This is a genomic window from Burkholderiaceae bacterium DAT-1, assembly GCA_019084025.1.
Classification (GTDB): domain Bacteria; phylum Pseudomonadota; class Gammaproteobacteria; order Burkholderiales; family Chitinimonadaceae; genus DAT-1.
In genome coordinates this window covers 576,014-671,504 of the sequence record JAHRBI010000001.1, presented here as the reverse complement: position 1 = coordinate 671,504, position 95,491 = coordinate 576,014, and the positions used below count along the sequence as shown (strand labels likewise).

The 95,491-nt window shown below is 56.0% G+C and carries 91 protein-coding genes, 1 rRNA gene and 1 riboswitch (1 of these 93 only partly in view); of the genes, 52 read left to right on the top strand and 40 right to left on the bottom strand.

From position 1 onward, the window contains the following. Positions 1 to 180 precede the first annotated feature (180 nt). Positions 181 to 293 (top strand): 5S ribosomal RNA (gene rrf, locus KSF73_03115). 296 nt (positions 294 to 589) lie between these two features. Here rrf and thiC read toward each other — a convergent pair. Continuing rightward, entirely contained in the window at positions 590 to 2,506 is a 1,917-nt protein-coding gene (gene thiC / locus KSF73_03110) for a phosphomethylpyrimidine synthase ThiC (protein ID MBV1774701.1), read from the bottom strand. Positions 2,507 to 2,565: 59 nt separating this feature from the next. Beyond that, positions 2,566 to 2,670, bottom strand: a riboswitch (TPP riboswitch). A gap of 211 nt (positions 2,671 to 2,881) precedes the next feature. Here thiC and KSF73_03105 point away from each other — a divergent pair. The 4 genes from KSF73_03105 to hslV all read left to right on the top strand — a co-directional run bounded on the left by KSF73_03105 (position 2,882) and on the right by hslV (position 5,922). Further along, positions 2,882 to 3,532: a protein-L-isoaspartate O-methyltransferase gene (locus KSF73_03105; protein ID MBV1774700.1), complete on the top strand. Its 651-nt coding sequence runs from the start codon at positions 2,882 to 2,884 to the stop codon at positions 3,530 to 3,532. A 111-nt stretch (positions 3,533 to 3,643) separates the two neighbouring features. Next, positions 3,644 to 3,967 (top strand): sulfurtransferase, encoded by a 324-nt coding sequence (locus tag KSF73_03100; GenBank protein MBV1774699.1) that lies wholly within the window; start codon positions 3,644 to 3,646, stop codon positions 3,965 to 3,967. 161 nt (positions 3,968 to 4,128) lie between these two features. After that, a complete protein-coding gene (locus KSF73_03095; protein ID MBV1774698.1) occupies positions 4,129 to 5,310 on the top strand; it encodes a hypothetical protein in 1,182 nt (393 codons plus the stop codon). Positions 5,311 to 5,388: 78 nt separating this feature from the next. Further along, positions 5,389 to 5,922, top strand: coding sequence for an ATP-dependent protease subunit HslV (gene hslV, locus KSF73_03090; GenBank protein ID MBV1774697.1), 534 nt, complete (start codon positions 5,389 to 5,391; stop codon positions 5,920 to 5,922). Between the two features lie 5 nt (positions 5,923 to 5,927). Here the strand turns inward: hslV and KSF73_03085 are convergent, their stop codons facing one another. Next, positions 5,928 to 6,296: a VOC family protein gene (locus tag KSF73_03085; GenBank protein ID MBV1774696.1), complete on the bottom strand. Its 369-nt coding sequence runs from the start codon at positions 6,294 to 6,296 to the stop codon at positions 5,928 to 5,930. A 104-nt stretch (positions 6,297 to 6,400) separates the two neighbouring features. On the opposite strand from KSF73_03085, the gene hslU reads away from it, so the two are divergent. Next, complete coding sequence (gene hslU, locus KSF73_03080) at positions 6,401 to 7,726, top strand: ATP-dependent protease ATPase subunit HslU (GenBank protein ID MBV1774695.1); 1,326 nt, start codon at positions 6,401 to 6,403, stop codon at positions 7,724 to 7,726. An 81-nt stretch (positions 7,727 to 7,807) separates the two neighbouring features. Here hslU and KSF73_03075 read toward each other — a convergent pair whose 3' ends face one another. After that, positions 7,808 to 8,236 (bottom strand): copper chaperone PCu(A)C, encoded by a 429-nt coding sequence (locus KSF73_03075; GenBank protein MBV1774694.1) that lies wholly within the window; start codon positions 8,234 to 8,236, stop codon positions 7,808 to 7,810. Positions 8,237 to 8,421: 185 nt separating this feature from the next. Here KSF73_03075 and KSF73_03070 point away from each other — a divergent pair, with 185 nt between their 5' ends. Next, positions 8,422 to 9,465, top strand: coding sequence for a prolyl oligopeptidase family serine peptidase (locus KSF73_03070; protein ID MBV1774693.1), 1,044 nt, complete (start codon positions 8,422 to 8,424; stop codon positions 9,463 to 9,465). A gap of 47 nt (positions 9,466 to 9,512) precedes the next feature. Beyond that, the gene (locus tag KSF73_03065) at positions 9,513 to 10,214 is read left to right on the top strand and encodes an SDR family NAD(P)-dependent oxidoreductase (GenBank protein MBV1774692.1); all 702 of its coding nucleotides are present in this window, start codon (positions 9,513 to 9,515) and stop codon (positions 10,212 to 10,214) included. Positions 10,215 to 10,228: 14 nt separating this feature from the next. On the opposite strand, the gene KSF73_03060 is transcribed toward KSF73_03065, so the two are convergent. After that, the gene (locus tag KSF73_03060) at positions 10,229 to 11,719 is read right to left on the bottom strand and encodes a YifB family Mg chelatase-like AAA ATPase (GenBank protein MBV1774691.1); all 1,491 of its coding nucleotides are present in this window, start codon (positions 11,717 to 11,719) and stop codon (positions 10,229 to 10,231) included. Between the two features lie 169 nt (positions 11,720 to 11,888). Between KSF73_03060 and KSF73_03055 the strand changes: the two genes are divergently transcribed. The 3 genes from KSF73_03055 (at position 11,889) to grxD (ending at position 14,100) form a co-directional block, all read left to right on the top strand. Next, positions 11,889 to 12,926: a histidine kinase gene (locus tag KSF73_03055; protein ID MBV1774690.1), complete on the top strand. Its 1,038-nt coding sequence runs from the start codon at positions 11,889 to 11,891 to the stop codon at positions 12,924 to 12,926. Beyond that, positions 12,910 to 13,695 carry a LytTR family DNA-binding domain-containing protein gene (locus KSF73_03050; GenBank protein MBV1774689.1) on the top strand — a complete coding sequence of 262 codons (786 nt, stop codon included), beginning with the start codon at positions 12,910 to 12,912 and terminating at the stop codon, positions 13,693 to 13,695. The genes KSF73_03055 and KSF73_03050 overlap by 17 nt, the downstream gene beginning before the upstream one ends. A gap of 96 nt (positions 13,696 to 13,791) precedes the next feature. Then, the gene (gene grxD / locus KSF73_03045) at positions 13,792 to 14,100 is read left to right on the top strand and encodes a Grx4 family monothiol glutaredoxin (GenBank protein ID MBV1774688.1); all 309 of its coding nucleotides are present in this window, start codon (positions 13,792 to 13,794) and stop codon (positions 14,098 to 14,100) included. Positions 14,101 to 14,173: 73 nt separating this feature from the next. On the opposite strand, the gene KSF73_03040 is transcribed toward grxD, so the two are convergent. Next, positions 14,174 to 16,789: a zinc-dependent metalloprotease gene (locus KSF73_03040; GenBank protein MBV1774687.1), complete on the bottom strand. Its 2,616-nt coding sequence runs from the start codon at positions 16,787 to 16,789 to the stop codon at positions 14,174 to 14,176. Positions 16,790 to 17,053: 264 nt separating this feature from the next. Between KSF73_03040 and KSF73_03035 the strand changes: the two genes are divergently transcribed. Further along, a complete protein-coding gene (locus tag KSF73_03035) occupies positions 17,054 to 18,085 on the top strand; it encodes an amino acid dehydrogenase (GenBank protein MBV1774686.1) in 1,032 nt (343 codons plus the stop codon). Between the two features lie 52 nt (positions 18,086 to 18,137). On the opposite strand, the gene KSF73_03030 is transcribed toward KSF73_03035, so the two are convergent. From KSF73_03030 to KSF73_03005, 6 genes are all read right to left on the bottom strand, one after another. Beyond that, a complete protein-coding gene (locus tag KSF73_03030) occupies positions 18,138 to 19,130 on the bottom strand; it encodes a septal ring lytic transglycosylase RlpA family protein (protein MBV1774685.1) in 993 nt (330 codons plus the stop codon). 34 nt (positions 19,131 to 19,164) lie between these two features. Next, entirely contained in the window at positions 19,165 to 20,277 is a 1,113-nt protein-coding gene (rodA, locus tag KSF73_03025; GenBank protein ID MBV1774684.1) for a rod shape-determining protein RodA, read from the bottom strand. Further along, the gene (gene mrdA, locus KSF73_03020; protein ID MBV1774683.1) at positions 20,274 to 22,208 is read right to left on the bottom strand and encodes a penicillin-binding protein 2; all 1,935 of its coding nucleotides are present in this window, start codon (positions 22,206 to 22,208) and stop codon (positions 20,274 to 20,276) included. Before mrdA ends, rodA begins: the two co-directional genes overlap by 4 nt. 5 nt (positions 22,209 to 22,213) lie before the next feature. Next, positions 22,214 to 22,720: a rod shape-determining protein MreD gene (mreD, locus tag KSF73_03015; protein ID MBV1774682.1), complete on the bottom strand. Its 507-nt coding sequence runs from the start codon at positions 22,718 to 22,720 to the stop codon at positions 22,214 to 22,216. Then, a complete protein-coding gene (gene mreC, locus KSF73_03010; protein ID MBV1774681.1) occupies positions 22,720 to 23,625 on the bottom strand; it encodes a rod shape-determining protein MreC in 906 nt (301 codons plus the stop codon). The genes mreD and mreC overlap by 1 nt, the downstream gene beginning before the upstream one ends. A 95-nt stretch (positions 23,626 to 23,720) precedes the next feature. Then, the gene (locus tag KSF73_03005; GenBank protein MBV1774680.1) at positions 23,721 to 24,764 is read right to left on the bottom strand and encodes a rod shape-determining protein; all 1,044 of its coding nucleotides are present in this window, start codon (positions 24,762 to 24,764) and stop codon (positions 23,721 to 23,723) included. Between the two features lie 309 nt (positions 24,765 to 25,073). Here KSF73_03005 and gatC point away from each other — a divergent pair, with 309 nt between their 5' ends. The 13 genes from gatC (at position 25,074) to KSF73_02940 (ending at position 38,202) form a co-directional block, all read left to right on the top strand. After that, entirely contained in the window at positions 25,074 to 25,361 is a 288-nt protein-coding gene (gatC, locus tag KSF73_03000) for an Asp-tRNA(Asn)/Glu-tRNA(Gln) amidotransferase subunit GatC (protein ID MBV1774679.1), read from the top strand. Continuing rightward, entirely contained in the window at positions 25,358 to 25,936 is a 579-nt protein-coding gene (gene lpcA, locus KSF73_02995; GenBank protein MBV1774678.1) for a D-sedoheptulose 7-phosphate isomerase, read from the top strand. Before gatC ends, lpcA begins: the two co-directional genes overlap by 4 nt. Positions 25,937 to 25,944: 8 nt before the next feature. After that, positions 25,945 to 27,396, top strand: a complete 1,452-nt coding sequence (gatA, locus tag KSF73_02990) for an Asp-tRNA(Asn)/Glu-tRNA(Gln) amidotransferase subunit GatA (GenBank protein ID MBV1774677.1) — start codon at positions 25,945 to 25,947, stop codon at positions 27,394 to 27,396. Between the two features lie 80 nt (positions 27,397 to 27,476). Continuing rightward, entirely contained in the window at positions 27,477 to 28,907 is a 1,431-nt protein-coding gene (gatB, locus tag KSF73_02985) for an Asp-tRNA(Asn)/Glu-tRNA(Gln) amidotransferase subunit GatB (protein MBV1774676.1), read from the top strand. A gap of 137 nt (positions 28,908 to 29,044) precedes the next feature. Continuing rightward, complete coding sequence (locus KSF73_02980) at positions 29,045 to 30,520, top strand: methyl-accepting chemotaxis protein (protein ID MBV1774675.1); 1,476 nt, start codon at positions 29,045 to 29,047, stop codon at positions 30,518 to 30,520. A gap of 332 nt (positions 30,521 to 30,852) precedes the next feature. Then, the gene (locus KSF73_02975; GenBank protein ID MBV1774674.1) at positions 30,853 to 32,028 is read left to right on the top strand and encodes a Re/Si-specific NAD(P)(+) transhydrogenase subunit alpha; all 1,176 of its coding nucleotides are present in this window, start codon (positions 30,853 to 30,855) and stop codon (positions 32,026 to 32,028) included. Beyond that, positions 32,025 to 32,366 carry an NAD(P) transhydrogenase subunit alpha gene (locus KSF73_02970; GenBank protein MBV1774673.1) on the top strand — a complete coding sequence of 114 codons (342 nt, stop codon included), beginning with the start codon at positions 32,025 to 32,027 and terminating at the stop codon, positions 32,364 to 32,366. Before KSF73_02975 ends, KSF73_02970 begins: the two co-directional genes overlap by 4 nt. A gap of 10 nt (positions 32,367 to 32,376) precedes the next feature. Then, positions 32,377 to 33,759 carry an NAD(P)(+) transhydrogenase (Re/Si-specific) subunit beta gene (locus KSF73_02965; protein ID MBV1774672.1) on the top strand — a complete coding sequence of 461 codons (1,383 nt, stop codon included), beginning with the start codon at positions 32,377 to 32,379 and terminating at the stop codon, positions 33,757 to 33,759. A gap of 484 nt (positions 33,760 to 34,243) precedes the next feature. Beyond that, positions 34,244 to 34,726 carry a prepilin-type N-terminal cleavage/methylation domain-containing protein gene (locus KSF73_02960; GenBank protein MBV1774671.1) on the top strand — a complete coding sequence of 161 codons (483 nt, stop codon included), beginning with the start codon at positions 34,244 to 34,246 and terminating at the stop codon, positions 34,724 to 34,726. 16 nt (positions 34,727 to 34,742) lie between these two features. Then, positions 34,743 to 35,207: a type II secretion system GspH family protein gene (locus KSF73_02955; GenBank protein MBV1774670.1), complete on the top strand. Its 465-nt coding sequence runs from the start codon at positions 34,743 to 34,745 to the stop codon at positions 35,205 to 35,207. Positions 35,208 to 35,244: 37 nt separating this feature from the next. Continuing rightward, positions 35,245 to 35,673, top strand: coding sequence for a hypothetical protein (locus KSF73_02950; protein ID MBV1774669.1), 429 nt, complete (start codon positions 35,245 to 35,247; stop codon positions 35,671 to 35,673). Next, positions 35,673 to 36,458 (top strand): prepilin-type N-terminal cleavage/methylation domain-containing protein, encoded by a 786-nt coding sequence (locus tag KSF73_02945; GenBank protein ID MBV1774668.1) that lies wholly within the window; start codon positions 35,673 to 35,675, stop codon positions 36,456 to 36,458. The genes KSF73_02950 and KSF73_02945 overlap by 1 nt, the downstream gene beginning before the upstream one ends. A 73-nt stretch (positions 36,459 to 36,531) precedes the next feature. Continuing rightward, the gene (locus KSF73_02940; protein ID MBV1774667.1) at positions 36,532 to 38,202 is read left to right on the top strand and encodes a hypothetical protein; all 1,671 of its coding nucleotides are present in this window, start codon (positions 36,532 to 36,534) and stop codon (positions 38,200 to 38,202) included. A 93-nt stretch (positions 38,203 to 38,295) separates the two neighbouring features. Here the strand turns inward: KSF73_02940 and KSF73_02935 are convergent, their stop codons facing one another. Beyond that, entirely contained in the window at positions 38,296 to 38,568 is a 273-nt protein-coding gene (locus tag KSF73_02935; GenBank protein MBV1774666.1) for an oxidative damage protection protein, read from the bottom strand. A gap of 172 nt (positions 38,569 to 38,740) precedes the next feature. Between KSF73_02935 and KSF73_02930 the strand changes: the two genes are divergently transcribed. The 5 genes from KSF73_02930 (at position 38,741) to KSF73_02910 (ending at position 43,677) form a co-directional block, all read left to right on the top strand. Next, complete coding sequence (locus KSF73_02930; protein MBV1774665.1) at positions 38,741 to 39,622, top strand: hypothetical protein; 882 nt, start codon at positions 38,741 to 38,743, stop codon at positions 39,620 to 39,622. A gap of 28 nt (positions 39,623 to 39,650) precedes the next feature. Continuing rightward, the gene (locus KSF73_02925) at positions 39,651 to 40,022 is read left to right on the top strand and encodes a diacylglycerol kinase (protein ID MBV1774664.1); all 372 of its coding nucleotides are present in this window, start codon (positions 39,651 to 39,653) and stop codon (positions 40,020 to 40,022) included. 5 nt (positions 40,023 to 40,027) lie between these two features. Further along, positions 40,028 to 40,969, top strand: coding sequence for an alpha/beta fold hydrolase (locus KSF73_02920; GenBank protein MBV1774663.1), 942 nt, complete (start codon positions 40,028 to 40,030; stop codon positions 40,967 to 40,969). Positions 40,970 to 41,047: 78 nt separating this feature from the next. Then, on the top strand, positions 41,048 to 43,117 hold the full coding sequence (locus KSF73_02915) for a FecR domain-containing protein (GenBank protein ID MBV1774662.1): 2,070 nt from the start codon (positions 41,048 to 41,050) through the stop codon (positions 43,115 to 43,117). A gap of 53 nt (positions 43,118 to 43,170) precedes the next feature. Then, positions 43,171 to 43,677: a hypothetical protein gene (locus KSF73_02910; protein ID MBV1774661.1), complete on the top strand. Its 507-nt coding sequence runs from the start codon at positions 43,171 to 43,173 to the stop codon at positions 43,675 to 43,677. 64 nt (positions 43,678 to 43,741) lie between these two features. Here KSF73_02910 and aroG read toward each other — a convergent pair whose 3' ends face one another. From aroG to KSF73_02895, 3 genes are all read right to left on the bottom strand, one after another. Further along, complete coding sequence (aroG, locus tag KSF73_02905; GenBank protein ID MBV1774660.1) at positions 43,742 to 44,803, bottom strand: 3-deoxy-7-phosphoheptulonate synthase AroG; 1,062 nt, start codon at positions 44,801 to 44,803, stop codon at positions 43,742 to 43,744. 187 nt (positions 44,804 to 44,990) lie between these two features. Continuing rightward, the gene (gene dksA / locus KSF73_02900) at positions 44,991 to 45,404 is read right to left on the bottom strand and encodes an RNA polymerase-binding protein DksA (GenBank protein ID MBV1774659.1); all 414 of its coding nucleotides are present in this window, start codon (positions 45,402 to 45,404) and stop codon (positions 44,991 to 44,993) included. Between the two features lie 252 nt (positions 45,405 to 45,656). Beyond that, the gene (locus KSF73_02895; GenBank protein MBV1774658.1) at positions 45,657 to 45,977 is read right to left on the bottom strand and encodes a c-type cytochrome; all 321 of its coding nucleotides are present in this window, start codon (positions 45,975 to 45,977) and stop codon (positions 45,657 to 45,659) included. Between the two features lie 195 nt (positions 45,978 to 46,172). On the opposite strand from KSF73_02895, the gene KSF73_02890 reads away from it, so the two are divergent. The 14 genes from KSF73_02890 to queC all read left to right on the top strand — a co-directional run bounded on the left by KSF73_02890 (position 46,173) and on the right by queC (position 57,196). Further along, entirely contained in the window at positions 46,173 to 47,096 is a 924-nt protein-coding gene (locus tag KSF73_02890) for a TonB family protein (protein ID MBV1774657.1), read from the top strand. A 77-nt stretch (positions 47,097 to 47,173) separates the two neighbouring features. After that, the gene (gene ruvC / locus KSF73_02885) at positions 47,174 to 47,695 is read left to right on the top strand and encodes a crossover junction endodeoxyribonuclease RuvC (protein ID MBV1774656.1); all 522 of its coding nucleotides are present in this window, start codon (positions 47,174 to 47,176) and stop codon (positions 47,693 to 47,695) included. Between the two features lie 49 nt (positions 47,696 to 47,744). Further along, complete coding sequence (gene ruvA, locus KSF73_02880; GenBank protein MBV1774655.1) at positions 47,745 to 48,332, top strand: Holliday junction branch migration protein RuvA; 588 nt, start codon at positions 47,745 to 47,747, stop codon at positions 48,330 to 48,332. A gap of 44 nt (positions 48,333 to 48,376) precedes the next feature. Next, entirely contained in the window at positions 48,377 to 49,405 is a 1,029-nt protein-coding gene (gene ruvB, locus KSF73_02875) for a Holliday junction branch migration DNA helicase RuvB (GenBank protein MBV1774654.1), read from the top strand. A 190-nt stretch (positions 49,406 to 49,595) separates the two neighbouring features. Next, entirely contained in the window at positions 49,596 to 50,204 is a 609-nt protein-coding gene (gene tolQ, locus KSF73_02870; protein ID MBV1774653.1) for a protein TolQ, read from the top strand. After that, a complete protein-coding gene (locus KSF73_02865) occupies positions 50,204 to 51,094 on the top strand; it encodes a TraB/GumN family protein (protein MBV1774652.1) in 891 nt (296 codons plus the stop codon). Before tolQ ends, KSF73_02865 begins: the two co-directional genes overlap by 1 nt. Positions 51,095 to 51,100: 6 nt before the next feature. Beyond that, entirely contained in the window at positions 51,101 to 51,508 is a 408-nt protein-coding gene (locus tag KSF73_02860) for a biopolymer transporter ExbD (protein ID MBV1774651.1), read from the top strand. Further along, on the top strand, positions 51,508 to 52,332 hold the full coding sequence (gene tolA / locus KSF73_02855) for a cell envelope integrity protein TolA (protein MBV1774650.1): 825 nt from the start codon (positions 51,508 to 51,510) through the stop codon (positions 52,330 to 52,332). Before KSF73_02860 ends, tolA begins: the two co-directional genes overlap by 1 nt. Before the next feature lie 4 nt (positions 52,333 to 52,336). Next, positions 52,337 to 52,804: a TonB C-terminal domain-containing protein gene (locus KSF73_02850; GenBank protein ID MBV1774649.1), complete on the top strand. Its 468-nt coding sequence runs from the start codon at positions 52,337 to 52,339 to the stop codon at positions 52,802 to 52,804. After that, complete coding sequence (gene tolB / locus KSF73_02845) at positions 52,791 to 54,089, top strand: Tol-Pal system beta propeller repeat protein TolB (GenBank protein MBV1774648.1); 1,299 nt, start codon at positions 52,791 to 52,793, stop codon at positions 54,087 to 54,089. The genes KSF73_02850 and tolB overlap by 14 nt, the downstream gene beginning before the upstream one ends. 129 nt (positions 54,090 to 54,218) lie before the next feature. Next, the gene (gene pal, locus KSF73_02840) at positions 54,219 to 54,737 is read left to right on the top strand and encodes a peptidoglycan-associated lipoprotein Pal (protein ID MBV1774647.1); all 519 of its coding nucleotides are present in this window, start codon (positions 54,219 to 54,221) and stop codon (positions 54,735 to 54,737) included. A 107-nt stretch (positions 54,738 to 54,844) separates the two neighbouring features. Continuing rightward, a complete protein-coding gene (locus KSF73_02835; GenBank protein ID MBV1774646.1) occupies positions 54,845 to 55,609 on the top strand; it encodes a tetratricopeptide repeat protein in 765 nt (254 codons plus the stop codon). 166 nt (positions 55,610 to 55,775) lie between these two features. After that, a complete protein-coding gene (gene queE / locus KSF73_02830; protein ID MBV1774645.1) occupies positions 55,776 to 56,426 on the top strand; it encodes a 7-carboxy-7-deazaguanine synthase QueE in 651 nt (216 codons plus the stop codon). Between the two features lie 83 nt (positions 56,427 to 56,509). Beyond that, positions 56,510 to 57,196 carry a 7-cyano-7-deazaguanine synthase QueC gene (queC, locus tag KSF73_02825; GenBank protein ID MBV1774644.1) on the top strand — a complete coding sequence of 229 codons (687 nt, stop codon included), beginning with the start codon at positions 56,510 to 56,512 and terminating at the stop codon, positions 57,194 to 57,196. Here queC and KSF73_02820 read toward each other — a convergent pair. Further along, positions 57,175 to 57,909, bottom strand: a complete 735-nt coding sequence (locus KSF73_02820; protein MBV1774643.1) for a YdcF family protein — start codon at positions 57,907 to 57,909, stop codon at positions 57,175 to 57,177. The two genes, queC and KSF73_02820, sit on opposite strands and share 22 nt — an antisense overlap. Beyond that, positions 57,909 to 58,067 carry an oxidoreductase-like domain-containing protein gene (locus KSF73_02815; GenBank protein MBV1774642.1) on the bottom strand — a complete coding sequence of 53 codons (159 nt, stop codon included), beginning with the start codon at positions 58,065 to 58,067 and terminating at the stop codon, positions 57,909 to 57,911. Before KSF73_02815 ends, KSF73_02820 begins: the two co-directional genes overlap by 1 nt. A gap of 132 nt (positions 58,068 to 58,199) precedes the next feature. Here KSF73_02815 and KSF73_02810 point away from each other — a divergent pair, with 132 nt between their 5' ends. The 3 genes from KSF73_02810 (at position 58,200) to KSF73_02800 (ending at position 62,201) form a co-directional block, all read left to right on the top strand. Next, positions 58,200 to 58,862, top strand: coding sequence for a hypothetical protein (locus KSF73_02810; GenBank protein MBV1774641.1), 663 nt, complete (start codon positions 58,200 to 58,202; stop codon positions 58,860 to 58,862). Positions 58,863 to 59,118: 256 nt separating this feature from the next. Continuing rightward, a complete protein-coding gene (locus KSF73_02805; protein MBV1774640.1) occupies positions 59,119 to 61,146 on the top strand; it encodes an NADPH-dependent 2,4-dienoyl-CoA reductase in 2,028 nt (675 codons plus the stop codon). Between the two features lie 17 nt (positions 61,147 to 61,163). Beyond that, the gene (locus tag KSF73_02800) at positions 61,164 to 62,201 is read left to right on the top strand and encodes a nitronate monooxygenase (GenBank protein MBV1774639.1); all 1,038 of its coding nucleotides are present in this window, start codon (positions 61,164 to 61,166) and stop codon (positions 62,199 to 62,201) included. Here KSF73_02800 and KSF73_02795 read toward each other — a convergent pair. Then, positions 62,198 to 63,148 carry a GTP-binding protein gene (locus KSF73_02795; protein ID MBV1774638.1) on the bottom strand — a complete coding sequence of 317 codons (951 nt, stop codon included), beginning with the start codon at positions 63,146 to 63,148 and terminating at the stop codon, positions 62,198 to 62,200. The two genes, KSF73_02800 and KSF73_02795, sit on opposite strands and share 4 nt — an antisense overlap. A gap of 4 nt (positions 63,149 to 63,152) precedes the next feature. Further along, entirely contained in the window at positions 63,153 to 63,776 is a 624-nt protein-coding gene (locus tag KSF73_02790; GenBank protein ID MBV1774637.1) for a ParA family protein, read from the bottom strand. Positions 63,777 to 63,935: 159 nt separating this feature from the next. Here KSF73_02790 and KSF73_02785 point away from each other — a divergent pair, with 159 nt between their 5' ends. Continuing rightward, positions 63,936 to 70,418, top strand: coding sequence for an AAA family ATPase (locus KSF73_02785; GenBank protein MBV1774636.1), 6,483 nt, complete (start codon positions 63,936 to 63,938; stop codon positions 70,416 to 70,418). Positions 70,419 to 70,474: 56 nt separating this feature from the next. On the opposite strand, the gene KSF73_02780 is transcribed toward KSF73_02785, so the two are convergent. The 20 genes from KSF73_02780 to mnmG form a co-directional block, all read right to left on the bottom strand. Next, positions 70,475 to 72,493: a hypothetical protein gene (locus KSF73_02780; GenBank protein MBV1774635.1), complete on the bottom strand. Its 2,019-nt coding sequence runs from the start codon at positions 72,491 to 72,493 to the stop codon at positions 70,475 to 70,477. Positions 72,494 to 72,683: 190 nt separating this feature from the next. Further along, positions 72,684 to 76,673 carry a PQQ-binding-like beta-propeller repeat protein gene (locus tag KSF73_02775; protein MBV1774634.1) on the bottom strand — a complete coding sequence of 1,330 codons (3,990 nt, stop codon included), beginning with the start codon at positions 76,671 to 76,673 and terminating at the stop codon, positions 72,684 to 72,686. A 22-nt stretch (positions 76,674 to 76,695) separates the two neighbouring features. Further along, on the bottom strand, positions 76,696 to 77,352 hold the full coding sequence (locus tag KSF73_02770) for a hypothetical protein (GenBank protein MBV1774633.1): 657 nt from the start codon (positions 77,350 to 77,352) through the stop codon (positions 76,696 to 76,698). Then, the gene (locus KSF73_02765; GenBank protein MBV1774632.1) at positions 77,349 to 78,434 is read right to left on the bottom strand and encodes a PilW family protein; all 1,086 of its coding nucleotides are present in this window, start codon (positions 78,432 to 78,434) and stop codon (positions 77,349 to 77,351) included. The genes KSF73_02770 and KSF73_02765 overlap by 4 nt, the downstream gene beginning before the upstream one ends. Continuing rightward, entirely contained in the window at positions 78,421 to 78,846 is a 426-nt protein-coding gene (locus KSF73_02760) for a hypothetical protein (protein ID MBV1774631.1), read from the bottom strand. Before KSF73_02760 ends, KSF73_02765 begins: the two co-directional genes overlap by 14 nt. Next, a complete protein-coding gene (locus KSF73_02755) occupies positions 78,843 to 79,433 on the bottom strand; it encodes a GspH/FimT family pseudopilin (protein MBV1774630.1) in 591 nt (196 codons plus the stop codon). Before KSF73_02755 ends, KSF73_02760 begins: the two co-directional genes overlap by 4 nt. Before the next feature lie 2 nt (positions 79,434 to 79,435). Then, positions 79,436 to 79,882, bottom strand: coding sequence for a prepilin-type N-terminal cleavage/methylation domain-containing protein (locus KSF73_02750; protein MBV1774629.1), 447 nt, complete (start codon positions 79,880 to 79,882; stop codon positions 79,436 to 79,438). A gap of 195 nt (positions 79,883 to 80,077) precedes the next feature. Then, the gene (locus KSF73_02745) at positions 80,078 to 80,503 is read right to left on the bottom strand and encodes a F0F1 ATP synthase subunit epsilon (protein ID MBV1774628.1); all 426 of its coding nucleotides are present in this window, start codon (positions 80,501 to 80,503) and stop codon (positions 80,078 to 80,080) included. Between the two features lie 12 nt (positions 80,504 to 80,515). After that, the gene (gene atpD / locus KSF73_02740; protein MBV1774627.1) at positions 80,516 to 81,913 is read right to left on the bottom strand and encodes a F0F1 ATP synthase subunit beta; all 1,398 of its coding nucleotides are present in this window, start codon (positions 81,911 to 81,913) and stop codon (positions 80,516 to 80,518) included. A gap of 130 nt (positions 81,914 to 82,043) precedes the next feature. Continuing rightward, complete coding sequence (atpG, locus tag KSF73_02735; protein ID MBV1774626.1) at positions 82,044 to 82,910, bottom strand: F0F1 ATP synthase subunit gamma; 867 nt, start codon at positions 82,908 to 82,910, stop codon at positions 82,044 to 82,046. Between the two features lie 28 nt (positions 82,911 to 82,938). Next, complete coding sequence (gene atpA / locus KSF73_02730) at positions 82,939 to 84,480, bottom strand: F0F1 ATP synthase subunit alpha (protein MBV1774625.1); 1,542 nt, start codon at positions 84,478 to 84,480, stop codon at positions 82,939 to 82,941. 8 nt (positions 84,481 to 84,488) lie between these two features. Next, complete coding sequence (locus tag KSF73_02725; protein MBV1774624.1) at positions 84,489 to 85,025, bottom strand: F0F1 ATP synthase subunit delta; 537 nt, start codon at positions 85,023 to 85,025, stop codon at positions 84,489 to 84,491. A 6-nt stretch (positions 85,026 to 85,031) separates the two neighbouring features. Continuing rightward, on the bottom strand, positions 85,032 to 85,502 hold the full coding sequence (locus tag KSF73_02720) for a F0F1 ATP synthase subunit B (GenBank protein MBV1774623.1): 471 nt from the start codon (positions 85,500 to 85,502) through the stop codon (positions 85,032 to 85,034). A gap of 39 nt (positions 85,503 to 85,541) precedes the next feature. Beyond that, entirely contained in the window at positions 85,542 to 85,823 is a 282-nt protein-coding gene (atpE, locus tag KSF73_02715; GenBank protein MBV1774622.1) for a F0F1 ATP synthase subunit C, read from the bottom strand. A 95-nt stretch (positions 85,824 to 85,918) separates the two neighbouring features. After that, positions 85,919 to 86,704 (bottom strand): F0F1 ATP synthase subunit A, encoded by a 786-nt coding sequence (gene atpB, locus KSF73_02710; protein ID MBV1774621.1) that lies wholly within the window; start codon positions 86,702 to 86,704, stop codon positions 85,919 to 85,921. A 16-nt stretch (positions 86,705 to 86,720) separates the two neighbouring features. Continuing rightward, entirely contained in the window at positions 86,721 to 86,990 is a 270-nt protein-coding gene (locus KSF73_02705) for a hypothetical protein (GenBank protein MBV1774620.1), read from the bottom strand. Between the two features lie 243 nt (positions 86,991 to 87,233). After that, positions 87,234 to 88,085 carry a ParB/RepB/Spo0J family partition protein gene (locus KSF73_02700; GenBank protein MBV1774619.1) on the bottom strand — a complete coding sequence of 284 codons (852 nt, stop codon included), beginning with the start codon at positions 88,083 to 88,085 and terminating at the stop codon, positions 87,234 to 87,236. A gap of 29 nt (positions 88,086 to 88,114) precedes the next feature. Then, complete coding sequence (locus KSF73_02695) at positions 88,115 to 88,903, bottom strand: ParA family protein (protein ID MBV1774618.1); 789 nt, start codon at positions 88,901 to 88,903, stop codon at positions 88,115 to 88,117. Then, positions 88,900 to 89,544 carry a 16S rRNA (guanine(527)-N(7))-methyltransferase RsmG gene (gene rsmG, locus KSF73_02690; protein MBV1774617.1) on the bottom strand — a complete coding sequence of 215 codons (645 nt, stop codon included), beginning with the start codon at positions 89,542 to 89,544 and terminating at the stop codon, positions 88,900 to 88,902. Before rsmG ends, KSF73_02695 begins: the two co-directional genes overlap by 4 nt. Before the next feature lie 12 nt (positions 89,545 to 89,556). Further along, positions 89,557 to 91,473 carry a tRNA uridine-5-carboxymethylaminomethyl(34) synthesis enzyme MnmG gene (gene mnmG / locus KSF73_02685; protein MBV1774616.1) on the bottom strand — a complete coding sequence of 639 codons (1,917 nt, stop codon included), beginning with the start codon at positions 91,471 to 91,473 and terminating at the stop codon, positions 89,557 to 89,559. A gap of 428 nt (positions 91,474 to 91,901) precedes the next feature. Between mnmG and KSF73_02680 the strand changes: the two genes are divergently transcribed. The 4 genes from KSF73_02680 to pyrC all read left to right on the top strand — a co-directional run bounded on the left by KSF73_02680 (position 91,902) and on the right by pyrC (position 94,836). Next, the gene (locus tag KSF73_02680; protein MBV1774615.1) at positions 91,902 to 92,834 is read left to right on the top strand and encodes an exopolyphosphatase; all 933 of its coding nucleotides are present in this window, start codon (positions 91,902 to 91,904) and stop codon (positions 92,832 to 92,834) included. Between the two features lie 72 nt (positions 92,835 to 92,906). Then, positions 92,907 to 93,455 carry a HutD family protein gene (locus tag KSF73_02675; GenBank protein MBV1774614.1) on the top strand — a complete coding sequence of 183 codons (549 nt, stop codon included), beginning with the start codon at positions 92,907 to 92,909 and terminating at the stop codon, positions 93,453 to 93,455. Between the two features lie 30 nt (positions 93,456 to 93,485). Next, positions 93,486 to 93,734 carry a sulfurtransferase TusA family protein gene (locus KSF73_02670; protein MBV1774613.1) on the top strand — a complete coding sequence of 83 codons (249 nt, stop codon included), beginning with the start codon at positions 93,486 to 93,488 and terminating at the stop codon, positions 93,732 to 93,734. Between the two features lie 61 nt (positions 93,735 to 93,795). Continuing rightward, entirely contained in the window at positions 93,796 to 94,836 is a 1,041-nt protein-coding gene (gene pyrC / locus KSF73_02665) for a dihydroorotase (protein ID MBV1774612.1), read from the top strand. Between the two features lie 69 nt (positions 94,837 to 94,905). Here pyrC and ccsB read toward each other — a convergent pair whose 3' ends face one another. Further along, on the bottom strand, positions 94,906 to 95,491 hold the final stretch of the coding sequence (gene ccsB, locus KSF73_02660; GenBank protein ID MBV1774611.1) for a c-type cytochrome biogenesis protein CcsB. 743 nt of this gene lie beyond the right edge of the window; 586 of the gene's 1,329 nt are visible here — the last part of the coding sequence; its start codon lies off the right edge, out of view; its stop codon occupies positions 94,906 to 94,908.

Here is a 95,491-nt window from a genome sequence, read left to right as displayed (position 1 = left end):
GCAGTAATGCGTTAAGCTAACTGATACTAATTGCCCGTGCGGCTTGATCCTATAACCAGAAATGCTTCGTTGTGTGAAGCGTCAATCCAAAGTATTGAACAAAGCTTACTTCTTCCAGTTTCTCTAAAATGAGAAACACCAATTCAGTGTGTTGAACAACTCAACTCACAACCAGTTATGCCTGGCGGCAATAGCGCTTTGGTCCCACGCCTTCCCATTTCGAACAGGACCGTGAAACGAAGCTGCGCCGATGATAGTGCGGGTTCCCGTGTGAACGTAGGTCACCGCCAGGCTCCCCAACATCAATAGATGTATGCAAACCCCGATCAGGAAACTGGTCGGGGTTTTTGCGTTTCAGCTGGTAACGGAGGCAGGAGTAGGGGTCGCACGTGATTGTGCATACGTGCGGGATTGAGGTTTTGGCGAGGGCATCTTTTTTCCCCTCGGGTTTATTTTGTTCAATTGGAAACTTGGGACTAACGCACCTATCCCGAGTGCAGACGTATGCTCAATCCATGCAGCCATGACTTCTAATAGGCAAAAATAAAGGGCCTGACGGCCCTTTGTACTATGCATGGGTATGTGTGCATCACGCCTTGTGATACACCTCCGCCCCCTTCTTCACAAACTCGATCGACTTCACTTCCATTCCCTTTTGCAGCGCTTCTTCCGCCGCAATGCCTTGCTGTTCGGCAAAGTCACGTACATCCTGGGTGATCTTCATCGAGCAGAAATGCGGGCCGCACATCGAGCAGAAGTGCGCGACCTTGGCGCCATGCTGCGGTAGGGTTTCGTCGTGGAATTCGCGGGCGCGATCGGGGTCGAGGCCAAGGTTGAACTGATCTTCCCAGCGGAATTCGAAGCGTGCCTTTGAGAGCGCATTGTCACGAATCTGCGCGCCCGGATGACCCTTGGCCAGATCGGCTGCGTGGGCAGCAATCTTGTAGGCCATGATGCCTTCTTTCACGTCGGCCTTGTTCGGCAAGCCGAGATGTTCCTTTGGCGTGACGTAACACAGCATCGCCGTGCCGTACCAGCCGATCTGTGCGGCGCCAATGGCGCTGGTGATGTGATCGTAGCCGGGGGCGATATCTGTGGTCAGTGGGCCAAGCGTGTAGAACGGCGCTTCCTTGCACCAGTCCAGCTGCAGGTCCATGTTTTCCTTGATAAGCTGCATCGGCACATGGCCGGGGCCTTCGATCATGGTCTGCACATCGTGCTTCCAGGCGATTTCGGTGAGTTCGCCCAGGGTCTTCAGCTCGCCCAGTTGCGCATCGTCATTGGCATCCCAGCCGCTGCCCGGACGCAGGCCATCGCCGAGGCTGAACGACACATCGTAGGCCTTCATGATCTCGCAGATCTCTTCGAAATGCGTGTACAGGAAGTTTTCCTTGTGATGTGCCAGACACCATTTGGCCATGATCGAGCCACCACGCGACACAATGCCGGTCATACGCTTGGCGGTCATCGGTACATAGCGCAGCAGCACGCCTGCGTGAATGGTGAAATAGTCCACGCCTTGTTCGGCTTGTTCGATCAGGGTGTCGCGGAACAACTCCCAGGTCAGGTCTTCAGCCTTGCCGTCGACTTTCTCCAGCGCCTGATAGATTGGCACTGTACCAATTGGTACCGGGCTATTGCGGATGATCCATTCGCGGGTTTCGTGAATGTTCTTGCCGGTAGATAGATCCATAATGGTATCCGCACCCCAGCGCGTGCCCCAGGTCATCTTGGCGACTTCTTCTTCGATGCTGGAGGTGACCGCGCTGTTACCGATATTGCCGTTGATCTTTACCAGGAAATTGCGGCCAATGATCATTGGCTCGGATTCAGGGTGATTGATATTGGCAGGGATGATGGCGCGGCCACGGGCGACTTCGTCGCGCACGAATTCAGGCGTAATGATCTGCGGAATGGCGGCGCCAAAGCCTTGTCCCGGATGCTGGCGGGTCAGCAATTCCACCATGCGGTCAGCCAGCTTTCCACCTGCCGCCTTCAGCGATTCGATGTACTGCTCACGCTGTAGGTTTTCGCGGATGGCGATGTATTCCATCTCCGGGGTGATGATGCCGCGCTTGGCGTAATGCATCTGTGTGACATTGGCACCGGCTTTTGCCTTGAGCGGTTTGCGGGTCAGCGAAAAGCGTAGATGATCCAGACTATTGTCCGCTTCGCGCATGCGGCCGTAATCGCTCGACATGCCTGCAAGTTCGACGGTGTCATTGCGCTCGGCAATCCATCCGGCACGCAGTGGATTCAGACCCTTGCGCACATCAATGCTGACGGCAGGGTCGGTGTAGGGACCGCTGGTGTCATAGACAAAAATGGGCGGGTTTTTTTCACCACCGAAGCTGGTGGGCGTGTCCGTCTGGCTGATTTCCCGCATCGGTACGCGGATGTCCGGGCGCGAACCTTCTACATAGATTTTGCGCGAGGCCGGGAAGGGCTGGACCGATGCTTCGTCCACGTGGGCGGTTTGCGAAAGGCTGTTATGCGGCGCGTTCATGTGATGTGTCTCCATTGAACAGCGCAGGTAGCGGGATACGGGTGGGGGCCATTGGCCACAGAGCCGGAACGACGCGTCCCTACGCCGGTATGAACCGGATCAGGTAATGAGGGTATCTCTCATTCGGGGCACGTAATGTGCGCCCGAAACCCCTGGCGTCCACTGCCCGCTACCGTTCAGGGTGGCGGGCTACCACGCATCCAGTCGGTTTGCGTGGTGTGAAACTGGCGATAAATGTGGGATAATTATAGGGTTAAACGAGATGCTTGGGTGCGATTGCGTGTTGCGCCGCTCTCATGAAAAGAATTCAAGGGACAGCGGCTGCGCTGTCCGGAATCGCGCAAGTGGTTCACTAGCCTGAAAGGAATGCCGGATATGGATTGGGAATTAGCCCGCTTCAACATGGTTGAGCAGCAGATTCGTCCTTGGGATGTTCTGGATAAGGACGTGTTGCAGGCGCTGTTAGAAGTGAAGCGCGAACAGTTTGTACCGGCCGCCGTACGTGATATGGCGCTGGTGGATATGGAACTGCCACTGGGTGGTGGTCGTACGATGTGGCAACCTAAGCTTGAAGCCCGCGTTGTCCAAGATCTAACCCTGAAGGCATCGGACCGCGTGCTGGAAATCGGTACGGGTTGCGGCTACCTCACTGCTTTGCTGGCACGCTTTACCCGCCATGTGTACACCGTGGAGGTGGATGCGGCGCAAGCGGATGTGGCACGCGACAATCTGCGCCACAACGGCGTCACCAATGTGACGGTCGAGCAGGGCGATGCGGTGCAGGGCTGGGGCAAGCATGGCCCGTATGATGTTATTGTGGCGGGCGGTGCCTATGCGGCTGAACCGACCTTCCTGTTTGATCAGCTGGCCGAAGGGGGGCGACTGTTTGCAGTCGTGGGTTCCCAGCCTATCATGTCAGCTAATCTGTATACCAAGGTGGGTGGGGCAGTGAGCTGCGAATCGTTGTTTGAAACAGTGCTGCCGGTTTTGGCTGGCGCACCAAAGGTTTCCGCCTTTTCCTTCTGAGTGTGTTCGTTTTGCTGAACTTGCCGCTCGATCCGAGAAAACGCAGTCATTAGGCTGCGTTTTTTTTCGGATAAGATGTTCATTATCCGTCATTGATGATTGAGTTTTATCATGCAACAGATCTCTGCTTCGCAGCTTGCCGAATGGCTGAACGATCCTCACCGTACACCACCTAGCCTGATTGATGTGCGGGAGCCGGATGAATTCGCCTATTGCCATATTCCGGGTGCAATCAATATGCCGCTATCCGACTTTATGCGTCATGCAGAGTCACTTGATCAGGACGCGACGCTGGTGATGATCTGTCACCATGGCATGCGTAGCTATCAGGCTGGCGCATGGTTGGAGCGACAAGGATTTGACGAGGTCATCAACCTGAGCGGTGGAGTTGAGGCATGGTCGGTAACAGTCGATCCGACTATGCCACGCTACTAATTGTGTGAGGTAAAGTCAGCGCGCTCAAATAAGATTGTTCAAACGGTCTGGTCGGCGGGTGGTCAGACAAAGTACAATTGCATAAATTTGCTGACTAACGGTTCATCTTTGCCGACATTCAGCCTTGCTATCCCGTTGTTTGCTCAAGGTACGAGATCGTGGTGTTTTCGTTTTTCAAGAAAAAGGATGTAGAACCAGTCGGCCATAAGGCGACCAAGCCGGTTGTGCAGTCCGCCACGGGCCCCATTACCGATATCCCATCTGGTGGCCCTGTATCGATTGCTAGTTCCACGCTGGGCAGTGACATGATTCAGGTGGTCGAATCCGGGGTCAGCGAGGCCATGGAGAGTTCGGCAATTTGCTACGCCAATGAGCAAGACGATGAAGCGATTGCCGTGCTGCACGACGATATCGTCGCGGGAGAAAGTCGTGACAACGTCGATGCATGGCTGATGTTGTTTGATTTATACCGCCTTAAACATCGTAAACGTGATCATGATGAACTCGCCCTGCGGTTTGCCATGTTATTCGAGCGCACTGCACCGGTTTGGCCAATGAGTGATACGGTACAGGCAGTTGAGCGCGCGCCCCGCCAAGTCGTGCCGCTGGTAATGCTACCGACTGTATTGTCTGAATCGTCGATTGGTGCGCCAATGGCGCAGTTGACTGATTGCTTGAGTCGTAAGCAGGCTGTGCGAATTGATGTAGGGGCATGTAGCGGACTCGATGTGGCAACATCGGCGATCTTGCTGGAGGTGTTACAGCGTTTGCGGCTCGCACGCTGTGCCGTGACTTTGATTGGTGCGGATAGCTTCGCGGATGTGCTTCGCGGTCATGTCGAAGTGATGCGCAAGGAGCCTGCCGAGCAACCGTACTGGCATCTGCTGCTCGAGATTTTGCAATTGTCCCGACATTTGGAGTCATTTGAAAACGTCGCAGTAGATTTTGCCGTCACTTACGAAGTTTCACCCCCCTCCTGGGATGAGGGGATGGCAGTTCCGGACGCTAAAGCTGCAACGGTGTCTGACACCCCTGTGGCCAAATCGAGCGAACCAGAGGCAGTCGTTGATGCGTTTCGGTTTTCGAATGCGATTTCCGCTGCAACTGATGCTACTTTTGCGCCATTGCTGGCATTCGGTAAGGCGCATCCCTTGGTGCGGATTGATTTCTCACACGTATCCCGCATTGACTTTGTCAGCTGCGGGTTATTCATGAATGCATTGTTCACCTTGGTGGCGGAAGGGCGGGAAATCGAGATTTTCCGTGCCAATGAGCCCGTGATCGCATTGTTCCGCATCATCGGGGTCACGGATGTGGCGAGTGTCATTCGTCCAAAGATTTAAGGTTCTGCTGTCTGCCCACATTGAAATTCGATGTGGATACCCCATCTAAGTCCGTATCAACCGATACGGACTTTTTTCATGCAGCAATTCGACGGAACCACCATAGTCTCAGTACGACGAGGCGACTCTGTTGCCCTGGGCGGCGATGGACAGGTCACGCTGGGCAATGTGGTCATCAAGTCCACGGCGCGTAAAGTGCGCAAGCTCTATCACGAGAAAGTGCTGGTTGGTTTTGCTGGGGGCACGGCAGATGCTTTCACGCTATTTGAGCGATTCGAAGCCAAGCTGGAAAAGCATCAGGGCCATTTGCTGCGTAGCGCGGTCGAGCTGGCCAAGGATTGGCGTACCGACCGCATGCTGCGCCGACTGGAAGCCATGCTGATCGTGGCCGATAAAACCGCCACGCTGGTGATTACCGGCAATGGCGATGTGCTGGAGCCAGAGCAAGGCATTGCCGCCATTGGTTCGGGTGGCTCATTTGCGCAGGCTGCAGCACGTGCGCTCTATGACAACACAGACTTACCGGCGGATGTGGTGGTGAAGAAGTCGCTCGAAATCGCGGGCGACATCTGCATCTACACCAACCACAACCACGTGATCGAAACCCTGTAATGGGATCAGCCGAAGCACACAGCGTTGAGCTTGTTGCCGTCGAGATCGCGGAAATAGCCAGCGTAGAAGCCGGGGCCACGCTCGCCGGGTGCACCTTCGTCAGTGCCGCCGAGTGCGAGCGCCTTGGCGTGCAGCTTGTCGACCCACTCGCGCGAGGGCATATGCAGCGCCACCATGCTGCCATTGCCTACGGTAGCCGGCTCTTCGTTGAAGGGCAGGATCACACCGAGACCGGGCGCAGATGGGCTGTTGCTCCAGGCAATGCCGCGATCCGATTCCCAGACACGCTTGGCATCGAGCCCGTCAAACAAGGCTTCATAGAACGATACAGCACGCGACAAGTCGTTAGTGCCCACCAAAACATACGCCATCATGATCGATACTCCTCCTCTTGGTTGGAGTACGCAATGTAGAGAACATACGTTCTCTTTGCAAGAGTAATATCAGCGCGCAGCAGCGACGTACGGAAAGCAGACACATGACCCAGATGACTCCCCAGGAAATTGTCCACGAACTCGACAAGCATATCGTCGGCCAGTCCCGCGCTAAACGTGCAGTAGCGGTGGCGCTCCGCAATCGCTGGCGGCGTCAGCAGGTCGCCGAGCCGCTGAAAAGCGAAATCACCCCGAAAAACATCCTGATGATCGGGCCGACCGGCGTAGGTAAAACCGAAATTGCCCGTCGTCTGGCCAAGCTGGCGCATGCACCCTTCATTAAAGTCGAAGCCACCAAGTTCACCGAAGTGGGATACGTGGGCCGGGATGTGGATAGCATCATCCGCGATCTGGTGGAAATGGCGCTGAAGCAAACCCGTGATCAGGCGGTGAAGCGTGTGCGCGTGCAGGCAGAAGATGCGGCAGAAGAACGCATCCTCGATGTGCTGTTGCCGCCACCCAATCGCCCCTTTGGCGTGGTCGAGCCGGAAACGGATTCGCATAAAGAAACCCGCCAGAAATTCCGCAAGATGCTGCGTGAAGGTAAGTTTGACGATAAAGAGATCGAGATCGACATCGCCGAAGCTGCGCCGCAAGCCGAAGTCTTTACGCCACCCGGTATGGAAGAAATCGGCAATCAGATTCAGAGCATGTTTGCCGGCATGAACCAGCCGCGCAAAAAGGCCAAGAAGATGAAAGTGGCGGATGCGATGAAGCTTATCATCGACGAAGAGGCCGCCAAGCTCGTCAATCATGATGATCTGAAAACCGAAGCGCTGGCGGCAGTCGAACAAAACGGCATCGTCTTTATCGACGAAATCGACAAGGTCACCAGCCGGGGCGAAGGCAATGGCGGGGAGGTATCACGTCAGGGTGTGCAGCGCGATCTGCTGCCGCTGGTAGAAGGCACGACCGTGTCGACTAAGTACGGCATGGTCAAAACCGACCATATCCTGTTCATTGCTTCCGGTGCTTTCCATCTCGCCAAGCCCAGCGATCTGATCCCAGAACTGCAAGGCCGCTTTCCGATTCGCGTGGAGCTGGATTCGCTGGCGGTGGGCGACTTCGAGCAAATCCTGACCGGTACGGATGCTTGTCTCACCCGTCAGTATCAGGCTTTGCTGGAAACGGAAGGCGTGCAGATCACCTTCGCGGCAGACGGTATTCGTCGTCTGGCGGAAATCGCCTGGCAGGTAAACGAGAAGACCGAAAACATCGGTGCGCGCCGCCTCTATACGGTGATGGAAAAACTGCTCGAAGATGTGGCGTTTGACGCGCGCGCTGGTGAAGTGACTGTCACAGCTGCCTTTGTTGATGCCAAGCTAGGCCAGCTGGCTGGATCGGAAGATCTGGCGCGTTACGTGCTGTAAGCACAGTACTTCAAAGTGGATGACGTCGCCCCGCGCTGCGCCTGCAGCGCGGGAGTGGGCGGTTGGTTCGCTAGAATAGGACTACTCACCCAGTGGCTTGATATCCGCATTGACTTGTACAGTCTGCGATTTGCCTTTTGATTTAATCACCAGTGTCAGCGGTACGCGCTCGCCCGCTTTTAACGGCGATTTCAGTTCCATCAGCATGATGTGAAGCCCTCCCGGCTTCAGCTCAATGGACTTGCCTGCCGGCAACTTGAGTCCACCATCTACCTCGTGCATTTGCATCATGCCCTTGTCCATTTTCATTTCATGGATCATGACCATGCCAGCGACAGGCGATTGCACCTCCTCTAAAACGGCATCTTGCTTGCTGGTAATCGAGAAATAAGCCGCACCGACACTTTGTCCCGGTACCGTAGCCTTGGCCCAGGCATGCGCGACGGTGATATCAGCTGCCCAGGACGCGGTACATAGCAACAGGGCGACAGTGGCTTTTAGCATGGTCATGTCCGGCAAATTTGGAGGAGTGCAGACTCTGCCTTAAGTGCGATTCACCGGCAAGCCAGTATGTCAAAGTTGTAAACAATTTGCACAAAGCGTGAAAGCGTTGGGCTGGCTCCATACAAAGCATGTGGAACAAATGTACATTTACTGGCTTGAGTAAAATGTGCCGGAATAGGGAGTGTGCTTGTATGAGCTGCACAGTGTGGACATTGATGAAATCGTGGCAGTGTGTTCGCTGGATCATGATCATGGTGAGCGCGACAGCACTGATACACGTAGCAGAGGCTGACACGCTACGCGAACGGATACGCGAGAAGCTGGCCGAGCGGCGCCCGACAGCAGATGCGCCCGCGTCGACTCAGGCACAGGATCTTGCTGGCGATCAGGAAAGAACCCTCCGCGTGGGTGGCGAGCGCCGCACGTATCGATTGCATGTGCCGCGTGGCTATCAGCCACACCATGCTGCCCCCCTGGTGCTGGCATTACATGGTGGCGGAGGCAGTGCCAGCTATATGGCCGATGACGCAAATTATGGATTGATCAGCAAGTCCGAGCAGTCCGGGTTTGTGGTGGCGTTTCCGAATGGTTACAGCAAACTGCCCGGCGGCAAGTTTGCCACCTGGAATGCGGGCGGATGCTGTGGGGATGCTCGTGACCGGCAGATCGACGACGTCGCCTTTCTGAAGGCGGTTGTCGCCGATATCAAGTCGCAGCTGGCTATTGATGCGCGACGTGTCTACGCCATCGGGATGTCCAATGGCGGCATGATGAGTCACCGGCTGGCGTGCGATGCGCCGGAAGTTTTTCGGGCGATTGCATCTGTCGCGGGAACGGAGGCAACAGTCAGTTGCCAGCCTCGACAGTCTGTTTCCGTGTTGCACATTCATGCATTGGACGATGATCATGTGCTGTTCAATGGTGGCGCGGGGCCAGACGCTTTTCGTGATGAGTCCAAAGTGATGGAATTTGTATCGGTGCCGGAAACCATCGTGCGCTGGGTGAAGCGGGAACAGTGCGCTGCCACGCCCGCCCGCATCCTGCAGGTGGCAGGCGCCTATTGTGATAGGTATTCCGCTTGTGCCGATGGTAATACGGTACAGCTGTGTGTGACGGAAACAGGCGGGCACTCGTGGCCGGGTGCGCAATCGACCCGGCGTGGCAAGCAAGCGCCCTCGCAGGCGATCAGCGCCAACGAAGTGATCTGGTATTTTTTCAACGGCTTGCGTCGTTGATCAAGCGGCAACAACAGCTAAATGAGTGGATGGATATGAGGGTGGACATGAGTTTTCAAGGTCGAGTCATCGCAGTCACGGGGGCAAGCACCGGCATCGGGCTGGCACTGGCTGCATATCTGGGTAAATCCGGTGCGACCGTACTGGCCGGCGCCCGCCATGTACCGGCGCAATCCCTGACTGGCGTGACGTTTCAAGCGCTGGATGTACAGGATGCTGAATCTACCCGTGCGTTTTGTTCGCGGGCGGCACAGATGCAAGTTGATGCGTTTATCAGCAATGCCGGAATTGGCTGTTTCGGGGAAATCGAAACCATTAGCGATGCACAATATCGCAACGTGATGGATACCAACGTGCTAGGTCTGATTCATTGCGCTCAGGCAATGGCACCGCATTTTCGTTCTCGACACGAGGCAGGTTTACACAGCCGACTTGTGGTCGTGACCAGTGATGTGAGCGCCCGTACTTTTGCAGGTGGCGCGCTGTATACCGCCAGCAAATATGCGCAGCGCGCGATCTGTCAGTCGTTGGCTTATGAAGGACAGGCCTACGGTCTGCATGTCACAGAAATCCGCCCGGGCATGGTGGATACCCATTTCAATGGTGGCTTACCTGGCGATCCATCACGGCAGTTACATCTGCAGCCAGACGATGTGGTCAGTGCCGTAGCCTATGCCTTATCCGTACCCGGACATGTCCGGGTGGACGAAATACTGCTACATCCCGTAGTGCAGCCGGTGACGTTTTGATGTGCATCCGCAGGCTACAGCGTCCGCCGGTATTGAACAGCCTCTGCCAAGTGTGGCGATCCAATTGACTCGCTTCCGGCTAGATCTGCAATCGTGCGCGCTACACGTAAGATGCGGTGGTAGGCGCGCGCGGATAGATCCAGTTTGACGGTCACCTGATTCAGTAACTGACGTGCGCCCGTATCCAGTGCACAGTGCTTGTCCAGTGCGAGTGTACCCAAGCGGGCATTGACCTCTTGCTGGCGCTGCAACTGCCGTGTTCTGGCATGCAGCACGCGGTCTGCTACAACAGCACTGGCTTCACCAGCCGGGGCACTGGCAAGCTCGGTTGTAGGGACAGTGGGCACGGTGACGATCAGATCTATTCGGTCGAGTAATGGACCAGAAAGCTTGCCTTTATAGCGAGCGACCTGATCCGGTGTGCAACGGCAGCGACCTGATGACTGACCGACATAACCGCATGGGCATGGGTTCATGGCTGCTACCAGCTGGAAGGCAGCGGGAAATTCCGCCTGACGTGCTGCGCGGGAAATGGTGATACGCCGGGTTTCCAGTGGTTCCCGCAGTACTTCAAGCACTTTCCGGTCAAACTCAGGTAGTTCGTCCAGGAAAAGCACACCGTTGTGCGCGAGCGATATTTCTCCGGGGCGCGGTTCCGAGCCGCCGCCCACAAGCGCAGCAGCAGATGCAGTGTGATGGGGTTGCCGGAAACTGCGTATCCCAAATGCATCAGGTTTGAATCCCTGACTGCCCAATGACAGGATGGCGGCGCTCTCCAGCGCCTCTTGCTGATCGAGAGGCGGTAGAATGCCGGCCAGACGCGCCGCGAGCATGGATTTGCCCGTACCGGGCGGGCCGACCAGCAAAATGGAATGACCGCCCGCTGCCGCAATTTCGAGGGCGCGGCGGGCTTCTCGCTGGCCTTTGACATCGGCCATGTCTGGATGATTGCCGCGTCCGTGCATGGACGAGGACTGCAGTCTATTCAATGGCTGGTCGCCGCACAAATGGCTGACTACATCAGTGAGGTTTGCCGCCGAGTAGATGCGGGCATCCGGCAGCAAGGCCGCTTCGCGGGCACTGGTGTGTGGCAGGATAAAGCCGCGACCTGCCCGTTGAGCGTAAATGGCCATGGCCAGCGCGCCACGGATGGGGCGGAGTTCTCCGGTGAGGGCGAGCTCGCCGGCGAATTCCCAGCCCTCGAGTGCTTCGACAGGAATTTGTCCGGATGCAGCCAGAATCCCCAGCGCGATGGCGAGATCATAGCGGCCGGATTCCTTGGGTAAATCGGCAGGCGCAAGGTTGACTGTAATTCGGCGGGTGGGGAAATCGAAGCCGCTGGTTTGAATGGCGGCACGTACGCGATCACGAGCTTCGCGCACGCCTGCATCGGGTAGTCCGACCACGGTGAAGGAAGGCAAACCGTTGGCCAAATGGGCTTCCACTACCACCTCTGGTGCGTGGACGCCATGTAAAGCCCGTGATCGCAGGACGGCGAGGGACATGTTGCTTCCTTGCAAATGATTGATTTTATTTTCCAATCATGGCGAAAAGCCTGATTGTTGCGACTCGATAAATCAGTAAATGTATTTTATATATTTATTGAGTTGCATGGATGCTTTATGACCGCTTGTCGGAAACTTGCGACACGAATGAAGAGGATGAAAGGTCTATATGAATCAGCCTTTGCCGCAGGCATTACCCGACGTGTTGCCGGATTTTCGTAATCTGGGTGTAGTCCTGCGGTCGATTTTGGCAATGAACGCCCTGTTTGCGCTTGGATGCTTGATTGGCGCGGTGTCAACCGAGGCGGCCTTGCAGCGATTTATGCTGCTTGCAGGCCTCTTTGAGCCCGTTCTCCTGTTCTCTCTTGGCCTGCTGGCGCTCGTTCGCGATGCTTTGCTGCGCCTGGCTTATCGTCAGGGTGTGGTGGCGACCATTTTGATGGTAATGCTCGTCACACTGATGATTTGCATGATTGGAAGGGATGTCTATCAGATTGATATAAAAGGATATTTTTGCGCGATTGCGTGGTCGACACTATCCGCGATGATCATGTTGCGATATTTTCGCTTGCGGGGGCGCGCCATGTCGCCATTGCTGGCGGAAGCGAGGCTGCAAGCGCTTCAGGCACGCATCCGTCCGCACTTTCTATTTAATGCGATCAATGCGGTATTGAGTCTGATCCGCAGTCAGCCCCGACAGGCGGAGCGTGCACTGGAAGATCTATCCGATTTATTCAGGGTTTTCATGGCCGAGAATCGGGAACTTGTCCTTTTGTCGCGCGAGGTTGAATTGGCTCAGCAGTACATGGGGCTGGAAAAATTACGTCTGGGTGACCGTCTGATGATCGAGTGGCACATCGACAAGATGCCTGCCGATGCCATGATACCGCCCCTCATTTTGCAGCCACTTCTGGAAAATGCCGTCTACCATGGTATTGAGCCTTCCATCCAGCCTGGGTGTGTGACGGTGAATGTGTACCTTGTCAGGGACGAAGTTCATCTGGATATCCGTAACCCGTATTTCAAGGACGGCGGACAGCATCACGCAGGCAACAAGATGGCAATGGCGAATATTCGGGAAAGGTTGTTCTTGCATTTCGACGCTGAAGCAAATCTGAAAACTTCGGTTGGCGTCGACTATTATCAAGTTCACCTGATGTTGCCATATCGCGTGGCTAAGAGGATCCGCGATGACAGACTCGCTTAGACTGTTTTTGGTAGATGACGAACCGCCTGCATTGGCCCGGTTGCAAGACCTGCTGTCAGACTGTGCGTCGACTGTTCCCTTTCACATTGTGGGGACGGCGACGAATGGTGTACAAGCGCTTGAGCAATTGGTGCTTCATCCGGCAGATCTCATCCTGACCGATATCCAGATGCCGGAGATGAGTGGACTGGAGCTGGCGCGTCATGCCATGCGCCTGCACCACCGACCTGGCGTCATCTTCTGTACGGCATACGACCAGTTTGCGGTGCAGGCATTCGAGGTGAATGCCATCGATTACCTGCTCAAGCCGATCCGCAAGGAAAGGCTGGAAGCGGCGCTGCTTCGGGCGCGCAGTATGAGCCCGCCTAAACCGGATACGCTGGCCAAGATAGAGCGCCGGGCGCGCCGCTATTTCAGCGTGACCGAACGGGGCAAAGTGCGGCTTATTGCGGTCGAATCGGTCATGTATCTCAAAGCCGAACTCAAATACGTGACGCTGCGTACTCGTGATAGCGAGCATTTGCTAGAGGAGTCGCTGACAGCGCTTGAAGCCGAATTTGGTGAGCGTTTTCTGCGAATTCATCGCAATTGTCTGGTGTCCAGAGCAGGCTTGCTTGGCTTCGAACGCGGTCAGGACGAAATGGAAGGGCACTGGCTGGCGATGCTCGAGGGCATCCCCGAGCGGCTTGCTGTCAGCCGCCGCCAGGCACATGTGGTTCGCGAATTCAGGCGGGGTGGCGAGGCGGCAACGGCCGCGAACGCGGGCTAGCGGAGGCGGGGCGGAATGGCTTGCTGACACCTTGAATGGCGCGTAGAATTGTTGAGTTTTTTGATCAACTATTTACGCAAGCGTCAGGAGTGTGTCATGGACGTTCAGGCCCGCATCCATCAAACCGTCAGCGAAAACTCGGTGGTGCTCTACATGAAGGGCACTCCAACCTTTCCGCAGTGCGGTTTTTCCGCCAAGGCTGTGAGTATTCTCAAAGCCTGCGATGTCGAATTTTTTGCTGTGAACGTGCTGACCGATCCGGAAGTGCGCCAGGGCATTAAAGACTACGCAAATTGGCCGACCATTCCTCAGCTCTACGTGAAGGGCGAGTTTGTGGGCGGTTCGGACATCATGGGCGAGATGTATCAGAATGGCGAGCTGAAGCAAATGCTGGCTGCTATCTGATCATACGCGACGAGATCGTTCAATAAAAAGGGGCCGCCGGCCCCTTTTACTTTTGTGCATGTACACGTATCACCTACACGCCTACTCTGCTATAGCTGGCCTTCAGTGCTTCATCGATCGATGCGCGGGCATCTAAATAATGCGCACGGCTTTCCTTGTCCAGTCCACCGGCCTGACTAGCGGAAGCCAGCCATTGCGACAACGTGCGTGCATTGTCACGCAGCAGCGAGCGTGCATCGGCGGGAAGACCAATTGGCAGCGTTAAATTGGCAATCAGCAGCTTCAGGTGCTCTCGCTGCAGATTTCGGCGCATCGTGCTGCTAGGCTTGTTCTGGCGAACTTCCTGCCAGATTGCAGCTTGCAGGGTGTCATATACTTCGGACAGTTTGAGCGGATGGCTGCCTCTGTCGGCCAGATGCTCGTAATCGAGCATGTTTTCTGCCACCTTGCGGTTATATAGCCCATTCAGCACACGATCCTGAAGTGACAATACTTTTTCTGGCAGGCTGATATGGAAATCGCCCCGCATTTCAAGCAGGTCTGGTGTCAGCTTGCGCATGAAGTCGGGCGGCAGGGTGAAGCTGTCCGTGCTCAAGATCTCGCGTGCAATCAACTTAAGCGCGCGACGCTGCTGATCGGCGGCGACTGCGGTGAGTGGCATGCGGCCTGAGCCTGCGTGATCACGCACGTGCGTAATCCCGCCCACATATTTAGTGCTGAGTTCGCCTACGGTGCGAATATTGCTCAGGCCACTTTCGAAGCTGCGGCGAAGATCGGCATAGCTTTCACCGTCTTTCAGCTTACGCTTAATCAGGCGTTCCCATAGCTCGTGAGTCAGCTTGATGCGTCGTTCGTAGTAGGCAAGCGGATCTGCAGAGAGATCAAAGCGGTTGGCTGCCGGGTCACTGCCATTATCGCCGCCACCAGCTTCTTCATCGCTCGCGAAGGCAAGCAAGGGCTCTGTGGAGCGTGCGGCAATTTTAGCTAGTCCGTCTTTCTCTGCGTCTGCCTTGAACGGTGTATAGCCGTAGGCGATTGCCCAGTAATCGTATGGACCGAGGTCATTCTGATAGTAATCAGCCTGCTTTTCACCCTTGAGTGCCAGATTGGCAGGCACGTAATCCATGACCGAGGCCGAAATGCCGTGGGTGGCGGTAAAGGCTGGATCACTCAGTTGCGCGAAGGTATAGGCAGTGGATGCCTTGAAGTTGTGGCGCAGTCCCAGAGTGTGACCTACTTCGTGCATGATCACATCCTTGATGCGCTTTTTCACGAAGGCCAGCGCCTCAGGGCTGTCCGGGTCAATGTCTTCACGTGCGGCTAACACATCAAACGCGAAATCTTGTTCGGCAGCCGCCAGTGCGGCATATTCGCAGGCATCGTCCCCGTGCTTGATCACACCATCCTGTTGCTGGTCGCGATACAGGCGATGAGCGCTTCGCGTGAAGACTTCACTCATGACGATATTGGCGGAGAGAATTTCGCCTGTGCGGGGGTCAGTTTTGGACGGGCCGACCGCAGCACCCACATCAGTACCGAGATACCAGCGAATGGAGGCCCGGCGTGCTTCCGAGTTATCAAAGTCGGCATCGGCAGGCTGTTGCTTCACCACTAGCGCGTTGCGAATGCCAATCTTTTCGAATGCCTTGTTCCACGCTAATACGCCGGACTCAACCGCGTCGCGATAGCGCTCGGGGATATTCTTGTCCAGCCAATACACGACGGGTGACTTTGCATCCGAGACGGGCGCGTCCGGATCAGCCTTTTCGATGCGCCAGCGGTTCAGATAATGGACACGGGGAAATACTTTTCGATCATCGCTGAAATCCCAGCGGGTGGTAGTAAAGAAGCCCACGCGATCATCGGCCAGGCGTACTGGTGCCGCATCCGGCAAGCTGGCAAAGCTGTACATCCATGTCATGAATAGGTTGCGGGGATCGCGCACCGTTTTAGGCAAAGTAGGCTGCTGTGTACGGCCGGTAGCAAGCGGATTGGGCTGCGCAATCTTGGGAAGCGTGTAGTTTGCCTGTACTTCAACGGCAGTGAGGCCGTTATCGGCACGTGTCCGCAGAATGGTGCTTTGTCGCGGATCGAAAGCGTAGGTCTGGCGATAGACATGTTCGAGCTCGATGACGCCCATGCCCAGGTCGGTGAATAACAGAGCGGGGGCTTCGATCAGGATAGATTTGCTATCGGGATGGGGCAGGCTAACAACGGTTGCCGCACTGAGCAGACTGTCGGAAAAGCCTTCCTTTACTTCGACCGCTTCCGGTGTATTGGCCTGAGCAGTGTAGGCAAGGTTGTGAGCGATCAGCTGGATGCGGTCGCCGGTTTTGCGGAATGACGCCACATTGGAAGTGCCCATTTCCCCACCGTAAATACCGCCTTCACCAATCCCCTGCACCCGATTCACTGTGAACAGGAAAGGTTTGCCGATCATGTCCGGGGTAAGCTCTAGGTAGACCTTTTCTTCTTTGATCCAGACAGGAATCAGGCCATCCTTGCGTGTCGCACCCTTGGTGAGTTCATGAAACGACTTTTTGGCATTGGCTGCAGGCAGTGTGATCGCTGCCGCAATGTTCGCAGGCGCCGCCGGCTTGCTGGCATCGGCAGGTGCCTCATCCGCCGCGCAGGCAGGGTAAGCGAGTGCAGCTGCAATCAAGATAACAATCTGACGTTTCATGTACATGCAAAAATCCTCGACAATATATATTGCGCGCCGTATCGTGCGGCCTGCCGCGTAGCCAGTCAATGAGCAAGGTGTAACAAAATGCGCAGCGTCTGTACATTCGTCTTTCCACCAAGACGAATCAGATAATCCGCGCTACCATTACGCGCCGCCGGCATTACCCTTGCCGGCGAGGGGTTTTCTACCGAAAACCAAACACAAACAGGAAGTTGCAGCATGGTGAAAGCGGGGGGATCACCCGTATCGCCGCTGTATGGAGACAGTATGAGCACATTCGTTTTTTCCGAGCCGAATTTCGACGACCATGAGCAAGTCGTATTCGTCAGTGAAGCCAAAAGTGGCCTGAAAGCCATCATCGCGGTCCACAATACCAACCTCGGCCCGGCCATGGGCGGCTGCCGCATGTGGTCTTACGCCAGCGAACAGGCGGCCGTGACTGACGTACTGCGCCTCTCGCGCGGCATGACTTACAAGAACGCCGTTGCCGGTCTGCCCATTGGCGGCGGCAAGAGCGTGATCATCGGCAATCCGAAAACCGACAAGACGCCGGCACTCTTCGAAGCACTGGGTGAGGCGCTGGATCGTCTGGCTGGCCGCTATGTGACCGCTGAAGATGTGGGCACCAGTCCGGTCGATATGGCCTACGTCGCCGGCAAGACCCGCTATGTGGCTGGTCTGGGCGACAATGGCGATCCGTCTCCCTACACTGCGCTGGGCTGTTTTGTTGGTGCGCAGGCGGCTGTTCGCCACCACCTCAAGCGTGACTCCATGGAAGGCCTGATCGTGGCGCTGCAAGGTCTGGGCCACGTGGGTTACGACTATGCTCGCCGCCTCAAAGAAGCCGGTGCGAAGCTGATCGTTAGCGATATCGATACGGCTGCGCTGGAACGCGCACGTACCGAACTGGGCGCCGAAATTGTCGATCCGGATCGTATTTATGACGTACAGTGCGATATCTATGCACCGTGTGCACTGGGCGCCACGCTGAACACCGACACCCTGTCGCGACTGAAGGCCAAGATTGTGGCCGGTGCCGCCAATAACCAGCTGGCTACTCCGGATATTGGCGATGCATTGCGAAACAAGGGCATCCTGTACGCACCAGACTTCGTGATCAACGCCGGTGGCATCATCAAGGTGTGTTACGAATACTTCCAGAAGCCGGAAGACGAAATCGACGGCCATGTCCGCCGCATTGGCGATACGCTGGCTGAAGTCTTTGCTCGCGCTGATGCTGAACAGGTGTCCACCGCTGTAGTGGCTGATCGTGTGGCTGAGGCGCGGTTTAAGCGTTGATGCGGGCCTGTGAAAGTAAAAAACGCACCTTCGGGTGCGTTTTTTTGTTGGCTCACCTGACTATCACCGGCTTCAAACCGCTCCTTGCCGCAATCTGCGTAATGATGCCTTTGGCACTGTCACGGTTGTCATACGGTCCCAGTCGCACCCGCCAGACCTTATCGCCCTGAACAACGCTGACCGGGGCATTCAACCAATCGAGATCACTCTGGACGCGTGCTTTGAAGGTGTCTGCCGCAGCTTGAGTAGAAAATGCACCGAGCTGCAGCCAGACGGTATCTGGGCCGATTGCGCTGGTAATAGCCGCAGGAATAGCGGGTGGCGGCGCCTGATCCTGAGCGATATCCTGCTTGAGTACCTTCATCAGTGGGTCAGCTGAGGCCAATAGCACAGGTGCGGGTGTTTCCCTGCCATCCGCCATCAGCAGATCAACCTGCACGGCTGCGCTACCGATTGCGTGATATCCCAGCCGATAGGCAGCCGCATAGGATAAGTCCATGACGCGGTCTTTCAGGAAAGGGCCGCGATCATTTACCCGCACCACCACTGACTTGCCACTCTGCAGATTGGTGACGCGCGCATAGCTGGGAATCGGCAAGGTGGGATGGGCTGCGGTGAGCTGAAACATATCGTAGGGCTCGCCGCTTGAGGTGCGCTGACCATGGAATTTCCGCCCGTACCAACTGGCCACGCCGCGCTGCGTAAAGGGCTTGATGTCGGTCATCGGGGTAAAGGTCTGGCCGAGCACGGTGTACGGCTTGTTGGCAAACCGGTTCAATACTTCCAGTCGCGGCGTGGGTTCTTCCAGACTATCCAGATCAAAGGGCACGTCGGCAATCGGGCCGTCATCCTTGTAGTATCCCTTACCCGATTTAAGCGATTGCCCCGGCTTGGCTGGCGGGACAGCAGGCTTTCCTGCGATCTGTGCCGGAGCGCTTGGGTCCGGCGCTATAGGAGCAACTGTGACTGGTGGGGTGTAATGACTGGTTGCGCAAGCGGCAAGCACCAGAGTCGAACACAGTGACAGGCTGCGCAATCCACGCATGGCGGTTCCCTCATTTTGGCTTTTTGTGGGCGAATTAACGCTTCATGAGCTTGCGATCACCCTGAATGCTCATCAGGATGCCCATGCCGATCATAATAGCCAGCATGGCTGTGCCACCGTATGAAATCAAGGGAAGTGGCACGCCCACAACAGGCAGAATGCCCGACACCATACCCATATTGACGAAGGCATAGGTGAAGAAGGACATCGTGATGGCACCCGCCAGCAATCGTCCGAAAAGCGTGGATGCCTTGGCCGCGATTACCATGCCGCGACCGATCACGCACACGTACAGCACAATCAGCAGAAGACCGCCTAGTAAACCGAACTCCTCGCTGTATACCGCGAAGATGAAGTCAGTGGTGCGTTCGGGAATAAAGCCCAGTTGTGATTGCGTACCCTTTTGCCAGCCCTTTCCGATGATCCCGCCAGACCCCACGGCTGTGGTGCCCTGAATGGTGTGGAAGCCCTTGCCTAGGGGATCGATTTCCGGGTCGATCAGAATCTGGACACGATCGCACTGAAACTGTCGGAAGACTTTGGTACAACGCCCCTCATCGGACACAAACCAGCCACCAATCACGCCCGCTAGAATGAGCGGCAAAATAACCCGCCATGAGAGTCCTGCCAGGAACAGCACATAGAAACCGGCAGCAGAAATCAGGATGCCAGTCCCCAGATCAGGTTGCTTTACCACCAGCCCGGCGGGTGCCCCAATCATGAGGGCGGCTGCGAGAAAGTGTCGCCAATTCAGGTGTGATTCGAAGCGTTGGAAAAACCACGCAAGCGTCATCGGCACTGCGATCTTCATCAGTTCCGAGGGTTGAATGCGTGTAATGCCGATATTGAGCCAGCGCTTGGCGCCATTCACCGTATCCCCTTTGATCGCCACGCCTAGCAGTAAGATAAATCCCAGGATATAGAGGGGCAGGGCAATTCGCATCAGCTGGTTGGGCTTGAGGTGCGCGGCGAGCCACATTGCAGTGAACGCCACAGCCATGGACGCCAGTTTCCCGAATACTTTGTCCAAATCGCCGCCAGAGGCGGAATACAAGGTCATCAGACTGACCGAAAAGATCAGACCGAGAAATAGCATCAGCCACTTATCCAGTGGATGGGTCAGCTTTTGCCAGAGGTATTGGATCATTGGTCCTGCTCCGGATGCGGGGTGGCCGTGTCAGGATCGGAAGCATCGTAAGGGTTGGCCGGTGTCTCAATGGGGGCTGGTTCAGCAGGCAGCTTGCCCAGCATCCAGTAATCAAGCACTCGCCGGGCAATCGGCGCGGCAAATTCGGCACCAAAGCCCACGTTTTCCACAATCAAAGCCAGCGCAATCTTGGGTTTGTCTGCAGGCGCAAAAGCAATGAACCAGGCATTATCTTTCAAGTGAGCGGCCACCTTGGAGGCGTTGTACTTTTCACCTTTCAAGCTGAACACCTGCGCCGTACCCGTTTTCCCGCCCGAGACATAGCCTGCATTCGCAAACGCACGCGCGCCCGTACCCGCAACATTCACGCCCACCATGGAGTCTTTAATGAAGTCGACGTTGCTCTGCTTGAGTTCAATTTTGCCAACAGGCTGCGGTGCAACGTAGTTGCGCTTGCCCGAGGCCGCGTCTTCGATGTATTTGACCAGATGCGGGCGGAAAATCAGGCCGTTATTGGACAAGATAGCCATGGCTTGCGCCAGCTGAATTGGGGTGTACGTGTTGAAACCCTGACCAATCCCGATATTCGGGGTGTCGCCGCCAAACCATTTTTTCTGGCGTGGATCACGGAAGGCCTTGGCTTTCCATTCCGGTGAAGGCAGCACGCCTTTCTTTTCGCCGGGCAAATCGACGCCGGACTTCTGGCCAAAGCCAAATGGCGCCATAAAGCGGGCAATGTTATCGATGCCCATGTCCATGGCTAGCTGGTAATAATAGGTATCGCATGAGTGGACGATCGAGGTCTTCATGTCGACCCAGCCGTGACCGCCCTTCTTGTCATCGCGCCAGGTATGATTGGCGAACACGAAGAAGCCGGGATCGTTAAATCCAAATTGCGCCGTACGCTTTCCGGTTTCCAGTGCAGCCAGCGCCATAAAGGGTTTGAAGGTGGAACCCGGTGCATATGTACCTTGAATCGCGCGATTATTCAGCGGACGATCTGCGGAGTCATTCAGTTCACGCCAGCTGATCGGGTCGATACCGTCGACGAATAGATTGGGGTCGAAGCCCGGACGTGATACCAGTGCCAGTACGTCGCCATTGCTCGGATCGATCGCTACCAGCGCGCCACGATGATCACCAAATGCGGCTTCGGCCAGCTGCTGCAATTTCGCGTCAATTGTCAGTACGAGCTTATTGCCACTGACTGCTTTAACTTTCCGCAAACTGCGTACTGCGCGATTGCCTACATCCACTTCGACCATTTCAAAGCCGGTTTTACCATGCAGTGCTTCTTCGTACTGCAATTCGATCCCGAACTTGCCGATATGGTCGGTGCCTTTGTAATTGTCTTTGAGTGTCTCATCTTCATCGATGCGCTTTTTGTCGGCATCGTTGATGCGTCCAATGTAGCCGATCAGATGCGAGGCTGACTCCCCTCCTGGGTATTGACGGAAGAGGCGCGCCTTGACTTCAATGCCGGGAAAACGAAAGCTTTGCGCAGCAAACTTTGCTACTTCCTCATCTGTCAGACGATTCTTGATTGGCAGAGATTCAAAGTTCTTGCTTTCATCAAGCAGCTTTTTGAAGCGTCGGCGATCCTTCGGCGTGATCTCGACCACGCTGGCCAGATCATCGATGGCCTTATCCAGATTACTGACCTTGGATGGGGTAATTTCCAGCGTATAGGCCGAATAATTCCGTGCGAGTTCGACCCCATTGCGATCGGTAATGATGCCGCGCGAAGGCGGAATAGGCATGGGCTTGATGCGATTATCTTCGGCTCTGGTCTGATAGAGCTCGTGCTGGATGACCTGCAGATAGAAAAAGCGCCCTAACAGGACGCACATGGCCAGCAGCACAATACCCAGTGCGGTCACCAGACGCCAGTGGAAGTGATTGCGCTCTCGTTGATCGTTGCGCAGTTCCATTCTGCTCATAATTCTGCGGGCTTTTCTTTGCGTTGTGGCCAGCGGACAAAATGACACAGGAAAGGCCATAATCCAGCTGCAAAAATCGGGCCGATAAAATAGGCCCCTCCTGGATTGGGACTGCCGGTCGCCATGCGAATGGCCCACATCACCGCCTGACTCAACAGCATGAGTGGCGCGATATAGACAGATTGCTGCCATGACGGAAACACCAGAATCTGCCGTCGACGCTCCAGACATAGGAAGAGCGCGGTGCAGTAAGCCAGTGCATGTTGACCAAATATATTGGCATCACCAATATCGAGTACGATACCAAGAAAAAAGGCAAAACCCAGCCCGACATGGCGTGGCTGGTGTAACCCCCAGTAAAGCAGTATCCACAAGACACAGTCCGGCAACACACTGCGAATGACGGGATTCCAGGGAATCAGTGCGAATAAGAGTGCCAGCAGCGTGGTAAACAGGATGTAACCAAGGCTCACGGGCTTGAGCAGTTCACGTGAGGACGACATCACTCTTCTCCCCCGCGTTTGCGTTTCTTGCCGGGCTTGGGCTCTTCGATTTCAACCACCGGCTTTTCTGGTAATTTCCGGTGTTCGTCCAGTACCAGCAAAAAGCGGCCCTGATCTACACCAGCGATCGGCGAGCAGGTAATGCGCGCAAAGTCGGAGCTCCGATCGACACTGGCAACTTTCGCTACCGGCAAGCCGGCCGGGTAGATACCATCAATGCCGGAGGTGACCAGGGTATCGCCGACCTGGAAGTCTGCATTGGCGGGCATATACTGCACCTCCAGCGGTTTCAGTCGCCCTCTGCCGTAGATGATTGCTCGTACGCCGCTACGCAATACCTGAATAGGCACCGCATGATTGTTGTCTGTCACAAGTTCCACTTCAGACGTAAGCGGTTGCACGCGCACGACTTGACCTGCGATACCTTGTACATCGATGACGGGCATGCCCGGCGCAATGCCATCACTCGAACCCCTGTCTACGATCAGCTTGGCAGTAGATGGGTCGCGCGCGTAATAGAGCACCTCGGTCAGAATTCCCTTGCCATTCTGCGCACGTGGGACAGCAAGCAGCGCACGCAATTGCCGGTTTTCGACCTCCAGTGCATCCATGCGCAAGAGTTGCGCATTGACCTGTAGTTTTTCCTGCTGCAAGCGATGGTTTTCTTTAAGCAGCACTGCTTGCATGCTTAAGAAGTCAGCAGCTTGGCGTGCGCCTGCAACGGGCGCGGTAGCCAGCCATTGCAGTGGATACAGGGCGACAGACACGACCTTGCGCACCGGCGACATCAGATTCATCCGGTGATCGACGACCACAAGCACGATGCTTAGGGTGGCGTACAGCATGAACCGGTGCAGCGGCTTGGGGCCTTGCTTGAAGAATGCCGGTTGATTGGTGGATTGCATGGTGTCGGGACAGTGTGAAAGGTGAAATGTGAAAAGTGAAACGGGCTGCAGGGTGAGTGCTCACCGTGCAGCCGTTCACGATTCAAGATGCCCGCTTAGTCGTTGGTAAAAATGGTACCAACCTTGTCCATTTTTTCCAGCGCACGGCCGGAGCCACGTACCACGCAGGTCAGCGGATCATCGGCCACGATCACCGGCAGACCGGTTTCTTCCATCAGCAGACGGTCGAGGTCGCGCAGCAGCGCGCCACCACCGGTCAGCACCATGCCCTTTTCGGCAATGTCGGCACCCAGTTCCGGCGGGGTTTGTTCCAGTGCCTGCTTCACGGCAGAGACAATCTGGTTCAGCGGCTCGGTCAGGGCTTCGAGAATTTCGTTCGAGGAAATGGTGAAGGCGCGCGGAATACCTTCGGCCAGATTGCGACCCTTCACTTCCATCTCACGCACTTCAGCACCCGGGAAGGCCGAGCCGATGCGCTTCTTGATTTCTTCGGCGGTGGTTTCACCAATCAGCATGCCGTAGTTGCGACGGATGTAATTGATGATGGCTTCGTCGAACTTGTCACCACCCACGCGCACGCTGGAGGCGTACACGATGCCGCCCAGTGAAATTACGCCCACTTCGGTCGTGCCACCACCGATATCGACCACCATGGAGCCGGTGGCTTCTTCAACCGGCAGGCCGGCGCCGATGGCGGCGGCCATGGGTTCTTCAATCAGTTCGACCTTGCGCGCGCCTGCGCCCAGTGCCGATTCCTTGATGGCGCGACGTTCCACCTGAGTCGAGCCGCACGGTACGCAAATCACGATGCGCGGGCTGGGGGAGAGCAGGCGGCTTGGGTTCACCTTCTTGATAAACTGCTTCAGCATCTGTTCGGTGATGGTGAAGTCGGCGATCACACCGTCCTTCATCGGGCGGATGGCGGTGATGGAGCCCGGTGTACGGCCCAGCATCTTCTTGGCTTCGGCGCCGACAGCCAGAATCGTTTTCTTGGCATTCGGGCCACCTTCTTGCTGAATGGCCACGACAGACGGCTCATCCAGCACGATACCCTTGCCGTGCACATATATCAGCGTATTGGCTGTACCAAGGTCGATGGCCAGATCGTTGGAGAAATAGCCGCTGAGAGATCCAAACATAATGAGCTAACCTGTTCGTCAGTGTTGTTGGGCACATTAGTGCCACATTCCTGCAACGTATCCCGAATGGACACGTTGCCACAAATTCCATTTGATGCCCAACTGTCTCACGAGTCAGTTATCTGGCGGTGTGCCTGCAAATTTCATGCAGTGCCCTCAAGTGTTGATTTTCAACGACTTGCAGGCAAGTTGGGGTAAGCCAACTACATCGACAGGCTTGGGACGATCAAACCCAATATGTTACCCTAAGCCGATGACAAGATTAAAGCGCAAACCAGTCATTTTTTGCGCTCCTGACGAGGTGTGTTCATGTCCCTGAACGAAGCGGACGTTCGCCGCATTGCGCGCCTGGCTCGCATTGCCCTGAGCGACGAAGAAGTAGCCACGACCGGCCAGCAGCTGAATGGCATTCTTGGCCTGATTGAACAATTGCAAGCCGTGAATACGGATGGCGTCGAACCGATGGCGCATGCCAGCGATGTATCCCTGCGTCTTCGCGAAGACGTGGTGAGCGAAACCAATCGCCGCGAAGCCTACCAGGCTGTGGCGCCACAGGTGGAAAACGGCCTGTTCCTGGTGCCGAAGGTGATTGAATGAGCGCGGCATTGCGTGCCCATCTGGATGAGGCCGCTGCACTGCTTGATCGCGTGCGCAATGATGAGGCCTTTCTCGCGTCGGTGACGGCGGCGGGTGATGTCCTGGTCGAGGCGTTCAAGTCCGGCAAGAAAGTGCTGGCCTGCGGCAATGGCGGTTCGCATTGCGATGCCATGCATTTTGCCGAAGAACTGACCGGCCGCTATCGCGACAACCGTCCGGCGCTGCCGGCCATGGCGATTTCCGATCCCTCGCACCTCAGCTGCGTCGGCAATGATTACGGCTTCGACCATGTGTTCAGCCGTGCCGTAGAAGCCTTCGGCCAGCCCGGCGATGTGCTGGTCGGCATTACTACGAGCGGTAATTCCGCCAATGTCATCCGTGCTGTGGAAGCAGCACGAGCCAAGGGTATGCGTGTTGTGCTGCTGCTTGGCAAGGATGGCGGCAAGCTGAAAGGCAAGGCGGACGTGGATGTCACCGTGCCGCACTTTGGCTACGCAGATCGCACTCAGGAAATTCATATCAAGGTGATTCACGCGCTGATCGACCATGTCGAGCGCGGAATGGCTTACGTTTGAGCGAAAACATGACCACTCATACTCTTAAACAGATTTCGACTCTGCTGGCTGACGGCAAGGTCTCGGCCGTCGAACTGGCCACCGATTATCTCGACCGCATCACGGCGCACAATGGCGCGCTGAATGCCTTTATCACCGTGGACCGTGATCTCACCCTGAACGAAGCGCGTGCAGCCGATGCCCGTCGTGCCGCCGGTGAGACTGGTTTGCTGCTCGGCGCGCCGATTGCGCACAAGGACATTTTCTGTGCCGAAGGCTGGAAGACCACCTGTGGCTCGAAGATGCTGGCGAATTTTGTGTCGCCCTACGATGCGCATGTCGTCACCAAGGCCAAGGCTGCTGGTCTGGTGACCCTGGGCCGCACCAATATGGACGAATTCGCCATGGGTTCCGCCAACGAGAATTCGGCGTTTGGTGCGGTGAAAAATCCGTGGGATCTGAACGCTGTACCGGGCGGCAGCTCGGGTGGTTCGGCTGCGGCCGTGGCAGCACGTCTGGCGCCCGCTGCAACCGCAACCGATACCGGCGGCTCGATTCGTCAGCCTGCCGCCTTCTGTGGCGTGACCGGTATCAAGCCGACGTACGGCGTGGTCAGCCGCTATGGCATGGTGGCGTTTGCATCCAGTCTGGATCAGGGCGGCCCGATTGCCCAGACCGCAGAAGACTGTGCGCTGATGCTGAATGTGATGGCAGGCCATGATGTGCGCGATGCCACCAGTCTGGTGCGGGAGTCCGAGGATTACACCCGTGATCTGGGCAAATCGCTGGCAGGCGTACGCATCGGGTTGCCGAAGGAATACTTTGGTGCTGGTCTCGATCGCGAAGTGGCTGCTGCGGTGGAAGCGGCGCTGGCTGAATACAAAAAGCTGGGCGCGGAAATTGTGGAAATCAGCCTGCCGCGCACCGAGCTGGCCATTCCGGCCTACTACGTGATTGCACCTGCGGAAGCATCGAGCAATCTGAGCCGCTTTGATGGTGTGCGCTACGGTCATCGCGCTGCTGAATACCGCGATCTGAACGACATGTACGAGAAGAGTCGCGCCGAAGGCTTTGGCCCGGAAGTGAAGCGCCGGATTCTGACGGGCGCCTACGTGTTGAGCCACGGTTACTACGATGCTTATTACCTGAAGGCTCAGAAGGTGCGCCGCCTCTTGACCGAGGATTTCCTCAAGGGCTTTACCCAGTGCGATGTCATCGCCGCACCGGCCGCCCCGACAGTCGCCTGGAATCTCGGCAGCAAGAACGCTGATCCGGTCGCAGCCTATCTGGAAGACGTCTACACGCTGGGTGTGAATCTGGCCGGTCTGCCGGGGCTGTCGCATCCGGTGGGCTTTGCCAGCAATGGCCGTCCGATTGGCATGCAGCTGATCGGGACGCATTTTGCCGAAGCGAAGTTGCTGAATCTGGCGCATCAGTTCCAGCAGGTGACGGACTGGCATACCAAGGCACCGGCGCTTTAAGGGCGACAATAGAATCATTCGAGCCTGTCATGTACGTGATGGATGTGGTGGCAGGCCGAGACATGGAAGGAAAAGTAACCATGCAATGGGAAGTTGTGATCGGGCTGGAAGTGCATACCCAGCTATCCACGCATTCGAAGATTTTTTCCGGCGCCTCCACTGATTTTGGTCAGGCGCCGAATACGCAGGCCTGCGCCGTGGATCTGGCGCTGCCGGGTGTGTTGCCGGTGATGAATAAAGCGGCGGTCGAGAAGGCCATCCGTTTTGGCCTGGCCATTGGTGCGAATATCAACCGTAAATCGGTGTTTGCCCGCAAGAATTATTTCTACCCCGATCTGCCCAAGGGCTATCAGATCAGTCAGTTTGAGCTGCCGATTGTCGAGGGCGGCGCCGTGACCATCCGCGTGGGCGATGAAGAAAAGAAGATCAACCTGACCCGCGCCCATCTGGAAGAAGATGCAGGCAAGTCGGTTCACGAAGGCTTTCAGGGCGTAAGCGGCATCGATTTGAACCGCGCGGGTACACCGTTGCTGGAAATCGTGTCCGAACCGGAAATGCGTTCCGCAGCTGAAGCCGTGGCTTATGCCAAGGCGCTGCACAATATCGTGACCTGGATCGGTATCTGCGACGGCAATATGCAGGAAGGTTCGTTCCGTTGCGATGTGAACGTATCTGTGCGTCCGAAGGGTCAGGAAAAGTTCGGCACCCGCCGTGAAATCAAGAACTTGAACAGCTTCAAGTTCATGGAACAGGCGATCAAATTCGAAACACAGTGGCAGATCGAACAGATCGAAGATGGGCACGAAATCGTGCAGGCCACCGTACTGTTTGATCCGGATACCGGCGAAACACGTATGATGCGCAGCAAGGAAGATGCACACGATTATCGCTACTTCCCCGATCCGGATCTGCCGCCGCTGGTGATTTCGGAAGCCGAAATCGATGCAGTGCGCGCCGAACTGCCGGAACTGCCGGAAGCCATGCAAGCGCGCTTTGCAAGCCAGTATGGTCTGCCGCAATACGACGCTGTTGCGCTGACCGCCAGCCGCGAAATGGCCGCTTACTTCGAAGCGGTGGTGGCTGCAGGCGTCGAGCCCAAGCTCGCTAGTAACTGGCTGATGGGCGATATTTCCGCGCAGCTGAATCGCGAGGAGAAGACCATTGCCGATTGTCCGGTGCGTCCTGATGGTCTGGCTAGCATCCTCAGGCGGATTGCCGACAAGACGATCAACCAGAAGGGTGGCAAGGATGTGCTGCGCGCCATGTGGGAGTCGGACAAGTCTGCAGACCAGCTGATCGAAGAGCTGGGTCTGAAGCAGGAAACCGATACAGGCGCCATTGAAGCCATGATTGATGCCGTGCTGGATGCCAATGCCGGGATGGTGGGCGAATTCAAGTCGGGCAAGGAGAAGGCGTTCAATGCGCTGGTGGGCCAGTGCATGAAGGCAGCCAAGGGCAAGGCGGATCCTGCAACGGTAAACGAGATTCTCAAACGCAAGCTGACCGCCTGAAACTGAGTCGAATGTCCGCAGAAAAGGCCGCTCGCAAGAGCGGCTTTTTGTTCGGCTGACCGTCTGTGCCTGTGCTGAAGGACATCGCTTGTGCGAGTGTACTAAAGTAAAGCCAAGCACTGATGTGTGGACGGCTCATGTTGAATCTCAAGCGTTTTTTCAGGACGCCCCAGCCTGCTCAGGACGAGCAGGTTGATACAGTGGCGTCCAGTGTCGAACAGTCGGACTCCTCGTCGGCGGTGCTGAGCATTGCGTTGCGCGAAGTCGGTATGAATCTGGCCAGTGTGTGTCATCGGTTGGCAGTATTGAGTCGTGATGCAACCAATATTGCAGGCTTATCCAACGCCATTTCGGATGAGTCCATTGCCATCCGGGAGTCCGCTCATCAGGTCGTTGACCGGGTGCGTGAGGCGACAGAGGTCGCCAGTCAGACCCGGAACGAGTCGGAAAATGGCGCTCGTGAGCTGGATGATGCGGTCAGTGAGCTAGGCGGCATTGTGCAGCAAATCCATGAGACCGAGGCCATGCTGCACACACTGGCTGCGGAAATGAAGCAGATTCAGGCCGCCAGTGTCACGATTCAGGGTATCGCCAAACAGACCAATATGCTGGCACTGAATGCAGCAATCGAGGCCGCGCGCGCTGGTGAGGCAGGTCGGGGTTTCTCGGTGGTGGCGGAAGAAGTGGGGCGTCTGGCGCAGTCGACCATGCAGGCTGCAAGCAGCATCACGGCGTCTGTATCGGCTATTCATACAGCCACAGACACCTCTGTACGCAGTATCAGCTCATTGGCGGCTCGTTCTGATGCAGTAGTCGACGTGGCTACCAATGTCGCACGAAATCTCCATCATATGGTGTCCGGTGCCATTGATACCACCGCTCATCTTCAGGTGATTACCGAGCAGGCCGAAACCTCCGCTATCCGTGCAGACCAGATCGAGTCTCATGCGAGCGAGAGCTATCTGCATATTGGCCGATTCCAGAACGAACTGTCGGATACTTCGGCTAAAGCCAGCCTGCATGCCGAGTCGAGCTTCAAGGTGATTGTCGAATCCGAAACACCCTGTGTGCATCTGGATCTCTTCCGTCTGGCCAGAAGCACAGCGGATGCAATTGGCCGGATTTTTTCAGAATCGATCACCGAAGGACGGCTTAGCCGGACAGATTTGTTTTCGGATCGTTATCTGCCTGTTTCCGGCACCCAGCCACCCAAGTACACCACGTCATTCGATACCTTTGCAGATCAAGTGCTGCCCGGCCTTCAGGAGCCTTTCCTGCAACAGTTTCCCGATGTGGTTTATGCCATTGCAACCGACAAGCGGGGCTACGTGCCCACGCATAACAACAAATTCTGCCAGCCGCTGACTGGTGACCCCGCCAGGGATCTTGTGGGCAACCGGACCAAGCGCATCTTTAATGATCCGACCGGCGTGCGCTGCGGCGCGCATCAGGATGTCGTACTGGTGCAAACCTATGTCCGTGATACCGGTGAGGTCATGCACGATCTGTCGGTGCCGGTATTCGTGGATGGCGAGCACTGGGGCGGCTTGCGGGTCGGCTACCCTGCAGAAGTCATCGAATCAGATAGTTACGCTCAGGCTGAGCTCTTCTGAATCCACACATCTCCCTTCTGTTGCAATGCAGCAACAGCTCATTCCCATTCTGTCCAATCCGTGTTTGAATAGAAGCAGTCAAGCACTTGCTTGAATGAGAGTGCTTACCGGCACTCGCTGATCCGGTTATCGTACCGGAACCTGCTGCCACACGCGGCGATCAAACCGGAGCCTGACGCGATGGAGCTTATCCATGTCGCCAGGGGCTGGTGTTTTAGTCCCGATCGCCCGTCTGGCCTTCATACTGCGGCAATGCACATCGCATTGAATATCCGCCGACTTGTCGCCAGCGTCGCGATTGAACGGATTTTCATTGCTTTGCAGAGGTTGTCATGCAGATTGCCATTCCCGGTGAATCCGCAGCTGGGGAAACCCGAGTTGCGGCCATACCCGAAACCATCAAGAAATGGGTCGGCGCAGGCCTGACCGTGCACGTCCAGCGGGGCGCCGGTCGCCATGCTGCGATTCCGGATGCCGCGTTCGAGGCTGCCGGAGCCAAAGTCTGCCCGGACTTTGCAGCCACAGTTGCGGGTGCAAAGCTCGTCGCCAAGGTACGTGCGCCCAATGCCGAAGAACTGGTGTTGATTCCAGAAGGGGCGGCGGTTGTTTCGCTGTGCGATCCCTATCGCAATCCGCATCTGGACGCCTACACATCCCGATCGTTCGATGCCTATGCACTGGAGTTGGTGCCACGTACCACCCGTGCGCAAGCCATGGACGTGCTGTCGTCGCAGGCCAATATTGCAGGCTATCGCGCCGTTTTGCTGGCAACCAATCACTATCCACGCTTCATGCCCATGCTGATGACGGCTGCGGGTACGGTTAAGCCTGCCCGTGTATTGATTCTGGGGGCAGGGGTGGCTGGCTTGCAGGCGATTGCGACAGCCAAGCGCCTCGGTGCGGTCGTGGAAGCCTTTGATGTACGTCCGGTGGCTAAGGAGCAGGTGGAATCACTGGGTGCCAAGTTCATCGAAGTCCCGCTGAACGAGGAAGAAAAGAAGCAGGCCGAGACATCGGGTGGTTACGCCCGTGAAATGAGTGACGACTACAAGCAGCGTCAGGCTGCGCTGGTCGACAAGCATGCACGCAATGCCGACATTGTGATTACCACCGCGCTGATTCCGGGTCGTCCGGCACCGGTGCTGCTGTCTGCAGATACCGTCAATGGCATGAAGCCGGGCGCGGTTGTGGTTGATCTGGCCTCCGACTGGGGCGGCAATTGCCCGCTCACACGCAAGGATGAAACTGTCATCACCGACGGTGGCGTGACCATTCTTGGCCCGAGCAATCTTGCGGGTATGGTCGCGGCAGATGCATCTGCCCTGTATGCGCGCAATGTCTTCAATTTTGTGGCGTTGCTGCTGACCAAGGAAGGCGGCTACGCACTGAATCTTGAAGACGACATCCTTGCCGCCTCCCTTATCTGCCATGCAGGTCAGCGCCGCTTTGGTGCTGCAACCGCACCGGCCCCAGTGAAGCCTGCCAGCGTACCGGAGACCCAATCATGAGCATCGAAATCGCACAGGCTGCACAGGCAGCCGTTGAAACCGTCGCCGCTACCCCCTTTGTCGCGACATTCACTATTTTTGTGCTGGCCATTGTGGTCGGTTATCACATCGTCTGGAACGTGACGCCTGCTCTGCATACGCCACTCATGGCCGTAACCAATGCCATTTCCGGCATCATCATCGTAGGTGCCTTGCTGCAAACCGTGACGGTTGGCGGCGATAGTCTCTCGCCCACATCGGTCTTGGGTGCACTGGCCGTCTTTCTCGCCAGCGTAAACATCTTTGGCGGCTTCGCCGTGACCTCGCGCATGCTCGACATGTTCCGCAAGAAGAAATAAGGAGGCCACCATGACTTCATTCCAAGCCTATGCAGACTGGCTTTACCTCGTTGCGGCCATTTTGTTCATTTTGTCGCTGCGCGGCCTCTCCAGTCCCAAGAGCGCCATTGCCGGTAACAAGTTCGGCATGGCCGGGATGGCTATTGCCGGTCTGACCACACTGGCCATTGTTCCCAACCCCAATCTGGCACTGATACTGGTGGCGGTGGTCGCGGGTGCTGGTATCGGTATCTTCCGTGCCAAAACGGTACCGATGACGCAAATGCCGGAAACCGTGGCGCTGATGCACTCGCTAGTGGGTCTGGCCGCTGTGCTGATCGCGCTGGCTGCTGTGCAGCATCCGGGCGTACATCATACAACCGTGCAGCGCGTCGAACTGTTTGTGGGCTGTTTCATCGGCGGGATTACTTTTACTGCATCCGTGATCGCCTGGGGCAAGCTCTCCGGCAAGCTGGGCGCCAAGCCGCTCAAGGGCGGCTGGGTGAAGCCTGCGCAGCTGGGCATCGCATTGCTGATGCTGGCAGCGGGTTCGCATTACTTCATCACTGAGTCGCTCACTTCGTTCTTTATCATGACGGGCCTATCGCTGGCGCTGGGCTATTTCCTGATCGCGCCGATTGGCGGCGGTGACATGCCGGTGGTGGTGTCGATGCTGAACAGCTACTCCGGCTGGGCGGCAGCGGGTATTGGTTTCACGCTGGGCAATTCCGTGCTGATCATTGCAGGCTCACTGGTGGGCGCATCCGGCGCGATTCTGTCCTACATCATGTGCAAGGCCATGAACCGTTCGTTGCTGAACGTGATCTTTGGCGGCATGGGTGGCGATAGTGCCGAGGCTGCAGCATCCGGTGATGGCGAGGCCAAGGCCTACAAGGCAGGCAGTGCGGAAGATGCGGCCTTCATGATGAGCAATGCGGCCAATGTAGTCATCGTGCCGGGTTACGGTTTGGCGGTATCGCGCGCCCAGCATGCACTGCAGGAGTATGCAGACCTGTTGAACGAAGCAGGTGTGAACGTGCGCTACGCCATTCACCCGGTTGCTGGGCGTATGCCGGGCCACATGAACGTGTTACTGGCTGAAGCTGAAGTGCCGTACGAGCATGTGCTGGAGATGGAAGAAATCAATTCCGACTTCTCGAATACCGATGTGGTGCTGGTGATTGGCGCCAACGACGTGGTGAATCCGGCCGCACAAAAAGATAAGCAGAGCCCGATCTACGGCATGCCGATTCTGGAAGCGCACAAGGCCCGCACTGTGGTGGTAGTGAAACGGTCCATGAATGCGGGCTATGCAGGCCTGGACAACGAACTCTTCTACCTCGATAAGACCATGATGGTGTTTGGTGATGCCAAGAAGGTCGTGGAGGACATGTTGAAGGCTGTTGCGCACTGACCTCTATTCAGCCGTTCAAATCCAACCCCGCTCCGGCGGGGTATTTTTTTGGCTATTTGCGTGATTTGAATAATTGCACATTTGCACAATAATACCACTTAAATATAAGTCTTCGACGAAATTCGCTGCGATGGTATTTTTATTGGTTTCATTTTATGTACTGGAGTGCAGGTATGTATTTCCGGTAAGACCAGTGTCGAGTGAATGTGCAATTAATTGATGTAAGTGCTTTATTTATAAGAATTTGCTTAATTTTAATTTGATGGGCTAGCCCTGTTTTTAACTGACGTCTTGCTTGGCAAGGTTATAAATGTTGGGTAGCATGCTAGTCGAATAGATATTTTTAATTGGTGCCTGATTGCATAAAGGTACCAAAGTGGAATTTTGGTTATCAATCATGAATTGTGCAAAACGTGTAGTGTCATAATCGGGCGGTGCGTCTGATGTGTCAGAGCGAGTTTATGAAGGTTGAGGGTGTATAGGAATGAGCGTTGTGGGTCGTTTCCAGGTACGGGGTTTTACGCTGATTGAGCTGCTGGTTGTGATTGCAATCATTGGCATTCTGACGGCGATCGCGATTCCAGCGTATACCTCCTATATCAAAGGCAGCCGTGTTTCAGGCGCAAAAACTGACCTGATGACACTTGGTGCAGCCATTACCAGCGGGTATCAACAGGCACTCGTCTATCCCGGTAGCATGAAAGGGTCGCCTCTGGCAAAGGTGACCGCGGCGACTACCTACAATTCAACTTCCACCCCCACGCTGGCATCGCTTGTGCCCGGCTGGAAGTCATCCCAGACGCAATTCTTTAAATATAGCTATACGTTTACGCCGGGAACCAGCCCGACGCCAGATTCCTGGTCTGTTACGGCAACCGGTATCACTGGAACCATCCTGAGTAATTGTGAGCTCACTATGAGTAGCACAGATTCAACGATCACCGTCGTGTCGGGCAAAACCTGTTAATCAAGCAGGGGGCAAGATGTGGAATCAGCGCGGATTTACACTGTTTGAGTCTCTGGTGGTCATTATCATCATGGGGGTTGTGCTTTTATTCGCCGCCCTGCTTAGCAAAAGTTGGCGCACCAATAGCCGTCTGGCGACCGCCAACACTCAGGTTCAGAGTGAAGTACTGCACAAACTGCGTGCAACTGCGCTGCGCAATCCGGGCGCCATTACAGATTCAAGCGCTGCTGCGGCATTCATAACGATCAGTGGGACGACCATTTCGCTTTACGCATGCAGTGCGGCAACCTGTAAAACCAACGCAGATAATGTATTGCTCTGGAAAACCAGCTTGCCCGCGGGTGTGTCCGCGTCCATCGGAGGGGGGAGTAAAACTTGCCTTGCGCTCACGAGCAGAGGTGGGGTAACCACGTCCCCGGATGCGACGACATGCATTGGTCCGAGCGCGAATGGCAGCCTGCCCTTAATAACGGTTTCTTGATGGGGCGGATATGATCACCCAGAAGAAGGCAAATAAGATGGTTAGGCGCCAGGTGCGTGGCGTTCATCCGCCACCGTCGCTCCGATTGCAATCGGGGATTACGCTGCTAGACAGCCTGATTGCCATGATGATTGTGCTGATTACTGGCCTGGGGTCTGCATATGCATTGAACTCAAATGCGGTTCAGCAGGTTCGTACAGACATGAAAAACGAAGTGGTATTGCGTATCCGCGAGCATGTCTTGGCAAATGGCGGCATACCCGCCTTGTGCGCTGCGGCCACCAAGACATTTAATGTGAGTATCGGCGCGTCGGCTGCGCCCGTCACACTGGGTATCAGTTATGCCTGTACTGATCAGGAGGTAACGGTCGGGGGAAGTAAGGTCATGAGCCAGCAGGCGACCTTTACCTCTAGCACCAATAGCAGCCTGTTCGGCAGCCCCGGTACGATTCAGGTGAGCCTCTAATGCACCTTTCCTTCAGACGGGAGTTCGCACGCGCCAGTGGTTTCACCCTCATAGAATTGATGGTAGGTCTGGCGGTATCGCTCATTGTTGTGATGGCGATGGTAGTGGTGTTCCGCAATACGGTGACCGGTTCAATCCAGTCAGTCAGTAGTGCCAGTACGGCGGGCCAGACTGCATTTGCCGAGTTGAGTGCACTGGCAGAGTTACAGGCTGCTGGCTACGGGATCGGCATCGCCAGTAATGCGGACGTGGCGAATCATCTGGTAGTCCTATCCGGCGCATCTATTGATGCATCCAGTAAAAAGTTGACGGGCGCGACACAGAAGGCGCTGCCATCCACGCCAATCAATATCGGGGCTACTGCAAGCGACAAATGGAATCCGGCCTTGTGCGCGGCAGGGGGAACTCAGCCGGCGTGCGGTAATACTGTATTGTGGACGTTTAACGATATTACTTCTGCCACCCCGACGCCAATCTGCCGCGGCCTGCATGTAGACGGTTCGAGCAAGCAGCTCATCTTGATAAGCTCCCCCTCGGGCGTAGCCTGCAGCCTATCCACCCCGGCAAATAACTGGGGCAATATAGTCTGGACACAGCAGACTCTTGCGACGCAGTTAAATCTATCCAGTGTCGCATTCATGGTGGCGCAGCCAACCAGCAAATGCACCCTGCCCGGTGCTTCAACCTTGCCGCCGAAAACACCGTGGGTGGTCAGCTTCTGGCTTGATATGGGCACTACGGCCGATCGTTCAATGACGGCCTGTCTCGGCAATATGGCAACGTGATGATTTATCCGCGACTCATTCTGATTCAGGTGGGAGGATGTGTATGCATCACCTAGCAAAAAGACGACGATCCATGCTTCGGCAAGCAGGCGGGGGTTCGACAACTTTTATCGCGCTGCTCGTGGCGGTGGGTACGGTTGCGACAGTCTATCAGGTAGGTGGTGCGTTGCGCGGCTATCAGGATAGTGGTGTCGCTTTGCATGCTGTGACGCAGGCGCAGGCACTGGCATGGCGTGGCGCCGATAGCTTGAAAACCATGCTGATCAATCAATACTGCGGGGTGACAGCGGGGACGTGTGCTGCAACAGACAGTAATCTTGGCGTGCCTGCCTACGCAAGTGGCAAAACGGTCGAAATCTCCGGTTTGTCTGTGAATGCCTCGGATTCAGCACGTGCATTTATCGTTAGTAATACCGCACCGTCTGGCAGTAATCCGCGTCAGATTGTGGTGAATGTCACCGGGCTATCTGCAGGCGCGACTTCTACTGTACAGCTTGTACTTCAGCCATATCCCGGTATGCCCCCCAGCTTGCCATATAACATGCTGGTTTTCGGCAATGCCAGCCTGAGTGGTGGAATCTCGGTAGCCAATACGAGTGGCGGGAAGGCCGTGATCGGCGTGCAAGGCAATTTCAATGTAGCAGGTGCAAAGTTTGATAATGTTGAGCAGTTGAACGTAACCGGAGACCTTAATCTGTCGGGCAATAGCATCCTGAATAACGTGACCGCCAATGGCAATGTGACCCTTGCAGGTAGTACCAAGATTGCAAACCTGCAGGCGAGCGGCGGAGTTGATACGGGAACGGCGCTTGATACGGGTACGGGGGATGTAACCATTTCAGCAGGCAATGTAAATGGACAAATCTCCAAAAAAGACTTTCAGGTAGTCAATGTTAAGAATGAAGGCGCGCAGACAATTGCCTTGCAGGAGCGGCCCAAGATAAATCCAGTCGCTGACGCAGGTGTACCTGACTTCGAGCTGTTTCTTGATTCAGCCAATAAAAACATCCCCAGCATACGCTTTAAGGGGATCTCGAATGTTGCAGACGGGATCTATCCCATTGATGACAAGATCGTTTACGCAAATTTTTGCGATGGTCCGACGACTTGGAAGTCCAGTTGCATTTCTTATGAGGCATCCACTGATACCTGGACATTCAAAATTCCGGATAAAGCCAACGATCCGATCATTGCACCCGGCGTGGTGCTCATTCGCGGTAATGCATCGTTTACGGGGGGTACTTACCGTAACTCGTTCTATGTGACGGGAAACGTTGTTTCGAGTAATGCCGACAATACCTTCATTGCATTCAATAACTTCGCTGCCAAACCTGCAAACGCCAGCACACCTGCCAATCCATGTGCCTGGGTGACGACTGGAACAAAAACGAATATTACTCCACTGAATCAATGTAACGCCGTGGGTGGCAGAGTCATGGGTAAATCGGTGGGGAACGTCGTATTTGAAGTGGGTGGCGACCTCATCCTGAAGTCCTATTCCGTTGTGAATGGAGACGTGCGAATCAAGGGGCTGCTGGATGGCTCCACTGGGCGTGTCGAGCTGACAGGTGGCCTGCTCGTCACAGGATGGGACAGTAAAAGTAATCAAGCAATCAAGGGGAATACCCTGACGATGGGCGCAACGTTTATTCTGACGCTGCCTCCTGATGGGGGGACTACCCCTGTTCCGGGTAGTGGAGGCAGTGGTGCAACGATTAACACTGTCTGGGTACGTGGCCTGTAGGTAATGAGTGCGTGGCGCACTGATTAGCACGGCGATTGATGATGGATCGATCCAGCAGGGCTACAGCAAGTGAGCTGTAGCCCTTATTGCAGGTCAGGCTGATGGCGGAACGTAGCCTGCCGGCATTTCGGCGCCTTCGCCAAAGAAGTAATTTTGCATCTGCGCCTGCAAGTACTGGCGCGCACGCTGGTCAGCGAGATTCAGGCGGTTTTCATTGATGAGCATGGTCTGGTGCTTAACCCAGGCCTGCCAGGCTTCTTTGCTGACGTTTTCGTACATTTTCTTGCCCAGTTCGCCGGGCAATGGCGGGAAATCGAGACCTTCAGCCTCACGACCGAGCTTGATGCATTGAACCATACGAGTCATGGCATTGTCCTTGCTAAGATGGGCGGCACGCACAGGCGCCTGTCACTGAAATTCATGCGATTGTATCAGGTTCGCTTCAAATGCTGAGACTACTGGCAAATGCATGCGTGATGCTTACCGGTTGTCACGTGAATCGCGTACACTGCCGGCATTGTCGCACTAACCAATCCCCATGATCGACGACATTTATATTCCCAATGATTACCGAGTGAGTCATGCAGCGAACGGGTTTCGCTGGTGGCGTGAAGCCTTTGCGCTGTTTGCCCGCCAAGCAGGCTCATTCTTTCTCATCTCCATGGCCTACTGGCTGCTCTCCTTTTTCGCCGTATTGGTGTGTTCGCTCGTTCCCAATGTGATCGGCGTTCCGCTCAGGATTGTGCTGGCCGTCATGTCGCCTGTGTTTGCGGCGAGCTTTGCAATGGCTGCGGCACGTGCCGACCGGGATGATCAACTGGATATCAGCACCTTGTTTGCTGGCTGTGCATCATGGCGGCCACTCGTTCATATAGGCATGATCCAGTTTTTCCTGCAGCTATTGGCCTTGTTGATATTCGTACTGGGAACAGGTGCCCTTTTGGCCGGCGCAAATGTGGATGTAAATGCCCTGAATCAGTCATTGACGGCTGTAACGGCACAACCCGAACGCATGGCTGACATATTGCAGCAAAGTTTGGGCGAGACACTCATCGTGCAATGCATCTGGTGGGCATGTTCGGTTGCCTTGGTTACAGCGTTCGTGTTGTTTCTGCTGACGCTGGCACCCAGTCTGGTTGTACTGGGAGGCACCAAAGCCATGGATGCGGTGTGGCTGTCGGTTCGGGCTGTACTGGCAAATTGGCGTGCGTTTACCGCATATGGCCTGTTTTCATTCGCCCTAACGCTGGTGTGCATCGTGGGAATGGGGATGATCGAGGTGCTCACTGGCAGTGATCTGCTGATGATGTGTATCGCAGTGCTTGTGTTTATGGGTGGATATCCGATCGTCACCACCAGCCAGTACTGCGCATACAAGGATATCTTTGCCGATCGAGAATCAGCCATGCCACTCGACTAATAACGGCAAATTAGGAGACAGAGTCCTCATGGAGAGTCCTTTCAAGGGAAAGACAGGTATCAAGCGCATCTTCAACGCTGCAGGTTACTCCATGGATGGCTTTGTTGCCGCCTGGCGACACGAAGCAGCTTTTCGGCAGGTGGTGCTGCTAGCGCTTGTCGGCATTGCCCTCTCATGGTTTCTGGATATGCCAGCCTGGGGGCGTGGACTCATCGCACTCGTACATTTGCTGACACTGGTGGTAGAGTTACTGAATTCTGCAATTGAAGCAGCAGTGGATCATACCTCTCTGGATCGGCATGAACTTGCCAAGCGCGCCAAGGATATGGGGAGCGCTGCACAGTTTGTGAGTCTGGTATCCGTCACTGCGATCTGGTTGATTGTATTGGGGAGTCGCTGAGCGTCATGTCGTATAGCCTGTGGCTAACACTGGTGTTGCTAGGCATCTGTCTGTTGCTGGCGGGGTTGACTCGTGCGCACTGGCCGGATGCTACACTGGCACTGGCTCGTCGCATGGCTGGCATGAAACGTCATGCAACCGGGATTGATGGCCACGAAGTGGTCTACTACGAGTCGGGGCTGCATGATGCGCCGGTGGTATTGCTTTTGCACGGCTTTGGCGGTGACTCGCTTAACTGGTATCGACTCGCAAAACGCTTGCGCAAGCAATATCGACTGATCATGCCTGATCTGCCCGGATTTGGCGAAACCGGTGTTTTGCCGGGTAAATCCTATGCCATCCCCGCTCAGATCCAGCGCCTCAAGGATTTTGTAGATGTCTTGAAGCTCGGGCGATTTCATTTGGTCGGCAACTCAATGGGCGGCTATCTGGCTGCAGCATTTGCGGCCGAGTTTCCATCTAAGGTGATGTCGCTGGCGCTATTTAACGCCGCTGGCGTCGACATGCCGCGATACAGTCCCTATGTTCAAGCGGTGCTTGCGGGTGACAACCCTCTGGTGGTGCGTTCTCGCAAAGACTTCGAACGCCTGCTTGCACTGGTGGCACACCGTAAGGCGTGGATGCCGGGATATCTCAAAGAATTCTACGCGCGTGAGCGTGCGGCCAGCGCGGATGAGCAGGAAGCCATTTTTAAGGAATCCTTCATGCAGCCGATGATGCTGAAGGATAAATTACCGCATGTGGTTGCACCTACCCTGATTCTCTGGGGAGATGATGACCGCATTCTCGACATCTCCAGTATCCAGCCATTCCGCGAAGGGTTACCGCACGCGGAAATCGCAGTGCTCCCCGCCTGTGGCCACCTACCCATGCTGGAAAAGCCCGCCGAAACCGCCCGGGTGTGGCAGTCATTCATAGATCGTGTTGATACACTGACGACGCCCTGATGTTGTTCATGTCCGGTTCATCCCATTGAGCGCCAAATGTGGGCACAGCGGCGTATCGCGTCCGCCATGGAGGAAGACATGAAAACCAGACTCAGCCCATCCCGATTCACAGTGCTCTTTGCGACTGTTGTGTTGGGGGTAACGATAAGCAGCGTGTCCGCTCATGCAGAAGACGATCCTCCCACCCGGATTGCACGCCTGCGCATGATTTCAGGCAACGCCAGCTTTGCTCCGGCAGGAACGGACGATTGGGAATGGGCGTATGTCAACCGACCGCTTATCGCGGGTGACCGCTTATGGATTGATACCGGAGGACGAGCCTCGCTGCAGTTGGGGGCGACCACACTGTTTACCGGATCTCGGACAAATTTGGTGCTGAAAACGCTGGATGAGTCGCATCAGCGGTACTCAATGGTGCAGGGGACGCTGGAGCTCAAAGTTCGCCCGGGTGAAGACGATGACATTGAAGTCGACACACCGAATCTGCAATTGACCATTCGTGAACCCGGTCGTTACCGTATCGATGTTAATCCGCAGGATCATACCAGTAGCGTCACTGTATTTGACGGCTCTGCGACTGCATCAGGGCTTGATGGCAGTCGCCAGGAAATGTGGCAAAGACAGCAAGTGCGCTTCGGTGGTACCAATTTGTCGGTAGGTTTCTCGGGATATCCGGCCAGCAATGACGGCTTTCAGGAGTGGGTGGATAGCACGATTGCCGCTGACCAGCGTCAGCTGACCACGGTTGAGCGATACATGCCGACAGGGGTGGTCGGATTTGAAGATCTGGCGGGGCAGGGATCATGGGAGCAGGATGCTGAGTTTGGCTCCGTTTGGGTGCCGCGCGTGACGGTGAGCAACTGGGCGCCATATCGTTTCGGACGCTGGGTGTGGGTGGCGCCATGGGGATGGACATGGTGTGATGATGCTGCCTGGGGGTTTGCCCCGTTTCACTATGGCCGGTGGGTGCATGTTCGTCATCACTGGGCGTGGGTGCCCGGGCCGCGCGAGGTGCGTGCCGTTTATGCGCCAGCATTGGTAGCCTTTGTGGGGGGCGGCATCACGATCAAAAGTAGTCGCCCGGTTGCTTGGGTGCCACTGGCACCCCGAGAACACTATCGGCCTTGGTTCTATGCCAGCGAGAAATATGTATATCGGATGAACAGCCAGTTTGGCGAACACGTGGTACGCGATGGCGTCTTTCGGAATATCGGAGTACACGGTGCCATTAGTGCCGTGGAGGGAGACCATTTCCTGCATGGAAGGCCGGTCAATCACGGTTTGATCAATGTCGGTCGCGAACGCTTTGGCGATGTAAGAGTGGTTGATCCCCTTCCGAGATCGAACGAACGCGAACGTGATCATCGTCCCTGGGATGGACGAAAAGTGCCTGTGCCAGAACAATCGTCCAGCCCGTGGCAGGATATGCGCAGAATCATTGTCAATCCGACACCGGGCAAACCTGAAAGCCCTGACGGAGATAGACGGGATGAGCGGAATCGAGGACGTGATCCGCAGCCGCCGGTTGGTTCCGTGACCGGCCCATCCCCGACCCCTCCCGATCGAAAGTCTGAGCCATTGCCAAACGATGGTCGAGGCCCGTGGTCTGATATGCGTAGAGTGATCCAGCCTGCGCAGCTTCCCCCTCAGGAGAGCCGCGGACAGGACATCGTGCGTCCGATACAGGAGCCGCAACGACCACCCGCACCGAATCAAGATCGCCGGGCGGACGTACCCCAGCAGGAGCGTTCACCCTGGTCGGATATGCGCCGCGTGACGGTTCCGGCGCAACGCCCGGATGAGGGGGGTGGTAACGGTGCCGCGCCGCGCATGGACCCGCCGGCGATGCGCGAGAGTCATCGTCCCGACGGGGGCAGTGAGCGTTCGCAAAGTCAGGATAATCGTGATCGGCCTTCCGGTGGATTTGGTGCGCTCAGACAGGTGTTGCAGCAGAGCCGTCCAGAGGACGCACCACGCAGTCAGCCTGCATCGCAACCGCCTGCACCATCACGCCCCGCATTTGACATGCCGCGTCCGCAGCCTCAAGCTCAGGCACCGCAACCCCAGTCTCAGCCGCAACCCCAGCAGAGTCGTCCGCAGCGCGATGAGGGGCGACGTGACAAGGACAAGGATCAGGAGCGCCGTTAGTACGAGGAAGCATATGGCCAGATCCGGAAACTAAACTGCCTGAGGAGTCTTGAGTGGCAACGCAATTGCATCTGGTGTGTGTGCCGGATGATTTGAGTGGAGAAAGCAATCTGGTTCGCTGGCATGCAATATGCGGGCAGGTGCTGACAAGTGACGATCCGCTGGTCGATATCATGACGCCAGAAGGGTTGCAGACAATTCATGCCCCCATCGCCGGGGTGCTAACCGAGCAGTGTTACCGCCCTGGAGATTCGCTTCTGGCGAGTGATTTGCTGGCGATGCTGGAAGGGGAGTCCGATGTCCCCACCTTTTCTCTGGTGGATGGGCAGATCATGGCGGTAGAGGATTCCCCGTTTTCGGTGCCTGCTTGCAGGCTAGGGGAGCCCGGCGAGGATGCCTGCACGACGCGTCCCGAGGTCGTCATCCTACTGTCCCGTCTAGGCCTGAGTGCATCGGAAGTGCAGCAAGCGATGGCGGTGCAGGCGCTGACGGAGGAATGCGTATTTGCCTATGTACGCGAATCGCTGCGCACCTTGGAGATGATACGCAGACTCGTGTGAGGGTGTGGGGTGGAAATACAAAAGCGGGCTGAAAACTCAGCCCGCCTTCACCAGTTGTACGCGCTTAACGGTGATGCTGTCGGCGCTTCGAGACAGCATCCGCCAGTTTGCGCAACACGATTTCCGTGTCTTCCCAACCGATGCACGCATCGGTAATGCTCTGCGCGTAATTCAGCGGAACGCCTGGCTTCAGATCCTGGCGACCTTCGTTCAGATGGCTTTCCACCATCACGCCAAAGATATGCTGGCTACCGGCAGCAAGCTGGGCGCAGACATCGTCCGTCACATCCATCTGCTTCTTGTAATCCTTGCTGCTATTGGCGTGACTGAAATCGACCATCAGTTTTTCCGGCAAGCCAGCTGCCGCCAGATCCTTGACCGCAGCTTCGACATGTTCTGCAGAATAGTTGGGCGTCTTGCCGCCGCGCAGAATCACGTGGCAATCGGTATTGCCGCCCGTGGCGACAATGGCGGAATGGCCAAACTTGGTCACAGAGAGGAAATGATGCGGGACGCTGGCTGCGCGAATCGCATCAATCGCAATCCGCAGATTACCATCGGTGCCATTCTTGAATCCAACCGGGCATGAAAGACCGGAAGCCAGCTCGCGGTGGACCTGTGATTCTGTGGTTCGTGCGCCGATTGCTCCCCAGGCGATCAGATCCGCGATGTATTGCGGCGTGATCATGTCGAGGAATTCGGTGGCGGCAGGCAGGCCAAGGTCATTCAGGTCAAGCAGCAGCTTGCGCGCTTTGCGCAGACCATTGTTAATGTCGAAGCTACCATCGAGGTGAGGGTCGTTGATCAGGCCCTTCCAGCCCACGGTTGTTCTCGGCTTTTCGAAATAGACGCGCATGACCACGATAAGGTCGCGCGCCAACTCGACATGGAGCGCCCGCAGACGTCGTCCATATTCAAGTGCAGCCTCGCTGTCATGGATGGAACAGGGGCCGATCACGACCAGCAGACGATCGTCTTCGCCAGTCAGGATGCGATGAATGCCCTGACGGGCTTCAAACGTGGTGGTGGTGGCCTGTTCGGTGACCGGGAACTTTTCCAGCGCGGCAATGGGCGGAAGGAGTTCCTTGATTTCGCGGATACGGACGTCGTCGGTCTGGAACAGCATGATGCACACACTCCTGAGTCGGGTTGACTAGGTTAACGGCACATTTGCTGCAGTGCAAATAGCAATCGTCGATAAGCATCATCGCATGATTGTATGAGAAGGCAAGAGGATGCACCCGGCAGTGATCCGCCGGGGTATTGAAGTGCCCGTCATTGCAGGCACTGCGAGATGGATTAAGCGGTGGCGCTTAGTCTGCGTACTGGCGCTTCAGGCGCTCGCGACGCTCCTGTGCCTCAATTGACAGAGAGGCAGTTGGGCGGGCGAGTAGACGTGCAAGACCAATCGGCTCGCCAGTATCTTCGCAGTAACCATACGACTCATCATCGATCTTACGCAGGGTCGAGTCGATTTTCATGATGAGTTTGCGCTCACGATCACGCGTGCGCAGCTCAAGAGCATATTCCTCTTCGAGGGTGGCACGGTCTGCCGGATCGGGCGTTGCTTCCTGCTCAGCGAGATGCTGGCTTGTTGCCGTTGCGTTGTTCAGCAGCTCGGCCTTCATGTCCAGAAGACGCTGGCGGAAAAATGCCAGATGGTCTTCGTTCATGTAGTCGTCGCCTTGCCAGTTCAGGATGTCTTCTTCAGTGAGTTTCTTTGCCATGATCTTGCTTCTCTGCGCTGGTTGACGAGTGCGCCCGGCACGAAGTCGGGCACGCCCGCGAGTCCGGTCAGGATGTTGTGATGCTGCAACATCGCAGCCTGACCATTGCACGACTGAGACTCTCGGTCGGGGCGGGAGCTTAACGGAGGCAAGCCCCCAAATGCAACCGGAATGCATATGACATTTTGCGCCTTTGTACGATCGCAAACACGACCGTCAGGCAGCAAAGGGTGTACGAATGCTGGTGCGGCCTTACTTTTGGCTCAACACCCAGCGGATAATGATCCGTAAATCATTGTCCTTAATCTGTTGCGCCGGCATCTTGATCATCGAGCCCCAGTTACCACCGGTACCTGTTTTGACCTTATGCATCAAATCCTTTTCAACTTCGTCACGATTCTGGTCGCGATAGCGGATCGCCACGTCGCGAAATGCCGGCCCGACGATTCGCTGTTCTACCGAATGACACCCCATGCAGTTGTACTTGGCAGCTACGGCCTGGCCATCTTTTTCCGAGGCGTGCAGTGACAGCGAAGCGGTTGCGATCAGTAGGAGGGCGGCGAGGTGTTTCATGAGCGATTTCCTTTGCGGGCAACGCAGGGCAGACTTTTACACTAGCTGACCTGACAAGCAGAGTGCATGCGGGCGGTAATGGTAAAGGCTGGTGCAGCTTTTGTACAACGAAGTTGATCAGGCAATGTATGCGGCTGTGCTACACTGCGGCGCAAGGTGCCTTGGCATGTACAAAAGTAATCTGGAAAATTGCACTTGACCAACCTGACTGATATTCCTCTAGACGCGGGTATTCGCGACAGAGCGGCCGAACGTCGCTTTCTGACCATTGTGGTTGCATCCGTGCTGGCGCATGTGCTGGTGATTGTGGGGGTGCGTTTTGCGCCACCCGAACTGAATACATTGTTCAACTCCATTCCACTGGAAGTGGTGCTGGTGAATGCCTCAACCAAGCATCCTACCAATCAGCCCAAGGTGCTCGCTCAAGCTAATCTGGATGGTGGCGGTAATACCGATGAGGCGAATCGACGACTGTCCTCGCCCCTTCCGCCTGAACAGGTTGAAAGTGTGAGTGATCGTCTGTCACGCGCGAGTCAACGTCAGGCAGAACTAGAGGCGAAGCAGCAGCAATTATTGAATCAGCTCGATAGTAATTTTCAAGCTGTACAGCAGCAGGTGAAGCAGGAAAAAAAGGAAGTCCGCGAGCAGAAGAAAACGGACAGCCAGGATGAAGAAAATCGCGAGATCGCCCGCTTGCTCGCCGAAATCAAGCAGCAGACCGATGCCTACCAGTCCAAGCCGCGCATGGCTTTTCTGGCGGCTAACGCGCGCAACAAGGTCGAAGCCAAATACCTGGATGAATGGCGCGTACAGGTCGAACGCATCGGTAACGCCCATTTCCCTATGGATGCGCGTGGCAAAAAGCTGTTTGGCCGCCTGATTGTTGAAGTGCAGATCAAGGCCGACGGGACGCTTGCTGCATTTCGTGTAGATACGGGTTCGGGCAACCGCGACCTCGATAAGGCAGCTGAAAAGATTGCCCGACTTGCTGCGCCATTCAAGCAACTTCCTTCCACCATTGTCGATATGAATGGCAAACCTGCCGATATTCTGTCGATCACCCGCACCTGGACGTTCTCTAACGGTAACGGCGAGTTCAAGGACTCGGCCGGTCGCTGAAACAAAATCTGACGGGTTGCAGCGGCATTGCTAAACTGTCGCTTTCGAACGATCGTACACCAGACAGCATGACCCCTTTGCGGCTGCTCGGCATAGATCCGGGCTTGCGTTCTACCGGTTTTGGCGTGATTGACGTGCTGGGCAACCAGCGTGTTTATGTGGCCAGCGGCTGTATCAAAAGTGGAGAGGGCACGCTTCCGGAGCGGCTCAAAGTGCTGGTGCAGGGCGTGCGCGAAGTGTGTGCGCACTATCAGCCGCATCAGGCGGCGGTCGAGCAGGTGTTTGTGAACGTCAATCCGCAATCAACCCTGCTGCTCGGACAGGCGCGCGGGGCTGCCATTGCTGCGCTGACACTGACGGATCTGACTGTCGCCGAATATACCGCACTGCAAGTCAAGCAGGCTGTGGTGGGGAATGGTCATGCAAACAAGGATCAGGTCAGTCTGATGGTGCAGCATCTGCTCAAGCTGGATGGCGTACCGCAGGCTGACGCAGCAGATGCGCTGGCTGTGGCGCTGTGTCATGCCGCCTTTGCAACGGGCGCGACAGCCAGACTGGCGCTACGCAGCAAGCGAGGCCGCTGGGTGTTGCCGCCATAGGCCTGTACGAACTGTTGAGTCAAACACACACAATTCATGAGGGATCGCCGTGATTTCCAGACTGTCCGGCAAGCTGGTTGAGAAATTGCCACCGCATATCGTGGTGGATGTGGGGGGCGTGGGCTACGAGCTGGATGTGCCCATGAGCACCTTGTATGTTCTGCCGCAATTGGGCGAAGCGGTGATGCTGCATGTGCATCAGGTGGTGCGTGAAGATGCGCATCTGCTGTTTGGCTTTGCTACACGAGCCGAGCGCGATGCGTTCCGTGTGTTGATCAAAGTAACAGGCATTGGTCCCAAGATTGCGCTGGCAGTGCTATCCGGCATGACAGGCGAAGAGCTTGCCCAGACGGTTGAGCGTGAGGATGCGGCACGATTGTCACGTGTGCCCGGTATCGGCAAGAAAACAGCCGAGCGCCTGATTCTGGAGTTGCGCGGCAAGTTGCCGGGTACCAGCTTCATGGGTGTGCAGCAAGCTGTATCCGCCATGCCGGCGCGGCCGCATGATGACGTGGTCAATGCGTTGATGGCGCTGGGTTATTCCGAGAAGGAAGCCGTCGCAGCGGTGAAAACACTGCCGCCAGACGCAAGTGTCAATGATGGTATTCGTCTGGCGCTAAAGGGTCTTGTGCGCTGATGGCGCGTGCAATGATAGAGCGTGGTCCGGCAGGAGAATAAGGCATGATCCAGACAGATCAGTTGGGTAAAGGGCAGGAGCGCATCATTGCGCCGGTTCAGCAATCCCGTCAGGAGGATGCGCTGGAGCGCGCGCTGCGTCCGAAATTGCTCGATGAATATGTCGGGCAGGAAAAGGCACGCGGACAGCTGTCCATTTTTATCGAAGCGGCGCGCAAACGGAAGGAAGCGCTGGATCATGTGCTGCTGTTTGGCCCGCCGGGTCTGGGGAAAACCACACTGGCCAATATTGTCGCCCGTGAACTGGGTGTAAACATGCGCCAGACCTCCGGGCCGGTACTGGAACGCGCAGGTGATCTGGCGGCCATGCTAACCAACCTCGAACCCAACGATGTGCTGTTTATCGACGAAATCCATCGTCTCTCGCCCGTGGTGGAGGAAATCCTGTATCCGGCGATGGAAGATTATCAACTCGACATCATGATTGGCGAAGGCCCCGGTGCGCGTTCGGTGAAGCTGGATTTGCCGCCGTTTACGCTGGTGGGTGCAACCACGCGTGCAGGCATGCTGACCAATCCGCTGCGTGATCGCTTCGGCATCGTGGCACGTCTTGAGTTTTACACTTCCGAGGAACTGACCCGCATCGTCAATCGGTCGGCGCAGTTGCTTGGCATGGAAATCGATCCTGCCGGTGCATTTGAGGTGGCGCGCCGCTCACGTGGTACGCCGCGTATTGCCAATCGCCTGCTGCGTCGGGTGCGGGATTACGCCGAAGTCCGCCATGATGGCACTGTGACGCGTGAAGTGGCAGATGCTGCCTTGTCGATGCTCGATGTGGATCATGCCGGGCTGGATGTGATGGACAGAAAGCTGCTGTCGGCGGTGATCGAAAAGTTTGCCGGTGGGCCGGTCGGACTCGACAATGTGGCGGCTGCTATCGGCGAATCCAGCGATACCATCGAAGATGTGCTGGAACCTTACCTCATTCAACAGGGTCTGCTGCAGCGCACGCCGCGCGGCCGGATGGCAACGCAGCTTGCATACCAGCATTTTGGTTTGCCACTGTCGGAGTGATGTCGAAGTGCTCTGAAATGCAAATCGACGTGAAGATGCTGTTATCTTCTGTTTCCACGCGTCATAATGCGCGGCAAAATGCATTTTTCCCTATGGCCGGCGAAAAGGAAGTAAATTGGACGCCCATGTTTCAGCCAATCTCGACATAATTAGCCTGATTACCAACGCCAGTGTGCTGGTGCAACTGGTGATGACCGTGTTGCTCGCGCTCTCGGTTATCTCTTGGTGGCATATTTTCTCCAAATGGTTTGGCATGCGGCATGCGCGCAAACGCACTGAAGCCTTCGAAACGGCCTTCTGGGGTGGTGCTGATCTGAATGTCCTCTACAAAAATGTCTCGCAGGACACCGGTGCGGTGGCCATGGAGAAAATTTTCGAAGCGGGATTCAATGAATTTGTGAAGTTGCGCCGTCAGGGCGGCGGGGATATTACGCTGTGGATGGAGGGTACCCGTCGCGCCATGCGCGCTGCGTTCCAGCGTGAAGTCGACAAGCTGGATGCGCACACATCGTTTCTGGCGTCGGTGGGTTCCGTATCGCCGTATGTCGGCCTCTTTGGAACGGTGTGGGGGATCATGAATGCCTTCCGTGGTCTGGCCAATGTGGGGCAGGCGACGCTGGCGCATGTGGCGCCGGGCATTGCAGAAGCGCTAGTCGCAACGGCGATTGGCCTGTTCGCAGCGATTCCGGCCACTATTGCCTATAACCATTTCGCCCACGAAGTAGACAAACTGGCCAATCGCTTCGAGAGTTTCATGGAAGAATTCTCCAACATTCTGCAACGCCAGAGCATCAAGTAATGATGATTCTGCCCGCATCTCGTGTGCTGCGCGCCTGGATTGCATTGTGTCTGCTGGCGCTGGTGGCGTGTTCCACGCAGGCCGGTAGCCTGTTCTGGAAGGCCGAGAAGAACGGGCAGGTTGTATGGTTGCTAGGATCGGTTCATGTCGGTTCGACTGCGTTTTATCCGTTGCCACCAGCAGTTGAGAAGGCATTCGCTGCCTCCAAGTCGCTCATGGTTGAGGCGGATGTCAGCAGTCCTGCTGCGCAAAAGCAGCTGACGCAGTTTATTCGTTTGCCGAAGGGTCAATCCCTTGATTCTGTGCTGGGACAGGATCTTGCCAAGCGCTTGCTGATACGGGTGAATGACCCGCAATTGTCCGATGCGGTCTTGCGCACATTTCAGCCCTGGTTTTTATGTACCGCAATCGAAATGCAGATTGCCGCCAAGCTGGGGTACGACCCCGAGCAGGGAATTGACCTTCACTATCTCAAGATGGCTCGCGAACAGCGCAAGCCGGTAGTCGAGCTGGAGTCAGTTGCAGCACAAGGCAGGATGTTGAGCGGACTGACGCAGGCAGAAACGCGCCATTTCGTCAGCGAAACCCTGTCGCAACTGGAAGATCAGTCCGCTGCGCGCCAGTTTGCAGACTTGGTGGATGCCTGGCGCCAGGGAGACGAGCTTGCGATGGATCGGCTACTGCGTGAATCGTTCGATGATTCTGCCTTGTCTCGTGCGCTGATGGGCAAGATTCTGTACGGCCGTAATCCTGGCATGGCGCGAGGTATCGCTGCTCAGTCCAGGCAACAAAGCCCGATCATGGTGGTCGTGGGTGCCGGGCATCTGGTGGGGCAGGGATCAGTGATCCAGCTTCTTAAACAGGACGGTTTTACCGTCAGCAAGTGGTAGGTTGATATGCGACGTCGTCCTCGCAGAGCAATGGCGCACATGAATGTGGTGCCCTATATCGATGTGATGCTGGTGCTGCTGGTCATCTTCATGGTGGCCGCGCCGATGCTGCAGCCGGGGTTGGTCAATCTCCCCAATGTGTCGCACGCCGACAAGCAGATTTCCGCCAAGCCGCTCTATGTCAGCATCGCCAAGAACGAAACGATTCGTATCATGGATGGTGATTACAAGGATGTAGTGGCGGACGACAAGGAAATGCTCAATCTGGTGAAAAGCCGGGTGGGCGCTGAACAGCGTCCGGTTGTGGTGGCCGGAGATCGCGATGTGCGCTATGCCGTGGTGATGAATGTGATGAGCGTCCTCAAGGAGGGCGGTGTGGAGCGGGTAGGTCTCGCGGTTGAGCCGAAGAAATAATGAACCCCTACGAGCATCGTCGACTTTCCCTTGCATTGGCCGTGATCGTACACGGGCTGATCGCGGCATTTGTCGCGTTCGGTGTGCAGTGGCATACCGAAACTGCCGCGCCGATGCAGGTTGAACTGTGGCAAGGCATTCAGGAAGGTGGCCCGGTGGCACCACCACCGGCAGAGCCGTCGCCGCCGGCTATTCCAACGCCCACGCCCCAGGTTGATTTGCCACCGCCATCGCCGTTGCAAACGCCTGAAATCGTCATTGAAAAGGCCAAGCCGGTAGCCAAGCCCAAGGTTGAGGCGCCGCATCCAAAGCAGGAAAAATCGGATAAGCAGGCACAGCAGAAGGCACCTACAGCGGCCGAGAAAAAGGCTGAGCTGAACAAGGCGCTGGATGCACTTGCCCAGAAATATGGCAGTAAAGCCGGTCCGGGCAAGAAGGCCAGTGATACCGCAGGCAAGCTGACCACCACACCGGTCGATACAACGGGATCGCTGGCTGGATTGGCGGCACGTCAGCAAGCGGCAGAAGCGCGAGCCAAGGGCGGGGTGGAGGATGCCTACAAGCTGGCCATCCGTAATAAAATCCGTCGGAACATGAATTATCCGGATGACAGCGTGACCAATCCGGAAGTGGTGTATCGCGTCACCTTGCTACCTGATATGACCATTTTGGATATCGTGCTGGTGAAGTCGAGTGGAATTGCTGCGTTTGATGAAGCGGTGAAACGTGCAATCCAGCGAACCAGCGAGTACCCACCCTTGCCAGCAGGGCTGAATTTCAGCGACTGGCGAAGTAATAATCTGAAGTATCGTTTGCGGGATTGATGAGATGAATTGGCGGGTGTGTGTCCTGGCTGTGGTTGTTGGCCTGGGTGGATGTGCGATGTTTCAGCCGGAGCCTGTGCCGACACCTGCGCCGCTGGTTCCGCGTGAACCTGAGCCGGAAACCATCGTGCAGGCACTTGAGCCAGAGACCCCGCCACCCGTGATGATTCCGGTGGATCCCAGGCTGGCACTGTCGCGCTATGTTGCGACGGTACAGCGACTGATTCGCTCGCAAATGCAATTCAAGGGTGCGGCGAAGGGTAATCCGGAAGTGCTCATTGAGGTAAAGTTGAAGAAAACCCTGCGACTGGCTGGCGTGAGAGTGGTAAAGTCGAGCGGGAACAACGCGTTTGACGATGCAGTAAAGCGGGCAGTTCAGAAAGCGGGGCGCTATCCGGTGCTGCCCGCCGGTGTAGAATTTGCCCAGATCCAGACCCATAAGATCCGATACAGACTCCATGAAACTGTTTGATGCGTTCAAGGTTGTGTTGCTTGGTTTGCTGTGTGCCAGTTCGCTGGCACGTGCGGACATCACGATTGAGATCACTGGCCCCGGTGCAGGTACCTTGCCGATTGCGGTCGCGCCGCTGGGTAATGAGGAGTTGCTGAAAGAGCCAGTCAGCCAGATTATCCGTGACGATCTGCAGCGTTCCGGCCGTTTCAAACTGATTAATGCTGCCGACGCACTGCCTGATGGCGCCCCGGCAGACTGGGCGCAGTGGAAAAACAAGGGCGCAGACAGTCTCGCGCTGGGCGTGGTGAAGGCGGATGCATCCGGCATCCCTATCCTGCGTTTCCGTTTGTACGATACCTTGGGCAAAAAGATGCTGGCGGGCGTCGAAATGCGCGTGCGCCCGGGTGAGGCGCGCCGTGCAGCACACCAGCTGGCCGATCTGATTTACCAGACGCTGACGGGTGATCCGGGCGTATTCAATAGCAAGATTGCGTATGTGAGCAAGCGCGGTAGCCGCTATTCGCTGGAAGTGGCGGATGCCGATGGCTTTGGCGCACAAACGGTCATGGCGTCCAATCAGCCGATCATGTCGATTACGTGGGCACCCGATGGTCGCCGCATGGCCTATGTATCGTTCGAGCGTGATAAGGCCACGGTCTGGGTGCAGGATGTGTTCAGTGGTTCGCGTCGCGAAGTGGCCAAGTTCAAGGGAAATAACAGTGCTCCGGCTTTCTCGGCAGACGGTAAGCACCTTGCAGTTGCACTGTCACTGGACGGGCATATGCAAATCTATATGATTCCGGCAGACGGAGGCTCACCGCGCAAGGTGACGTCGAGTATTGATATCGATACCGAACCGAATTTCTCGCCTGATGGCAAGTGGATGGCGTTTACCTCCAATCGTGGTGGGAGCCCGCAAGTCTATTTGATGCCTGCGGGCGGCGGTGAAGCCACGCGTCTCACGTTTGAGGGAAGCTACAGCGTCTCGCCGAAATTTTCCCCAGATAGCAAGACGATTGCGTTCATGCGTCGCGAAAACGGCCAGTTCCATATCTCGACGATTGATGTGGAAACCCGTCAGAGTCTGACACTGACCGGTGGCGATCTGGATGAATCGCCGACTTTTGCACCAAACGGCCGCACCATTCTCTATAACACCAAGAATGGTAGCCGAGGGGTACTGTCTACTGTTTCGAGCGATGGCCTCGTTCGCCAGCGTCTGAGTAGTGCCACTGATGTGGTAGAAGCTGCGTGGGGCCCGATGAATGCGCCTTTGCCAGCCATTCAGCTGATCGGACAGTAGTTTTTACAAAATTGCATTTGCAGCAAACTACTGATTTACGTTAAAAAGCAGGGTGTTGCAGAATAATATGCAGTAAGTGCAGAATAGTGCATTTATTGGCCTGTTTAACCTCTTTGGAGAGTGAGTATTATGAAGAAAGCACTGTGGGTATTGCCCGCGCTGGCACTGATGGCAGGTTGTGCAACCACCAAGACACCGGAACCGGCTCCGGCACCCGCTCCGGCACCTGCGCCTGCTCCGGTCGTTGCACCTGCACCTGCTCCGGCTCCGGCACCTGTGGTGGTTGATCCGATCAACGATCCGAACAGCCCGCTGTACAAGGACAAGGCCAAGGTTTACTTCGATTTCGACAAGTACGATATCAAGGCTGAGTACCAAGGTCTGGTGCAAGCGCATGGCGAATACGAAGCCAAGAACGCAAGCAAGTCTGTTCGCGTAGAAGGTAATGCCGACGAGCGCGGCAGCCGCGAGTACAATCTGGCGCTGGGTCAGAAGCGTGCTGAAGCTGTGAAGAAGGGCCTGATCTCCGCTGGTGCGACTGAAGCACAAGTGGAAGCTGTGTCCAACGGTAAGGAAAAGCCTGCCGCTGAAGGCCATGACGAAGCTGCATGGTCGCAAAACCGTCGTGCAGACATCATCTACCGCTAAGCGCGCATAGGTGACGGCTGTAAACCGGTAACGATGACGGGCGCTCAGGCGCCCGTTTTCACGTGTTCTGCCTGCCTGTGAAGGCGGGATTATTGTGGATGATATTCATGCCCAAACGGCTTATTCCGCTGTTGTTGTCACTTTCCCTGTTGGTGCCTGCCCATGCTGGTCTGTTCGATGATGATGAAGCGCGCAAGCAAATCGCGACGATTCGCGACACACACCAGCGCAAGCTTGATGAGTTGCAGGAGTTGATCAGCAAGCTGGACGCTCGCATTGGTAAGCAGTCTGTCGAGGTGAATGGTGCCATTGAGGAGCTGAAGCAGCAGATCGCCGATTTGCGTGGTCAGCTGGAAGTGGTGAATTACACCCTGGATGGCCTGCAAAAGCGGCAGAAAGATCTATATGTCGATCTGGATCAGCGCGTGCGCAATCTCGAGCAATCCAAGGGACAGGCAGATGCCACTGCCGCTGCTCAGGCCAAGCAAGCGCAGGCTGAGGCGGACGCTGCTGCTGCCTATGATGCCGCCTACAAGCTCTACACCGATGGCAAGCATAAAGCGGCAGTGCAGGCATTTTCCGCTTTGCTGAAAAATGCGCCGCAAAGTCAGGTTGCACCGGCGACGATGTTCTGGCTGGGCATGTCTGCCGCAAAAAATGGTGATACCAGTACAGCGATCGATAGCTGGAATCAGCTGGTGAATGCCTATCCGGATGACCCCAAGGCGCCGGATGCACTCAATGCAACTGCCATGGTGCAATTGCAAAAGGGCGACAAGAAGGGGGCAAAGAAGTCGCTGCAGTTGCTGGTGAATGCCTATCCGCGTACCGATGCGGCCAAGGATGCCAAGAAGCTGCTGAAGGGAATGTAATCCCGTATGACCCATCAGACTTTGTCTGGTGTGCAAAATCCGCGATAATGTCGGATGCTGAAGGCGTGGGTGCCATGGCGCTCATGCCTTTTTGTTTGATGAAGACGAGTGTTTGCGGTGAAGTCCGTGCGCGGTCGTACGTGTCTACCTGTATGGGGATCGGAAAATGGCAGTAGCCGACAACCTGAGAATTACCGAAATCTTTGTGTCCCTGCAGGGCGAGACCAGCCGTAGCGGGTTGCCGACCACGTTTGTTCGTCTGACGGGCTGTCCCTTGCGTTGCGGCTATTGCGATAGTGCGTATGCATTCCATGGCGGCCAGACAATGAGTCTGGACGATATTCTGACACGTGTGGATGAGCTGAAGGCCAAAACCGTATGTGTCACCGGTGGCGAACCGTTAGCCCAGAAGGGTGTACATACCCTGATGACCCGTCTGTGTGACGCAGGCTATTCGGTGTCGATTGAAACCAGCGGTCATCTGCCGATTGAAGAGATCGATCCGCGCGTCTCCCGCATCGTGGATCTGAAAACGCCGGGCTCCGGCGAAGTCAGTAAGAATCGCATGGCGAACCTCGATCATCTGCGTCGCGAAGACGAACTGAAGTTCGTGCTATGTGACCGCGCCGATTACGAGTGGGCACGTACACTGCTGAGCGAGCAGCATCTTGCAGATCGTTGCCCGGTACTGTTCTCGCCGGTGTGGGAAACCCTGAAGCCGCAAGATCTCGCGGCCTGGGTGATTGAAGACAATCTGCCAGTGCGTATGCAGGTTCAGTTACACAAGATTCTGTGGGGCGATCGCCCGGGCGTGTGACCATTCACTGTCAGATATGAATGGATCAGCCATCTGGTTTCTGCCCGGCATGTAGGGATGCCTTCAGGCTCTAGGATGAAAAAATGAAAAAAGCGGTTGTATTGCTCTCAGGCGGTCTGGATTCCGCCACCGTACTGGCGATGGCAAAAGAGCTCGGATTTGAATGCTATTGCCTGAGTTTTGAATATGGCCAGCGTCATCATGCAGAATTGGCCGCTGCGCGCAGGGTAGCGACTGCGTTGGATGCGCGCGAGCATCGTGTGGCGACAATTGATTTGAAGGCATTTGGTGGCTCCGCGCTGACCGATGACTCGATCGATGTGCCCGTCGGTGGCGTGGTGGAGGGTGAAATCCCCGTCACCTACGTACCTGCACGCAATACCATCATGCTGAGTTATGCACTGGCGTGGGCCGAAGTGCTAAAGGCTGACGATATTTTCATTGGCGTAAATGCGGTGGATTATTCCGGCTATCCGGATTGTCGTCCGGAGTTTGTATCTGCTTTCGAGACGATGGCCAATCTGGCCACCAAGGTGGGTGTGGAAGGTGCAAGACTGAGTATTCGCACACCACTCATCTCGTTGACCAAGGCGCAGATTATTGCCGAAGGCACACGTTTGGGCGTGAATTACGGGCTGACAGTATCATGCTATCAGGCTGATCTGGATGGACGTGCCTGTGGCGTTTGTGATTCCTGCCGACTGCGCCGCGAAGGCTTTGCCAGTGCGCGTGTGTCCGATCCGACCCCCTATCGCGCAGTACAGGCCTGACCGTAGCCGCGCAGGCGCTGCACCCAGTGGCCTATCCACTCATGGGCAACATAGCGGCCAAGCGGTAAATGCTTTAGGTGTGGCATCCAGTCGTCAGGATCGGGTTGGAAATACATGTCGGCGGCAGATGCGTGCGGATACACAGTGAACCCTGCCCGGCGAAACTCTTCGCATGCGCGTCGCATGTGAATCAAGTCGGTCACTAACACCACACGGTTGATATCGTGTAGAGACAGCATCACCCGGCTGAATTCGGCGTTTTCCCACGTATCGTTGGCCTGATCTTCGATCCAGTCGGGCGCCCGTTGGTGTTCGCGGACGAATTGCCGGGCCATCGCGATCGCTTCAGCTTCGTCGCCGGTCGGACTGCCTCCGGATAGCAAAATCGGACGATTCTGTGCAGTCGCCAGCATGCCGCCCAGTTTGGTGCGGGCATGGCCGGGGGAAACCACCACAATGGCCTGTGCCTTCGCCTCGACCTGATGACCTGTATCGACAGGCCATTGCAAGGGTTCAAGCATGCGGTAAATGGTGGCGGGGGTGCTGAGCGCGAGAAAGTACGCCCCGGCGACTGCGAACACCGCCAGTGACAGCCTGCGATGAGCGCGAACCAGCATCCAGAGCCCCAGTAATCCAAGCAGGATGGGTCCCCACGGTGGCAGCATAAGCGCGGTGAGCCACTTCTTCAGATAAAACGCGGCAAGCGGATCCATTACGGGAGCGCAGATTTGGCTTGCTCGGCTTCCCACTGCTTCATTGCTTCGCGATAGTCTGCCAGTTCCTGATCATAGAAATCCCAGATACAGGGTTGGCAGCCGCTACGGCAGCATTGCTCGGGAGCAGGTGGAATGGGTTCGATGGGTTTGTCCATGGGGCGATTGTAGGCAGCGAAGATGACATTGCATAGCGGCGCGGGCTTGAGCGGTTGCGTAAAGTCCGTTAAGGTCGCGCCGGGAACGGATTGTAAACGAATGACGTTGATAAACGGATCAGGAGATTAAACATGAAGCACATCGTTTTGCTGACGATTTTGGCACTGGGCTCGGGACAGGTGTGGGCAAGTGGCGTGGGCGTGCGCGCCGGTACCGATGGTGTAGGTGCAGATATTGCGTTCAGCGATGCGATCCCGTTTCCGGGCGCGTCTCTGCGCGTGGGGGTGAGCAAGCTGGACTTCAACAAGTCAGTGAGCGAAACCGGTGTGGCCTACGATGGCAAGCTGAAGCTGAACAATGGCTCGGTGCTGGTTGACTGGGCGCCGATCGGCCCGTTCCGCGTGACGGGTGGACTGATGTTCGGCACCAATAAAATCAGCCTGAATGGTACGCCAACCGGCGGCAACTATCAGTTTGGCAATCATACCTATACCGCGTCGCAAATCGGGTCGATCGCAGGCGAGGTCAAGGCTTCGCGTAGCGTATCGCCGTATGTGGGCGTGGGCTATGGCACTGTTGCAGGTATGGGCGTGAATTTCTATACCGATTTCGGGGTGATGTTTACCGGCGGCGCCAAGGCCAGTGTGAATGTGAATTGTGGCGCGTCGGTGTCAGCGGCAACCTGTTCGCAGATTCAGGCGGATGCTGCGAGTGAACAGCAAAAGCTGCAGGATAAGGTGAATTTCCTGAAGTCCTATCCGATTGCCCGGATCGGATTCACGATCGGATTCTGATCGTCGCACCGCGTTGTTATGCGCAAGCCGCCTGAGTCAGCGCACCGGGCGGCTTTTTTGTCGCACCTCGATTGCGTGGAACGCTGCGTCAGACATGAATGCAAACTATCATTGAATCAAACGTTTGTCTTATTTTGCGCAGCGTTCTAATATTTCAAGCAAACGCTTGATTGACCACTGTGGGCGGAAAAGCGTATCTTCGCGGCAAACCCTATTCTGGCATCACGGGCTGATCCGGCCCGGTTGAGGAGACACCATGACTGCATCCCTGTACCCGACCCTGCTTTCCCCCCTCGATCTGGGCTTTACCACCCTGCGTAATCGCACGCTGATGGGATCGATGCATACCGGTCTGGAAGAGTCCGAGCGCGGCTACGAGAAGATGGCAGCGTTTTACGGCGAACGTGCCCGTGGTGGCGTAGCGCTGATCGTGACAGGCGGGGTGTCGCCCAATGATGCAGGCCGCGTGTACGAAGGCGGTTCGATGCTGGCACACGAAGATGAAGTGCCGCATCACAAGATTGTGACCGATGCGGTGCATGCCGAAGGGGGCAAAATTGCGCTGCAGATTCTGCATACCGGTCGCTATTCATTCCAGAAAGAGCCCGTTGCGCCTTCGCCGATTGCCTCGCCGATCTCTTTCTACGCGCCGCTGGAGCTGACTGAAGACCAGATTCTGCAAACCATCGAAGACTTTGCCCGCTGTGCCGAACTGGCCAAGCAAGCCGGGTACGATGGCGTGGAAGTGATGGGCTCGGAAGGCTATCTGATCAACCAGTTCATTGCTGCGAAGACCAATAAGCGCACCGATCAGTGGGGAGGTGCGTTTGAAAACCGTATCCGCTTCCCGATTGAAGTGGTGAAGGCGGTACGCGAGCGCGTGGGTCGTGAATTCATCATCATCTATCGCCTGTCCATGCTGGACTTGGTGGATGATGCCTCCACGATTGACCAAACCCTGCAGTTGGCCAAAGCAATTGAGGCTGCAGGTGCAACCTTGATTAATACCGGCATTGGCTGGCACGAAGCACGTGTGCCGACGATTGCCACCCGTGTCCCGCGCGCTGCATTTAGCTGGGTGACACGCAAGCTGCGTGGCCATGTGTCGATTCCGGTGATCACGACCAACCGGATCAATATGCCAGAAGTGGCGGAAGATATTCTGTCGCGTGGTGATGCCGATATGGTGTCGATGGCGCGCCCGATGCTGGCCGATGCCGACTGGGTGAAGAAGGCCGCCGAAGGTCGTCGCGATGAAATCAATACCTGCATCGGCTGTAATCAGGCCTGTCTGGACCACATTTTCCAGGGCAAGCTGACTTCCTGTCTGGTCAATCCGCGTGCCTGTAATGAAACCGAGCTGAATCCGCAGCCTGTGTCCGCCAAGAAAAAGCTGGCGGTAGTGGGTGCAGGCCCCGCCGGGATGAGTTTCGCGACAACAGCTGCCGGGCGTGGCCATGCCGTGACGCTGTTCGATCAGTCCGGTGAAATCGGCGGCCAGTTCAATGTGGCCAAGCAGGTACCGGGCAAGGAAGAGTTTTACGAGACCATCCGCTATTTCAAGAAGCAGATCGAGCTCACTGGCGTGACGCTGAAGCTGAACACCCGCGTGACGGCCGAGATGCTGGCCGAGTTTGACGAAGTAGTGCTGGCGACCGGCATTTCCCCGCGCAAGCTCGATATTCCGGGCATCGAGCACAGCAAGGTGCTGAGCTATCTGGATGTGCTGCGCGACAAGAAGCCGGTAGGCAAACGCGTGGCCATCATCGGTGCAGGCGGCATTGGCTTTGATGTGGCCGAATTCCTCACCACCGAAGGCACGCCGCCGAGCGTGGATGTCGAAGGCTTCATGAAAGAGTGGGGCATCGATACTAGCCTGCAAACACCGGGTGGCCTGCTGCCGCAAGGCGCACAACCACATCCGTCGCCGCGTCAGGTCTGGCTGCTGCAGCGCAAGACCAGCAAGGTGGGCGATGGTTTGGGCAAGACCACCGGCTGGGCGCATCGTCAGAGCTTGAAGATGAAACAGGTGGAAATGGTGTCCGGCGTGACCTATGAACTGATCGACGACGCGGGTTTGCACATCAGCATCAAGGGTCAGCCGCAGTTGCTGCCGGTGGATCACGTCATCATCTGTGCGGGTCAGGAACCATTGCGCGAGTTGCAGGTAGGTCTGGCAGCCATGGGCAAGCCGGTGCACCTGATCGGTGGTGCAGATGTGGCCGCCGAACTGGACGCCAAGCGGGCGATCAACCAGGGTACCCGTCTCGCCGCCAGCCTGTAATCGAGTAAAGAGATCACATGAAAACGCGTCTGACCGAATTGCTGGGAATCGAACATCCCATCGTTTGCCCCGGCATGAGCTGGATTGCAGTGCCGGAGCTGGTCGCCGCCGTGAGTGCGGCGGGTGGACTGGGGATTCTGGCCACTGGCCCCTTGAGCCCTGAAGAGACCCGCACAGCGATTCGCAAGATACGCAGCCTCACCGACAAGCCATTCGGTATCGGATGCACGCTGATGATGCCGGGCGCGAAAGAGAATGCCGAAGTTGCGCTGGAAGAAAAAGTGCCGGTGATCAATTTCTCACTAGGCAAGGGCGACTGGATTGTGAAGCGGGCCGCTGAATATGGCGGCAAGGTGATTGCCACTGTGGTAACCGAGAAGCATGCGATTGCCGCCGAGAAAATCGGCTGTCATGCGCTGCTGGTCACGGGCCATGAGGCAGCGGCACATGGCGGTGATGTGACGTCGCTGGTGCTGGTGCCGGCGATTGCCCGCGCAGTAACCATTCCGGTAATTGGTACAGGCGGCTTTGGCACGGGTGGGGGCTTGCTGGCGGCGCTGGCGTTAGGCGCAGAAGGCGTGGCCATGGGCACGCGCTTTGCGATGACGAAAGAGAGCCCTGTTCACGCCAAAACCAAGGAAGCGATTGTCAGCAAGCAGGTTGCAGATACCTTGTATTCTGACCGTTTTGACGGTATTCCCTGCCGGGTGATGAAGACGGCACGTAGCGAGCACATCGAACGTCATCCGATGGGGTTGATCAAAGCCTTTGTGACTGCGCTGGGGGTAGCGAAAGATATGCGCACGCCCATCTCCAAGATCATCCTCGGCACCTTACTCAAAGGCCCAGCGCTGATGAAGCAGATCGCATTATTTGGTGCTGCAACGCCGCGCTTCAAGCTGGCAACAGAGCAGGGCAATCTCGATCAGGGCGTGCAGATGATCGGGCAGGTGCAAGGCCTGATCGACGATGTTCCGACCGTGGCCGAACTGGTTGCGCGGACTCTGGCGGAGGCCGGTTCAGCACGTGATCGGGTAAATCGCGTGTTTGATTAGTCTGGCAAGCGAGCAGCCTCCAGGGCACTCAAAGTGGCGTCAGCTGAAAAGCTCGACGCCACAATCATTTCAAAGCGCGAATCGCGCCGCCAGGCAATTTCGCCCGCTGAAATTTCACCTTCCACCCAGTTAAACAGTAGCCAGCCGTGATCGGTATGGAAGACACCTTTGGCGCGCAACAGATTGGGTACGTTGTCAGTCAGTGTGCTGAAAATGTGCGCAATCCGGTTGGCGTCGAAGCGAATGGTGTCATTCCATGTTGTTCCGGCGCTATGGCTGGTGTCTGCCTGATGCGGGTTAGATGCCTGCCGGTAGGGGCTGACTGGCCGTGCGGGCAAATCGAGTAGTGCCGGATCAAATGCGCCATTGATACTGGTGGCCCAGGCTGCCTTGGCCGGAAACATGCGCGCGGCCATGGCGTTAAAGCGGTCGATATGCTCGGCATCGGCGCGATCGGTCTTGTTGGCGATGAGCACATCGGCCAGTTGCAATTGATCGCGCCAGATCTCGTGCGTGGTGTAACGGCTGTCGTCGAGATGACGCGGGTCGATCAGCGTCACGGTTGCTGCCAGCGCCAGTGCTTCACGCAGACCCTTGTCGCGCAATGCATCGACAATGCCGGAAGGATGACCGAGGCCGCTGGGTTCGATCAGCAGGCGATCAGGCCGGCGTGATTGGATGAGCTTCACCAGACTGGCGCGCAGCATGGGACTGGTGGTACAGCAGATGCAGCCGCCTGGCACTTCCACGACTTTGAGCGCAGGATCAGCCTCATTGCTGATCGCGGCACCATCTATACCGGTTTCGCCAAACTCATTGACCAGCACTGCCCAGAATTCGCCTTCGGGCTTATTGGCCAGTAAATGGCGGATTGCCGTGGTTTTGCCGACCCCCAGAAAGCCGCTGATGATGTTGACGGGAATGAGGGTGGGATTGACTGCTGTCATGTGCTTACTTCATCCACTCAAGAATATCCCGCCATTGTTCAACGTCTTTGCCGGTACGGCTGGCCGGCAAATCAAAAATACCGAGTCCGCGCGGGAGGGTTTGCACGTAATACTGGGTATCGCGCAGATAGCCCAGTACCGGCAGATCGAATCGGTCCAGGAATCCGACCAGTTCCTGTGCGGCGCGCGTACCTTCCTTTACGCGCATCCCGACTGCCGCCACTTTCACTTTGCCTTTGCGCACGCGCTTTTCTTCTGCCAGACGCGCGAAAAAATCCTCGCTGGCGCTCATGTCGAATAAGGATGCCTGCACGGGCACCACAATCCGGTCGACTACCCGCAAGAGGGCATCCAGGCGTTTGCCGCGCAAACCGGCGGGGGAGTCGATGATGCCAACATCACAGTCAGATGGCGGCGCATCCGGCAGATTGTCCTCGTCGATATCCCAGGGCTGAATGGCCGGAAACTGGATCGGGCGTAATTGCAGCCAGCGCGCCGCTGATTGCTGGCGATCCAGATCGGCGAGTGCGACGTTCTGCTGCTGCCAGGCAAACCAGGTGGCGAGATTGGTGGACAGCGTGGACTTGCCGGCGCCGCCCTTCGGGTTGGCGACAAGAATGAGGCTCATGAAAGCTGCTTTGTGCTTGGGTAGCGGGAATATATCTTAACAGAAGGACGCTTGGTCGGTTGCGCTGTCGCGGCGTGTCATTGTGAACTAAAACTCAAGTGCGCCTTTGCGTCCGTAAGCCGGGTATCCGCTCACGGCACTTTGTCACTGGGGTTGAACATGGATTGCCCAGCCGGGTTCACCGTTCTGGACACATTGTACAGGAGCAATTGCACGCTGGTGTATCGCGCCCGGCGGGACCTTGACCAACTGCCGGTTATCTTGAAGATTTTGAATGATGATTTCCCAAAGGCACAGGACATCATCCGCTATAAACGCGAATTCGACATCACACGCAACTGGGATCATCCCAGGCTGATCCGCTCACTTGAACTGCACTACGTCAACAATAAGCCAGTGATTGTGTTCGAGGATATTGGTGGCGAGTCACTGGCGGCCTTATCTTCTCATCACCGCTGGACGCTCACCGAACAGATCCGGGTGGCGGGTATGATTGCTGAAGGATTGGCGGAAGTGCATGCCCGAAAGGTGATTCACAAGGACATCAATCCGGCAAATGTGATCTACGACCCTGCATCCGGCGCACTTAAGCTGATCGATTTTGGCATTGCGAGTGTCTTGACGCGCGAAGAGCCGTCCATCAGGCCTCCCAGTGGTCTGGAAGGCACGCTGCCGTACATGTCGCCTGAACAAACGGGGCGGATGAATCGGGCGGTGGACTATCGCAGCGATTTCTACTCATTTGGGATTACCCTGTACGAACTGCTGACCGGGATGCCGCCATTTGAGGGCGATGATGCCTTGGCGCTGGTGCATCAGCATCTCACCAAGCAGGCTCGCCCGCTCAATGAGCTACTGGTGGACATTCCTCCTGCGCTGGCACGCATTGTGGCCAAACTCATGGAGAAGACGGCGGAGGCACGCTATCAGAGCGCGTGGGGCATTCATGCCGATTTGCAGCGGTGCCTGGCGGCGATCAAAGGGGGGGATCTCGCAGCAGATTTCGAGCCGGGAGGCTGCGATCAGCCAGAGCAATTTGTGTTGCCGGAACGGCGATATGGCCGGGAGATTGCAACAGGTCATTTGCTGGATGCCTTCAAAGCGGTAACCGATGGGGCGCGAGAACTGGTATTGATGGCCGGGTATTCGGGTATTGGCAAAACAAGCCTGGTACACGAGCTATATGCGCCCGCGACAGCTCATCGAGCTTGGGTGATCAGCGGCAAATTTGACCAGTTCCAGTTACATACGCCTTATGCAGCGCTGCTGAGTGCCTTTCGGGATCTGGTGCGGCAACTGCTCGCAGAGAGCGAATCTTCGCTGCAGCACTGGCGCGATGCCATGCACGCAGCGCTAGGTAAAAATGCGCAGGTGATTGTCGACACGATTCCCGAGCTGCAGACGATTATTGGCCCCCAGCCTGCCGTCGAGGTACTGGCACCAAGGGAGTCACGCAACCGGTTTACGCTGGCATTTCTGGCGTTTATTCGCGTGTTCTGCCAGCCAACTCATCCTCTGGTCATCTTTCTCGATGATCTGCAATGGGCGGATCATGCCACGCTGAGTCTGATCGAAGCGCTGATGCTGGATGACAGCCTTCATCATTTGCTCCTGGTATCCGCGTATCGAGATAACGAAGTCGCCGACGATCATCCATTGATATCCAGGCTGGATAAGCTCGCCGCACAAGGCGTGTCTATCCGGCAGATTCATCTGAAGCCACTCAAGACAGTGCATATTGGTCAGCTGATTTGCGACACCTTGCATTGCACTACCGAGACGGCTTTGCCACTGGCACAGCTGGTTGAAGAAAAGACCGGTGGCAATCCATTTTTTGTGCGCCAATTTCTGACTGAACTCTACCAGCAAGGCTTACTGAGTCATGGTGTGCGTCACACAGGGCAGGCGCCGGAATGGTATTGGGAGATGGCGGCGGTTAGCAAGGCGGACATTACCTCCAATGTCATTGATTTGCTGGTCGATACATTGGGTCGTTTGCCCGAGGATACCCGCACTGCCTTGCCTATCGCGGCCTGTATTGGCAACCGCTTCGATCTGGATTGTCTGGCAGCGGTACAGGCGTGCGACCGGGCACAGGTGTTTGATCGTCTGCGCCCCGCACTCTCGGCGGGATTGATCCGGCCACTGAGCGCGCTGACCTTGTCCGATGTAACGGATCCACGCTCGGCCATGGTGCATGAATGCATGCAATTCAGCCATGACCGCATTCAACAGGCCGCTGCCAGTTTGCTGAGCCAGTCGGGACTGTGTGCCGTGCATCTCACCATCGGACAGATACGCGCTGCGCGTCCAGATGCATGGACGGATGGCCTGTTTGATGTGGTTGGCCATCTGAATATCGGCATGTCGTGCATGCACGCTCCCGATGCACGCATTCAACTCGCACGATTCAATTTGGAGGCAGCAATACGCGCAAAGCAGGCTGCTGCCTTCTCGGCTGCACTTGATTATGTCCGCGCAGCTGTTGAGGCTGTTGGCGAGCACTGGGACACTGCCTACGAATTGACCCTTGCAATGGCCGAGCAAGGTGCAGAACTGCATTATCTGAACGGGGACTACGACACCGCCGAGCAAATATTGGCGTCGATCAGGACACATGGTCGCACGCAAGATGATCAGGCTCGTGCCTGCGTGCAGCTGGTGACTCAGCGTACCATGCAGGGGCGCTATCTTGATGCTATTGAGGCGGCCGCGGAAGCACTTTCTCTCTACGAGGTCAGCTTCCCTCAGGGGAGCGATGTGCAGTCTGCCCTTGAGGCAGAGCTGGCAGAAGTTTCCAGGTTACAGGGCGAACGTGCCGTCACTGAATTGCTGGCGCTACCGCCGATGCAGACCCCCGCCATCATCATGCAGATGCGCATCTTGATGACGGTGCATACGACCATCTATTTCACGGGCAATTACCCGCTTTACAGCTGGGTACTCGCCCGTATGGTTGCCTTGTCCATTGCGCACGGTAATCTGCCAGAGTCGGCCAAGGGCTATGCGAGCTTTGGTAATACCATTGCTGCCAATCTGGCTGATTATCAGCGCGGCTATGATTTTGGCGTGCTCGGGGTGCGCCTGGCCGAGCACTATCGCAATCAAAGCCTGAAGTGCAAAACCAATCTGATTCTGAGCATGTTCCTCAACCACTGGTGCCGCCCCATGCGGGAGGCCGATGTGTTCGATGAGGAGGGGAGCCAGGCAGGAATGGAGGCCGGCGAGCTACAATTTGTCGGCTACATTCTGTTTTATGGCAAGACGCTTAATCGCTTTTGCCGAGGTGATTACCTAGGCGCTCTGCTGTCTGATCTGGGCGGACATCTGAAGTTTGCGCGCAAGGCCAAGCATAGCCTGACTCAGGACAATCTACTGGCCGCTAGCCGTATCATCCATGGGTTGATGGGGCAGCGTGAAGAGCCCGGATACTACGATGCCGATACCGTACCGGATGACGCGACCTTTATACAATCGTGTGAACAGCATCGTAGCTACTCGGCGATTGCCTTTTTCCATCTTGCTAGCGCATTTCAAGCATGGATGATGCGCGACTGGCGACGCGCCGAGTCCTCTCTGGATGCCGCTCGTTCGCTGGCAGACTATGTCCGTGGTACAGCATGCGAAGCCGCTGGGGTGTGGTTTGAGGCATTGGTGGTGGCCAGCAGATTGGAGCTGGAGCCGCAGTCTGATGCATTGCGGGCTCGCCTGGGCGCTGCACAAGCGCGAATTGCCGTCTGGGCGCATCATGCCCCCGATACCTTTGCTCACCAGCATTCCTTACTTAACGGCGTGGCGCACTGTCTGGCAGGCCAAGATTTTGCGGCGATGCAGGCATTTGACCAGGCCATTGAACAGGCACGTCAGGCGGGCTTTAAGCAAAATGAAGCCATTTGCCACGAATTCGCAGGGCGCTTCTGGGTTCAGCAGGGAAAAGAAGCGTTTGCCATGCATCATCTGGAGTGTGCCATGCGGGGATATCACGCATGGGGTGCCTATGCCAAAGAGAACATACTGGCGCTGGCGTTTCCGACTTTGCAGTCTCGCCAGGCAGAGCCGCGTAGTCTGCCTGGATCGACGCGTCATCTTGCTACCCGTCACGCCACCATTTTGGCGCAATCGGCACGACTGGCCGGGAATCATCTCGATCTGGCTGCTGTCATCAAGGCGTCCCAGGCGATTTCAGGTGAGATTGACCTGGACAGTGTGCTGGACAAGCTACTGCACGCATTAATGGAGGGGGCAGGTGCGCATTTTGGCGCGGTGATTCTGCATCGGGATGAACAGTTGACGTTGGTTGCCCAGATGGATACCACGCGTGAACTCCAAGCCCGTCGCGTCAATATTCCGCTTGAAGCCTCGGCAGCGCTCTCCCATACGATTGTTAAGTTTGTGGCCCGATCTGGCGAGAGTGTCATTCTAGGTGATGCATCGCGCGAAGGCATGTTTACCGCCGACCCTTATGTGCGGGAACATCAGTGCAAGTCTTTGTTATGTATGCCGATTCGCAATGGCGGACAGTTGCTTGGCATTCTCTACATGGAAAATGCCCGGATGAGCGGCGCATTTCCATCATCCCGCATGGGGCTGCTGAACATCTTGGCAGCGCAGGCAGCGATCTCCATCCAGAATGCGTGGCTATACCGTGATCTCAAGGACGAAGTCGCTCAGCACCGGAAGGTGGTGGAAGAGCTCAAAGTTGCAGAAGAACAGTACCGAACCGTCTTCGATAATGCCGCCGACGGCATTTTCCGGGTAGCGGGTGATGGCCGACTCATTCTCGCTAATCCGGCGCTTGCCCATATGCTGGGATTCCCCTCTCCCGTTCATATGATGAGCTATGCGGCACAAAGTGGCGTCAATCAGTTTCTAGGTACGGAATTGAGATCCCAGTTGATCGAGCGTTTTAAACGTGAAGGATCCATCCGCAATGTGGAGTTTAAAACGGAGCGATTCGATGGTGCCTCGGTCGAGTTATCGTTAACCGGTCATGTCAGTTTTGATGAGGCTGGACAGGTGCGGTATTACGAAGGTGTGATTCAAGATGTGACCGCACGCCGCCGGGTGATGGAGCTGAAAATTGCCAAAGAAGCTGCCGAGGCAACGGCAAAAGCCAAAGGTGAATTTCTGGCCAATATGAGCCACGAAATCCGCACACCCATGACGGCAATTCTCGGTTTTGCCGGCATTGCGCTTAAACAGTCACTGACACCTAAGGTGCGGGATTATCTGCAGAAAATTGATGCCGCAGGCCAGTCCTTGCTGAGCGTCATTAACGATATTCTCGATTTTTCCAAGATGGATGCGGGCAAGCTTGAGCTGGAACGGATTCCGTTTGATCTGCACGCATTGCTTGGCCGTCAGCGCGATTTGTTTATTGAGCAGGCAGTCAATAAAGGGATTCAATTATCGGTTGAGTCCGATGCGCGGGTGCCGGGGGTGTTGGTGGGAGATCCTACTCGACTTGGGCAGATTCTCACCAATCTGATGGGCAATGCCATCAAATTTACAGCGCGCGGTGAGGTGTCGCTGCGCGTGGAATTGAATGCACTCAACGATTCGACCGCTAGCCTGAGCTTTATGGTGCGCGATAGCGGCATTGGAATGAGTAAGCAGCAATTGAGCAAGCTCTTTCATGCGTTTTATCAGGCCGATGGATCAACCACCCGACATTTTGGTGGAACCGGCTTGGGTCTGACTATTTCTAAAAATCTGGTGCGCCTGATGCAGGGCGATATCGCCGTACATAGCGAGCCGGGGCAAGGGACAACCTTTATTGTGACGCTGCCCTTTCCAGTACTGGCGAGCATGCCAGAGCCGGATTCGCATGCTCAGCCTGTATCCGAGCAAAGCGGCCGCAACCGCCGTGTTTTACTTGTCGAAGATAATCTGGTGAACCAGGAAGTAGGTACGGAGCTTTTGCGCGAGGTGGGGTATATCGTGCAGCGGGCGGCCAATGGGCGCGAAGCGGTGGCGCTGGCTGAGCGCGAACAGTTCGATGCCATTCTGATGGATATCCAGATGCCGGAAATGGATGGCTATCAGGCGACCAAGCTGATTCGTGAAGGTACTTTTCAGCCCAATGTACCCATCATCGCCATGACTGCACATGCTATTGCTGGATATCGCGATCAGTGTCTGGCTGGTGGCATGAATGATTATCTGACGAAGCCGATTGTGCCGGCAGATTTGTACAGCGTACTGGAAAAGTGGTGTGTCGTTGCGGTATCCGCGGTTGCTGATTCTGTGCCCGCAACCCAGTCCACTACCGTACCTGAAGGTAAAGAGGCCTTTGCCGCACTGGCGCCGCTGATTGATATCGACCTAGCATGGCATCACGTAGGGGGCAAAGCTGGGCTGCTAAGGCGGCTGTTGGAACGCTTTGTGGTCAGCATGGAAGCGAACGATGTGCAGCTTAAGGCTGCAATGGCTGCGCAAGATCGAGAGACCGCACATCGCATAGCGCATACAGTGAAGGGGATGGCCGGGACGTTGGGGGCGGAACGGTTGCGTGATGTGGCTGAGCAGCTAGAGCAACAGCTGATTGCAGGTGGTGTGACGGTCGGCAGTGATGCGGCTAATGCGTTTCATGAGGTGAGCGTGCAATTGAAAGAGCATGTGAAAGGCTACATTTCCGCCTAGTGAGTAGAGATAAAAAACACCCCGATACTTATTCGGGGTGTTTTTTGCTGAGCCATTTAGTTCGCAAGCGAAATCGCGTATGACGTAGACTTAACGCCCTTGGGAGATGTCACATTAATTGATAATGTGCCTGCGCCCGTGGTGTCAGTACAGACACCACTCTCCAGTTTGCCATCGCCGCGAATATAAAAGGTCGCATCGGGTGTCGAACTGCGTTTTGCATTGGTTGATGGAATGGTGTAAGACCATGGCCCCACGGCTGAACCGTTATCTGTAGAAAGCGTAACCGTCGTACCTGCTGGCAAAATGTTGTCATTCACATCGCGCAGCCACACTTGAATGGCTTGTGCGCCGCCACAGCCACCCAGATCAAGGCCATATGCGCCTGAACTCAGCGTTTTACCAGTTGGCAGCGTCACCATATTGGTTGTTACCACAGTAGAGCCTGAGAGCACCATTTCAATATTGCGGAATACGTGCAACGACTTCTGTGTATTACAGGTAACCTCTCCGCCGGTCTTGCAGAGTACGCCGTTATAGGCATTATCAGGACCATCGTATGTGCCGTTATGGTTAAAGTCGATGAAGAGATCGTTGGATGCGTATACACCGGTCTCATTCACGTCCAGAAACGCCTCCGGGAGATCACCGGACTTACCATTGGCATCAAAAAATTCGCGCTGTAGACTTACCAGGCCATCGCCGTCCAGATCGACAAAGGATTCTTCGCCAATTGCATAGGCCAGTACCGCAACTCTACCATTGGTTGGGCGCAATTCTTGGCTTGTGAATACAACAGAGCAAACGCCCCCTGAAGTTTGACAAGACGGTTGAACAGAGGAACCTTGAGCAACAAAGTTTACAACCGTGCCATCCGGAACCGGATTGCTGAAATGGTCAGCTAGGCGAATGGTCAGTGTCGCTGTCGTACCATCGTAATTCCAACCTTCGATGTTGTACGCTGAAGCAGAAAGGGAGAAGTGTGCCTGATCTGGCAAACCAGTTGAAATTGACAACTTGTCCGACTGCGTAGAAATTACGCCAGATTGCGTGGTGACTGTTGCCAATACGCGCACCGGAGTAGCGACCGTACCTGACTGCACATTGGTACTTACTTCGCCGGTTGTTGCATCCGAAATAGCCTTAGCTGCGGTCAGGGACAGACCACCCACGGTTGTACTCAAGGAGAAAGTAACGTCGGCCTTGATTGGATTGCCAGCCTGATCAACAATCTTGAATTTCACCAGCGAGGTCTCGCTCTGACCTGCACCACCGGTGCCCTTCAGGGCGATGGTGGTCGGTGTCGCGCTTACAAACTGGATCGAGCCAATCGACGGACTCAGGACAACCAGACTTGCACTGGCTGTATTCACCCCAACCAGTGAAGCAGTCACGGTATCGGTACCGTTACAGCCATTGTCCTTGTACTGGGCGCTGGCCACACCGTTCACGGTAGTGACTTTGGGGGTCAGGATGGCTTTGCCGCTCGCTGCACAGGTTGATGCAAAGGTCACGTCTACCGGTGTTTGATAGGGTGAGCCGTTCGCTTGCACATTAACCGAGACGGATGTCGTGCCATAGGCGGACAGCGGTGCAGTGCCAAAACTGATTGCACCGAGCGACAGAGTGATATTGCCACCAGTGCCGCTGGATAGATAGTTGACGGTACCACTTGCGCCGAGGCGGCTCTTGGCGGTGACAGTGCCTGCACCGGTTTGAGCGCCTGCAGACAGTGTAATGGTTGCTTTGCCACTTGCATCGGTGAGTGCGGTTGCGGTGGCGGGACTAAACACGCCCAGATTGGCATCGGTGGTAAAGGAAATGACTTCCTGTGCAACCGGCGAGCCTCCCTTGGTTAACGTAGCGGTAACGGTAGCGGGCGAGCCCGGTGCCACCGAGGCCGACGAAATAGTCACGCTGATGGCTTCTGTGCCGGTATTGCCGCTACCGCCCGAACCGCCAGACGAACTGGAACTTCCTGCACCCGGGCCACCACATCCAGCCAGCGCTAATGACAGCATCACCAGGATGGACTGCCAGAAGCGCATCAGCCGTGCTATTTGAGCAAATTGCATCACGCTTGCTTCCCTTTACTGAAAATGTCCCGCCATGGTGCGCCGGACGTATGACAATGGTTCAAAGGGAGCCCGATGGGCCCCCTTACTGTCTTTGTTATGCTGCGCGCTTTGCAGGCGCACAAATCTGCTTGGGTAAATTAAACCGCAAATTGGCGCTTCTGGGCAAATTAAAATACGCGGATGTCATTTACTGAAGGATTTCCCGCCAGGTTGCCGCACGGGGCACGCCGTTTATCAGGGTGGAATTCAGTTCCTCCTGAAGATTTTGTGCGTTGGATGTGCGAGCCTCAATGATAACTTTGTTGTTAGGCAGTTTAACTGTCGTGGTACCTACAATCGTACCAATCGTAATTTTCTTGCCAACAAACCTGGTGGTGCCGTCCGTGAGTAAACCGGCATTGCCGCAAGTCTTGTAGTCGACCTGATAAATCCAGCCATAACCTCCCGGTGTACAGGCATTGGATTGGGGAACGGTAGATGCCGCAACCACCACACCGTACTGCAGCGATGGGTCGACAGTCATGCGTTCCTTCGAGTCCAGCAGATTAAAATAGCAGCCACGCACGGTACTGGACAGATTCACTGCGTTATTTGTTGTCGTGCGGATAGTCGTGCCTGACGTAAGCGTAGTGGTTGTGACGGTCTGTTGAATCAGCGGTGATCCTGTATTTCGCGGAGTATTGATGGTTGCGGTGGCAGTGTTTTGCGCGCCAGTGCCATAGTCGCTTACGGAATAGAACGACTGCTGAGTTGTATCCGAAATATCGCTGACACCAAGGTATCGACCGGTACCAAACAGCACCATGGGTGCCACCGGAGAGGTGGCCAAGCCGATTTCGGGCGCGACACTAATCGGCTGCCCGGTTGCAATCAGATTGAAAACGCTGTTGTCCAGAATGCCGTTTACATCAAATCGCCACATATTGCCTGCGAGATCGCCGCCGTATACCCACTTGACGGTATTGTTCTTGGAGATGTCATACACGTATGCGCTGATCTTGCTGAGTCCGGATGGCGTGCTTGTATCGCCAGTGCCTGTACTCATGGGCGAGCCAGTACGTTGAGTGCCAGTAACAGCATTCAGAATAAAGAGGCGACCCACACCATCTGCATTGTTGATGCCGGAGGTAAACATCACCACCCAGTCGCCGCTGGCCAGCTTGGTAATCACAGGATTGCCATAGGTCAGGCCCAGGTTGGTATTGGAGAACTCCCATAGCACTTGCGGGGCATCCGGGTCGGTAATGTCGATACAGGTATAGGTACGACCACCTGCACCGAGGCCAAAGACCAGAATGGTGCGCCAGTTGCTGCCATCGTACACATCGCCGTAGGTAATGGGGCCATCCACGAAGAAGCGATGGCTAGCATAATAGTTGGTGTCCGCCAGATTGCCCATATTGGCCCATGAGGCATTGGGGATATAGGCCCAGGCTTCATTGCCATTGGTAGCATCGAACGCATGCAGCATGCCGTCATTGGCACCTACATAAACGCGACCCGCACGGCTGGCCTGATTGGTGACAAAGGTCGAGTAGCCTGCGTCTTCATAGGTCGCTATAGGTGCGCCCACGAAAACAGGCTGGGATGACACTATATCGCCCATTGGGGTTTCTCGAGTGCGCAGTACCGGTGTGGTAGCAGTTTCAGCCTGACCCAGAACAGCAAAGTTGAATACATATTGGCTTGTAATACCAGGGCAACCTGCACTGCACTGACTCAGGTTGTTTGGGTCAAAGTAACCTTGTTGTGTCGCTGACAAGTTATTCCACGAAACTGTCTTCTTTTTGTCTGCGCCAGTGGCGGCACTGTCGTACATATACAGGCGTCGTGTGCCTGCAGTTGCCTGCGCGGCTAGGCGCGTTGCAGCACGCCATTGCGGAGAACCAATGGAACCATTATTTAGATCGATAAGCGATGCGGACAGATCGCCAGTCCACTTTTCGGTGGTGTAGCTTGCGATATAGGCTGTACGATTGTCTGTTACTGGTTGCAGCGTACTGGTTGCAGCTGCCGCACCCGAGCCCGGCGCGGAGGCAATGGTAGAAAGTGCAGTTTGCAAGCCACGTGCCACCGCTGTTGGGGTACGTGCACTGAAATACTGACCATGCCCATTAACAGCTGCATGCCAAAGGTCATCTACACGGCGCTCATCGAATGCCTGCGTCGGATCTGGCCAAGCTTGTGTGCCTTGTAAGACGTTATTGTAGTCATTGGAGCAATTGTTGGTAGCGTAGTTTGTGCAATATGCAAAATTGCCATTCATGCCCAAACCCATGGTAAAAGTGGTCATGTGCTGGCATTTTAGCGAGTTGGAGTCGGCCACCGGCACATTGCAGGCCATGCTTGGGCGCAAATTCGTGTTGTAATAATAAGCAGCTACATCTGCCAGTGTTCCGCTATAAGTATCGGTGAAAGGTGCCGGCAGACTACTATCTTCATTGCCTATTGAGGTACTGGAGATGCTGTTGACGCTGCCTGAGGAACTGATTCCCTTTGCAGAGGGTACGTTGTAGCGAGTTCTGCCAACAACATAGGTGCCTTCATCATTCCAATAGCCATCGGTGGCTAGAATGACATAATTCTTCTGGCATGATTGGGTAACCGGGTCGCTCGCTGGCCCATTTTGCACTTTGCTGTTCGTGCCTGCCGTCAAAATGGAGGACACCCCCGCATAGCGTTGACCAGCGCGAGCAAGCGCTAAGCGCAGGGGAGTGGAAGTATGTGCCTTGGTACTGTAAAGCGAGTCATACCAGCTTTGCTTCTGAGTGCTATTAAACTGCGCTATCGGTAAATCACCCACGGTGTTGCTGGAGTCATAGCGGTAGGTACCATTCGAGGTCACCGAATAACCAATATTGTATGCGTCAGTCAGACCGTTAAAAGCGATGGCAGTTGCTGCCTTGGCCATATGGGTGCGTGTACGATAATACTGGTACCAGTTGGCGAAGTTCTGCAGCTCTTCGGTATATGTACAGGATGTGCCAGTGCAGTCGGTACGTGTGTTGGCTTTGGTATAGGTTCGGCCGGGTACGATATCGACCCGGGTATAAACAGGATCGCCTGAAGCAGGTACGGCAGTTACCCCACCAGAGAAGCCGTTGAAATACAAGCTGATCCCGGAGGATGTCGGTGAGGTGCCATTAACCGAAGCGCCCGCACTTGCTGGGGCGTACAGCATGACATAGCAGCTATTGCTCCAGGTCGTACATGAGCCATCCAAGGCTGCCGAGTAACCGCTGGTGCTACTATTCGCATTGATAGCCGAGACAATCGCCGCCCCAAGAGTATAGCGAGCACTCGATGAATTGGTTGAATAGGCAATGGCCTGATTCATGAGCACGGTGGTGCCAACTGTGATGCTGCGCAAAGTCCCGCGAGGGGTTCCGTTATATAAAACAATACTTCCTGATGCTGCTTGTGCTGCTACCCCACCCACACCCATGTGCATCGGGTAGATCTTGGTTGAAGATCTGGTGGTTGCGCATCCTGTTAGACTTGTCGGGGAGGCTGAATCACACCAGTAAAGTGGTGCCGTTGCTGTGAAGTAATATGGCCCGATATTACGCGTGGTGGTTTGGAAATTGGGCGTATTGCCCCAGCTAATATGGCCATTCGGCGAATTGATCAGCCGGGCATAGTAATATGTACTATCGGGATAGCGATAGGTAGATGTATTACGGGCGCAGTTGGTGTAGCTGCTGTCCGTGCAGTATTCCATCTCCGGGTAGGATGTAGTGAGGTCAATCTGAGTGCCACTATTCATATCCACTTCGTCGGTATAGACGGCAGTTGGTGTGGCGGCCGGATAGAATGTTGTAGGTGTTGAACCTGTTGGTGGTGGCGTATAGGTGACTGCCGGGTTGTACATGACATAGTTGAACGATGACGACATGTACGGTACTTCGCCTGGATAACAGAAAGCATCCGAACTGCCGCTTGCATCGTACTTCGCCACACATTGATTGTCGTTGGCTCCGACCCAGTCACCCAGAAAGTCGTAGGCCATCGACCCCGAATCATCCATCAGCATCTGAATGTTTGGCGAGACAGAGGCACTGCCGCCCCAGGTGGCCAGCGGCACATTGGAAATGTCAGTTTGTGCGGCCTGCAATGTGTAGCAAAGCCCCAGCAAAGCCATGGGGATCGTACGCATTTTTCGGGAAATATTGTTCATATCAGAAATCTCCTCGTCGCCATTAATTTGCAACGATTGCCTCGACAAAAGTTTCGGTCTGCCTTGGGCCGACTACGCGAACCGTGATGCGGTAGAACACCTGTGTGGAACCGGATAGCGGTGTACCACCACCATTCGTTGCCTTGTAACTCGATCCGACTTTGGAGGTTGAGTTGGCAATCAGGCACGTTTGGCCTGCCGCATTCACTGCACCGGTAGAGGTGCACATCCGCTGAATGACATACTGATAGCTGTTTCCAAGTGCATCTGGCGTGGACATCGGGTAGCTGGGATTACGGGCATTGGATTTTGCGGTATAGCCAAACCAGTTCACATCGTTCACATCATCGGTGGATGCGGTGCTCATCACCCGGCGTACATCCAGTCCGGTCATGCTGTTGGTTGCATTGGTGAAGACGGCGTAATACCCGTCTGTTGTAGTCGGGGCGGCTGCGTTGGCGCCATTCGTGCCCAGTGAGGCCGAGTTATTCGCCATCCATGTCAGCGCGGCCTGAACGCCGGTTTCAGCACTGGCCAACGCTGTCTGGCGGAAGGTGATATTGGTTGTGGTGGCGTTGGTCGCATCGGTTGTACGCATCACGGCGATGGCCGCGAGCGACATGATCACCAGCGCCATCAGCGTCACAAATAGGGCGAATCCATATTGCTGGCGCTTCATAGTATGCCCCCATTTGTGGTCCAGATCAGGTTTCTGAGCGGGACAATGGTCTGGTAGACCTTGTAGCGATAGCGTTGCTGGGTCGCGGATAATGTCATCGTGTAGGCCGCGGGGGCGTTATCCCAGAGTGCAAGCGAGGCAGGACTGACTGTAGCCTTTTCCTGTGTTGGGCTGCGCACGACAATGGCCATGCGGATTGCTCTGACCTGTTGCCAGGTTGCAAGTGAGTTCGGTTGCGCGCCTGTCCAGGCCGCGGTAGTGCCGGAATTTGTGGTATCTCCTAGTAGTTGAACTTTGAAGTTCACCACGTTTTCGGCAATGGCGGCGCCATTCTGTGTGAGTAAGTTATTGGCAACCGTATACACATTTGTCACGAGGAAATTACTGTTGGCTACCACGCTTTGCTGCCCCAGGTTATAGACCTGCGCGTTGGTAGCGTAGACCTGAGTGCCGGCGGGTGAATAGCGCGTGCGGGCTACTCCCAGGCAGGGTGATACGGTTGCAGTGTTGCCTGCCGCTAGGGTCATATTGCCAGCGCCGGTAGCGGGAGAGGCTGACAGTTGCCCGAGGGTGCAAGTCGCGTTGCCTTGCTGTGCAATCAATACGACATCGCCTGCACAAAACCCGGTGCGGTTGGCGACAGCTACGGTGGTACCAGGCGCCGTGTAGGTAGAAGTCAGTGCGGCACCTGCAGGGCGCTGACTGGACGTAGAGTAACGAATGGTGAGTGTATCAGGTGTATTGGCATTTGCCCCTGCGGTAATCCGGAACGGGCCAAAGTTGCTAATAGTCTGGGCGCCAGTCGTTACCGTGCTGTCGTTATAGGTCAGCGTGTTGCAGCTCAAGGCCGCGAGTCCGGACATGCCAAAACCCGCCATGCGAATGTCCCGCTCGACAAGGTAGGAGGACAGAATGCCTGTGGATTGGGCGTCACCACCCGAGACTGTTACGCGACGCTGCTGATCGGCATTGACCAGCGCAGTCGTGACAGCCAGTAAAGCCAGTATGCCGACACCCAGTGCAACCAGAAGCTCGATAAGGGAGAAGCCAGCCATCTGGCGGCGAGGATTAGTTGTATACATTGCTGCTAATCGTAAAGTTGTGCTGGCTGTCATTGGGCGCCTGCCAGGTAATGGTAATCGTGACGAGTGAGCCCGCTACGGCAATGCTGGCCACCCCGCTAGGGAGCGTGCTCGCGACGGTGGGGCCCCAGGTGGAAAGCATGCCAGCGGTATTGTTTGCGGATGTACAGGGCGAGCAGACATAGTTGCCGAGCGGTGTGCCGGGATTGCCTGGTAACTGTGCGCGCATGATGCCCAGCGCCTGATTGGCAAGGTAGGCGGCCTCTGCACGATACTTGCCTTGCGCGGATATGCTGGCTGCTCTGCTCTGAACCGAAATCAGTGCGATCAGGCCGACCAGAAACAGGACGACCGAAATCAGCGCTTCAAGCAGGACGGCGCCACTTTGTTTAGATTTAGATCTAAGTGTCATGTTGCGACGGGTGCTAGGCATAGCAGTGGATCTCCCGCTGTACTAATCGAGGTTTTGCAAATTTTGATCACACCGCCAACGGTTACGCTAACCGCAATGGGTGTAGCAGTGCCTCGATAGGTGATAATCATGTTCAGGGCGGTGGCCGTACCGCTGCCTGCTAGCGAGGTGATGGAGGTGGTCGCGATATTGCCCAGGGGCTGGAACTGAATAGTGTTGCTGGTAGGGCTGGGCGATACACTGAAGCGATCACCATTTTCGAATAACTTTCTTTCCCGAATGGTAGCGGGGCAGCCAATCAATGCCGTGCTGGTGCCGACGTTTTGATTGTTCACTACCTGGGCGCAACCGACTTCCCAGCTCACCGTGCCATCAGTTTCAGTGACCAGCGTGAAGTTGATATTGGTATTGCGGGAGAGTGCTTCCTGACGAGCGAAGCGCAATCCGTCAATCATGCTCTGGGCGACAGCTTGCGCACGCCGATCATTGGTCCAGGCATTCATGCTGGGCACCGCGATGCCGAGACCCACGCCTAGAATCACCAGTGTGATCAGCATCTCGACGAGTGTAAAACCACGACTTTTCATGATTAGCAGCCCGTACTCTTGATGGATTTGGCCCAGCAGGTACTTAGTGTAATGGCTGAGCCGGTGCCGTTTAATGCTGCCGGAATGGTCGTGGTTCTTACATCTGCCTGATCGATCGTCAATGCAAGGTTAGGCACCCCTGAGGTGCTCAAGCCGGTAGCAGTAATGGTGTAGGAGTTGGTGGCAAGCGTACAGGCGTAGGAAAAATATTTAGTCGTGTTATTAGGTGCGGCCGCACAAATTCCCCCTGTGTAGTTGTCATATCTGCGATTGTCCGCATAATACTGCTCCAGCGCCGCACGGGTGGTCACAAGCGTCGAGGTGCCCTCTGCAATTTTTCCGCTGCTCATATACGTTGAGTAAGCAGGCACTGCGATTCTCAGCAGGATGCCGATGATTGCTACCGTAATCATCAACTCGATCAACGTAAATCCACTCATCTTCTTCATTGTCAGGCTCCAGACCGAATGCAACTTTTGCATATCCGTGCAGTCTGGATATTATCTATGCCATTGGCAAGTCTCCAGTTGGGTAGATGACCGGTTATTTTGTGGGAATGAACGGTAAGTCTGAGTTTTTACAACACCGGGCCAAATAAAAAAGGACAACCGAAGTTGTCCTTTTTGGCGTTCTGCATAAGCAGATCAGTGTTGCTTCTTGAGGCGCTGGATCGCTGCCAGTTGTGCGATGGCCTGTGCCAGTTCGGCTTGCGCCTTGGCGTAGTCCATTGCACCGCTGCGGTTGGCCAGAGCTTCTTCGGCACGCTTGCGTGCTTCGGATGCCTTGGCTTCATCGAGGTCTTCACCACGAATCGCGGTATCGGCCAGAACGGTGACCACATGCGGTTGCACTTCGAGAATGCCACCCGACACGAAAATCAGCTGCTCCGGCTGGTTGCTGTTCGCAACCTTGATACGCAGGGCACCAGGCTTCACACGCGTCAGCAGCGGAGCGTGGCGTGGCAGGATACCGATTTCACCTTCTTCACCCGGTGCCGCGAGAAACTCGACGGTGCCGGAGAAGATTTGTTCTTCAGCGCTTACCACATCCAGATGCATGGTCATGCCCATATCCTGCCCCTCTTAGTTCAGGGTCTTGGCTTTTTCGACAACTTCGTCGATCGAACCGACCATGTAGAACGCTTGTTCCGGCAGATGATCGTATTCGCCAGCCAGGATGCCCTTGAAGCCGCGCAGTGTGTCCTTGAGCGGAACGTACTTACCAGGCGAACCGGTAAACACTTCAGCAACGTGGAACGGCTGGGACAGGAAACGCTGGATCTTACGGGCGCGAGCCACGACCAGCTTGTCTTCTGCGGACAGTTCGTCCATACCCAGAATCGCGATAATGTCGCGCAGTTCCTTGTAACGCTGCAGAGTGGACTGCACGCCACGGGCCACGCTGTAGTGCTCTTCGCCCACGATTTGCGGGTCGAGCTGACGCGAGGTGGAGTCGAGCGGATCGACGGCCGGGTAGATACCCAGTGCGGCGATGTCACGGCTCAACACGACGGTTGCGTCCAAGTGAGCAAACGTGGTGGCAGGCGACGGATCGGTCAAGTCATCGGCTGGCACGTAAACGGCCTGGATGGAAGTGATCGAGCCATTCTTGGTCGAAGTAATACGCTCTTGCAGGCGACCCATTTCGTCAGCCAGGGTAGGTTGGTAACCCACGGCAGACGGCATACGACCCAGCAGAGCGGACACTTCGGTACCGGCCAGTGTGTAGCGGTAGATGTTATCCACGAAGAACAGCACGTCACGACCCTTGCCGTTTTCGTCCTTTTCATCACGGAAGTACTCGGCCATGGTCAGACCGGTCAGCGCAACACGCAGACGGTTACCAGGCGGCTCGTTCATCTGGCCGTAGACCATGGACACCTTGTCCAGAACGTTCGAGTCCTTCATTTCGTGGTAGAAGTCGTTACCTTCACGGGTACGCTCACCCACACCAGCAAACACGGACAGACCCGAGTGAGCCTTGGCGATGTTGTTGATCAGTTCCATCATGTTAACGGTCTTGCCCACACCGGCACCACCGAACAGACCCACCTTACCGCCCTTGGCGAACGGGCAGACCAAGTCAATCACCTTGATACCGGTTTCGAGCAGATCAACCGACTGGTTGAGTTCGTCGAACTTCGGTGCCTTGCGGTGAATAGCCCACTTGGTTTCGGATTCAACCGGACCGGCTTCATCAACCGGATCACCCAGCACGTCCATGATACGGCCCAGTGTGGCCTTGCCCACTGGTACCGAGATCGGGTTGCCAGTGTTCAGAACGGCCATGCCGCGCTTCAGACCATCGGTGGAGCCCATTGCAATGGCGCGAACCACGCCATCACCCAGCTGTTGCTGTACTTCCAGCGTCAGCGTTGCGGACTCGAGCTTGAGCGCGTCGAAAACCTTCGGCAGGCTGTCACGCGGAAATTCCACGTCGACGACCGGGCCGATGATTTGCACGATTTTCCCTTGGCTCATCGTTGCATTCCTTAAAAATAGAGTTCGTCATCCAGATCGCGTTTGCGACCGGCACATTTTCAATGTGCGCCGCATGGAGACTCACATGCGGCGCTAAGCCTTCGTCGCAAACAACGCGACCGGCGCGCGATCAGACTGCTGCGGCACCTGCCACGATTTCCGACAATTCCTTGGTAATTGCTGCCTGGCGGGTCTTGTTGTAGACCAGCTTCAGTTCATCAATCACCGTACCGGCGTTGTCGCTCGCGGCCTTCATTGCCACCATCCGTGCGGATTGCTCGGAGGCGATGTTTTCAGCCACAGCCTGATAGACCAGCGCTTCGATATAGCGTGTGAGCAGATCGTTGATGACTGCTTCCGGACCCGGTTCGTAGATGTACTCGAACGGGTGCTCGCTTACCGGCTTCATCGCTTCGGCAGAGACTGGCAGCAGTTGTTCTGCTGTCGGTTCCTGCTTCATGGTATTGATGAAGCGGGTATAGACCAGATGCAATTCATCGATCTCACCTGCAAGGTAGGCATCCATCATCACCTTGACCGGCCCAATAAGGCGGTCGAGGTGAGGGGTATCACCCAGTTGCACGGCGTGGGACACCACATTGGCGCCCGCACGTTGCATGAAACCGAATGCCTTGTTGCCGATGGCGGTTACATCAACCTGAATACCGGCTTGTTCCCAAGCTTTCATCTTGTTGACGGAGGTACGCAATACGTTGGTATTGAGACCGCCACACAGGCCCTTGTCGGTGGAAACCACGATCAGACCCACGCGCTTCACTTCAGCACGTTTGGTCAGGAACGGGTGCGCGTAGTCTTGCAAAGCCTGCGCGAGGTGAGCACACACCACACGGACTTTTTCACCGTATGGACGTGCTGCACGCATGCGTGCCTGGGCCTTGCGCATCTTCGACGCTGCCACCATTTCCATGGCGCGCGTGATCTTGCGCGTATTCTGGACGCTCTTGATCTTGCTGCGTATTTCCTTGCCGCTTGCCATGATTTGACCTTCCTAGTTAAAGATCAGATCAGAAAGCGCCATTGGCCTTGAACGACTTGATCGCTTCTGCAAGCGCCTTATCGTTCGGGCCGGAAAGCTCACCCTTCTGGTCCATCTCTTCGATGATCGCAGCATGGTTGGCCTTCAGGTAGGCATACAGAGCGGCTTCGAATGCCAGTGCCTTTTCAACCGGCACGTCATCAGCCAGACCCTTTTCAACGGCGTACAGGGTCACAGACAGCTGCGATACCTTGAACGGCGCGTATTGGCCTTGCTTCAGCAGTTCGGTCACCAGGCGACCGCGATCCAGCTGCTTGCGAGTTACTTCGTCCAGATCGGACGCAAACTGTGCAAACGCTGCGAGTTCACGGTACTGAGCCAGAGCGGTACGAATACCACCGGCGAGCTTCTTCACAACCTTGGTCTGGGCTGCACCACCAACGCGCGACACCGAAATACCGGCGTTAATCGCAGGACGGATACCAGCGTTGAACAGGTCAGTTTCCAGGAAGATCTGGCCGTCAGTAATGGAGATCACGTTGGTCGGCACGAATGCGGACACGTCACCAGCCTGGGTTTCAATGATTGGCAGGGCGGTCAGAGAACCGGTCTTGCCCTTCACTTCACCGTTGGTGAACTTTTCAACGTAGTCTTCGTTCACACGAGCTGCACGCTCGAGCAGACGGGAGTGGATGTAGAACACATCACCCGGATAAGCTTCACGGCCCGGCGGACGACGCAGCAGCAGCGAGATCTGGCGGTATGCCACAGCTTGCTTGGACAGATCGTCGTACACGATCAGGGCGTCTTGACCGCGATCGCGGAAGTATTCGCCCATGGCACAGCCAGCGTACGGGGAGATGAACTGCATCGCTGCAGATTCGGAAGCGGCAGCTGCCACGACGATGGTGTGACCCATTGCGCCGTGTTCTTCCAGCTTGCGTACCACGTTAGCGATCGAGGAAGCCTTCTGGCCGATCGCGACGTAGATACAGATCACGCCGGTGCCCTTCTGGTTGATGATGGCATCCAGCGCAACAGCGGTCTTACCGGTTTGACGGTCACCAATGATCAGTTCGCGCTGACCACGGCCAATCGGCACCATGGCGTCAATCGCCTTGATACCGGTTTGCAGCGGTTGGGACACGGACTGACGGGCGATCACGCCCGGGGCGATCACTTCGATCGGGCTCGACACCTTGGCGGTGATCGGACCCTTGCCGTCGATCGGCTGACCCAGGGCGTTGACCACGCGGCCAACCAGTTCCGGACCGACCGGCACTTCCAGAATGCGGCCGGTACACTTCACTTCCGAACCTTCGGAAATGTGTTCGTAGTCACCCAGCACCACGGCGCCGACGGAGTCACGCTCCAGGTTCAGCGCGAGGCCGAAGGTGTTGCCGACGAATTCGAGCATTTCGCCCTGCATCACGTCGGTCAGACCGTGGACGCGAACGATACCGTCGGTCACGGAAACGACCGTGCCGGTGGTGCGTGTTTCAGCACCAGTCGACAGGTTCTGAATCTTGCTCTTGATCAGTTCGCTGATCTCGGAAGGATTCAATTGCATGATTACTCCTAACTGGTGAGGCGCGCCGAGAGGCTGGCGAGTTTGCCGCGTACGGAAGCGTCGATCACATCGTCGCCAACTGTCATGCGTACACCACCGATCAGATCGGCGTTGACGGTTACGGTCGGCGTAATGCGGCGCTTGTAGCGCTCAGCGAGGATGGCGGTCAGATCGTTCACCTGATCGGCATTCAGTTCGAAGGCGGATTCGATCACGACATCCACTGAACCTTCGGCCTGTGCTTTCAGGAGCTCGAATACTTCGGCAATCTTCGGCAGTGCGGCAAAACGGCGATTTTCCAGCACGGTAGCGATGAAAGTCACCACCGACGCTGTGGCCTTATCGCCCAGCAACTCTACGAGCAGGCTCTGAACCTGGCTCGCCTCAAACTTCGGATTGGCTGCGAACTCTGCCGCCAGCGGGTCTTGTGCAGCTGTCGCCAAAATGGCGAGTGCATCGGACCACGCGGACAGGCTGTTCGCTTCCTGCGCGAGCCGGAAAACTGCCTCGGCGTATGGTCTTGCGACGGTAATGAGTTCAGCCATGAGCTTTTACAGTTCCGCTTTGAGTGATCCCAGCAGGTCGGCATGACGAGCAGCATCCACTTCGCGACGCAGAATTTTTTCTGCACCGACGACAGCCAGTTCGGAGACGCGAATACGCAGCTCTTCACGGGCTTGGTGGACTTGCTGGTCAACTTCCGAGCGGGCACCGGCAATCAGGCGTTCGCCTTCGACGCGTGCGGCGTCTTTGGCTTCATCGATGATCTGCGCAGCACGCTTGTCAGCTTGTGCGATGATCTCGGCTGCCTGGGCCTTTGCCGCGCGCAGTTCTTCTGCAGCACGCTTTTCAGCAAGCTCCAGATCGTGCTTGGCACGGTCGGCGGCGGTCAGGCCGGCAGCGATGCGCGATGCGCGCTCATCCAGCGTCTGGATCAGCGGAGGCCAAACGAACTTCATCACAAACAGCACAAGGATGGCGAAAACCAACGCTTGGCCGAAGAGGGACGCATTAATGTCCATTGTTTAACCCCTTGCTTGTTTCCGAAAATCGTCCAGGTCTTAGTGCTTGGCGATTGCGGCGAGCAGCGGGTTGGCAGTTGCGAAGAACAGGCCAACAGCAACGGAGATAATGAAGATGGCGTCAACCAGACCGGCGATAACGAACAGCTTCGGTTGCAGAGCGGCTGCAGATTCCGGCTGGCGTGCTGCGCCTTCCAGGAACTTGGCACCAACGAGTGCAACGCCGATTGCAGCGCCCAGACCAGCCAGACCGATCATCAGGCCGATGGCGATCACGGTGTATTGCTGAACCAGTGCGTACAGGGGGGCCAGGTTTTCCATTGAGATACTCCTAAGTGGGATGGTGATTAAAGGTAAAACAAAAAAACAAACACTTTAAACGAGATGCACCCTGTAGATGCATCTCGTTCGTCAGATTAGTGTGCTTCCACTGCCAGGCTGCAGTAAACGATGGTCAGCATCATGAAGATGTAAGCCTGCAGTACCACGATCAGGATGTGGAAGATTGCCCAGGCTGCGCCCGGAATCAGTTGACCCCACCATGGCAGCAGTGCGATCAGCATGAACACCAGTTCGCCGGCAAACATGTTGCCGAACAACCGCATGGCCAGCGCGATGGCGCGTGAACCGTATTCGATCAGCTGCATGGCGATGTTGACGGGCATCAGCACCAGCTTCATGGCGGTGCCTTCTGCATGGAACGGTGCAGTCACGAATTCAGCGAGGAAGCCGCCGATACCCTTGGCCTGGATACCCATGCCGATGGCGATGAGGATGACGGCGAGGGACATGGCCAGTGTGTGGTTCAAGTCAGCTGTTGCCACCACGCGCAGGTGTTCCAGACCGAATTCGCCACCGATTTTTGGCAGCAGGTCAACCGGCAGGAAGTCCATTGCGTTCATCAGCACAATCCAGACAAACACGGTCAGGGCCAACGGGGCAATCAGTTTGCTGCGGCCGTGGAAAATTTCCTTCACATGGTTGTCGACCAGCTCGATGACCAGTTCGATGAAGAGCTGGAAGCGACCCGGATTTTCAACCTTGGCGCGACGTGCAACCAGGCCGAAAGCCAGCAGGAAGACGAGGCCAAGAATGGCGGAAACAAAGAATGTATCGAGGTGAAAACCGCTCTGGGTTTGCAGGAAGCCCAGATGGTGCCCGATGTATTCTGAAGGATTTGCAGGTGCGTTATGTGCCGACATAGCGTTGGAATCACAATTATTTGGAAAACAGTACAACCCCGTAGGCAATCTGTGCAGCAATGATGCTGATCAGTAACCATATTCCGGTAGCGGCAAGGTTGAGTGCAAAGAGCACTGCAAAACCAGATGCGGCCAGCAGAAGCGAGACGATAACCTTGACCAGCTCGGCAACCAGCTGTTTGGACAGCATGGCTTGCGAACCAGTGATATGCGTAATGCGACCTACCCGGGCATAGGCCAGAACGGCAGCGATCTGGCTCAAGCCGCCCCAGAGAGCAGCGAACATCGCCGACGTACCTGAGGTAATTAGGGCAATCACGGAAACAAGGGCGGTAAGCCCTGACATCGTAATCACAACCCCTTTAATCAGGTGCTGGAGGCGAGCATTAAATGGCTCGCCCAAGCCAAGCCTCGGGATATTAGCGTTTTGTAACGTCATAGGTCAAGTTACACTCCTGAAATAAGGGTGTAATCCACTGTTTTTTCGAGGAAAAAATCTGTTGCGCCAAACTAAAAAGGTGTTGCAGATTTAGTCTTCGGTCTGCAGGATGGCGAGTAGGCTGTCCAGATGATCAAGTGATGCGTACTCGATCACCATCTTTCCGCTTCCCTTCTTGGATGACTGAATGGATACCTTGGTGCCCAGCCGATCGGAAAGGTTGCTCTCTAGTCTGACTAGGTCAGGATCAACTTTGCGCTCTGCCTTGGCGACGGGCAGCTTTTGCTCCTGCAGCTTTTGCACCTGACGCTCGGTTTCACGCACCGACCATCCATGCTCGGTGATATTGATGGCCATTTCGATCTGCTGCAGCACAGGCAGAGAGAGCAATGCACGCGCGTGCCCCATGTCAAGCGCCCCATTCATCAGCTGCAGGCGGACAGGCTCGGCTAGATCCAGCAGGCGCAAGAGATTGGTAATGGTAGAACGCGAGCGGCCAACTGCTTGGGCGCAGCCTTCGTGCGTCATGCCGAACTCGTCGATCAGGCGCTTGAGGCCAACCGCTTCTTCAATCGGGTTGAGATCTTCGCGCTGGATATTTTCGATCAGCGCCATGGCAATGGCGGCTTCGTCTGGCACGGAGCGGACGACGGCCGGAATATCGGTCAGACCAGCCTTTTGCGAGGCGCGCCAGCGGCGTTCGCCTGCAATGATCTCGTACTTGTCGATGCCAACTTCGCGGACAAGAATAGGCTGAATGACGCCCTGGCTTCGGATTGAATTTGCCAGTTCTTCGAGCGCCTGTTCATCCATATGGGTGCGCGGCTGGTAGCGGCCAGGCTGCAAAAAGTGGACGGGCAGGCTTTCAAGTCGTTCTTCCGAGGATGCTGTATTGCCGAGCAATGCATCGAGACCGCGACCGAGTCCTTTGAGTTTTGCCATGATATTCCGGTGTGTTTCCAGGCCCTGCCTTAGGCAGGCGCCATTTCGTGATGGGGGCTGTCGAGTCGTTCCAAGCATTCCTGCGCCAGTTCGGTATAGGCCTGAGCGCCGCGTGAGCTGCGGTCATAGGCAAAAATAGGCCTGCCGTAACTGGGGGCCTCGGCCAGCCGGATGTTGCGAGGAATCACCGTGCGGAAGACCTTGTCGCCGAAGTGGCTGGCTAATTGTTCCGCCACTTGTTGCGCGAGTGTGGAGCGTGAGTCAAACATGGTGCGCACGAGGCCAAAAATCTCGATGCGGGGATTCAATGTCTGGCGGATGCGTCGCAGGGTATTGACCAGATCGGACAGGCCTTCCAGTGCATAGTATTCACATTGCATGGGAATAATAACGCCGTTAGCCGCACACAGGCCATTGACTGTCAGCATGTTCAGGGCGGGTGGGCAGTCGATCAGGATGAAATCATATCGCGCTGCAATACCCTCAAGCGCCAGTCGCAGCCTGACTTCACGGTGTTCCATGTCTGCCAGTTCGACTTCGGCTCCACCTAATTCACGGTTGGTCGGCAGAATGTCCATACCAAACTCGGTATGTTGTACAACTTCGTCAAAAGTGGCATGACCCAGTAAGAGGTGATAGGCATGACGAAGCAGGCGCATCTTGTCGACGCCGCTGGCCATGGTGGCATTGCCTTGCGGATCGAGGTCGATCAATAGAACCCGTTTGCCTGCTTGTGCGAGGCCTGCCGCCAGATTAACCGCGGTCGTGGTTTTGCCGACGCCGCCCTTCTGGTTGGTAATGGCGATGGTGCATGTCATTCGCTTGGCTCCATGAACACCACGCAGCGTTCAGCTGCGAGGCCGGGTACGTCTAGTGATTCGACCACGCGGGTGTGAATATCTGATGGCAATGCAGCCATTTCTTCGTAGGGGCGCACGCCTTTGAGTGCAGCCCATTGTCCGCCTTTGGTCAGCAAATGTCGCGTCAGGCGGACAAAGTCGCCCAGATCGGCAAAAGCGCGCGAGGTGATGACATCAAAAGGGTGCTCCGCAGGGACTGCTTCAACGCGGTCGCAGATTACGCTGACATTTTTCAGTCCGAGTTCGATCACTGCCTGACGTAGGAAAGTCGTCTTCTTGTGATTGCTATCGAGTAGGGTGATCTGCCAGTCAGGTCGTGCAATCGCGAAGGGAATACCCGGTTGTCCGCCACCCGATCCTACATCCAGCAAACGCCCGCCTTCCGGCATGATGCCGGTAATTGGCGGAAGTGCAGCCATGCTGTCGAGCAGGTGATGCGACACCATGCGTGATGGTTCGGTAATAGCTGTGAGGCTGTAGACGCGATTCCACTTGCTCAGGAGTTCCAGATAGTCGAGCAGCTTCTCGCTGACTTCGGTTTCCAGTGTCAGACCCAGCTTGGTCAGTCCCTCGTTTAATTGCTGTGTATATATTGTCATGCGTGTTCCGGATCAGGCTGCGTCGCTGGATTCATCCTGCTTGGACTGTTTACTGAGACTGGCTGCGCGCTTCAGATGCACCAGTAGAATACCAATGGCAGCAGGCGTGACGCCTTGAATGCGCGAAGCCTGCCCGAGGGTTTCCGGTTGGTGTTGCTTGAGGCGCTGCTGTACTTCGCGGGATAAACCAGAAATTCCGCTGAAGTCGAAATCTGCAGGTAGTTTGACATCTTCGACGTCTGCGCGTCGCGCCACTTCGTCTTTTTGTCGCTCGACATACCCTGCATATTTGACCTGGATTTCGACCTGTTCGGCTACCTGTGGGTCTTCGACGCCAGTTCCGGCGACGGGCAGGGTCATCAGTTGCGCATAAGTGACGTTGGGGCGACGCAACAACTGCTCGAGTGTGTACTCGCGTTCGATGCTCTGGCCTAGTACGCGCTGGGCGTCGGCTGCTTCGATCAGGCGTGGATTGATCCAGGTTGATTTCAGGCGTTCGTATTCAGTCGCAATGCTGTCGCGCTTGCGGCTGAAGGCATCCCACTGCGCATCGCTCACCAATCCAAGTGCACGGCCGGTTTCGGTGAGGCGCAGGTCCGCGTTGTCCTCGCGCAATTGCAGGCGGAATTCGGCGCGGCTGGTAAACATGCGGTAGGGTTCGGACACGCCGCGCGTAATCAGATCGTCGATCAGCACGCCGAGATAAGCCTGCTCGCGACCGGGTGTCCAGCCATCCTTATCTTGCACCTGCAGTGCAGCATTCAGACCGGCAAACAGCCCTTGAGCGGCGGCTTCTTCATAACCTGTCGTGCCATTGATCTGGCCAGCAAAGAACAGACCGTTGATCGCTTTGGATTCAAACGTGGCCTTGAGCGCGCGCGGATCAAAGTAATCGTATTCGATGGCATAGCCGGGACGCAGGATATGCGCGTGCTCCAGGCCCGGAATCGAGCGCACCAGTTGCAGCTGGATGTCGAAGGGCAGGGAGGTGGAGATGCCGTTGGGGTAATACTCGTGCGTATCCAGGCCTTCCGGTTCGAGGAAGATCTGGTGTGAATCTTTATCGGCAAAGCGATTGATCTTGTCTTCGATGGACGGACAGTAACGCGGACCCACACCTTCGATCACGCCGGTAAACATGGGCGAGCGATCGAAGCCTGATCGGGCGATCTCGTGCGTACGTGCATTGGTATGCGTGATCCAGCAGGGCAGCTGGCGCGGATGCATGGCGCGATTGCCGCGAACCGAGAAAACCGGCACCGGATCGTCGCCAGGCTGCTCGGTCATCACGCTAAAGTCGATGCTGCGACCGTCAATGCGCGGTGGGGTGCCGGTTTTCAGACGACCAACTGGCAATTGCAGTTCACGCAGACGCTGCGACAGCGTAATAGACGCAGGATCACCCGCGCGACCACCAATATGATTTTCAAGGCCAACGTGAATCTTGCCGCCCAGAAACGTGCCTGCAGTCAGTACGACTGCGCGTGCGGAGAAGCGAATGCCGATCTGTGTCACGACGCCCGTCACGCGGTCGCCTTCAACCAGAATGTCGTCGACAGCCTGCTGGAAGAGCGTCAGGTTAGGCTGATTTTCCAGCATGTGGCGAATCGCAGCTTTGTAGAGCACGCGATCGGCCTGTGCGCGAGTGGCGCGAACCGCCGGGCCTTTGCTGGCATTGAGGATGCGGAATTGAATGCCGCTCATATCCGTCGCCAGCGCCATGGCGCCACCGAGTGCATCCACTTCTTTGACCAGATGTCCCTTGCCGATGCCGCCAATCGAAGGATTGCAGGACATCTGCCCCAGCGTCTCGATATTGTGGGTGAGCAGCAGGGTTTTAACGCCCATGCGGGCGCTGGCGAGCGCGGCTTCGGTGCCTGCATGGCCGCCACCGATCACGATCACATCGAAGGTATCCGGGTAGTGCATCACAGATGACATGGCAAGTGACTGAAAACTAATGACAAAGGGCGACATTGTAAGCGAAAACGACCCGATTGGGCAGGCCTTACAAGCGGTCAGTCGATGAGCGTAAAAGTGAAAATTTAATAAAAATCAGGTACTTGTCGAGTTGCCTGGCATGCATTGGGTCGAATATTTAATGCGTGTAGAGCGGTAATATGATCGATATATGCTGCGAGCATCCCTGAGTGGGGGCGTCATCGGTGAGTTCTGGGGCTGCGCAAGCTACCGGATTGGATGATCGCTGTCGGGAGACCCGCCTGTCCTGGTCTGAACGCTCACGACATGACCGTGTGGCGGGTGGCATCGCCAGAACTGGCAAAAATCCGTACTGGATACGAAACTGACTATTAGGTATCGGGTCGTGTGTCCGGCCCGACTTTCAGGAGTGCGCCATGTCCAAACAGAAGTTCCGCCTCATCACCCGCAGCGATTTCGACGGCCTGGTCTGTGCCGTACTTTTACGCGAGCTGGATCTTATTGATGACATCCTGTTTGTGCATCCGAAGGACATGCAGGATGGCAAGGTGCCGGTGACGGATCGTGATATCAGCACCAATCTGCCCTATGCAGAAGGCATTCACCTTGCTTTCGACCACCACCATTCGGAAACGGTGCGCAATAAAGGGCAGCGTGACAATCACATTATCATTGCCAATGCGCCATCGGCTGCGCGTGTCGTCTACGAGTATTACGGCGGACGCAAAGCGTTCCGCAATGTGTCGGACGATATGATGGAGGCGGTGGACAAGGCCGATTCCGCTGATTTTAATGCCGACGAAATCCTGCGGCCGGAAGGCTGGGTGCTGCTGAACTACCTGATGGATGCCCGCACTGGACTGGGTCGCTTCCGCGATTTCCGCGTCAGCAACTACCAGCTGATGATGGATCTGATCAGCTACTGCGCCAATCATGGCATTGAGGACATTCTGACGCTGCCGGATGTTCGCGAGCGGGTCGAGCTGTATTTCGATCATGAACCCAAGGCGGTCGAGCAGATTCAGCGTTGTACCAGAGTCTACAAGAATCTGGCCGTACTCGATCTGCGTGAGGAAGAAACCATCTGGGCCACCAATCGCTTCATGATCTATGCGCTGTTCCCCGAAACCAATATCTCCATTCATGTGATGTGGGGGCGTGAAAAGCAGAATACGGTATTTGCCACCGGTAAATCGATTCTGGATCGCTCCAGTAAAACGGATGTCGGCCGTCTGATGCTGGATTATGGCGGTGGCGGGCATGAAGCCGCCGGGACCTGTCAGGTGGGGAATGATCGTGCAGGCGCGGTGTTGCAAGAGCTGGTTAAACGCATCAATACCGATGGCTGATACACTTGCGGCTACCTTTGCGTGGAGATGTCTGTGAGTGTGATCAAGCTGGGGCCGGAATCGTATCGTCAGATGCCGTGGAAAAATGGCGGTGGCGTCACCACCGAATTGTGGCGCCTCCCAGACCCTGAATCTGCAGATGGATTTCTGATCAGGCTATCGATTGCCAGCGTGGCCACCAGCGGGCCGTTTTCTCTGTTTCCGGGGATAGACCGGACACTGCTGGTACTGGATGGCGCGGGTATGCGACTGGATTGCGCAGATGGGAGTGCCATGCTGCTCGATAAGCCGCTGCATCCGGTGCGCTTTCCGGGCGAAACAGCGATTGAATCCACCTTGCTGAATGGGCCGCTGCGTGATTTCAATCTGATGGTGCGTCGGGGCGAGTTTGATGCCGAACTGGACGTGCTGCATCCCGCTACCGATCTGACTGTGCTGATGCGGCAGGATATGCGGCAACTGTATTACGTTGTCACAGGAAAGATCGATACGCCGGATAGGCAAGCGGTTTCCGGCGATTTGCTTGTGGCTGATTCGGCAAGCGGCGAGATATGCCTGCGCGCAGGCACTACGGTCATTGCGATTGCAATTCGACAGGTCAGACACCTTCACAGCGTATAATGGCGCGTTTGCATTTAACCGAGCCTTGCCATGACATCGCCCGATATTGCTCCGGAAGCCCAGCTAACCTCCGATCTGAGCGGTCTGAACTGTCCGCTGCCCATTCTGCGCGCAAAAAAGGCGCTGGCAGACTTGCCGAGCGGGACGGTGATCAAGCTGATCTGCACCGATCCCGGCACGCCTAGCGACTTTGAAGCCTTCTGTCGGCAGACAGGCCATGCGCTGCTCAAGCACGAGCGCACCGAGTCGCAATTCTTGTTCTGGATTCAGCGCCGCTGAGCCTTACTGTTTTTCTCCGAACTTTGCGCCTGCACGAACAGGTGCAGCAACAGGATTCACCATGTCGAACACGCTTACCCTGATTCGTCCGGATGATTGGCATCTTCACCTGCGCGATGGCGATGCACTCAAGGCTGTATTGCCGGATACCGCCCGCCGCTTTGGTCGTGCCATTGTGATGCCTAATCTGAAGCCGCCCGTCCGTACGGTGGAAGAGGCTGCCGCCTATCGCGACCGTATTCTGGCAGCCTTGCCTGCCGGTACGACCTTTGAGCCGCTGATGACGCTGTACCTCACCGACGTCACGCCACCTGAAGAAATCGCCAAGGTGAAAGCCAGTGGTTTTGTGAAAGCATTGAAGCTGTATCCCGCTGGTGCCACCACCAACTCTGACGCCGGTGTGACCGATGTCAACAAGGTGTTGCCGACCCTGAAGGCCATGGCCGATCTGGGCGTGCCACTGCTGGTGCATGGTGAAGTCACGGATGCCAGCATCGACGTATTTGATCGCGAAGCAGTGTTTATCGACCGGGTGATGAAGCCGCTGCTCGAGAAGCTGCCGAATCTGAAAGTGGTGTTCGAACACATCACCACCGCGCAGGCGGCGCGTTTTGTGTGGAGTGCGGGGGACAATGTGGCCGCGACCATCACCGCCCATCATCTGTTGATGAACCGCAATGCCTTGTTTACCGGCGGGATTCGTCCGCATCACTACTGCCTGCCTGTACTCAAGCGTGAATCACACCGCGAAGCGCTGGTGGAAGTGGCGACCAGCGGTAGTCCGAAGTTCTTCCTGGGAACCGATAGCGCCCCGCACGGCAAATCGACCAAGGAAGCGGCCTGTGGTTGTGCTGGCATGTACACGGCGTGCGCCGGTATCGAGCTGTACGCTGAAGCCTTTGATCAGGCTGGCGCACTGGACAAGCTGGAAGGTTTTGCCAGCCGCTTTGGTCCCTTGTTCTATGGCCTGCCGGCAAATCCCGACACCATCACGCTGGTACGCGATGCCGTGACCATGCCTGCGGAACTGCCGTATGTGGGGGGCGACACGCTGGTGCCGCTGCGTGCAGGCGAGACGGTGGCGTGGCGATTGCAGGACTGAGCCTGTACGCACGCAATAACAAAAGGGGCCATCAGGCCCCTTTTGCTTGAGATCGAGCTGACTCGCAGATCAAAGCGTGCCGTAGGAGTGCAGCCCCGTCAGGAACATATTCACGCCGAGGAAGGCAAAGGTGGTGACGAACAGGCCTGCCACGCTCCACCAGGCCAGCACTTCGCCGCGCCAGCCCTTCACCAGACGGATATGCAGCCAGGCCGCATAGTTCAGCCAGACGATCAGCGCCCAGGTTTCCTTCGGGTCCCACGACCAGTATCCACCCCAGGCATCTGCAGCCCACATTGCACCCAGAATGGTGGCGATGGTGAAGAACAGGAAGCCCAGTGCAATGGCGCGATAGGCAATTTCATCGATCAAGGCGGGGGCAGGCAGCAAGGCTGCAAATCGACCACGGTAGGCCGCCACCAGCATCAGGAACGCACTGGCAATCAGACCGCCGCTAACGAGACCAATCCCAGCACCCAGATCTGGGAACCAGATACCTGCTTTCAGCTGGAAGATGCTGCCAGCGACGGCCAGAGCAATCCCTGCGCCGATAAAGCGCAGACGGGAAGCGGAGCTCACCTCGCGAGGCTCGGCCAGCAGCCAGGCCACGCCCAGCATCGCCGAAAGGGCAAATGCGCCATAGCCGACAAAGTTT

Excerpts from the sequence above, each read along its gene's own strand:
- atpD (MBV1774627.1), bottom strand. The coding sequence starts at position 81,913 with ATGAGCCAAGGGAAAATCGTGCAAATCATCGGCCCGGTCGTCGACGTG.
- tolQ (MBV1774653.1), top strand. The coding sequence starts at position 49,596 with ATGACCGTGTTGCTCGCGCTCTCGGTTATCTCTTGGTGGCATATTTTC.
- KSF73_02970 (MBV1774673.1), top strand. The coding sequence starts at position 32,025 with ATGAGCATCGAAATCGCACAGGCTGCACAGGCAGCCGTTGAAACCGTC.
- hslU (MBV1774695.1), top strand. The coding sequence starts at position 6,401 with ATGACCCAGATGACTCCCCAGGAAATTGTCCACGAACTCGACAAGCAT.
- KSF73_02980 (MBV1774675.1), top strand. The coding sequence starts at position 29,045 with ATGTTGAATCTCAAGCGTTTTTTCAGGACGCCCCAGCCTGCTCAGGAC.
- queC (MBV1774644.1), top strand. The coding sequence starts at position 56,510 with ATGAAAAAAGCGGTTGTATTGCTCTCAGGCGGTCTGGATTCCGCCACC.
- gatA (MBV1774677.1), top strand. The coding sequence starts at position 25,945 with ATGACCACTCATACTCTTAAACAGATTTCGACTCTGCTGGCTGACGGC.
- KSF73_02720 (MBV1774623.1), bottom strand. The coding sequence starts at position 85,502 with ATGGACATTAATGCGTCCCTCTTCGGCCAAGCGTTGGTTTTCGCCATC.
- aroG (MBV1774660.1), bottom strand. The coding sequence starts at position 44,803 with ATGCTGTTCCAGACCGACGACGTCCGTATCCGCGAAATCAAGGAACTC.
- KSF73_02805 (MBV1774640.1), top strand. The coding sequence starts at position 59,119 with ATGACTGCATCCCTGTACCCGACCCTGCTTTCCCCCCTCGATCTGGGC.
- KSF73_02785 (MBV1774636.1), top strand. The coding sequence starts at position 63,936 with ATGGATTGCCCAGCCGGGTTCACCGTTCTGGACACATTGTACAGGAGC.
- KSF73_02960 (MBV1774671.1), top strand. The coding sequence starts at position 34,244 with ATGAGCGTTGTGGGTCGTTTCCAGGTACGGGGTTTTACGCTGATTGAG.
- KSF73_02925 (MBV1774664.1), top strand. The coding sequence starts at position 39,651 with ATGGAGAGTCCTTTCAAGGGAAAGACAGGTATCAAGCGCATCTTCAAC.
- KSF73_02955 (MBV1774670.1), top strand. The coding sequence starts at position 34,743 with ATGTGGAATCAGCGCGGATTTACACTGTTTGAGTCTCTGGTGGTCATT.
- KSF73_03060 (MBV1774691.1), bottom strand. The coding sequence starts at position 11,719 with ATGTCCCTCGCCGTCCTGCGATCACGGGCTTTACATGGCGTCCACGCA.
- queE (MBV1774645.1), top strand. The coding sequence starts at position 55,776 with ATGGCAGTAGCCGACAACCTGAGAATTACCGAAATCTTTGTGTCCCTG.
- rodA (MBV1774684.1), bottom strand. The coding sequence starts at position 20,277 with ATGATCCAATACCTCTGGCAAAAGCTGACCCATCCACTGGATAAGTGG.
- rsmG (MBV1774617.1), bottom strand. The coding sequence starts at position 89,544 with ATGACAATATATACACAGCAATTAAACGAGGGACTGACCAAGCTGGGT.
- KSF73_02945 (MBV1774668.1), top strand. The coding sequence starts at position 35,673 with ATGCACCTTTCCTTCAGACGGGAGTTCGCACGCGCCAGTGGTTTCACC.
- thiC (MBV1774701.1), bottom strand. The coding sequence starts at position 2,506 with ATGAACGCGCCGCATAACAGCCTTTCGCAAACCGCCCACGTGGACGAA.
- mnmG (MBV1774616.1), bottom strand. The coding sequence starts at position 91,473 with ATGCACTACCCGGATACCTTCGATGTGATCGTGATCGGTGGCGGCCAT.
- KSF73_02780 (MBV1774635.1), bottom strand. The coding sequence starts at position 72,493 with ATGCAATTTGCTCAAATAGCACGGCTGATGCGCTTCTGGCAGTCCATC.
- KSF73_02860 (MBV1774651.1), top strand. The coding sequence starts at position 51,101 with ATGCGACGTCGTCCTCGCAGAGCAATGGCGCACATGAATGTGGTGCCC.
- gatB (MBV1774676.1), top strand. The coding sequence starts at position 27,477 with ATGCAATGGGAAGTTGTGATCGGGCTGGAAGTGCATACCCAGCTATCC.
- KSF73_02865 (MBV1774652.1), top strand. The coding sequence starts at position 50,204 with ATGATGATTCTGCCCGCATCTCGTGTGCTGCGCGCCTGGATTGCATTG.
- grxD (MBV1774688.1), top strand. The coding sequence starts at position 13,792 with ATGGACGTTCAGGCCCGCATCCATCAAACCGTCAGCGAAAACTCGGTG.
- KSF73_02770 (MBV1774633.1), bottom strand. The coding sequence starts at position 77,352 with ATGAAGCGCCAGCAATATGGATTCGCCCTATTTGTGACGCTGATGGCG.
- mreC (MBV1774681.1), bottom strand. The coding sequence starts at position 23,625 with ATGCAATCCACCAATCAACCGGCATTCTTCAAGCAAGGCCCCAAGCCG.
- KSF73_02935 (MBV1774666.1), bottom strand. The coding sequence starts at position 38,568 with ATGACTCGTATGGTTCAATGCATCAAGCTCGGTCGTGAGGCTGAAGGT.
- KSF73_02815 (MBV1774642.1), bottom strand. The coding sequence starts at position 58,067 with ATGGACAAACCCATCGAACCCATTCCACCTGCTCCCGAGCAATGCTGC.
- gatC (MBV1774679.1), top strand. The coding sequence starts at position 25,074 with ATGTCCCTGAACGAAGCGGACGTTCGCCGCATTGCGCGCCTGGCTCGC.
- KSF73_02745 (MBV1774628.1), bottom strand. The coding sequence starts at position 80,503 with ATGGGCATGACCATGCATCTGGATGTGGTAAGCGCTGAAGAACAAATC.
- tolB (MBV1774648.1), top strand. The coding sequence starts at position 52,791 with ATGAAACTGTTTGATGCGTTCAAGGTTGTGTTGCTTGGTTTGCTGTGT.
- KSF73_02965 (MBV1774672.1), top strand. The coding sequence starts at position 32,377 with ATGACTTCATTCCAAGCCTATGCAGACTGGCTTTACCTCGTTGCGGCC.
- KSF73_03070 (MBV1774693.1), top strand. The coding sequence starts at position 8,422 with ATGAGCTGCACAGTGTGGACATTGATGAAATCGTGGCAGTGTGTTCGC.
- KSF73_02940 (MBV1774667.1), top strand. The coding sequence starts at position 36,532 with ATGCTTCGGCAAGCAGGCGGGGGTTCGACAACTTTTATCGCGCTGCTC.
- KSF73_03005 (MBV1774680.1), bottom strand. The coding sequence starts at position 24,764 with ATGTTTGGATCTCTCAGCGGCTATTTCTCCAACGATCTGGCCATCGAC.
- KSF73_02850 (MBV1774649.1), top strand. The coding sequence starts at position 52,337 with ATGAATTGGCGGGTGTGTGTCCTGGCTGTGGTTGTTGGCCTGGGTGGA.
- KSF73_02795 (MBV1774638.1), bottom strand. The coding sequence starts at position 63,148 with ATGACAGCAGTCAATCCCACCCTCATTCCCGTCAACATCATCAGCGGC.
- KSF73_03065 (MBV1774692.1), top strand. The coding sequence starts at position 9,513 with ATGAGTTTTCAAGGTCGAGTCATCGCAGTCACGGGGGCAAGCACCGGC.
- KSF73_03040 (MBV1774687.1), bottom strand. The coding sequence starts at position 16,789 with ATGTACATGAAACGTCAGATTGTTATCTTGATTGCAGCTGCACTCGCT.
- atpE (MBV1774622.1), bottom strand. The coding sequence starts at position 85,823 with ATGGAAAACCTGGCCCCCCTGTACGCACTGGTTCAGCAATACACCGTG.
- KSF73_02725 (MBV1774624.1), bottom strand. The coding sequence starts at position 85,025 with ATGGCTGAACTCATTACCGTCGCAAGACCATACGCCGAGGCAGTTTTC.
- lpcA (MBV1774678.1), top strand. The coding sequence starts at position 25,358 with ATGAGCGCGGCATTGCGTGCCCATCTGGATGAGGCCGCTGCACTGCTT.
- KSF73_02975 (MBV1774674.1), top strand. The coding sequence starts at position 30,853 with ATGCAGATTGCCATTCCCGGTGAATCCGCAGCTGGGGAAACCCGAGTT.
- KSF73_02950 (MBV1774669.1), top strand. The coding sequence starts at position 35,245 with ATGGTTAGGCGCCAGGTGCGTGGCGTTCATCCGCCACCGTCGCTCCGA.
- KSF73_03035 (MBV1774686.1), top strand. The coding sequence starts at position 17,054 with ATGAGCACATTCGTTTTTTCCGAGCCGAATTTCGACGACCATGAGCAA.
- KSF73_02670 (MBV1774613.1), top strand. The coding sequence starts at position 93,486 with ATGACATCGCCCGATATTGCTCCGGAAGCCCAGCTAACCTCCGATCTG.
- atpB (MBV1774621.1), bottom strand. The coding sequence starts at position 86,704 with ATGTCGGCACATAACGCACCTGCAAATCCTTCAGAATACATCGGGCAC.
- KSF73_03050 (MBV1774689.1), top strand. The coding sequence starts at position 12,910 with ATGACAGACTCGCTTAGACTGTTTTTGGTAGATGACGAACCGCCTGCA.
- atpG (MBV1774626.1), bottom strand. The coding sequence starts at position 82,910 with ATGGCAAGCGGCAAGGAAATACGCAGCAAGATCAAGAGCGTCCAGAAT.
- dksA (MBV1774659.1), bottom strand. The coding sequence starts at position 45,404 with ATGGCAAAGAAACTCACTGAAGAAGACATCCTGAACTGGCAAGGCGAC.
- KSF73_02920 (MBV1774663.1), top strand. The coding sequence starts at position 40,028 with ATGTCGTATAGCCTGTGGCTAACACTGGTGTTGCTAGGCATCTGTCTG.
- KSF73_02705 (MBV1774620.1), bottom strand. The coding sequence starts at position 86,990 with ATGTTCGCTGCTCTCTGGGGCGGCTTGAGCCAGATCGCTGCCGTTCTG.
- KSF73_02765 (MBV1774632.1), bottom strand. The coding sequence starts at position 78,434 with ATGTATACAACTAATCCTCGCCGCCAGATGGCTGGCTTCTCCCTTATC.
- KSF73_02915 (MBV1774662.1), top strand. The coding sequence starts at position 41,048 with ATGAAAACCAGACTCAGCCCATCCCGATTCACAGTGCTCTTTGCGACT.
- mrdA (MBV1774683.1), bottom strand. The coding sequence starts at position 22,208 with ATGGAACTGCGCAACGATCAACGAGAGCGCAATCACTTCCACTGGCGT.
- KSF73_02700 (MBV1774619.1), bottom strand. The coding sequence starts at position 88,085 with ATGGCAAAACTCAAAGGACTCGGTCGCGGTCTCGATGCATTGCTCGGC.
- KSF73_03055 (MBV1774690.1), top strand. The coding sequence starts at position 11,889 with ATGAATCAGCCTTTGCCGCAGGCATTACCCGACGTGTTGCCGGATTTT.
- KSF73_03100 (MBV1774699.1), top strand. The coding sequence starts at position 3,644 with ATGCAACAGATCTCTGCTTCGCAGCTTGCCGAATGGCTGAACGATCCT.
- KSF73_02675 (MBV1774614.1), top strand. The coding sequence starts at position 92,907 with ATGCCGTGGAAAAATGGCGGTGGCGTCACCACCGAATTGTGGCGCCTC.
- KSF73_02680 (MBV1774615.1), top strand. The coding sequence starts at position 91,902 with ATGTCCAAACAGAAGTTCCGCCTCATCACCCGCAGCGATTTCGACGGC.
- KSF73_02775 (MBV1774634.1), bottom strand. The coding sequence starts at position 76,673 with ATGAACAATATTTCCCGAAAAATGCGTACGATCCCCATGGCTTTGCTG.
- KSF73_02755 (MBV1774630.1), bottom strand. The coding sequence starts at position 79,433 with ATGAAAAGTCGTGGTTTTACACTCGTCGAGATGCTGATCACACTGGTG.
- KSF73_02800 (MBV1774639.1), top strand. The coding sequence starts at position 61,164 with ATGAAAACGCGTCTGACCGAATTGCTGGGAATCGAACATCCCATCGTT.
- tolA (MBV1774650.1), top strand. The coding sequence starts at position 51,508 with ATGAACCCCTACGAGCATCGTCGACTTTCCCTTGCATTGGCCGTGATC.
- KSF73_02695 (MBV1774618.1), bottom strand. The coding sequence starts at position 88,903 with ATGACATGCACCATCGCCATTACCAACCAGAAGGGCGGCGTCGGCAAA.
- ruvB (MBV1774654.1), top strand. The coding sequence starts at position 48,377 with ATGATCCAGACAGATCAGTTGGGTAAAGGGCAGGAGCGCATCATTGCG.
- KSF73_02790 (MBV1774637.1), bottom strand. The coding sequence starts at position 63,776 with ATGAGCCTCATTCTTGTCGCCAACCCGAAGGGCGGCGCCGGCAAGTCC.
- KSF73_03030 (MBV1774685.1), bottom strand. The coding sequence starts at position 19,130 with ATGCGTGGATTGCGCAGCCTGTCACTGTGTTCGACTCTGGTGCTTGCC.
- hslV (MBV1774697.1), top strand. The coding sequence starts at position 5,389 with ATGCAGCAATTCGACGGAACCACCATAGTCTCAGTACGACGAGGCGAC.
- KSF73_02930 (MBV1774665.1), top strand. The coding sequence starts at position 38,741 with ATGATCGACGACATTTATATTCCCAATGATTACCGAGTGAGTCATGCA.
- KSF73_02820 (MBV1774643.1), bottom strand. The coding sequence starts at position 57,909 with ATGGATCCGCTTGCCGCGTTTTATCTGAAGAAGTGGCTCACCGCGCTT.
- KSF73_03075 (MBV1774694.1), bottom strand. The coding sequence starts at position 8,236 with ATGACCATGCTAAAAGCCACTGTCGCCCTGTTGCTATGTACCGCGTCC.
- KSF73_03105 (MBV1774700.1), top strand. The coding sequence starts at position 2,882 with ATGGATTGGGAATTAGCCCGCTTCAACATGGTTGAGCAGCAGATTCGT.
- pyrC (MBV1774612.1), top strand. The coding sequence starts at position 93,796 with ATGTCGAACACGCTTACCCTGATTCGTCCGGATGATTGGCATCTTCAC.
- KSF73_02750 (MBV1774629.1), bottom strand. The coding sequence starts at position 79,882 with ATGAAGAAGATGAGTGGATTTACGTTGATCGAGTTGATGATTACGGTA.
- atpA (MBV1774625.1), bottom strand. The coding sequence starts at position 84,480 with ATGCAATTGAATCCTTCCGAGATCAGCGAACTGATCAAGAGCAAGATT.
- KSF73_02835 (MBV1774646.1), top strand. The coding sequence starts at position 54,845 with ATGCCCAAACGGCTTATTCCGCTGTTGTTGTCACTTTCCCTGTTGGTG.
- KSF73_02760 (MBV1774631.1), bottom strand. The coding sequence starts at position 78,846 with ATGACACTTAGATCTAAATCTAAACAAAGTGGCGCCGTCCTGCTTGAA.
- KSF73_03085 (MBV1774696.1), bottom strand. The coding sequence starts at position 6,296 with ATGATGGCGTATGTTTTGGTGGGCACTAACGACTTGTCGCGTGCTGTA.
- KSF73_02810 (MBV1774641.1), top strand. The coding sequence starts at position 58,200 with ATGAAGCACATCGTTTTGCTGACGATTTTGGCACTGGGCTCGGGACAG.
- KSF73_02895 (MBV1774658.1), bottom strand. The coding sequence starts at position 45,977 with ATGAAACACCTCGCCGCCCTCCTACTGATCGCAACCGCTTCGCTGTCA.
- pal (MBV1774647.1), top strand. The coding sequence starts at position 54,219 with ATGAAGAAAGCACTGTGGGTATTGCCCGCGCTGGCACTGATGGCAGGT.
- mreD (MBV1774682.1), bottom strand. The coding sequence starts at position 22,720 with ATGTCGTCCTCACGTGAACTGCTCAAGCCCGTGAGCCTTGGTTACATC.